104 protein-coding genes, 2 tRNA genes and 1 pseudogene (1 of these 107 running past the window's edge) are annotated in these 115,343 nt (G+C 47.7%); 53 read left to right on the forward strand and 54 right to left on the reverse strand.

The genetic code is table 11. The features are described from left to right. Nucleotides 1–327 precede the first annotated feature (327 nt). From D1627_RS14780 to D1627_RS14790, 3 genes are read left to right on the forward strand one after another with little or no spacing between them, the layout of a single operon-like run. Entirely contained in the window at nt 328–1,455 is a 1,128-nt protein-coding gene (locus D1627_RS14780) for a hypothetical protein (protein ID WP_233555648.1), read from the forward strand. A gap of 19 nt (nt 1,456–1,474) precedes the next feature. Beyond that, nucleotides 1,475–3,112, forward strand: coding sequence for a BCCT family transporter (locus tag D1627_RS14785; protein ID WP_199688446.1), 1,638 nt, complete (start codon nt 1,475–1,477; stop codon nt 3,110–3,112). A gap of 20 nt (nt 3,113–3,132) precedes the next feature. Then, entirely contained in the window at nt 3,133–4,011 is an 879-nt protein-coding gene (locus D1627_RS14790) for a universal stress protein (protein WP_119433056.1), read from the forward strand. 53 nt (nt 4,012–4,064) lie between these two features. Here D1627_RS14790 and D1627_RS14795 read toward each other — a convergent pair whose 3' ends face one another. Then, a complete protein-coding gene (locus D1627_RS14795; protein WP_119433057.1) occupies nt 4,065–4,670 on the reverse strand; it encodes a MarC family protein in 606 nt (201 codons plus the stop codon). Between the two features lie 261 nt (nt 4,671–4,931). On the opposite strand from D1627_RS14795, the gene D1627_RS14800 reads away from it, so the two are divergent. The 12 genes from D1627_RS14800 to D1627_RS14855 all read left to right on the forward strand — a co-directional run bounded on the left by D1627_RS14800 (nt 4,932) and on the right by D1627_RS14855 (nt 13,928). After that, nucleotides 4,932–6,281 carry an MBL fold metallo-hydrolase gene (locus D1627_RS14800; RefSeq protein WP_119433058.1) on the forward strand — a complete coding sequence of 450 codons (1,350 nt, stop codon included), beginning with the start codon at nt 4,932–4,934 and terminating at the stop codon, nt 6,279–6,281. A gap of 117 nt (nt 6,282–6,398) precedes the next feature. Further along, nucleotides 6,399–7,046, forward strand: coding sequence for a Crp/Fnr family transcriptional regulator (locus D1627_RS14805; protein WP_119433059.1), 648 nt, complete (start codon nt 6,399–6,401; stop codon nt 7,044–7,046). A gap of 490 nt (nt 7,047–7,536) precedes the next feature. Then, a complete protein-coding gene (locus tag D1627_RS14810) occupies nt 7,537–8,385 on the forward strand; it encodes a sulfite exporter TauE/SafE family protein (RefSeq protein ID WP_119433060.1) in 849 nt (282 codons plus the stop codon). 95 nt (nt 8,386–8,480) lie between these two features. Next, entirely contained in the window at nt 8,481–8,807 is a 327-nt protein-coding gene (locus D1627_RS14815; RefSeq protein ID WP_119433061.1) for a rhodanese-like domain-containing protein, read from the forward strand. Between the two features lie 92 nt (nt 8,808–8,899). Further along, nucleotides 8,900–9,457, forward strand: a complete 558-nt coding sequence (locus tag D1627_RS14820; protein WP_119433062.1) for a YeeE/YedE family protein — start codon at nt 8,900–8,902, stop codon at nt 9,455–9,457. A gap of 50 nt (nt 9,458–9,507) precedes the next feature. Next, the gene (locus D1627_RS14825) at nt 9,508–9,921 is read left to right on the forward strand and encodes a YeeE/YedE family protein (RefSeq protein WP_119433063.1); all 414 of its coding nucleotides are present in this window, start codon (nt 9,508–9,510) and stop codon (nt 9,919–9,921) included. A 122-nt stretch (nt 9,922–10,043) separates the two neighbouring features. Then, complete coding sequence (locus D1627_RS14830; RefSeq protein WP_119433064.1) at nt 10,044–10,223, forward strand: hypothetical protein; 180 nt, start codon at nt 10,044–10,046, stop codon at nt 10,221–10,223. Between the two features lie 195 nt (nt 10,224–10,418). Then, nucleotides 10,419–10,784 carry a hypothetical protein gene (locus D1627_RS14835; protein WP_158607193.1) on the forward strand — a complete coding sequence of 122 codons (366 nt, stop codon included), beginning with the start codon at nt 10,419–10,421 and terminating at the stop codon, nt 10,782–10,784. Nucleotides 10,785–10,913: 129 nt separating this feature from the next. Continuing rightward, on the forward strand, nt 10,914–11,798 hold the full coding sequence (locus D1627_RS14840; protein WP_119433066.1) for a DsrE family protein: 885 nt from the start codon (nt 10,914–10,916) through the stop codon (nt 11,796–11,798). 42 nt (nt 11,799–11,840) lie between these two features. Further along, complete coding sequence (locus D1627_RS14845; RefSeq protein ID WP_119433067.1) at nt 11,841–12,464, forward strand: TlpA disulfide reductase family protein; 624 nt, start codon at nt 11,841–11,843, stop codon at nt 12,462–12,464. A gap of 81 nt (nt 12,465–12,545) precedes the next feature. Next, nucleotides 12,546–12,986 (forward strand): rhodanese-like domain-containing protein, encoded by a 441-nt coding sequence (locus D1627_RS14850; protein WP_119433068.1) that lies wholly within the window; start codon nt 12,546–12,548, stop codon nt 12,984–12,986. A 21-nt stretch (nt 12,987–13,007) separates the two neighbouring features. Beyond that, the gene (locus D1627_RS14855) at nt 13,008–13,928 is read left to right on the forward strand and encodes a sterol desaturase family protein (protein WP_119433069.1); all 921 of its coding nucleotides are present in this window, start codon (nt 13,008–13,010) and stop codon (nt 13,926–13,928) included. Nucleotides 13,929–14,583: 655 nt separating this feature from the next. Here D1627_RS14855 and D1627_RS14860 read toward each other — a convergent pair. Next, a complete protein-coding gene (locus D1627_RS14860) occupies nt 14,584–17,295 on the reverse strand; it encodes a cation-transporting P-type ATPase (RefSeq protein WP_119433070.1) in 2,712 nt (903 codons plus the stop codon). Between the two features lie 553 nt (nt 17,296–17,848). Between D1627_RS14860 and D1627_RS14865 the strand changes: the two genes are divergently transcribed. The 3 genes from D1627_RS14865 to D1627_RS14875 all read left to right on the forward strand — a co-directional run bounded on the left by D1627_RS14865 (nt 17,849) and on the right by D1627_RS14875 (nt 18,903). After that, nucleotides 17,849–18,040 carry a cold-shock protein gene (locus D1627_RS14865; RefSeq protein ID WP_119433071.1) on the forward strand — a complete coding sequence of 64 codons (192 nt, stop codon included), beginning with the start codon at nt 17,849–17,851 and terminating at the stop codon, nt 18,038–18,040. A 120-nt stretch (nt 18,041–18,160) separates the two neighbouring features. Beyond that, the gene (locus tag D1627_RS14870; protein WP_119433072.1) at nt 18,161–18,388 is read left to right on the forward strand and encodes a hypothetical protein; all 228 of its coding nucleotides are present in this window, start codon (nt 18,161–18,163) and stop codon (nt 18,386–18,388) included. A 56-nt stretch (nt 18,389–18,444) separates the two neighbouring features. Continuing rightward, nucleotides 18,445–18,903, forward strand: a complete 459-nt coding sequence (locus D1627_RS14875; RefSeq protein WP_119433073.1) for a cold-shock protein — start codon at nt 18,445–18,447, stop codon at nt 18,901–18,903. A 420-nt stretch (nt 18,904–19,323) separates the two neighbouring features. On the opposite strand, the gene D1627_RS14880 is transcribed toward D1627_RS14875, so the two are convergent. From D1627_RS14880 to D1627_RS14955, 16 genes are all read right to left on the reverse strand, one after another. Then, nucleotides 19,324–20,157, reverse strand: a complete 834-nt coding sequence (locus D1627_RS14880; protein ID WP_233555649.1) for an SCO family protein — start codon at nt 20,155–20,157, stop codon at nt 19,324–19,326. A 95-nt stretch (nt 20,158–20,252) separates the two neighbouring features. After that, on the reverse strand, nt 20,253–20,900 hold the full coding sequence (locus tag D1627_RS14885) for a toxin-antitoxin system YwqK family antitoxin (RefSeq protein WP_119433075.1): 648 nt from the start codon (nt 20,898–20,900) through the stop codon (nt 20,253–20,255). Continuing rightward, nucleotides 20,872–21,657, reverse strand: coding sequence for a YHYH protein (locus D1627_RS14890; protein WP_119433076.1), 786 nt, complete (start codon nt 21,655–21,657; stop codon nt 20,872–20,874). Before D1627_RS14890 ends, D1627_RS14885 begins: the two co-directional genes overlap by 29 nt. Before the next feature lie 112 nt (nt 21,658–21,769). Next, nucleotides 21,770–22,249 (reverse strand): periplasmic heavy metal sensor, encoded by a 480-nt coding sequence (locus D1627_RS14895; RefSeq protein ID WP_119433077.1) that lies wholly within the window; start codon nt 22,247–22,249, stop codon nt 21,770–21,772. Next, nucleotides 22,242–22,517, reverse strand: coding sequence for a hypothetical protein (locus tag D1627_RS14900; protein WP_119433078.1), 276 nt, complete (start codon nt 22,515–22,517; stop codon nt 22,242–22,244). Before D1627_RS14900 ends, D1627_RS14895 begins: the two co-directional genes overlap by 8 nt. 31 nt (nt 22,518–22,548) lie before the next feature. Next, nucleotides 22,549–23,088 (reverse strand): RNA polymerase sigma factor, encoded by a 540-nt coding sequence (locus D1627_RS14905; protein WP_119433079.1) that lies wholly within the window; start codon nt 23,086–23,088, stop codon nt 22,549–22,551. A gap of 325 nt (nt 23,089–23,413) precedes the next feature. Further along, nucleotides 23,414–24,061: a DNA alkylation repair protein gene (locus tag D1627_RS14910; RefSeq protein ID WP_119433080.1), complete on the reverse strand. Its 648-nt coding sequence runs from the start codon at nt 24,059–24,061 to the stop codon at nt 23,414–23,416. Between the two features lie 135 nt (nt 24,062–24,196). Then, nucleotides 24,197–24,284, reverse strand: a tRNA-Ser gene (locus tag D1627_RS14915). A 70-nt stretch (nt 24,285–24,354) separates the two neighbouring features. After that, on the reverse strand, nt 24,355–25,422 hold the full coding sequence (locus D1627_RS14920; protein WP_119433081.1) for an asparaginase: 1,068 nt from the start codon (nt 25,420–25,422) through the stop codon (nt 24,355–24,357). A 2-nt stretch (nt 25,423–25,424) separates the two neighbouring features. Further along, nucleotides 25,425–26,192 carry a TatD family hydrolase gene (locus D1627_RS14925; protein WP_119433082.1) on the reverse strand — a complete coding sequence of 256 codons (768 nt, stop codon included), beginning with the start codon at nt 26,190–26,192 and terminating at the stop codon, nt 25,425–25,427. Between the two features lie 253 nt (nt 26,193–26,445). Beyond that, nucleotides 26,446–27,537 (reverse strand): glycosyltransferase, encoded by a 1,092-nt coding sequence (locus D1627_RS14930; RefSeq protein WP_119433083.1) that lies wholly within the window; start codon nt 27,535–27,537, stop codon nt 26,446–26,448. Next, nucleotides 27,534–28,166, reverse strand: a complete 633-nt coding sequence (locus tag D1627_RS14935) for a polysaccharide deacetylase family protein (RefSeq protein WP_119433084.1) — start codon at nt 28,164–28,166, stop codon at nt 27,534–27,536. Before D1627_RS14935 ends, D1627_RS14930 begins: the two co-directional genes overlap by 4 nt. Before the next feature lie 106 nt (nt 28,167–28,272). Then, entirely contained in the window at nt 28,273–29,496 is a 1,224-nt protein-coding gene (locus D1627_RS14940) for a PP2C family protein-serine/threonine phosphatase (RefSeq protein WP_119433085.1), read from the reverse strand. A 509-nt stretch (nt 29,497–30,005) separates the two neighbouring features. Next, a complete protein-coding gene (locus D1627_RS14945) occupies nt 30,006–30,263 on the reverse strand; it encodes a hypothetical protein (protein WP_119433086.1) in 258 nt (85 codons plus the stop codon). Continuing rightward, nucleotides 30,260–31,396 carry a glycosyltransferase gene (locus tag D1627_RS14950; protein WP_233555650.1) on the reverse strand — a complete coding sequence of 379 codons (1,137 nt, stop codon included), beginning with the start codon at nt 31,394–31,396 and terminating at the stop codon, nt 30,260–30,262. Before D1627_RS14950 ends, D1627_RS14945 begins: the two co-directional genes overlap by 4 nt. Next, on the reverse strand, nt 31,393–32,346 hold the full coding sequence (locus D1627_RS14955) for a lysylphosphatidylglycerol synthase domain-containing protein (protein ID WP_233555651.1): 954 nt from the start codon (nt 32,344–32,346) through the stop codon (nt 31,393–31,395). The genes D1627_RS14950 and D1627_RS14955 overlap by 4 nt, the downstream gene beginning before the upstream one ends. Before the next feature lie 61 nt (nt 32,347–32,407). On the opposite strand from D1627_RS14955, the gene ruvC reads away from it, so the two are divergent. After that, nucleotides 32,408–32,980 carry a crossover junction endodeoxyribonuclease RuvC gene (gene ruvC, locus D1627_RS14960; RefSeq protein WP_119433089.1) on the forward strand — a complete coding sequence of 191 codons (573 nt, stop codon included), beginning with the start codon at nt 32,408–32,410 and terminating at the stop codon, nt 32,978–32,980. 290 nt (nt 32,981–33,270) lie between these two features. Here the strand turns inward: ruvC and D1627_RS14965 are convergent, their stop codons facing one another. The 7 genes from D1627_RS14965 to rsmA form a co-directional block, all read right to left on the reverse strand. After that, nucleotides 33,271–33,669, reverse strand: a complete 399-nt coding sequence (locus tag D1627_RS14965) for an HIT family protein (RefSeq protein WP_119433090.1) — start codon at nt 33,667–33,669, stop codon at nt 33,271–33,273. A gap of 3 nt (nt 33,670–33,672) precedes the next feature. Beyond that, on the reverse strand, nt 33,673–34,146 hold the full coding sequence (greA, locus tag D1627_RS14970; RefSeq protein WP_119433091.1) for a transcription elongation factor GreA: 474 nt from the start codon (nt 34,144–34,146) through the stop codon (nt 33,673–33,675). A gap of 301 nt (nt 34,147–34,447) precedes the next feature. Then, a complete protein-coding gene (locus D1627_RS14975) occupies nt 34,448–34,879 on the reverse strand; it encodes a GNAT family N-acetyltransferase (protein WP_119433092.1) in 432 nt (143 codons plus the stop codon). Nucleotides 34,880–34,906: 27 nt separating this feature from the next. Continuing rightward, on the reverse strand, nt 34,907–35,851 hold the full coding sequence (locus D1627_RS14980) for an NAD(P)-dependent oxidoreductase (protein WP_119433093.1): 945 nt from the start codon (nt 35,849–35,851) through the stop codon (nt 34,907–34,909). 12 nt (nt 35,852–35,863) lie between these two features. Further along, nucleotides 35,864–36,394: a hypothetical protein gene (locus tag D1627_RS14985; RefSeq protein ID WP_119433094.1), complete on the reverse strand. Its 531-nt coding sequence runs from the start codon at nt 36,392–36,394 to the stop codon at nt 35,864–35,866. A gap of 6 nt (nt 36,395–36,400) precedes the next feature. Further along, a complete protein-coding gene (mgtE, locus tag D1627_RS14990; protein WP_119433095.1) occupies nt 36,401–37,753 on the reverse strand; it encodes a magnesium transporter in 1,353 nt (450 codons plus the stop codon). A gap of 4 nt (nt 37,754–37,757) precedes the next feature. Further along, entirely contained in the window at nt 37,758–38,540 is a 783-nt protein-coding gene (rsmA, locus tag D1627_RS14995; RefSeq protein ID WP_119433096.1) for a 16S rRNA (adenine(1518)-N(6)/adenine(1519)-N(6))-dimethyltransferase RsmA, read from the reverse strand. 160 nt (nt 38,541–38,700) lie between these two features. Here rsmA and D1627_RS15000 point away from each other — a divergent pair, with 160 nt between their 5' ends. The 6 genes from D1627_RS15000 to D1627_RS15025 all read left to right on the forward strand — a co-directional run bounded on the left by D1627_RS15000 (nt 38,701) and on the right by D1627_RS15025 (nt 44,161). Then, the gene (locus D1627_RS15000; protein ID WP_119433097.1) at nt 38,701–40,134 is read left to right on the forward strand and encodes a leucyl aminopeptidase family protein; all 1,434 of its coding nucleotides are present in this window, start codon (nt 38,701–38,703) and stop codon (nt 40,132–40,134) included. A gap of 6 nt (nt 40,135–40,140) precedes the next feature. After that, complete coding sequence (gene pdxA / locus D1627_RS15005; RefSeq protein WP_119433098.1) at nt 40,141–41,163, forward strand: 4-hydroxythreonine-4-phosphate dehydrogenase PdxA; 1,023 nt, start codon at nt 40,141–40,143, stop codon at nt 41,161–41,163. A gap of 67 nt (nt 41,164–41,230) precedes the next feature. Next, nucleotides 41,231–41,776, forward strand: coding sequence for a YceD family protein (locus tag D1627_RS15010; RefSeq protein ID WP_119433099.1), 546 nt, complete (start codon nt 41,231–41,233; stop codon nt 41,774–41,776). Between the two features lie 50 nt (nt 41,777–41,826). After that, nucleotides 41,827–42,024 carry a 50S ribosomal protein L32 gene (gene rpmF / locus D1627_RS15015; RefSeq protein ID WP_119433100.1) on the forward strand — a complete coding sequence of 66 codons (198 nt, stop codon included), beginning with the start codon at nt 41,827–41,829 and terminating at the stop codon, nt 42,022–42,024. A 51-nt stretch (nt 42,025–42,075) separates the two neighbouring features. Further along, complete coding sequence (plsX, locus tag D1627_RS15020) at nt 42,076–43,017, forward strand: phosphate acyltransferase PlsX (RefSeq protein ID WP_119433101.1); 942 nt, start codon at nt 42,076–42,078, stop codon at nt 43,015–43,017. 145 nt (nt 43,018–43,162) lie between these two features. Then, nucleotides 43,163–44,161 (forward strand): beta-ketoacyl-ACP synthase III, encoded by a 999-nt coding sequence (locus D1627_RS15025; protein ID WP_119433102.1) that lies wholly within the window; start codon nt 43,163–43,165, stop codon nt 44,159–44,161. Between the two features lie 187 nt (nt 44,162–44,348). Here the strand turns inward: D1627_RS15025 and D1627_RS15030 are convergent, their stop codons facing one another. Together D1627_RS15030 and D1627_RS15035 are read right to left on the reverse strand one after the other, a co-directional pair. After that, nucleotides 44,349–45,293: a septal ring lytic transglycosylase RlpA family protein gene (locus D1627_RS15030; RefSeq protein WP_119433103.1), complete on the reverse strand. Its 945-nt coding sequence runs from the start codon at nt 45,291–45,293 to the stop codon at nt 44,349–44,351. Between the two features lie 6 nt (nt 45,294–45,299). After that, nucleotides 45,300–46,067: a DUF4905 domain-containing protein gene (locus D1627_RS15035; protein ID WP_233555652.1), complete on the reverse strand. Its 768-nt coding sequence runs from the start codon at nt 46,065–46,067 to the stop codon at nt 45,300–45,302. A gap of 107 nt (nt 46,068–46,174) precedes the next feature. Between D1627_RS15035 and D1627_RS15040 the strand changes: the two genes are divergently transcribed. The 4 genes from D1627_RS15040 to D1627_RS15055 all read left to right on the forward strand — a co-directional run bounded on the left by D1627_RS15040 (nt 46,175) and on the right by D1627_RS15055 (nt 49,357). Continuing rightward, nucleotides 46,175–47,527, forward strand: coding sequence for an NfeD family protein (locus D1627_RS15040; protein WP_119433105.1), 1,353 nt, complete (start codon nt 46,175–46,177; stop codon nt 47,525–47,527). A 56-nt stretch (nt 47,528–47,583) separates the two neighbouring features. Next, on the forward strand, nt 47,584–47,931 hold the full coding sequence (locus D1627_RS15045) for a hypothetical protein (protein WP_119433106.1): 348 nt from the start codon (nt 47,584–47,586) through the stop codon (nt 47,929–47,931). Nucleotides 47,932–48,175: 244 nt separating this feature from the next. Beyond that, a complete protein-coding gene (kdsB, locus tag D1627_RS15050) occupies nt 48,176–48,910 on the forward strand; it encodes a 3-deoxy-manno-octulosonate cytidylyltransferase (RefSeq protein WP_119433107.1) in 735 nt (244 codons plus the stop codon). An 18-nt stretch (nt 48,911–48,928) separates the two neighbouring features. Continuing rightward, nucleotides 48,929–49,357, forward strand: coding sequence for a hypothetical protein (locus D1627_RS15055; RefSeq protein ID WP_119433108.1), 429 nt, complete (start codon nt 48,929–48,931; stop codon nt 49,355–49,357). 50 nt (nt 49,358–49,407) lie between these two features. On the opposite strand, the gene D1627_RS15060 is transcribed toward D1627_RS15055, so the two are convergent. From D1627_RS15060 to gap, 4 genes are all read right to left on the reverse strand, one after another. Then, nucleotides 49,408–49,755: a translation initiation factor gene (locus tag D1627_RS15060; protein ID WP_119433109.1), complete on the reverse strand. Its 348-nt coding sequence runs from the start codon at nt 49,753–49,755 to the stop codon at nt 49,408–49,410. 75 nt (nt 49,756–49,830) lie between these two features. Beyond that, the gene (locus D1627_RS15065; RefSeq protein ID WP_119433110.1) at nt 49,831–50,712 is read right to left on the reverse strand and encodes a diacylglycerol/lipid kinase family protein; all 882 of its coding nucleotides are present in this window, start codon (nt 50,710–50,712) and stop codon (nt 49,831–49,833) included. 101 nt (nt 50,713–50,813) lie between these two features. Beyond that, nucleotides 50,814–51,665, reverse strand: a complete 852-nt coding sequence (locus D1627_RS15070; RefSeq protein ID WP_119433111.1) for a universal stress protein — start codon at nt 51,663–51,665, stop codon at nt 50,814–50,816. A 187-nt stretch (nt 51,666–51,852) separates the two neighbouring features. Further along, nucleotides 51,853–52,845: a type I glyceraldehyde-3-phosphate dehydrogenase gene (gene gap / locus D1627_RS15075; RefSeq protein WP_119433112.1), complete on the reverse strand. Its 993-nt coding sequence runs from the start codon at nt 52,843–52,845 to the stop codon at nt 51,853–51,855. A 177-nt stretch (nt 52,846–53,022) separates the two neighbouring features. Here gap and D1627_RS15080 point away from each other — a divergent pair. Together D1627_RS15080 and D1627_RS15085 are read left to right on the forward strand one after the other, a co-directional pair. Next, a tRNA-Glu gene (locus D1627_RS15080) sits at nt 53,023–53,094 on the forward strand. Nucleotides 53,095–53,389: 295 nt separating this feature from the next. After that, nucleotides 53,390–54,043, forward strand: a complete 654-nt coding sequence (locus tag D1627_RS15085; protein ID WP_233555653.1) for a pseudouridylate synthase — start codon at nt 53,390–53,392, stop codon at nt 54,041–54,043. A gap of 160 nt (nt 54,044–54,203) precedes the next feature. Here the strand turns inward: D1627_RS15085 and D1627_RS15090 are convergent, their stop codons facing one another. The 3 genes from D1627_RS15090 to D1627_RS15100 all read right to left on the reverse strand — a co-directional run bounded on the left by D1627_RS15090 (nt 54,204) and on the right by D1627_RS15100 (nt 56,293). Next, nucleotides 54,204–54,713 (reverse strand): VOC family protein, encoded by a 510-nt coding sequence (locus D1627_RS15090; protein WP_119433113.1) that lies wholly within the window; start codon nt 54,711–54,713, stop codon nt 54,204–54,206. A gap of 183 nt (nt 54,714–54,896) precedes the next feature. Continuing rightward, complete coding sequence (locus D1627_RS15095; RefSeq protein ID WP_119433114.1) at nt 54,897–55,529, reverse strand: nitroreductase family protein; 633 nt, start codon at nt 55,527–55,529, stop codon at nt 54,897–54,899. A 140-nt stretch (nt 55,530–55,669) separates the two neighbouring features. Continuing rightward, entirely contained in the window at nt 55,670–56,293 is a 624-nt protein-coding gene (locus D1627_RS15100) for a TolC family protein (RefSeq protein ID WP_158607194.1), read from the reverse strand. 504 nt (nt 56,294–56,797) lie between these two features. Between D1627_RS15100 and D1627_RS15105 the strand changes: the two genes are divergently transcribed. Further along, complete coding sequence (locus D1627_RS15105) at nt 56,798–57,031, forward strand: hypothetical protein (RefSeq protein ID WP_119433340.1); 234 nt, start codon at nt 56,798–56,800, stop codon at nt 57,029–57,031. Nucleotides 57,032–57,174: 143 nt separating this feature from the next. On the opposite strand, the gene katG is transcribed toward D1627_RS15105, so the two are convergent. The 3 genes from katG to D1627_RS15120 form a co-directional block, all read right to left on the reverse strand. After that, nucleotides 57,175–59,430, reverse strand: coding sequence for a catalase/peroxidase HPI (gene katG, locus D1627_RS15110; protein WP_119433116.1), 2,256 nt, complete (start codon nt 59,428–59,430; stop codon nt 57,175–57,177). Nucleotides 59,431–59,806: 376 nt separating this feature from the next. Further along, entirely contained in the window at nt 59,807–60,328 is a 522-nt protein-coding gene (locus D1627_RS15115; protein ID WP_119433341.1) for a cupin domain-containing protein, read from the reverse strand. Between the two features lie 150 nt (nt 60,329–60,478). After that, nucleotides 60,479–64,864, reverse strand: a complete 4,386-nt coding sequence (locus D1627_RS15120; RefSeq protein ID WP_158607195.1) for a PKD domain-containing protein — start codon at nt 64,862–64,864, stop codon at nt 60,479–60,481. 777 nt (nt 64,865–65,641) lie between these two features. On the opposite strand from D1627_RS15120, the gene D1627_RS15125 reads away from it, so the two are divergent. From D1627_RS15125 to D1627_RS15140, 4 genes are all read left to right on the forward strand, one after another. Next, on the forward strand, nt 65,642–66,028 hold the full coding sequence (locus D1627_RS15125) for a hypothetical protein (RefSeq protein WP_147383327.1): 387 nt from the start codon (nt 65,642–65,644) through the stop codon (nt 66,026–66,028). A gap of 166 nt (nt 66,029–66,194) precedes the next feature. Continuing rightward, complete coding sequence (locus tag D1627_RS15130; protein WP_119433119.1) at nt 66,195–67,283, forward strand: efflux RND transporter periplasmic adaptor subunit; 1,089 nt, start codon at nt 66,195–66,197, stop codon at nt 67,281–67,283. Nucleotides 67,284–67,310: 27 nt separating this feature from the next. Continuing rightward, on the forward strand, nt 67,311–70,520 hold the full coding sequence (locus D1627_RS15135; protein ID WP_119433120.1) for an efflux RND transporter permease subunit: 3,210 nt from the start codon (nt 67,311–67,313) through the stop codon (nt 70,518–70,520). Next, on the forward strand, nt 70,513–71,946 hold the full coding sequence (locus D1627_RS15140) for a TolC family protein (protein WP_119433121.1): 1,434 nt from the start codon (nt 70,513–70,515) through the stop codon (nt 71,944–71,946). The genes D1627_RS15135 and D1627_RS15140 overlap by 8 nt, the downstream gene beginning before the upstream one ends. A 146-nt stretch (nt 71,947–72,092) precedes the next feature. Here the strand turns inward: D1627_RS15140 and D1627_RS15145 are convergent, their stop codons facing one another. From D1627_RS15145 to D1627_RS15155, 3 genes are all read right to left on the reverse strand, one after another. Beyond that, complete coding sequence (locus D1627_RS15145) at nt 72,093–73,139, reverse strand: serine hydrolase domain-containing protein (RefSeq protein ID WP_119433122.1); 1,047 nt, start codon at nt 73,137–73,139, stop codon at nt 72,093–72,095. 240 nt (nt 73,140–73,379) lie between these two features. Continuing rightward, the gene (locus D1627_RS15150) at nt 73,380–73,787 is read right to left on the reverse strand and encodes a hypothetical protein (RefSeq protein WP_147383328.1); all 408 of its coding nucleotides are present in this window, start codon (nt 73,785–73,787) and stop codon (nt 73,380–73,382) included. Nucleotides 73,788–73,957: 170 nt separating this feature from the next. Then, the gene (locus tag D1627_RS15155; protein WP_158607196.1) at nt 73,958–74,572 is read right to left on the reverse strand and encodes a zinc-ribbon domain containing protein; all 615 of its coding nucleotides are present in this window, start codon (nt 74,570–74,572) and stop codon (nt 73,958–73,960) included. A gap of 321 nt (nt 74,573–74,893) precedes the next feature. On the opposite strand from D1627_RS15155, the gene D1627_RS15160 reads away from it, so the two are divergent. From D1627_RS15160 to D1627_RS15180, 5 genes are all read left to right on the forward strand, one after another. After that, entirely contained in the window at nt 74,894–75,754 is an 861-nt protein-coding gene (locus tag D1627_RS15160) for a restriction endonuclease (protein WP_119433125.1), read from the forward strand. A gap of 10 nt (nt 75,755–75,764) precedes the next feature. Beyond that, nucleotides 75,765–77,276, forward strand: a complete 1,512-nt coding sequence (locus tag D1627_RS15165; protein WP_119433126.1) for a thymidine phosphorylase family protein — start codon at nt 75,765–75,767, stop codon at nt 77,274–77,276. Next, complete coding sequence (locus D1627_RS15170) at nt 77,273–78,157, forward strand: ribose-phosphate pyrophosphokinase (protein WP_119433127.1); 885 nt, start codon at nt 77,273–77,275, stop codon at nt 78,155–78,157. The genes D1627_RS15165 and D1627_RS15170 overlap by 4 nt, the downstream gene beginning before the upstream one ends. A gap of 183 nt (nt 78,158–78,340) precedes the next feature. Further along, the gene (locus tag D1627_RS15175; RefSeq protein ID WP_233555654.1) at nt 78,341–79,444 is read left to right on the forward strand and encodes an MBL fold metallo-hydrolase; all 1,104 of its coding nucleotides are present in this window, start codon (nt 78,341–78,343) and stop codon (nt 79,442–79,444) included. Between the two features lie 15 nt (nt 79,445–79,459). After that, nucleotides 79,460–80,023 (forward strand): TetR/AcrR family transcriptional regulator, encoded by a 564-nt coding sequence (locus D1627_RS15180; RefSeq protein WP_119433128.1) that lies wholly within the window; start codon nt 79,460–79,462, stop codon nt 80,021–80,023. An 84-nt stretch (nt 80,024–80,107) separates the two neighbouring features. Here the strand turns inward: D1627_RS15180 and D1627_RS15185 are convergent, their stop codons facing one another. Continuing rightward, nucleotides 80,108–86,479 carry a T9SS type A sorting domain-containing protein gene (locus tag D1627_RS15185; RefSeq protein WP_158607197.1) on the reverse strand — a complete coding sequence of 2,124 codons (6,372 nt, stop codon included), beginning with the start codon at nt 86,477–86,479 and terminating at the stop codon, nt 80,108–80,110. 412 nt (nt 86,480–86,891) lie between these two features. Between D1627_RS15185 and hrpB (D1627_RS15190) the strand changes: the two genes are divergently transcribed. The 4 genes and pseudogenes from hrpB (D1627_RS15190) (at nt 86,892) to D1627_RS15205 (ending at nt 93,123) form a co-directional block, all read left to right on the forward strand. Beyond that, entirely contained in the window at nt 86,892–89,429 is a 2,538-nt protein-coding gene (gene hrpB / locus D1627_RS15190) for an ATP-dependent helicase HrpB (RefSeq protein WP_119433130.1), read from the forward strand. Nucleotides 89,430–89,808: 379 nt separating this feature from the next. Continuing rightward, nucleotides 89,809–91,251 carry an alanine/glycine:cation symporter family protein gene (locus D1627_RS15195; RefSeq protein ID WP_119433131.1) on the forward strand — a complete coding sequence of 481 codons (1,443 nt, stop codon included), beginning with the start codon at nt 89,809–89,811 and terminating at the stop codon, nt 91,249–91,251. Between the two features lie 206 nt (nt 91,252–91,457). Beyond that, on the forward strand, nt 91,458–92,582 hold the full coding sequence (locus D1627_RS15200) for an MFS transporter (protein WP_119433132.1): 1,125 nt from the start codon (nt 91,458–91,460) through the stop codon (nt 92,580–92,582). Between the two features lie 185 nt (nt 92,583–92,767). After that, nucleotides 92,768–93,123 (forward strand): annotated as a pseudogene (locus D1627_RS15205) (endonuclease domain-containing protein). Between the two features lie 146 nt (nt 93,124–93,269). On the opposite strand, the gene hrpB (D1627_RS15210) reads toward D1627_RS15205, so the two are convergent. Then, entirely contained in the window at nt 93,270–95,723 is a 2,454-nt protein-coding gene (hrpB, locus tag D1627_RS15210; protein WP_119433133.1) for an ATP-dependent helicase HrpB, read from the reverse strand. A gap of 36 nt (nt 95,724–95,759) precedes the next feature. Next, complete coding sequence (locus D1627_RS15215) at nt 95,760–98,372, reverse strand: DEAD/DEAH box helicase (RefSeq protein WP_119433134.1); 2,613 nt, start codon at nt 98,370–98,372, stop codon at nt 95,760–95,762. Between the two features lie 668 nt (nt 98,373–99,040). Between D1627_RS15215 and D1627_RS15220 the strand changes: the two genes are divergently transcribed. Both D1627_RS15220 and D1627_RS15225 read left to right on the forward strand, forming a co-directional pair. Further along, entirely contained in the window at nt 99,041–99,943 is a 903-nt protein-coding gene (locus D1627_RS15220; protein ID WP_119433135.1) for a mechanosensitive ion channel family protein, read from the forward strand. Nucleotides 99,944–100,097: 154 nt separating this feature from the next. Next, the gene (locus tag D1627_RS15225) at nt 100,098–100,505 is read left to right on the forward strand and encodes a spore germination protein GerW family protein (protein WP_119433136.1); all 408 of its coding nucleotides are present in this window, start codon (nt 100,098–100,100) and stop codon (nt 100,503–100,505) included. A gap of 458 nt (nt 100,506–100,963) precedes the next feature. Here the strand turns inward: D1627_RS15225 and D1627_RS15235 are convergent, their stop codons facing one another. Then, complete coding sequence (locus tag D1627_RS15235; protein ID WP_119433138.1) at nt 100,964–101,584, reverse strand: outer membrane beta-barrel protein; 621 nt, start codon at nt 101,582–101,584, stop codon at nt 100,964–100,966. Between the two features lie 299 nt (nt 101,585–101,883). On the opposite strand from D1627_RS15235, the gene D1627_RS15240 reads away from it, so the two are divergent. Beyond that, nucleotides 101,884–103,116 (forward strand): hypothetical protein, encoded by a 1,233-nt coding sequence (locus D1627_RS15240; protein WP_147383330.1) that lies wholly within the window; start codon nt 101,884–101,886, stop codon nt 103,114–103,116. A gap of 118 nt (nt 103,117–103,234) precedes the next feature. On the opposite strand, the gene D1627_RS15245 is transcribed toward D1627_RS15240, so the two are convergent. Further along, a complete protein-coding gene (locus D1627_RS15245) occupies nt 103,235–103,585 on the reverse strand; it encodes a DUF3140 domain-containing protein (RefSeq protein WP_119433140.1) in 351 nt (116 codons plus the stop codon). Nucleotides 103,586–103,860: 275 nt separating this feature from the next. Here D1627_RS15245 and D1627_RS15250 point away from each other — a divergent pair, with 275 nt between their 5' ends. Continuing rightward, on the forward strand, nt 103,861–104,391 hold the full coding sequence (locus D1627_RS15250; RefSeq protein ID WP_119433141.1) for a hypothetical protein: 531 nt from the start codon (nt 103,861–103,863) through the stop codon (nt 104,389–104,391). Nucleotides 104,392–104,590: 199 nt separating this feature from the next. Here the strand turns inward: D1627_RS15250 and D1627_RS15255 are convergent, their stop codons facing one another. The 5 genes from D1627_RS15255 to D1627_RS15275 all read right to left on the reverse strand — a co-directional run bounded on the left by D1627_RS15255 (nt 104,591) and on the right by D1627_RS15275 (nt 108,655). Then, a complete protein-coding gene (locus tag D1627_RS15255) occupies nt 104,591–105,007 on the reverse strand; it encodes a hypothetical protein (RefSeq protein ID WP_147383332.1) in 417 nt (138 codons plus the stop codon). Nucleotides 105,008–105,277: 270 nt separating this feature from the next. Beyond that, nucleotides 105,278–105,766: a YybH family protein gene (locus D1627_RS15260; protein WP_119433143.1), complete on the reverse strand. Its 489-nt coding sequence runs from the start codon at nt 105,764–105,766 to the stop codon at nt 105,278–105,280. A 378-nt stretch (nt 105,767–106,144) separates the two neighbouring features. Continuing rightward, nucleotides 106,145–106,774 carry a DUF4403 family protein gene (locus D1627_RS15265; RefSeq protein ID WP_119433144.1) on the reverse strand — a complete coding sequence of 210 codons (630 nt, stop codon included), beginning with the start codon at nt 106,772–106,774 and terminating at the stop codon, nt 106,145–106,147. A gap of 436 nt (nt 106,775–107,210) precedes the next feature. Continuing rightward, nucleotides 107,211–108,278, reverse strand: a complete 1,068-nt coding sequence (locus D1627_RS15270; RefSeq protein WP_119433145.1) for a PAS domain-containing sensor histidine kinase — start codon at nt 108,276–108,278, stop codon at nt 107,211–107,213. A gap of 182 nt (nt 108,279–108,460) precedes the next feature. Beyond that, a complete protein-coding gene (locus D1627_RS15275) occupies nt 108,461–108,655 on the reverse strand; it encodes a hypothetical protein (protein WP_119433146.1) in 195 nt (64 codons plus the stop codon). Nucleotides 108,656–109,068: 413 nt separating this feature from the next. On the opposite strand from D1627_RS15275, the gene D1627_RS15280 reads away from it, so the two are divergent. Then, the gene (locus D1627_RS15280) at nt 109,069–109,548 is read left to right on the forward strand and encodes a hypothetical protein (protein WP_119433147.1); all 480 of its coding nucleotides are present in this window, start codon (nt 109,069–109,071) and stop codon (nt 109,546–109,548) included. Nucleotides 109,549–109,703: 155 nt separating this feature from the next. Beyond that, on the forward strand, nt 109,704–110,114 hold the full coding sequence (locus tag D1627_RS15285) for a hypothetical protein (RefSeq protein ID WP_119433148.1): 411 nt from the start codon (nt 109,704–109,706) through the stop codon (nt 110,112–110,114). Between the two features lie 195 nt (nt 110,115–110,309). On the opposite strand, the gene D1627_RS15290 is transcribed toward D1627_RS15285, so the two are convergent. Then, the gene (locus tag D1627_RS15290; RefSeq protein WP_119433149.1) at nt 110,310–112,058 is read right to left on the reverse strand and encodes an ABC transporter ATP-binding protein; all 1,749 of its coding nucleotides are present in this window, start codon (nt 112,056–112,058) and stop codon (nt 110,310–110,312) included. Between the two features lie 335 nt (nt 112,059–112,393). Here D1627_RS15290 and D1627_RS15295 point away from each other — a divergent pair, with 335 nt between their 5' ends. Next, on the forward strand, nt 112,394–113,026 hold the full coding sequence (locus D1627_RS15295; protein WP_119433150.1) for an EF-hand domain-containing protein: 633 nt from the start codon (nt 112,394–112,396) through the stop codon (nt 113,024–113,026). A gap of 29 nt (nt 113,027–113,055) precedes the next feature. Here the strand turns inward: D1627_RS15295 and D1627_RS15300 are convergent, their stop codons facing one another. Continuing rightward, on the reverse strand, nt 113,056–113,598 hold the full coding sequence (locus tag D1627_RS15300; RefSeq protein WP_119433151.1) for a hypothetical protein: 543 nt from the start codon (nt 113,596–113,598) through the stop codon (nt 113,056–113,058). A gap of 209 nt (nt 113,599–113,807) precedes the next feature. On the opposite strand from D1627_RS15300, the gene truA reads away from it, so the two are divergent. Then, nucleotides 113,808–114,617 (forward strand): tRNA pseudouridine(38-40) synthase TruA, encoded by an 810-nt coding sequence (truA, locus tag D1627_RS15305; RefSeq protein WP_119433152.1) that lies wholly within the window; start codon nt 113,808–113,810, stop codon nt 114,615–114,617. A 117-nt stretch (nt 114,618–114,734) separates the two neighbouring features. On the opposite strand, the gene D1627_RS15310 is transcribed toward truA, so the two are convergent. Together D1627_RS15310 and D1627_RS15315 are read right to left on the reverse strand one after the other, a co-directional pair. Further along, on the reverse strand, nt 114,735–115,223 hold the full coding sequence (locus D1627_RS15310; protein WP_119433153.1) for a hypothetical protein: 489 nt from the start codon (nt 115,221–115,223) through the stop codon (nt 114,735–114,737). 11 nt (nt 115,224–115,234) lie between these two features. Beyond that, nucleotides 115,235–115,343: the 3' portion of a zinc-dependent alcohol dehydrogenase gene (locus D1627_RS15315; protein WP_119433154.1), read on the reverse strand. Its footprint extends 1,046 nt past the window's final position; only the last 109 of its 1,155 coding nucleotides appear in the window; the start codon falls outside the window, past its right edge; the stop codon is at nt 115,235–115,237.

The raw sequence follows: 115,343 nt of genomic DNA on the forward strand, positions 1-115,343 counted from the left end.
CAAAATTCCCGCCCCCGCAACACCCACAGCACAAAAAACTTTAGATAAATGCCTAACGCGCTCTAAATGAACAGGATTAATTTCGGGGCTCCTTAATATTAATCTCAATCTTCTGCTTTGCACTTTTTTTCTCTGCAACACAGAACGTCATTTTTTACTCGCATTCAGTAACATATCCTTATTCTACTAAGTGTTGACTGTTCCTCTTGTGCCTTTTAAATAGGTTTGAAAGCAACATTTAGTTGGTCACATCGTCCAAACTATAGTGTAATCCATCCTTAAGCATTATTTTATCCATACCTGATGTATAAAACACTTTTACTTTTAATGACTCTCCTCTTTCTTAGCTCGCTTAGTTATGCACAGTACTCTGAGGAGAATGTGTATGAAAAACCCACACTAAAAATTGGCGGCGCATTAAGGTTTAACTATAATTTATCGACCTGGAAAGAAGACCAATTAGAACGTGGTGGTGATTTTGGCTTTGATGTGCTCCGTATCAATGTAGAGTCTGAGTACAAGGGTATCAAGCTAAATGCCGAATACAGGCATTATTCTGAAGGTTTTGGTGGAGGCTTCCTTAAGCAAGGCTGGTTTCAGCATGATTTCTCTGATATCTCTCAAATTCAGGTTGGCCTTAACCAAGTGCCTTTCGGCATTCAGCAATACAACTCCAATAACTGGTTCTTTAACATGACTTATTATATAGGCTTCGAGGATGACCATGATATGGGTGTTAAGTATATCCACGATAATGGAAGATGGCAATGGCAGGCTGCTTATTATAAAAGTGCCGAAGATTTGGTGTTTGGTTCATCAGAAGCAAGTCCGAACCGCTACTCTTACGACGTGACTGGGCGCAATAAGGAAAACAACCAACTCGACTTTAAAATCATAAACCGATTGGGCGACAGCCTTCAGCACGAAATTGGCGCCTCACTACAAGGCGGCCTGTTATACAACCTCGATACTGAGCGTAATGGCACCAGGCACGCAGGCGCTGTACATTATGAGTATAAGTCAGTAAACAGCCCTTGGAATGTTAAGCTTCAGGCTATGCTCTACCGCATTAACCCGAAGTATGCTTCGGACAATGATTTGAATTTTGTGGAAATGGGGGCCTACGGCGCAAATTACAATGTAGCTAACAAAGGAGAAGTTTACACTGCAAGTCTAGCCTACCACCTACCTATAGATACACGCCTACTGCAAGGCATTACATTTTACGACAACTACGGCTATTATAATAAACGTGTCAGCGGGTTCGAGAATTCGCACATGAACGTATTGGGAGCCCTGTTCTCGGCGGGGTCAATGTATATCTACACAGATGCGGCCTTTGGTTATAACCAACCCTGGCTTGGGCCTGAATGGACCAATGCCTTCACTGCAGGCACACCAGGCGACACAGACTGGCACCTGCGCTTTAATATTAACATGGGATACTATTTCTGATTCGATAAAAACTTAGATAATGAGTAAAGTAGCAAGAAGTGATACCAAGAAATCGCTGGGGCTGGAGGTTAATGGCCCCGTATTCTGGTCTTCCATCATAATCCTTATTATAAGCATAACATTGGTGCTGGTGTTCAGGAAAGATGCCGAGACATTTTTTAGCAGCGCCCAACAAGCAGTTACCTCCAACATGGGCTGGCTGTTTATACTTAGCGTAAATGTGTTTGTGGTTTTTTGTCTGTACATGGCCTTTGGCAAGTTTAGCCACATACGCCTGGGCGGAAAAGATGCCAAACCAGAGTTCAGCACCTCGTCATGGTTTGCGATGCTGTTTAGTGCCGGTATGGGTATAGGGCTTTTATTTTGGAGTATAGCGGAGCCTATTAACCACTTCCAGACACCGCCCCTTGGCGAGGCTGGCACGCCTGCTGCGGCAAGGCAAGCCATGAATTTCACTTTCTTGCATTGGGGATTGCATGCGTGGGCTATTTATGCCTTAGTTGGTTTGTCGCTAGCGTACTTTACTTATAGCCGCAAGCTGCCGCTTACCATACGTTCAGTTTTCTACCCATTTCTTGGTGAGCGCATACACGGCAGAATTGGTGATGTGATAGACGTTCTTGCCGTAATAGCCACGCTGTTTGGTTTGGCAACATCTTTGGGATTGGGCGTAAAGCAGGTAGCAGCTGGACTGCACCATGTCTTCCCTGGTATTGCCAGCGATATTTATACCCAAGTAATGTTAATTGCAGGCATAACCGGTATTGCCACTATATCTGTAGTAACAGGCGTCGACAAAGGTGTGCGGATTTTGAGTGAATGGAATGTGCGCATTGCTCTGGTGATCCTGTTGGCAGTTTTGTTTCTTGGCCCAACGGTGTTCATACTTGGCTCTTACGTGCAAAATACCGGGTCATATATAGGCAACTTCATGCAGCTCTCTTTCTGGAACGAAGCATACTCCTCCGGAAACTGGCAAGGTGGCTGGACAGTGTTTTACTGGGCTTGGTGGATTTCATGGGCGCCATTTGTGGGCATCTTTATTGCGCGTGTATCCAAAGGCCGAACTATCCGAGAATTTGTGCTTGGGGTACTAATTGTACCGTCCTTGCTTTCTTTCCTGTGGATGACCGTGTTTGGCAGCACTGCCCTGCGCGAGGTGCTGGGTGGAAATGATGCCGTGGCACTAGCAGTGGCAGATGACGTGTCTACTGCCCTGTTTGTGTTCTTCGAGCAACTCCCCTTCTCTACTATACTTTCTGTCATAGGAATTATTTTGGTTGCAGGCTTCTTTGTTACCTCTTCCGACTCAGGCTCGCTGGTAGTGGATAGTTTAACCTCAGGCGGCAGGGCAGATTCTCCGGTGGGCATCCGTATTTTCTGGGCGCTGGCCGAGGGTGCCGTGGCGGCGGTTCTGCTTTTAGGTGGCGGCTTGCAAGCCCTGCAAACGGCTGTAATTTTAACAGGGCTGCCCTTCGCGCTTATACTTTTAATTATGTGTTACAGCCTCTACAGGGGCTTGAGTGAGGAGCTGGAAGAGGAGAATAAACTTGGCAAAGCGCAGCAACGCAAAAACTACCAGCAACTGATAGCTGAAATGTTGGCTAAACGGGCTACCAAACACGAAGCCAAAGCCGCAGAACAAAGCAAGGATTAACCGCTTAACCACATCAAAAAATGATTGCAATTGATTCCATGATGGTCTGCCTGGACCTAAGCGACATAGATGAAACGCTGGTAGCCTTTTCCCGCTCTATCTGCGAGCGCCTGCCGGTTAAAAAGGTGTATTTCGTGCACAATATTAAATCCTCGGAGCTCAGCGATGACTTTAGGGAGTTTTTCGGGGATGTGGATTTGGGTAACGAGATAGAAGGCAATATCTCTGATATCGTAAACGAGCACTTCCAAAATGCCGCTGACCACGAAATACTCGTCAGCGAAGAGCCGAACACCGAAGTTATACTTGCCGAGCTTGTAAAACGCTATACAATTAAGCTAACACTCATCGGGAAAAGGATGAGCGATAAAAGCACCGGGGCCCTGGGCACCAAGCTGCTCCGTATTCTGCCATGCAGCGTACTCGTGTTTCCGGAGACAGCTAACTTTAATATCGCCAAAGTGCTCACCCCGATAGATTTTTCCGATGCCTCAGTGCATGCGCTCCGCCTAAGTAAATCACTTACAGACCAGTTGGGCCTTTCGTTGGATATTCTGCATGTATATAAGCTCCCTACGCAATATTTCCCGCTCATCTCGGAGGAAAAAGCCATACGTAAGGCCGAGGAAGTGGTAAAGGAGAAGTTCAGTGATTTGCAAAAGCGCCACCAAGAGATTGCCGGCGTGCCGTATACCCTGGTGCGGGCAGCCGGTAAAAGTATTGCCGAACGCATAACCATGCAACTGGAGAAAGGCAATCACGATTTGCTGGTTCTCGGGCTGAAAGGGCATAACCCTGTTCCTTCTTTAAGCCTAGGCAGCGTACCAACCGAGCTATACAATATGGATCTGAATATCCCGATCTGGATGGTATACTCTGAAGATGTGATCAAACAATAAGTATACTATATATAATTGTGTAGGCGGCAGCGATTAAAAGTTGCTGCCTATACTTATGTTGCTGCAAACAGGTTTGTAATGCCTGTCACGATCATATCGATGCCGATGGCGCCCACAAAAAAACCGTTGATGCGCAGCAGCAGTTCCATGTTTTTATCAAAGGCTACCTGCACTTTTCTGGAGCGAGTGCTTTTTCTGATATACTTTAACCCCATGATCACCACAAAGTTTACCAGCATAATTATCACCAGCGCCACCACGCCCTCCCAGAGTTTTAACTCTTCAGCCATTAAAATTGTAAGGGAGATGGTGCCTGCCCCTACCATAAAAGGCATGGCTATCTCAGAAGCTAAATCGTGCAGGTCGCCCTTAATCTGTATGAAGGCTTTCTTGCCCTGCACAATAAAAATATAGGCCAGCGAGAACAGCACTACTCCACCAAAAATCCGGAACGACTCGAAATTTATCCGGAACACCTTTTGGAAAACCACATCCCCGAATAGCAGGAAAACAATAAAGATTGAAAAGGATATCAGACTGGCTTTTAGAAAAACAGCCCGAAAGTCAGTGTCCGATAGGTCGTTCATTACAGGCTTTAAGTATAAAAACAGGGCAAACGGGTTAAGCATCACTAAAAAGCTGAATATCGCTGCTATCATAGATCAGAAGTATGTTTCGTGCTTTACTTGTTACGGCACAAAAGGCCGTAAGATATTGCTAAAGTATAAACCTAACCTGAAGTGCATTTTTATAAAGGATGGCTGGCCATGGAAGTATTGGAATTTAATGTTTGAAAAGTACATATAACTACCTTCCTATGTGACAAACATCACTGACACCGCGTACACCAAGCCATACCTTTGTATCGTAACCTGAATAATATCAGGTAGTATAGTATAAACGACAAAAAGATAAGCAGCATGAAAATACAACAGTTTGAAGACAAAGGATTGGCGCACTACGGCTATGCCATTTTAGATGAGCAATCGGGTAAAGTTGTACTCATAGACCCGGCACGCGACCCGCAGCCTTACTACGAGTTTGCAGCTGCCCATAACGCGGCTATTGTAGGCGTTATAGAAACGCACCCGCATGCCGACTTTGTAAGCTCGCACCTAGAAATACACGAGAAAACCGGAGCCACAATATATGCCCATAGCATGGTTGGCGCTGATTACCCGCATAAAGCGCTTGATGAAGGCGAGGAGTTAGCAATAGGAGACATTAAGTTGAAGTCGTTGCATACGCCTGGCCACTCGCCGGATGGCATAAGCATTGTGCTGGAACATGAAGGCAAGGACAAAGCCGTCTTCACAGGTGACACCCTCTTTATTGGCGATGTGGGCCGACCAGACTTACGCGAAAGCGCCGGTAACATTACTGCTAAGCGTGAAGAGCTTGCTCGCCAGATGTACCACAGCACCCGCGATAAACTCATGAAACTGGCAGATGACGTAGTAGTGTACCCGGCCCACGGCGCAGGCACCCTCTGCGGAAAAGCCTTAAGCGAGGCAAATAGTAGCACCATTGGCGCTGAAAAAAATGGCAACTATGCCCTGCAGCAAATGAGCGAGGAAGAGTTTGTTAAAATCCTGACAGCAGACCAACCCTTTATTCCTAAATACTTTAGCTATGATGTATCCCTGAATAAGCAAGGCGCACCAAATTACCACCAAAGTATAGAAAAGGTAAAGAAGCTTGCCAAGAACTTTGAGCCTGAAGCTGACGCCATTGTAGTGGATGCCCGTAACGAAAAAGTATTTAAACAGGGGCATTACAAAGGGGCCATAAATATACAGAACGGCGGCAAGTTCGAAACCTGGCTGGGAAGTATTGTTGATCCGAAAGAGTCTTTCTACCTGATTGCTCAAACTGAGAAAGAGCTTGATGAACTGATCGAGAAAGCTGCTAAAATCGGATACGAACAATTGATAAAAGGAGCATTCGTACTGGATAGCAAACCAACAACCTCTACCCCACCCCTGGATCTGGAAGATTTCAAAAAGCATCCCGAAGATTATACAATTGTAGACATCCGAAATGCTTCAGAAGTTAAAGAAAACAAGTTTTTCGATAGCGCGATAAATATTCCGTTGCCAGAACTGAGAGGTCGCGCCCAGGAGATACCAACTGATAAGCCGGTAGTAGTGCATTGCGCAGGCGGCTATCGCTCGGCAGCTGGCAGCAGTATTGTGGAAGCTGCGCTGCCCCAAGCTAAGGTTCTGGATTTAAGCGAGGCCGTGAATGAGTTTAAGAACGGCTCGCACTAACAGCAGCCAATAGTTATAACCGAAGCAGGCGCAATTTTGGGCCTGCTTCGGCATTTTCAATAGGCTTGGCTCCTATCACCTTGGGCCAATTTAAATTCACACCGTTTTTCCTACCCAATGGACACCAACCTGAAAGACAACATTGTAAAGCAGTTCCCGCAATTTGAGCAAGCTCTCCTTGGCGAGATTTTAGCACAAAGCACTATAAAGCATATCGAAGAAGGCGATGAAATACTGCGGACCGGGCAGTACATTCGCTCCACTATTTTGCTGCTTGGCGGGCTCCTGAAGGTATACCGCGAGGACGATGAGGGCAACGAGTTCCTGATGTATTACTTGGAGCCAGGCAATGCATGCGCTTTGTCTATGATGTGCACTGCCCGAGACGAAAAAAGCCAGATTATGGTAAAGGCCGTGTTGCCTTCCGAGATAATACTTGTGCCGCAGCACCTTACTGAGCTATGGCTGAGCAAGTTTAAGAGCTGGCATAACTTTGTGATCGCCTCTTACCGCCAGCGCTTCGAGGAGCTGTTGCAAACCCTGGACAGCATCGCTTTTAAAGCCCTTGACGAACGCCTGGTTTTTTACCTAAAACGCCATGTGCAGGTAAGCGGCGAGGAAATCCGGCTCTCGCACCAGCAGATCGCCACTGAGCTTAACAGCTCCCGCGAAGTAATCTCTCGCCTGTTAAAAAAACTGGAGCAAACCAAAGCCATCACTCTGCACCGCAACTATATCGAGGTGCATGACCTGGAGCTGTTTTAAAAGGGAATGCCCTACTCGTAACCATTCTTTCTAAGTATAAGCTACCATCCCGGAAAGAGGTGAACACTGTGCTCAGCATGAACTTGATGCTAACAGACTAATTCTAAGCAAGAAGTAAGGTTATACTTTTAAGCTCATACATCCTTTCAGGATGATTAGGCTGCGTTAATAGCCTTTGGTTAAGAATGTGAAATGCATGAGGTAGAATTGCACATGGTAAAAGCAAGGATTTAACAAGTTTTAGGTGAGGGGCCTTGGGATGTTGCGGTGCCCAGAGGCTAATGAGCACCCGGTTCATCCCGAAGTATTTTGGTGGCCTCTCGGGCGTGGAGCGTGCAAAACACACTATAAACTTTGCACTTGTAAAGTCCCGAACGCGAGTGACAGATAAACATAACTTTATATCACCATCAACTGTAACAACTGTCACTGAACTACCAGCATACTTTAAGTATACTTGTAGCAGCACATACCCTTAACCGCATATACTATGGAAATTCTTGGATACATTGCAGCACTTATTATTGGGCTTTCGCTGGGGCTAATCGGAGGCGGAGGCTCCATCCTGACCGTGCCTGTATTGGTTTACCTGCTTGGCCTAACGCCAGTTATCTCCACGGCTTACTCTCTTTTTATTGTAGGGCTCACAAGCCTGGTGGGCAGCTACAGGTTCTATAAAAAAGGACTAGTAAGTTTAAAGACAGCGGTTGTATTCGGTTTGCCTGCCATTGTGGCCGTCTATACCACGCGCCGTTACATCGTGCCGGCCATTCCTGAAGAAATCTTCGAGGTTGGCGGTTTTATGGTAACCAAAGGCGTTTTGCTGATGCTATTGTTTGCAGGGTTAATGGTGTTTGCCTCCATCAGTATGATTCAGAAGAAAAAGCCCGCCGAAAGCATCGACGACAATGCTGATACCGATATTGATGTGGCACATGAAAACCCGGATGCACCACACCCTAAGCCGAAGTTTAATTACGGCGGCATTTTGGCCGAAGGCATGGTAGTGGGCACGCTCACTGGGCTAGTTGGTGCAGGCGGCGGCTTTCTAATTATACCTGCTTTAGTGCTTTTTAGTAAGCTGGATATGAAAATGGCTGTGGGCACCTCGTTGCTCATCATTGCCGCAAAATCGTTACTGGGCTTTATCGGTGATGTTTACAACTACAACATCGACTGGCCGTTTCTGGCTATCTTTTCATCCATTTCGATTGCCGGTATTTTTCTGGGATCTTTCCTCTCCACAAAAATACATGCCGATAAGCTTAAAACTGCATTCGGCTGGTTTGTTTTGGTAATGGGTATTTACATCATCGTGAAGGAAGTTTTCTTTGCTTAAGGCACTGCGTGACATAAGTCACTGAACGGCCGAGTGCTTTTCACCATCTTTGCATAGTATAGAATGTAAGCACTTAATTATAGGGAGGTAACATCATGTTTAACTTATTCAAATCAACCCCGAAGAATTATAACGATCTTAACGGAAAGGCATTTAAAGCAGCATTTGAGAAGGCTGATAATGCCGAGCTGCTGGATGTGCGCACTGCAGGTGAGCTTGCGTCAGGTACCATTCCTGGCTCTAAGAACCTCGACTTCCTGTCTGGACAGTTTCAAGCTGCCCTAAGCAAGCTCGACAAGAACAAGGAATACTTCGTCTTTTGCCGCAGCGGCAACCGCAGTGGCTCTGCCTGCAAGCTACTGGCAGACCAAGGATTTAAGGCAAACAACCTGATGGGTGGCGTTGGTGCCTGGCCCAGATAATTATAAGTAGCTAGCTTGGGCATGAACAGAACATCAAACTGCCTGTTTATAGATACCTTAACATTACACACCTTAATTTAGAATAGAATAACATGTTAGAATTACTTAGCCAGCCTTGGCCGTGGTATACTTCAGGAATCCTGATTGCTTTTGTAATGGTGATCCTCCTGTTTTTTGGTAAATCGTTTGGCTTTTCGTCTAACCTGCGCGTGATATGCGCAGCCTGCGGTGCGGGCAAAACCACGAAATTCTTTGATTTTGACTGGCGCTCTCAGACCTGGAACCTGCTATTTGTGGTGGGTGCCGTACTGGGCGGATGGATCTCTTCTGAGTTCTTATCTAATGGCGACGTCGTACAAATCTCGCAGGAAACAATCCAGGACTTAAAGGCATTGGGTATGTCGGCACCGGATGATCTGCAGCCAAACGAGCTCTTCAGTTTAGAGGCACTCTTTACCGTTAAAGGCTTCCTGATCATGTTGATCGGTGGTTTCATGATCGGTTTTGGATCGCGCTATGCTGGTGGTTGTACGTCGGGCCACGCCATCAGCGGTTTGTCTAACCTGCAGTTGCCATCGTTGATCGCCGTTATCGGTTTCTTCATTGGTGGCCTGATCATGACACACCTGCTGTTGCCGTTCATTTTATAAGAACAGCAGCGCGCTAAAGCAATTATTCATTAACAAGAAACAGCATTACCGTGAAAGGATTAAAATATATAATAGCCGGCATTTTGTTTGGCATCGTGATGAGTAAATCGGAGGCGATCTCATGGTACAGAATTCAGGAGATGTTCCGATTCCAGGCCTTCCATATGTATGGTATCATTGGAACAGCCGTTGTACTGGGAGCCATCGCTACCTACTTGATCAAGAAGTTTAACATGAAGGATTATCAGGGCAACCCGATCATCTTCACGCCAAAGGAGAAATCAGTTCCGCGTTACCTTATCGGGGGTACCATCTTCGGATTGGGCTGGGCCCTGACAGGCGCTTGCCCGGGACCGATGTTCGTGAACCTGGGGTATGGCTACTGGGCCATCTTAGTTGCCATAGTAGGCGCTTTAATTGGCACTTACCTATATGGTGTGCTGCGCGATAAGCTCCCTCACTAAGCTGGTGCAAGTCATAGTAATTTGGGGTTTTCGTTTGTTGGCTCATAGTAACAGCCATAGTCCTACAAGGGGCTGGCACAGCGCTGGTTTACCCTAACTTTTTAACGATAGTCTCCGAAAACATGCACCTCAGCCAGCAGCCACAAAGCACGGGCATTTTTAGGTTCTGGCGTGATTTTGGGTATGTAGCAGGAGCCACAGCCACAGATATGTTCAGCAACCTGTTTGGGCTGGAGGCTGTTTTGCTAAGTACGGCTGTATTTACCATTGGCGCAGGTATACTTTGCGAGCCACGAATGTGATTCACTGTAAAGCAGCTCTGGCAAAGCCAGCAGTGTTGCCAAGTTGCATCGCATCGCTTGGTTTTGTATGTTTACCAACGGGCATTCAGCGGATTTATACTTCGTCCGTGAAATCAAAAGTGGCTTAATTGTGTTATAAAACCATTCGCATCAAGTTACCACTGCTTTGCCAGCGTGGCGATGTTTATTAAGCATATGAAAAACTACCTGCTTTTATTTATGAGTACTTTGCTCCTGCTGTTTGTACTGCCAAAAAATGGCAGCTATGCACAGCGCGTGCTGGGTATGGAGCAGCGTAGTGTAAAAACCAGCTGTGCTACCAAGCGCCCTGTAAAGCCAACCTGCGCTAGAAAGTGCCTTAAGCACCAAACGCATTCTGAGCAAATGCCAGGCGCAAATTTTGCCTCTGATTGCAGTCAGCAGGTATTTGCCGTTATTTCTCCGCAGGCAAGCTATACTATGTGGCACCCACTGCAATTGCGCGAAATAGGCACCCCTGCTAGCCTCACTTACCTTTCTCCTGAACTTAAGATAGATCCGGAGCCCCCAAAATTAGCTTAAGTCTTTTAATCAGCCTCTTAACAGGTCAACTTACTTTGGCCAGGTATGCTTGTGCTTTGCCCGTGAACATGCGTGCACATGCCGCCTTAGCGCATTAAAATCAACTTAAGATTAATTTTATACCCCTTTATGGATACTTCTTTTTATCAGAAGCTCTCATTTTTAGTGCTTCGTATCATGAGCAGCTTTATATTTATAGCTGCCGGTTTTAACCACCTAGTGCATACTGCTGGTGCAGCTGCGCGCCTACAGCAATCCGAGTTAAGCCAACTTGCCACTTGGATGGCACCCGCAGAAACGCTTGTTATACTTTCTGGTACCGGTTTGCTCCTTGGTGGCGTAGCCCTGCTTCTGGGCTTTAAAACAAGGTTGGCCGCACTGCTGCTTTTAGCTATACTTGTACCTATCACCGTAACCGTGCAGCTAACCAACCCAGAGGGGCTTGGGCCAATGTTTAAAAACATTGCCATTGCAGGCTCCTTGGTTTTCTTTAGCCTGAACGGCGCTTTATACTTTGGCCTAGATCAGGTTTTGCGCCAAAACAGCAGACAAATAGTGCCAATGAGCAAAGAAAAGCTAGGCGCAGTACTGGCACTTAGTTTGGTCGGTGTATTTAGCTCTTGCGCTACAACGTCTTCGGCAACACAGGCATTGGCTGCACAGAGCCAAGCGCTTGCGGCACATAAGTACGCTGTGCTCATCAGCCAGCCCAGCCACCTGAAAGCCGCCGTTAATACCGCTGGAACCATCACCGCCGAAAGCACTTACAAGCGCGAGAATTTCGTGATTATGGCATGTGGCAAATCGGTAGAGGCTTTTGTAAAAGGCGGCGACATGGCCGAAGCAATTGATGCAGGCAGAAAAGCTGGCGTAACCTACCGTGTTTGTGGCATGTCGATGAAAAAATTTGAGCTCGATAAAAGCATGTTAGTGGACGGCGTGGAGGTTGTACCAAACGGCCTCACGCATATGTTCGATTTACAGTTGCAAGGTTACCACACCGTAGAGTTGTAATTATTACAAAAAAGATAATCTAAATCAGAAAGATAAAATATCATGGAAAAGAAGAAATTTTCAATCAAAAACATACCCGGATGGGCCGTTATGCTAGCTGTGTTCGCAACTTTATATTTTACCGGACTTCATACAGAGGCTATCGGGCAGGTGCAACGCCTGTTATTGGCGACTGGTATTAAGAAAGCAAATGTAACTGAAGAGACTATACCTGCAAATACTACAACCCCAACCGAATCCAGCGGATCAAGTATGGCTGGCGCGGGCTTTAAAATGCGTACCCTCGATGGCAAAACCGTCAGTTTTGAAAGCCTGAAAGGCAAAGTAGTTTTCCTGAACATCTGGGCTACCTGGTGCCCGCCTTGCATCGCCGAAATGCCCAACATCCAAAGCTTATACGACAAAATCGGCTCGGACAAAATAGCGTTCGTGATGCTTTCAGTGGACGAAGGCGGCGTGGAAAAAGTCCAGAAATTTATTGACAAGAAAGGCTTTACCCTGCCAGTATACATGCCTACAAGCCAGCTGCCGCAGGAGTTTTATTCCAATGCTATCCCTACTACTTTTATCATTTCACCAGAAGGCAAGATTGTAGGCAAACAGGAAGGTATGGCAGAATATGACACGCAGGAGGTTCGCGACTTTCTGCAAGGTATGGTTAAGTAAACCTGAAACACGTATGCCGGTGGCAAACCAGCTGTCGGCATATGCTATTAATATTTGAGATTCACTTACAAATAAGCACATATGCAACGAAACACGCTATTTTTAGGCATTGTTATGCTCTTCGCCTCTTGTAATTCTGCTACCGACACAAACACGGAGGCTACCGACAGTGCCATAACCCAGTCGGAAATTGGCCAGGCAGCAGCCGTGCAAAGCGTAGGCAGCCACATTGCAAAAAGCTTGCTGGCGCAGCAGCCCGAAATTATAGTGTTGGATGTACGCACACCGGAAGAGTTTGAAGCAGGACACCTTGAAAAAGCGCAACTGCTAAACATCTATGACCAGAGCTTTGAACAGCGCCTGCAAGAACTCGATAAAACCAAAACCTACCTAGTTTATTGTGCTGTGGGTGGCCGAAGCAACCAGGCAGTGCAAGCCATGAATAAAATGGGCTTTAATAAGGTATACGATGCCACAGAAGGTTTTATGGCGCTTAAGAGTGCGGGCGTGCCTGTAAAGTAATCCCTTATAAGCGATAATAGTATGGAAAAATACTGGAATACCTTTTTTAGGTCTTTCTCAGATTACGGGAATTACCTGTGGAATGAAATTTTAAACCCGAGCTGGGGCAACTACTTCTATTGGCTGATCGGCTTGTCGCTGTTTTTCTGGCTACTGGAGATCATTGCCCCCTGGCGGCAGCATCAGGCAAAGATTCGCATTGATTTCTGGCTCGATGGCTTTTACATGTTCTTTAACTTTTTCCTGTTCTCGCTCGTTGGTTTCAATGCAGTTTCTAATGTAGGAGTTGAGGCTTTCAACGATTTCTTGGGCCTGTTTGGGATTACCAACCTCGTGGCTTTCGAGGTGCAGTCGTGGCCGGTATGGGCGCAGTTACTAACCTTGTTCATTGTACGTGACTTTATACAATGGAACGTACACCGCCTGCTACACCGCTTCGAGTTCCTGTGGAATTTCCATAAGGTGCACCACTCGGTACAGCAGATGGGTTTTGCTGCTCACCTGCGCTTCCATTGGGGTGAAACGGTGGTATACCGCACCCTTGAGTACATTCCGCTGGCCATGATCGGCTTTGGCATTCAAGACTTCTTCCTGGTGCACATTTTCGCCACGGCAGTGGGGCATTTTAACCACTCAAACTTTAAGGTTCCTCTAGGTCCATTCCGCTTTTTGTTCAACAACCCGCAGATGCATATCTGGCACCATGCCAAGCATATGCCACGGCGTTACGGTGCAAACTATGGCATTACGCTAAGCGTTTGGGATTACCTGTTCGGAACTGCTTACGAGCCTGAAGATGGACGTGATATCGAGCTTGGGTTTGATGAAGTGGAACACTATCCGAAGTCGTTTCTGGAGCAGCAGTTATACCCCTTTCGGGAGAATTTGGAAGTTAGGCCTAAACCCGAAGCTGTAAGTAATCCAAAACGGGAAACAGCATAAAAGAAGAGAGCAGCCGGGTATGGCTACTCTCTTCTTTTATAGCTAAAATTAAGGTTTACTTCAATGTAAAAACCTACCCCTGCCCCTCCAATGAGAGGTATTTCCACTATGGCCTTTTAAACTGGAAATTCTTCACGAGGCTCACCCTCCAAGCGCTCTCTGAGCAGAAAGGTGTAAAAAGGCTCGATTCCTCACTCCCGCGGAAACAGGAACCTGTTCCTATCTGCAATCCGGGTATAATAATGGGTCGTTTCTATTTCTCAGTTTTATATCCCAGCCTTCCGCTAAACAGCTAAGTGTTTTTAGCGAAGAGAAGTATAAGTTTGGTCCGTTCAAGCCGATTATTGCAGCAAAGTAAAAATGATTTGTTTTGAGTGCTGCACTTTAACAGGGAGAACTATATTTAAAAGCCGTAGGTAATGCTGATCCTCGACCTTACCTACAGCCCCAATTTATGCTGCTGTCATTTGTGCTTTAAGCTTACTTCTAGGCATCGCATAACTAGTTAACACTTAATAGAAAGTTTCTGATGAGAATATGGCATACTTTGTAAGCAAGGTTGTTTTAATCATCTGAATAACCAGATAGGCAAAGCAGTTTAGTATATGATATCTCATCAAGTGGTTTATTTTCTTACAGAATGTAGCAAACTAACTTAGCTTTTGCCATTCGCCACTTTCAGCCGGATAAGTTTTTCAATCGATACAATAGTGAACAGCAAAACACCTGCCCCGGCAATTCGCATCCACGACAAGAAGCCAATCGGGCTAGAGTGAAAGAGTTGGTTCATAAAAGGGACGTAGATAAAGATCATTTGAGATGCCAACATAGCCAGTATACCGTAATATACCCATGGATTAGAGAAATAACCTATTTGGCGCATAGGTCTGATAAGTGAGCGACAATTCAAAAGGTAAGCCGATTCCAAAACTATAAATACAGTGGTTGCTACCGTTTGCGCCTCTGCCATATTAGCTCCAACCACACGCCTTTCATAGAGGTACAAGCCGAAGGATGCAATCAATAGTAGCGATCCAACCAAAAGCGTTCGCATTATTAACTCATAGCCTAAGATAGGCAGGTTAACAGGGCGCGGGGGTCGGTTCATGATATCTGGCTCCTTTGGCTCAAATGCAAGCATTAAGCCCAGGAACACTGCTGTGGTCATGTTTATCCAGAGGATTTGAACCGGTTGGATAGGTAGGCTCGCTCCAATAGCAATGGCAGCCAAGATTACTAACCCCTCTCCTAAGTTCGTTGGTAAGGTCCAGACAATAAATTTAGTCAGGTTATCATAAACGGCACGACCTTCTTCCACAGCGCCTTCTATCGATGAGAAATTATCATCTGTAAGCACCATATCCGCTGCGTCTTTTGCCACGTCAGTTCCCGTAATACCCATTGCAATGCCAATATTTGCCTGCTTTAAGGCAGGGCCATCGTTCACGCCGTCCCCAGTCATGGCAACTACCTTTCCACGGGCTTGGAGTGATTTTACCAGCCTTAATTTCTGCTCAGGAGCGACCCGGGCAAATACAGCAGTATGCACAACCAGCTCTTCTACCTCTTGATCATCCATTGACTGAATGTCTTTACCTGTGACCGCTACTAGTTTCCCATCCTTGGAGCTTCCTTGCAAGCCTATCTGCCCTGCTATAGTCGAGGCTGTTACAGCATGGTCTCCAGTAATCATTTTAACATCGATTCCTGCTTTTTGGCATAACTTCACTGCTTCGATGGCTTCTTTGCGGGGTGGGTCTATCATTCCCTGTAATCCCAAAAATGTAAGGTTATTAGATACAGAAGTATGCTGAAGCGTACTCGTACTCTCTGATGGTTCAAGCACAGCAAAGGCCAAAACACGCAACCCAAGAGCAGCCATGCGGTCTACCTCTGCGCTTATACTCTCCTTATCTATCATGCCCGCTGAGCCGTTGGGCTCCATTGCATACGCGCAACGTGTTAACACTGCCTCTATAGAGCCTTTTATAAAGATGACAGGTTTTGCAGCCGCGTGCAATGTTGCCATGTATTGGTATTCAGATTCAAAAGGAATTGTATCGATACGTGGAAATTCTTGCAATAAGGAGTCTTCTTGAAGTCCTAGTTTACGGGCTGCAACCAGCACAGCACCTTCGGTTGGGTCGCCATCAATTACCCATCGGTCGTCTTGTTGCCTTAAAATACTTTCGTTGCACAGCATCCCAGCGTTTAAGCACATTATAAGGGCCTGGTTCTGGTTAGGATCCAAAGCTGCATCGCCTGCTAATATATCTCCTACTGGCTGATATCCTAAACCGGTCGCTTTGTAATAGCCTCCACCCGCAAATATCTCCTGAACAGTCATCTGGTTTTCGGTGAGTGTGCCCGTTTTGTCGGAGCAAATAACGTTGGTGCTCCCCAGCGTCTCCACTGCCACTAACTTTCTTATTATAGCCCTCCTAGCTGCCATTTTAGACACGCCTAGAGATAACATAATCGTGACTGCCACGGGTAGGCCTTCTGGAATTGTGCCAACAGCAAGCGCGACAGCCACCATAAACATCTCTCCGGCTGCCTCTCCTCGTAGTAGGCCAACGCCAAATACAATACAGGAAAGCGTGACGATAACTTGCAGTAAAAGGTGGCTGAACTTTTTTATTTTGATGGTTAAAGGTGTTTGCAATTCCTCAGCGCTTAGTATGGATTTTTGGATTTTGCCTACCTCAGTAGCATCTCCTGTAGCCACTACAATACCTCTACCCTGCCCATACGTCACCACTGTGGAGGCATACCCAAGACAAAACCTGTCACCTAGTACTTCATCCGCCAAAACTGGCTCTGTGCTTTTTTCAACAGCCACGGATTCACCTGTTAGTGCCGACTCGTCGACTTTCATGTTTCTGACGTAAAATAGCCGCATATCTGCCGGTATTTTATCCCCGGACTGCACCAACACAATATCACCAGGTACTAGCAGTTGGGCATCTATAACCTGCTTTTTACCATTTCTAACTACCTGAGCCCGCAATGCCATCCCCTTGGCTAGCGCGTCGATTGCCTTCAAAGCGCTTGACTCCTGTATAAACCCAATAACGGCATTAATGAAAACCACCGCAAATATGACTACCGCATCCAGGTACTCGCCCAGGGCCAGGGTAACAGCAGTGGCTACTAAAAGTATGTAAATGAGAGGCTGATTAAACTGAAGAAGGAACCGGACTAAGGCACTCTGCTCTTGTCTTGCTGTGATAGCGTTACGCCCGTACTGTGTTAGCCTAGCGTCAGCTTCGTCGCTTGTTAGACCAGAACTTGTCGATACCTGTAAATGAGATTCCACCTCAGCTATCTCAAGGCTATGCCAATTATTCTTATTTATTGGTTGCATACCCACATCGTTTAGATAAGTTTAAGTTGGAAACTACTGTGGCTTAGTATTGCTGCACGTTTAGGGCCAAGCTATCGTCGCGAATACAATCCCTATGTATAAAGTATCGCTAACTGCTACGGATTCAACAAGATAAGTTTTTCAAGACAATTTGTGCTCTCCCAAGCTTAACTTATAAAATAATATGGTTGATCGCAAAAACATGCAGTAACCTCTTCTCAGTGTCATCAATCTGTTAATAGAAAAAAACACGTAGTCTTCTGAAAGTTAAGGAAGTATAGTTGGTAGGTGTTTGAAATACTTTACCGACTCGCATGCATATCAGACGAATAACTGAATAGATTATACTATATAAACAGTGCGCTGTATGGCTAGGTGCGCCTATAAAACAATATCCGGTGTAGTTTATGAACAGTAGCGTTCTACTCTACATGAAATATATTTCCTGTATTTTCTCCCAACAGCATAATTATTGTGAAAATTTTATCGTACTTTGTAAAAAATAATGAACAATTATACCTGCGCTATTGTAGTAGGTATATAATAAGACAAAATGAATAAAGGAACAGTAAAATTCTACAACGACTCCAAAGGATTCGGATTTATTAAAGATGCAGATTCTGATCAGGAGTACTTCGTACACGTTTCAGGCCTCGTACACGAGATCAGAGAGAACGATGAAGTTACTTATGAGCTGCAAGAAGGAAGAAAAGGACTAAACGCAGTAAACGTTAAGCGTTCTTAGTATTACCATACTACACCTCACCAAAAAGCCTTACAACCGAGTAAGGCTTTTTTATTTGTTTGCACGCCGCCCCTCCTTTACTTCGGTACACCCTTATTTTAAGATCCAAAACATAACACCATGAATAGAAAATATATAGTTGACATTACAACGCGTGAGTACTTGTGTGTAGCCCTTAAAAAAGGCCAGGATTGGGTGCCAAACAACCAGGAAGAACTGAAAAACTTTATGAGCAGCCGCTCTGAGAATAATACACCAGAGTCTGACCTGCTGTCGGGTGAGTTTAACGATAACTCATTCTTTGAGAAGTGGATCCGTAACGGTACTAACTTTCTGTTCCGATATTAAGTATTCTGAAAGCCGCCACGTACGTATAAAAATAAAATCAAAGCACAAGCACATATATGGGTAGATCACAGGAAACCTTCAGTAAAAAAGAAAAAGAGAAAAAAAGATTAAAGAAGCGCCAGGATAAGGAGCAGAAGAAAGAAGACCGCAAAGCGACTTCTAACAAAGGAAAAGGCATTGAAGACATGATTGCCTATGTGGATGATAACGGCAACATCACCTCCACCCCACCAGATCCTACCAAGAAAAAGAAAGAGATTAAGCAGGAAGACATCCAGATCGGTGTTTCCAGACAGGAAGACCTTGATCCGGCTGACCTTCTCCGCAAAGGCTCAATCACCTTTTTTAACTCCTCCAAAGGGTATGGTTTTATTAAAGACCAAGACACGCAGGAAAGTATATTCGTACACCAGAACGACTTGTCTGGACCAGTAAAGGAAAACGATAAAGTAACGTTTGAAGTAGAGCAAGGCCCTAAAGGCTTAAACGCTGTTAACGTTAAAGTTATCGTTTAAGCAGACATTCCACTTGCAGTACACGTTGCTTCTAGCTGAAGCAATGTCTGTTTTGCAAGCGTTTATAATAGCCTTACCGTATAAAAGAAGAAAGCCGCTCCAATATATGGGTCGGCTTTTTTAGTTCTGGCTGCTTTCCAAAGAAAATGGGTTGAGCATCCCCTATATTTTCTGCCAGTCAAGTATAGCTCGGACGCTCTCATTCTCAGCTAAAGTATGCTTATGTTGTTCCGTAAACCGGAGATGAGACTGGTACTCCCAGTATAGGCTGCATATCGCAAATTACATACAAGTCAAACAGCCCCGCAGTTTATAACGCGCTAACCTTAGTTTGATTATTTTATGATATTAGATAATGGCTTTAATCAAGCACTAGCCAAAATCTGTGGCAAGAGAAACATAATGGTTCTGATAAGCATATTACTCCTTTTCCAACTCTTTTATATCTGCTATCAGAGATTGTATACTGTTGGGATCTAGTCCGTTGTAAATACCCCGGATATGCCTTTGCTTGTCGACGAGCACAAAGTTTTCGGTATGTAAAAACACATCTTCGTCTTTAGTTAAGCCCTCATCTTCCTCCACGAAATAATATTTCCTACCCAGGTCATAAATCTCGCTTCGGTCTCCGGTCAACAGCTTCCACCTTTTAAAATTTACCCCGTGGTTGCTAGCGTACTCTTTCAAAATAGCGGCATTGTCGTAGTCTGGGGTTACGCTGTGCGAGAGCAGCAGAATGTCGTCAATGTCTAAAAACTCACGCTGCAAGTCAGTCATGCTGCTGGTTAGCTTTGGGCAAATGCCCGGGCAGGAGGTGAAGAAAAAATCCACCACGCTTATCTTGCCTTCCATGTCGGCCTCTGTAAATTCCTGGTTTTCCTGGTTAATCAGGCTAAACGCTCGGATCTGATGAAACTCGTTGTTGGCGGGCAATTCCCATTTCGGTGTGAAGTCCGCTGAATCATAGTATGGGAGCACTCTGCCAGATTTTTGACAGGAAAACAACGCAAGGGCAAACAAGAGGATAATGAAACGATTCATCTGATAGGATATTTTGTGATAAGTATAACGTGAACTTGGTGATATCGGGGTGGTATCAAGATTTGAACCTCCTTCTTTTATAGCCTGCTTTGCGCTCCACGCCTGCTGGGGCGCGTTTTCCCGCTCGGCGCTGTGTACATTTCCTGCCTTACGGCTGCCACTGGCGTGGCACCGGAAATCTACAATGCGGCTCCCGGAAAAACTGGGAATCATTTTGCTTTGTTCTGACAGTAGAATAACCTAAATGGTTGTAGACTATATTTTAAGTTATTCAAACTTCTGTAATTCCCGAGGTCGCGTAATTTAGCTTATTTCAGCACTGTCAGTTTTACTGCCTCATCTTTTAAGGTATAGCACAAGGCGGATTTTTGCAGGCCGTACCGAAAGCCATCCCTGGCTTCGTAGTTGATGTATGGTTTTCCGTTTTCGCGCCAGGCCTGTTGCATTCCGTGTTCCTGGTCGTCTTTAAAATTCAGAAAGGCGTATGGGCTGCCGCTTTCATACCATTGCTTTTGCAGTCCTTCGCGCTTGTCATGGTAATAAGTGAAATCGAACCGCATGTTTCCGTTCTCCCAATACCCATAATGCCGGCCATAGCCCACATTCCCCCGGTAGCTTCTGACGTCTTTCTGGTTGCCGTTGGGATAATAGGTTTTGGTGAGGCCATGTTGCATACCCTGGTAATAGGAGCCGACAGATTTCAAGGCCCCGCTTTCATACTTCTCCACGATAAACCCTGAAAAGGGCTTATCATGGAAAAAGTAAACACCGTTATTCAGAGCCAGCCCTGGTGCAACAGCAGCAACTGTATCCGCAGGAATTTCAGCGGTATCCACTTCCTCGAAAGTAACAGCAATCTCTTCTTTTTTATCATCTGCGCAGCTCAGGCAAAACATCAGAACGAGAAACAGGCTGTATGGGAAAACGCTAAAACGTGAAGGTGCCTTTTGTGCCATTGTAACTGCCTGCCTTTAGAATATAAAACCGCGAATCCAGGTAGCTGACATTCGAGGTATGGTAATGATAGATGGGCGTTGAGAAATCAGCCGTCACGCCTGTATGCCCCCCGTTGGAATCTAAGTTTGAGGGGTAGGTACCGTCACTGTCTTTACGGCCGTAAATGGGAAAGCCATCTCTTAAAAACCCGATCAGTTTGGCATCGTCAAGAGAGGTGAAATCACCGTTGAAGTGATAGTGGTATAAACCGCCTGGCCCGCTATGCGCCCCACCCCTGTCAAACGATTTAAGGGTTCCAGCATCCACCGGAACATTGCCACCCTCACGGTCATTGTAAATTGCCACGCCATTCAGCGCCATACCTATTGGCCCAAGCGAAGTCGCCTCTTTGGTAGCAGCCTCTGCCGGAAATACGGGGATTGTCATTACAAATGTCTGCTCCTGAAGGGTACCGGGGTTCACCGTTTGCCCATCCAGCGTGGGCGCCTCATACAAAGCATGCCCACTTCCCCAATAGGGACTCACGTGGTCCGGAACTCCGTTTGATTTCAGCACGATACTGTTTGTGCCTACCGTAACGGTGACTGCACTTTTGAAATTCGAACTGATGGCATTGGCTATCGAAACAGTTCCGGCTGAAGCAGTTGTGGTGGGTGCTGCTTCATCGTTGTCGTTGGTATCGCAGGAGACAAGTAGGACAATGGCCAGGGCGCTCACGCCAAGTGTCAGGGTAAAGGGTTTACGGAGGTTTTTCATCAGTGTATGATTTGTTATACAGATGAATACTACCTTTTCGAATCAATCCTTCGGTTGACCCGCTATTTTTTAAATTTAATTTTTGATGGCAGCTCTGTGTAGTGGCAGTTAGCTATTCAGGCCGTCTAGGAGCCGTTCTTGCCTGGTCAAAATAATCCGCGAGGTTCGTTGTCAGGGTCTCGAAATACCTTAATTGGTCAGGTTTGCAAAGCTTCCTGAGGGAAACGAAATGATTGTAGTGCACTGTTTCGATCTCTTGCTGCAAGCTCCCCAACTCCTTGATAAGTGAGTCTTTAGAGCTGGCGTTTCCTTCCGCCAATGTTAGATAAAGCTCGCTTTTTGTTTCCCTCACTTGGTCATTCAAATCCTGGATAGCCCTTTTGTGCTCGTCAATGAGCGCCTCATACTGCTGTACTTGTGCCTCATCCAAGTGCAGTTGCTCGATGATCTGGTGCCTAGGCCCTTCCTGTGCAAAAGGGGGCCGCCCTCCTGTCGGGTGCGGGTTATGACGGAAGAATAAAAATCCGACCAGGAAAAGGTTCAACACTAATAAACCAATCGCAGCTATACTTAGTAACTTTAATTTACTCACGGTAGAAGTCGTTTGAAGTAGTTAAATCCATTGCCAAGACCACTTCTTCGATACCCGGGCTGGTTAGGTTATCGGAAGTCTTGAGCAGGACAGAAAAGTTTAGCGAAAGCAGTAGGATAAATACCGCAGCAAAAGCCCACCTCCAGGCAAAGGGTGCCGGGAGGCTGCCGGCTGACTCGATGCGCGCCAGGATGCGGGTATACAAAAACGAGGGCGGATCCACGGGTTGTATCCTTTTCAGTGAATCCAGTTTCTTGTCGATGTCCATAGCATTTAAAATAATTAGTACGACCTATATCTTAAAATCCTTCGCTGTCTTTCAATTTTTTCTCGATTGTCTGCTTGGCACGCTGCAGCAGCGACTCCACAGCCTTCACGCTGGTATCCATGATCTCGGCCACTTCCTTTTGGGGCCTATCCTCGATCTTCGCTAAAATAATGGCTGTTTTCTGCTTATCGGGCAAGGCGTAAATAATCTGCAAAAGCTCCTCCATGCTCTCCTGCTCTTCCAAGGGCACACCGGGGTGGCTGACCTTGGCCACATCATGCGCCAACTCGTCGGACTCGGGCTCGAAAAGAGAGGAAATAAACCCAAACCGCTTTTTCCTCTTTTTCGCTTTCAGAAAATCGAGCGATTGGTTAATGGCGATGCGGTAAATCCAGGTTTTAAGGGAGGCGGTCTCCGAATTGTATTGATCCAGGTGATGATAGACCTTCACGAAAACTTCCTGCGCCAGGTCCTGGGCGTCCTCTCTGTTCAAAACGTAATGCAGGCAAACGTTGAAGACAAGGCTTTTGTATTCGCTGTAAATAGCCTCAAATTCCGCTTTGCTTGTCATTGGTAGTATAGCGCTGTTTTATAGTTTTAAGGAAGAGCCAAAGTATACAAAATCAACGGGATTCTGAGCTTTTTCAAGAACCAGTATGTGATTACCGGGGATAATTATTATTGGACAGAAAATCGGCCCACGACTGGCGCTACTATAGTTGAGGATTAATATAATTGGGAGGCTTCCGTTAAACCGGATGAGGTATGGCAGTTACTCTTCAATACATTAAAGGACGGCACAACACTTGTCAGTCTGAAATCAGCGCGTTGCATGCCCCTTTGGATAAATACCTGGACATTACTTTGATGTTGAAGCAATTTCTTATTTACAGTAGCTAATTAGCAATGCTTAAATAGTGTTTACGCAACTGGGGGTTAAATTTTTCAATTGCCAATCTTAGAGTTACTCTCGGCATAGTTGCAGCATATTTATTCAAAAAGGCTTTCAATCTGTCTTCATCTCTTTTACCTGCTTCTCGTATCCAGCTGCCTACAGCGGTCTGTACAAAATGTTCGGTGTCATTTACTAGCAGTTCCGCAATCTTGAATGTATCCTCAATTTCATTTTTTCTAATGAAGAAATAAGTACTTACAATAGCAGTTCTACGTTCCATTGGTGCAGTGGATTTTGCTAGCTTATAGAGCGGGTTCTTGTCCTTGTCGTACAGATAACCGCCAACTACATAAGGTGCTGCTCTATCTACCATTCCCCAGTCATCGATGTATGTATGATTTTCTATATAGGCGCGGTAAATTTCACTCTTCTCTAATGTTGTTGTTTTCTTGTTTCGCGCTTTCCAGTCCAAAATCGAAACAGCTCCAAGTCGGCAATCAGCATCTTTATTTTTAATCAGCTTAACTACCTCTAGTACTGTCATATACTGAAATTCTTTTGCTAATGAAAAAATCTCCCTTTTCGGAATAGCTTTTGGATATTCTTGGCTAATCATTTTTAAGGTTTCAATGAACTCTGTTGCTGTCATCGTCTTTCTTTCATCAATATTTCGCTTCTAAGCCTTTTCTACCTTAGTAAACCTGACATGCTAACTAGAAGAAACAAAAAAAGCCTGCAAACTATTTATTTGCAGGCTTTTAGTTAATTTTGGTATCGCTACCGGCAGAGAGTAAGGGATTCGAACCCTTGATACCCTTTTGGGGTATACACACTTTCCAGGCGTGCTCCTTCGACCACTCGGACAACTCTCTAATTGTGGTGCAAATATACGCTTTTCTGTTTTACATCTGCAAGTATGAGTCGTTTATACTTTCACAATATCTAAATAGTTATCTCACCGCGCAGGTTCTGTTGCAGCAACCCAATTCGCTCCTGGTGGCTTATACTCTGGCCCAGCACAAACATTAGTTTAGAAATGGCAGCTTCTGTGGTGATGTCGGCTCCGCCAATAACCCCCATGTTTAGTAAGTACTTGCTTGTTTCATAGCGCCCTTGGTCCACGCGGCCTTCATCGCACTGCGATACGTTTAACACCAACACTTCCCTGGAAACAGCCTCTTTTAAAAGCTCCAGAAACCACGGCATAGTAGGCGCATTTCCTGAGCCGAATGTTTCCAGCACAAGCCCTTTCAGGTCCGGGGCCTGCAGTATGCTGCGTACAACTGCCGGCGTTATCCCCGGGAAAAGCTTCAGGATGGCCACATTGTCGTTTAGCACATGGTGCACTTTAAATGGCAGCTGGCTTGGTGGCAGAATGTTCTCGTAGCTATACTCTATGTCGATGCCGGTTTCTGCAAGCGGCGGGTAGTTATCAGACTTAAAGGCATCGAAATGACTGCTCTCCACCTTTGTGGAGCGGTTACCGCGCAGTAGCAGGTTACGGAAGTAGATGCATACCTCGGGCACAACGCTCTGGCCGTTGCGCTTGGTGGCGGCAATCTGCAAAGCCGTGATCAGGTTCTCGCGGGCATCCGTCCGGATACGGCCTATTGGCACCTGCGCTCCCGTAAAAATAACCGGCTTTTGCAGGTTTTCCAGCAAGTAACTCATCGCGGAGGCAGAATAGGCCATGGTGTCGGTGCCATGCAGCACCACAAAGCCGTCATACTTCGCATAGTTATCCTCAATCAGACGGGCCAGCATCAGCCAGTCCTGCACCGATACATTCGATGAATCTATGGCGGGCTCAATGTTAAGCACCGTAACCAGGTAGTTAAACTGCCGAAGCTCGGGCACGTGGTCCAGAATCTGGGAAAAATTAAAAGGCACCAGGTGCTTTTCCTTCTCATCAAACACCATCCCTACGGTGCCACCGGTGTAAATGATAAGTATGGATGCCTCCGGGTGCAGCGGCGCAGCGGTTTCTATATCTACTTTTACAACATTCATTACTACAGCTTAAAGAGGTTTTGGGCATTGGCCGTTGTTTTCTCTGCCACTTCCCGCAAGGGCTTTTGTAGCAGATCGGCCACTCGTTGCGCAATCAGGGGCAAGTATACCGGTTCGTTGCGTTTGCCCCGGTGCGGTGTGGGAGCAAGGTATGGGCAGTCAGTTTCCAGCACCAGGTCTTCCAGCTGCACGTGAGGCAGCACCTTGTCCAGGCCGCCGTTTTTAAAGGTTGCCACGCCGCCAATGCCCATCAGAAAGCCCAGCTCTTTTACTTTTCTGGCTTCCTCCGGAGTTCCGCTAAAGCAATGGAAAATGCCTTTGAGGGTACCATCCTGGGCAGCAGCTACAATCTCGTAGGCCTCGTTAAAGGAATCACGGGTATGCAACACGATGGGAAGCTGGTGCTTTTTGGCAAGTGCTACCTGCACGCGCAGCGCTTCCTGCTGCTGCGCCAGGAAAGACTTGTCCCAGTACAGGTCGATGCCGCACTCGCCAACCGCGGCAAACGTGCGCTTATCCAGCCATTCTTCCACCAGGTATAGCTCCCGCTCAAAATTCTTATCGACAGAAGTAGGGTGCAGCCCCATCATCGGAATACAGGAATCCGGGTACTTTACTTCTGCCTCTAGCATCGCATCGATAGACGTATGGTCGATGTTAGGCATGTATATTTTGCTAACTCCCTCCTGCCGGGAACGCTCCACTGCCTCGGCGCGGTCAGCGTCAAACTTTTCAGAATATATATGTGCGTGAGAATCAATCAGGTTCATGCTACTATTATTTAATTACCACAGCCCAAGTAAGCCATAGCAATGGTACACTCGTTTAAAAACCGCAAGTTAGGAAGAATTGCTGGTTGATGGTTGCTGATTGTTAATTGTTGAATGGCTGGATGGTTTAGTTGCTACAAAGTTAAATGGCTAAACTGTCATACCAGCCAAAATCAACTTTCTCCCCCCCCAACCTTCTAACCTTCTAAATTCTTAACTCCCCAACTTTCAACCTCCTAAACTCTCTAACTCTCTAATATTTTCTTCCTTTCCATACGGTTTTGAGCGGCAGGAAGAAGTATAGGATTAGGATGATGGAGGAAACGATGAGGTATACTTCGAAGAGCGGGTACATGAACCAGCGCACTTGGCGGCCAAGCCGGCGCAGGCAAGTATAAAGGTAAAGGCTTTGCAGGAGCAGTTTAAAGGCAAAGATAGCCAGCATAGCGCCTACCGAAGTATATGTAAAAAACGGGAGCAACACCGGGTAGTAAGCCGAATGAAGTATAAAAATGATAGCCATGTAAAACGGCAGGTGCATAGAGCCGCGCATCCAGCGTTTGCGCTGGTGCAGGTATAATGTAAACGTGGCAGCCGGTGTGGAGAGGGCAAGCACTTCGGATGCGTAGACGTTCCTGAACTGCCAGCCATACTTCAGCACCTCGTTAAAAATCGCAATGTCCTCCGTGATCGTGAAATCTATACTTTCGAAGCCTCCGGTTTGCCAGTATGCCTCGCGGCGCAGCAGCATGTTGTTACCCATAGCGGTTACAGGCAACCCTAGGTCCGATACAACCTGCATTAGCCCTAAGGCATACAGCCAGTCCATGGCCTGCAGCCTAGCAAACAGTGTGTTTCCGGTTATGGTGGTGATGCCCGTTACCACGCCAACCTTGGGGGTAAGTGCGCCCAACATGGCCTTTACCCAGCGTGGTGGCACGGCTATATCGGCATCGGTATAAAAGAAGTAGTCTGTGGACGCCAATTTGGCTAGGTGCGCCAGCACGTTGGCTTTACCTTTGGCCTTGCCTAAGGTATGGGTAATGCTGATGCAGGTATAGTTTGGCTTACCATTTATAAAGCAATCAATCACAGCCCGCGTGTTATCCGTGGAGGCATCATCGCCTATCAAAACCTCTACCTTATCTTTTGGGTAATCCAGCGCCTCAATGGCCTGCAGGCACCGCAAAATAGTACGCTCTTCGTTTCGGGCGGCTATAAGTATGCTGATGCGTGGCAGGGTTTTGGGCTCTGAGGTATAGCGCTTGCGGTTAAAAAGCAGCAGTCCCAGCAAAGCTAGGAACAGGCAGAAGTAAAGAATAAAATAGGCTACCGATATGATCATAAAGACTCGAACATATAGCCTTGCTGCGCAAAATGGTCCAAATAGCGTGGCAGAACATACATCATGTTTCGTTTAGCTTTCAGGCTGTCGTGGAATACGATGATGCTGCCGCTTTGGGTACTTTCTATACTTTTCCGTAGGCACTTTTCCGGCCCTAGCGACTGGTCGTAGTCGTTGGTGAGTACGTCCCACATGATCAGCTCATAGGTGGCGCGCAGCTGGCTGGCCTGTGCCTTACTGATGCGGCCATACGGTGGGCGGAATAAATTTGAAAAGCTTTGTTGCAGCTTATCCAGTTCTTTCTGGCACTGCGCTGTGTTCTGCACGTAGGTTGCCAAAGGTGTTTGCCACCCTTTGAGATGGTTATAGGTATGGTTAGCCAGTAAATGCCCTGCCTGCATTACCTGCATTGCCACCTCCGGGTGCTTCCTTAAATTTTCGCCTACGCAGAAAAATGTTGCCTTGGCATTATACTTTGCCAATTGGTCCACTACCCAGGGCGTTACCTCCGGAATCGGGCCATCATCAAACGTAATATAGAGTACTTTCTGATCCTTCACCTCGCGGTGCCAGGTATAGCCGGGCAATAGCTTTTTCAGAAGCCAGGGAGTTTTGTAAAGGCGGATCAAGGTACTTGCTGCTGGTTAAGTTGACTTTTGCTTTCTGGAATGGAGGGATCGCTTCTCAATAAGCTGAATTAATCATGTGGCAATTCAGCCAATCAACGATTTATGATCACTTAAACCGGCAGGAGAGCAGAGTAATGTCATCGTTGAAGTTGGCTTCCTCGTTATATAGATTGATTTCGCGGAGCAATTGCAAGTGCAGCATTTTAGAGCTCAGGAAGCGGTTACGCTTCAGGAACTCCACTGTGCCCTCAATACCAAACTCAGCCTCGTCCTCGTCAAACACCTCGGTCAGGCCATCTGTGTAGCACAGCACAATAGATTGCTCCGGCACATCCACTTTGCCCACATTCATAAACGGCAGCACATCAAATACGCCTAGCATGGTACAACCATCGTTCAGGAGTTGGTGCGTATTATCCTGGTGAAGAAGTATAGGCGCGTTATGGCCAGCATTTACATAGTTCAGCTCGCGGGTGCGGCGGTTGTAAATGGCTACAAACGTAGTGATAAATTTTTCAGCGATCGCATTACGGTAAATCAGGTTGTTCAGCTCCGATACCACGGTGCTCAGGTCTGAGTTTTGGCGAAGTATGGTGCGCAAGCCTGCCTGGAAATTGGACATGAGTAGCGAGGCCGGCACACCCTTTCCAGACACATCGGCTACGCAGAACAGAAACCGGTCGGCATCTATCTCGATAAAATCGTAATAGTCGCCGCCAATGGATGAGTGCGGAATATAGCTGGCATGTATGGCCACATCCTTATCGTTAGGCAGGCTCTTCGGGAATAGCATGGATTGTACTTCACGGGCAATCTCAATCTCCCGACGAATAGATTCCTGCACCAGTCTTTGGCGTGCCATTCGGTGGTTTTCGATGGCAACCAGCATAATGTTACTCACTGTCTGCACAAAGTTCAGCGCTTCCAGGTTATTATAGTATGGCTGGATTTTGCCAATCAGCACGAAGGCCAGTACCTTACCATTATGCAGGATAGGGATAACAATATCAAAGCAACGCCATTTCTTCTCTACCTGCAACTTCGACATCTTGGTGATTTCCTTAACGGCCTGGATTTGCTCGGGCAATACCTGCTTCGTGAAGTCCAGATCAGAGCCGGCGCATACTTTGCACTGCCACTTTTCATCGTGCACAAACAAGGTGAGTCGGCTAATCTGCAACTGAGCAAGTAGGGTAAATCTGTATATTTTGTACAATGCGCCCTCCGGCAGGTTATCGTTAATTGCTTGCGTAATTTCAAGCAATGCCGATAACTCCAGCTTCTTTAGGTTAAGCTCCTGCTGTGGGTTTGGTACAATTATATCGGGCATTGGGTTCGGGGTTTTTAGATCGGTCTATACAATGTGAGCCATCTTACCTACTGTTGCGCTTTGCCGGTTAAGGCATATGCAGCTATAAGGTAAAACTACTAAAAAAAGCTAAAATTCGGCATCCTTCCCCCAGGAAACCTACATTTGCTGCCTTTAATTTCACCTTATTTTAAACCAGTTCAGTTTTAAAGTAGTTTGGTTTAGTTTTAGGCAGAAATGCTATTCAAGTAGTGGCAATAACGATAAATAAAGTCCGGTTGTTTAGTAAAATAAATTTATTTCTCTAATAGCCTGTAAGCTTACCACTTTCTTGTTGAAACTTATATTTTAAGCCATGCAACAGGAAAACCGAGCACATGAAAGTAGTGTTATTAGGCTTGCCGGCTACTAGACCTAGTTTAACTTTTCAGCCTTTGCAACACAAAAGCAGTTTCAATGTTTCAAGGACTCTATTAAACGCCTGATAATCAAATAAAAAAAGATGTTATCGCAAGAAACACTTTATTGCGCTAGATGGAGTTGTGCACTACCAAACCGGCTTTAGTGGCTAGAAAAAAGTATTCCTGGCAATGTTTCCCAAAAGCTGACTTATCATACTCGTGCTCTGTGTCCTGGTCCGGGTACAGGATTTTAACATACCCACGCTGAATAAGTGACTGAAGGGCAGCACATAACTCCTCATCGTTTAAAGATAAGGTGCTTTTGAGATCGGGGTACGATGTTACGAAGTACAGCTCGTCCAATATGTCAAATTCATTGTCGCTCATGGTGTTCGGATAGTGCGGCCTTTCCAGCGATAGCGCCCTAAGAGGCCGTATATCCCTGTAAAAACCACGTATGGTATGTATACAAACTGAAGAGGCAGCACATACCATAGGTAATCTGGGCGCCTCATAAAGCTCAATATCAGTTTTAAAAATAAATAATCGACAGCAAATTTTATAGCATAGGCTGCTAAAAACATCCCAACCGGCAGGTTACCCGTTAAAACAAGCGGAATAGCCAGGAATAAAAGGAAGTTTATAAGGAACACGCATAGGGCAACCAACTGAACGCCTGCATTCTGATAACTTTTCCATTTGCTGGCCCACCGTACCCGCTGCTGTATAAAAGAAACCAGCGTTTTACGTGCCTCCGTATAAACCATTGCTTTAGGGTTTTTAAGGAAGATAACCTTGCCCGGATACAACTTATCCACTTTGTGCAGCAGAAACTCATCATCACCGCTCGCGATTTGCTCGTTCCCTGAAAAGCCACCCACTTCCTCAAAGATGCGCTTTGTATACGCTAGGTTCGCCCCATTGCACATGTTTGGTTTCCCTATGGCAATAGATGCCCCCCCAATACCGATTAGGCTGGCAAATTCTACCAACTGCATGCGCTCGAAGTGTGTTAGCGTGGGGCTAAAGCACACCGGGCCGCTGATAAAGTATGGCTGCTCTGATTCATACAGAAATGCATAGCTGCGCAACCACTCCTCCCCTACCCTGCAGTCTCCGTCGGTAAACACGAGCAGCTCGCCTTTGGCCTGCGCCACGCCTAGCTGCACCGCTGCTTTTTTACCTTGCTGTTGAACATAATTATTTAACTGAATCAATCTAATGGGTAACCCTGCGCTGCTGCCATACTCCTGAACCAACGCAACTGTATCATCATCCGAATGATCATCCACAACCAATACCTCCAAGAGTTGCTTCGGATAATTTTGGCGATCCAGGTCGTGGAGCAGGGCTTGAATGCGCCGTGCCTCGTTGCGCACAGGTATGATAACGGTAACGGAAGTATGCGGAAGAAAAGTAACCCGAACATCACTTTGCGGCATGCGCTGCCAGGCCCACCAGCGGTTCAGGATGATCCAGCTGTACCATAGCAGCGCGGCAAACAAAAGCCAGGTCATCATACCTTCACTCCTTTCCGGGCAAGCCGCAGGCGCAGCACAAAGTATAAACCAGCCGCACTAGGCACGGCAATGTTCAGCAGCCACAGACTTAGGCTGGCGCTAAGCACCTGCAGCCGCACCTGACCCAATAAACCAAACAAGTACATCGCCGATAGCTCCCGCACCCCCAAGTCTGACAAAAAGCTAACCGAGGGCACCACCGATTTCAGGAAGAAAGTACCGGATACGCCGGCAAGGTATTGCACTGGGTTAAGCTGAACTTCAAAAAGTATGAGCAGAAGTATGAACTGCCCCAGAAACACTGCATATCGGCCTAAAGAAAGCCACAGCAGTTCTGAAATCTCGCTTGAAGTATAATTACCCATAACAGCGATATAGGGCACAAACCTGCGTAACGGTTTGATAGCAGCAACCAAAGCCACAATTGCTTTAGCATGGTAGAGCAACAACAAAGCACCTGCGCAAAGCGCCAGTAAAAGGATAAACAAGCTTAAGCTAACCGCCGGGTACGCGGGCCAGCCAAACTGTAAGATAAAGTATAGCAAGCCGCCCGAGCCTGCCAGCACCGTAGCCACCAATTGGCAAAACCTACCGATGAAAATAGCGCCGATGGCTTCCAGGCGTTCCTTGTTTTTAAGCTCCAGTACGCGCCCTGCATAATCGCCCAGCCGGTTTGGAGTGATAAAGCCCAATGTAAGCCCAACCATTACCGCCCGGTAGGCACGCAGAAACGAAATTGGTTCCAGCTTATGCCCCAGGCGCTGCCATTTGCGCGCCTCAAACGCCCAGTTTACAGGTATAAGTATGGCCGAAAGTATAAATAAGTAACGATGCTGGCTTTGCACAGCTTTTCTCAGGATATCGGGCCAGCTTAACAGGGTATCTGGTGCGGTGCCGATTGCCTGGTATAGCAAAAATACCGTGAGCGCCACAGCTAGTAGCTTACCCAAAAGCAAAAGGAATCTTTTATGCAGGTTGATGTTCAAGATAATGTCTTAATTTTGCACCTCTATGGCTTACACTTCTGCACTTCCACCCCATAAACTCATTCTTGGCATTGACCCCGGCACACAAATTATGGGCTATGGCCTGATAGAAGTGACTGGTTCTAAGGTGCAAGTGCTGCAGTATGGCGTTATCCACCTGAAAAGCTACAGTAACCACGCCATCAAGTTAAAGAAAATATTTGACCGCATGATACAGCTCATCGATGAGTACCTGCCCGACGAGCTGGCCATCGAGTCACCTTTTTACGGCACCAACGTGCAAAGTATGCTGAAACTGGGCCGCGCGCAGGGTGTGGCCATTGCCGCCGCCCTCTCCCGCGACATTCCGTATGTGGAGTACGCCCCTAAGAAAATAAAGCAATCGATTACCGGCAACGGCAATGCCTCTAAAGAGCAGGTGGCCAGCATGCTGATGCAGATCCTGAAAATACAGGAAGCACCGAAGCTACTCGATGCTACGGATGCCTTGGGCGTTGCGCTCTGCCACCACTATCAAAAAGGAAACAACGCCAAGCAAGGCGGAAAATCTTGGAAGAGCTTCTTAACGGATAACCCGGACAGACTAGCAAGCAAGTAGCATTTGCCTGAGCATACTTTTGTAAAGTATAGCCCTTCCGTTTTGGTGCAAGTCTATATTCTTGAAGGTTTTGTAATGCAGGTTTTGCAATCCGGCTGGCTCGAAAAGTCATACCTCTATACTTTGGAACCGTATTGATACAGTATTTATGCGTCAGTTGGGTTGAAGCCTTGCGGCAGATAGTTTGCCTTATGTATTGACAAAGTATAAGCAGGGCCCGCTGCTAAAAAATAAAGAGCCGGCAAACTGGTTACCGGCTCTTCTGAGTTCCTTTTATTTCCAGCGTATCTTTAGCTGTGGTATGCTTCTCGTATTTTAGCGGCTATTTCCTCAAACTCTTCCTTGCTAAACTTCTGCTTGTTAGCAAAATTCATGTCTTGCATGCTATTTAGCGGAATAAGGTGCACGTGCGCGTGCGGTACTTCTATACCTACTACGGCCACTCCGATGCGCTTGCACGGGATAGATTTTTCGATGGCGGGGGCCACCTTTTTGGCAAAAGCCATCAGGCCCATGTATAGGTCGTCATCCAGGTCGAAGATATAGTCTACCTGCTGCTTCGGTATTACCAGCGTATGCCCTTTGGTGGTCGGGAAAACGTCCAGAAAGGCAAGAAAGCGATCATCCTCTGCTATTTTATAAGCAGGGATCTCTCCATTTACAATCTTGGTGAATATCGAAGCTTCCATAGGTTAGCGGCTGATTTCTAAAATCTCAAATTGAATCTTACCAGCAGGAATCGTGATTTCGGCCACATCTCCCACTGATTTGCCTAACAGGCCTTTACCGATCGGTGATTTTACCGAGATCTTGCCTGCGGCAAGGTTTGCCTCTTCCTCGGCAACCAAAGTATAATCAACGACCATGTTGTTCTTCAGGTTTTTCAATTTAACCTTAGACAGGATCAGGGCCTTGCTGCTATCCAGGTTCGACTCGTCGATCAAACGGGCGTTGCCTACCACTTCTTCCAGTTTGGATATCTTCAGCTCCAGGTGGCCCTGGGCGTCTTTGGCAGCATCGTATTCCGCATTCTCGCTCAAATCGCCCTTGTCGCGGGCCTCTGCCAGTTGGCGGGCCACTTCGGATCTGCCCTTTGTCTTGAGCTCTGCTAGTTCGTCTTTTAACTTTTGCAGTCCTTCAGCAGTGTAATAATTGAACTTGCTCATAGTTTAGTCTTCACGTTTAAAACACAAAAACAAAAAGAACGGTTATGGCGTGCATAACCGTTCTTTTTGCCAAATATGTAAAATTAATTAATTCTTTTCCAGTGCGGGGGCCACTATAATTAAGCTGCCACCAAGTTTAGCATAAGCCTGACTTTTTGCAATTCAAAGTGCCGGAAGGCTCCTCCCCCACGGCAATCATCTAAGGCAAAGATAAAAATTTTTATAATATGGGAGTTAATTTTATTTTAAACCGGTTTGGCGTGTAAAATGCATCCTTTGGGGAACAAAACAGGCTAAAAAATCAGGTTTGCTGGGTTAAAAGCAGTGTTTTGTCGGGATATGTCTGATTACACCATGTCCACTTTTCCAGTACTTTTCCGGGCACGGATGCATGATCGGCCACCGGCTCAAAGCCACAGCTCTCGTAGAAAGCCCTGAGGTGCGCAAAAGGCAGGCAATAGATGGTTTTAGGCCCGGCCTTCTCCAGCAAGGCTTTCACCAACTTCCGGGCCAGGCCACTGCCACGGTATGGCTCACAAACAAACATGCCGCCAAGCTCCAGCACCTCATCTGATACCTTTACCAGCCTGCCCATGCCCGCCGGTTGCCCTCCATTCGTTGCCAAAAGTATGATTTCATGGTGTAGCTCGGATTCCTGGAACTGCACCGTTCGGTACTGCGCATTTATCCAGGGCATATCCTGCGGGGTGGCCAGCCTGATGAGAAACTCCATTGCCAGAAAGTATGGTTTTGCTTTTTACTACTGTTGCAAGGCAACGATTTTCTCCACCAGCACCTCGTTTATCTTTACATAAGACTGGTGGGTCCAGCCGGCAATGTGCGGCGTAAGTATCACGTTGTCTGCGGCTGAGAGATACTCGAAATCCTCTTCCTGCTGGGTGCTGAGCATGTGCAGTTTCTCGTTTTCCAGTACATCCAGGGCCGCTCCTTTCACAGCACCGGTTTTCAGGTGCTGCACCAGTGCCTGCAGGTCTGCCACATCGCCGCGCGAGGTGTTCAGAAACCAGATGGGCTTAGCAAACGCCTTGAAAAAAGCGTCGTTGGCAAAGTGCAGGTTACTTTCTATGTAGGGGATGTGCAAGCTCACGATATCGGCTTCGGCCTGCAGGGCTTCCAGGGTTACGCGCTCTACGGGCAGGCTGATTTTTTCCGGGGCAAAGCGGTCGTAGGCCAGCAGGCGGCAACCAAACCCTTGTAATACACGCGCAAGGCTCTGGCCCATGTTTCCGTAACCAATAATGCCTACTGTCTTCGCGCTCAACTCCTCGCCACGGTTTTGTTCGCGAAGCCATACTTTGCCTTGCACCTGGCTGTGGCTGCGCGGGATATTGCGAAGCAAAGAGAGTAGCAAGCCAAGTGTAAACTCGCCTACAGCTTGGCTATTGCCCTCGTTGGCGGCAAGCAAGACAATGTTCCGCGCCTCAAGTGCCTGCACATCAATGTTATCCACGCCTGCACCGGCACGGGCAACAAATTTGAGCTTATCTGCCAACTCCAAAGTTTCCGCTGTAATGTGCATTTTGCTTCGCACCATCAGGCCGTCAAAACCCTCTAAGGCTTCGCGCACTTGATCCGGCGCAACGTTCGGGCAGTACTCGGCTTGCACGTTTATACTTTCCAGCATCGGAAACAGGCTGGGGTGCATTTCATCAATAATTAAAACTTTAATCGGTTGCGTTGACATATCTTAATTCTGCTAAAATACCGTAGAAACACGGCCTTTAAAGTATACTTTAACTTTTACCCCGGAGATTAACAAGGCATCCAGCACAGCCCTCAGTTCCTGCTGGTGCTTCTGAGACCTTATATGAAACGGGTAAGTATGATTTTGACCCTGAATAGTAAAGGAAATACGATTGTTTATGCCCCGCTCGATAGACACTGCGTGAGTAGAAACTCTTCTTTCTCCATCATAATCAAACACATCGATTTCCAATTGCTCAATTTCTTCATAGGGATAAAGGACTCCACTTGCTCTTACGCCAGCACGCTCCAGAACCAGGTAACGGCCAAGGTATCCATATAGCTTCTGCCTTCCGCTATCGTAATAATACTGCTGGAAGTAAATAAGCGCTGCAGCCGGAAAGAGAAACCACAGACAGTAGGCCTCCTCGGGCCAAAGCAAGTAGAAAATAGCACCACATAAGGCAAGAATAATATAGTATGATGTCAGGTCTGGCTTTTCGCGGCCCGGGACATATATTCTTGTCTTAAACAATTCAGCCATACCATACTATAGGTTATAGAGCCAGTGCGCGATACCGAAGTAAATGGTGAGGCCCAGCAGGTCGTTGGCGGTAGTGATAAAAGGGCCGGCTGCTACGGCGGGGTTTATGCCGAACTTATCCAGGATCATCGGGGTAATGGTGCCCATCAGCGAAGCCAGCATCACCACTGAGAACAAAGCCACTGATACTACCATAGATAAGGTAAAGTCGCGGCGGAACAGGTACGTAAAACCCAACACAAGCAACGAGATGATGAGCGCGTTAACAATGGCTACCAGCAATACCTTGGTTAAACGCTGGATGATATTATCAAACATCACCTCGTTGGAAGAAAGCGTTTGGATAATGATGGACGAGGACTGAATGCCCACGTTACCGCCTGTTGCCGTAATGAGCGGCACAAAAAGCGCCACCGCAGGAAGCAAGGCAATATCGGCTTCGTAAAAACCCATGAACTGCGCAGCCAACAAGCCGCCCACCATACCGATTACCAGCCAGGGCAAACGCGCCCTGGAGATGCGAAGCACGCTATCGTCTTCCTCCACGTTCTCCGAGATACCTGTCATGAGCTGGCGGCTGAGCTCTGCCTGTTCCTGCATCACGTCCACCACGTCATCAATGGTGATACGGCCCAGCAAACGCCCTTGTATGTTGATGACCGGGATGGCTTCCAGGTCGTAGCGCTGCATCACGCTTACTACCTCGCTTTCGTCTTTGTAAGACTCAATCGAGATAACGTCTTCGCTGTAAATATCCTTAACCTGTGTATCGTCTTTAGAGAGCAGCAGTTTTTTAACGCTTACGCGGCCCAACAGTATATCGCGGTTATCTACCACGTATACCGTGTAAAAGCGCTCCACTTTTTCGGCCTGCCGCCTAATCTCATCGATGCATTGGCGTACGCGCCAGTTCAGATTTACCTTAATAAGCTCCTTTGCCATCAGACCACCGGCGCAATCCTCCTCGTAATGCAGCAGGTCGAGCACGGCGGCGGCTTTCTCCTCGTTGTCGAGCAGGGCAATTACCTCTTCCCGCGTTTGCACCGACTGCTCGTTCAGAATATCCACGGCGTCATCGGAATCCATCAGGTTTACATACCGGGCAATCTCCTGACTCGTAAAGTTGTCCAGGAACTCGTTGCGTATGTCATCGTCCAGGTCGCTAAGGATCTCAGAGCCTAGTTCGGAGGGCAAAATATCCAGGATATAGCGGGCCTCGTTGGAGTCCAGCTCATAGAGCACCGTGGTTATGTCGGCGGGGTGCATCTCGGCCATCGTGCCCAGAAGGAAGTCCTTGTCCTGGCGTTCGATGGCCTCTTCTACCTGCTCAATATATTCACGTGTAATCTCTACCTGCATGCTGCTACTGTTTATGCTGTTCTACCAGTTGAGTCAATTCTACGAAATCCTGTACCGAAAGCTGTTCGGCACGCTTATCGAAAACGGGTTGCGTTGTTATTTCAGGCGGCAAGTTAAAACTTCGTAGCGAGTTACGGAGCGTTTTGCGGCGCGTGCCAAAACTTAGTTTCACCACCTGCCGGAACAAAATCTCATCGCAAGCCAGGTTCTTCACGCTGTTGCGCACCAACCCGATTACGGCAGACTTTACCTTCGGCGGCGGGTTAAACACATGCTCGCTTACGGTAAACTTATAATCTATAGTATAATAGGCCTGCAGCAGCACGCTAAGTATACCGTACGCTTTGGAGCCCGGCGGCGAGGCCAGGCGCTCGGCCACCTCCTTCTGTATCATACAAACCACCTCGGGCACCACATCGCGGTGCTCCAGCACTTTAAAGAAAATCTGGCTCGATATGTTGTAAGGGAAGTTGCCGATGATGGCGAAGTTACCCGGGAACAAGGTGCTCAGGTCCGTTTTCAGGAAATCGGCAGAGATGATGCGCTCGCCAAGCTCTGGAAAATGCTGCTGCAAGTAGGCAATGGATTCCTTATCGATGTCCACCACCGTGGTGCGATACTCCTGGTGCTGCAGCAGGTACTGTGTGAGCACACCCATGCCGGGGCCAATCTCGAGCACATCCTGCACGCCTCCAGGCAGCGTTAGCTGCTCCACTATCTTCATTGCAATGTTCTGGTCTACCAGGAAGTGCTGGCCCAGGTGCTTTTTGGGTCTTACGTTGCTCACGTTGTGTTGCTTATGGTTTTGGGGATGCAAAGTATACTTTTTTGCCCAAAGCCGTTATACCTTTATTGAGTGCGGCGCCGGGCCGCTGTAGCTGCCAGAGCCGGTTTTCGCATTACGTATTATACTTACTATATTGCAGCCTCAAAGATACGAACGACAGATGCCAACACAACTTAAATACGATACAAGCTTAGCAAATAACACCAACCTGGCCCTGATTGTGTCAGCTGATTCGGTGGGACAGTTCCCGGAGCTACAGCCGGAAGAGCAGCAATATGTGGCGCAGCAGGTACAGCAGGAGACAAAACTCATCCGCCTGAACCGCTATACGCAACAAGTATATGTGGTGGTAACGCCAACTGCCAAAAACGAAGCCGCCCGCAACGAGGCCATTCGCCAGTCCGGCCATACTTTGCTAAAGCAACTGAAGTCTGATAAGCTGGAAAGCATCACGCTATTGGATAAAACAGGTGAAAACGCGAGTTTATACTTAGCCGAAGGACTTTTCCTGAGTAATTATACGTACCTCAAGCACAAAACCAAGGATGCCAAGCCAAGCCCGCTGCAAACCATTACTATTGCCGATGCGCAGGTAACTGAGGAGCAGGTGCAGGAACTGGCAAACGTGCTAGAAGCTGTAATTAAAGCCCGCGACCTGGTTAACGAACCGCACAGCCACCAATCGGCCACGCAGTTTAGCGAGCAACTGGAAGAGCTGGGCCAGGCAGCCGGTTTTAAAACCGAGGTGCTGGACGAGGTAAAGATACAGACCCTGAAAATGGGTGGCTTACTTGCCGTGAACCAGGGAAGCGAGGAGCCCGCCACCTTTACTATTATGGAGTGGAAGCCGGAGAATGCCAAAAACACCAAGCCTTACGTGCTGGTGGGCAAAGGCGTGGTATACGATACCGGCGGACTTAGCCTGAAGCCAACGCCAAATTCCATGGATTTCATGAAGTCTGACATGGCTGGTGCCGCTGCTGTGGCAGGTATACTTTACGCTGTGGCTAAAAACAAATTGCCGCTCCACGTGATCGGTCTGGTGCCAGCCACCGATAACCGCCCGGGCGGGCAAGCTGTTGCCCCCGGCGATGTGATCACCATGTTTGACGGCACTACGGTAGAAGTACTTAACACCGATGCTGAAGGCCGACTTATACTTGCTGATGCTTTAAGCTTTGCCAAAAAGTATAACCCGGAGTTGGTGCTAGATTTTGCTACGCTTACGGGCTCAGCCATGCGCGCCATTGGCAAAGAGGCCGCTGTGGCCATGGGCACGGCAGGAGAGGAAATCTTAAACGGCCTTAAAAAAGCAGGTGAGAATGTACATGAACGCCTGGTAGAGTTTCCGTTGTGGGATGAGTATAAAAAGCAGCTGGAGTCTGACGTAGCCGATATCAAGAACCTGGGCGGTGCAGACGCAGGGGCCATTACGGCAGGCAAGTTCCTCGAAGTGTTCACCAACTACCCGTGGGTGCATTTTGATATTGCTGGCACGGCGTACCTGCACGGCGAGGACTCTTACCGCGGAAAGCAGGCAACTGGCACAGGCGTTCGCCTGGTTTACAATTACCTTAGCGCATTGGCACGATAATCAGAAATGGATAACAAGTATAAAATAAAACTAGGCATCAGCATCGGCGATACCAACGGCATCGGGCCCGAGGTAATCGTGAAAACGCTATCTGATAACCGCATCCTGAATTACTGTACCCCAGTAATTTACGGCACCTCCGCCCTATTTAACAAGGTGCGGAAGGCGCTAAGTGCAGACCACTTTAACTACCAGCAGGTAGACTCGGTGCAGGCGCTTGTGCCACGCAAGGTAAACCTTATTAACTGCTGGGACCATGAGTTGGAGATAGCCCCAGGTACACCAACGGCAGAGTCAGGCAAGGCATCGCTGGATTCGCTACTGGCTGCTTCGCGAGATCTGAAAGCCGGTTTGCTGGACGGGCTGGTAACGGCCCCTATCAACAAGGACAACATACAGGCGGAGGATTTTAAATTCCCGGGCCACACAGAGTTCCTTACTTCATACTTTGATGCCCCAGAAAGCCTGATGCTGCTGGTAAGCGGCGATTTGCGCGTAGCTACCGTAACCGGCCACATGCCGTTGCAAGAGGTGCCGGGCAAAATTACTGAGCAGCTGCTGATCCGGAAGCTTACCATCTTGCTGGAGTCATTGCGTACAGATTTTGGCATTCTGAAGCCTCGTGTAGCCGTGATGGGCCTGAACCCGCACGCCGGAGAACAAGGATTACTGGGCAAGGAAGAAGTGGAAATAATTCGCCCCGCTATTATGCAGATGAAGGAGCGCGGACACCTGGTGTTTGGCCCCTACCCTGCGGATGGCTTTTTTGGGATGCAGCAATACCGTCAGGTAGACGCCGTTTTAGCCATGTACCACGACCAAGGCCTGATTCCGTTTAAAACCCTGGCCTTTGAGAGCGGAGTGAATTACACGGCGGGCTTGCCAATTGTGCGCACCTCGCCAGACCATGGCACTGCATATGATATTGCCACTAAGCACATTGCGAATGAAACCTCTTTCCGGGAGGCACTGTTCCTTGCCTGCGACATTATCAGGAAGCGCCACATGGAGGCAAAACCTATTGTATAAATAAAGCAGGGTGTTTTATTTATCAGAATAATATTCTAATTTTGCATCTTGCTATAAAGAGTCGGTTGTGAAGAAGCTAAGAGATTATGAAATCGGCATTGCCAAACTCAGCAACAAGAAACATGTTTATGAGTTTGTGCTAAACGATGACTTTTTTGAGGAATTCGGAAAGGAAATCATACTTGGCGGTAATTTGATCGCTCAAGTGGAACTGGATAAGACAGAGTCGCTGCTTACGTTCCACTTCGACATCAAAGGCCATGTACGCCTGACCTGCGACAGAAGTCTGGAGGAATTTGATTATCCGCTGGATGAGCAGGCATCGTTCCGTATTAAGTATGGTGACGAAAACATGGAGCTGGCTGATGATCTTTGGCAAATTACACCAAACACGCAGGCCATTAACATTGCGCAGCACCTATACGATTACATCGGGCTGGCACTGCCAATGAAGAAGCTGCACCCCCGTTTTGTGGAGGAAGAGGATGAAGAAGAGGACAACGATCAGGATATCCTGATCTATAGCTCCCGCTACGACTCCGACGAAGACGAGGATGAGGACGACGAGGATGATACGGACCCACGCTGGGACGCCCTCCGAAACCTTAACTAACAGAATTTTAGAAGTATAAAGTATAAACGTAAGTAAATTTTCAACTAAAAATGGCACATCCTAAACGTAAGATTTCGAAGACCAGAAGAGATAAGAGAAGAACTCATCAAGGCCTCTCAGAAAAAGCCATTGCAATTTGCCCAACTACGGACACGCCACACCTGTTCCACCACGCATACGTGGTAGAAGGTGACCTGTACCACAAAGGCAAGCTGGCTATCAAAAATTATACAACTAACGCCCAGTAAGCATTAAGCTGCTTTTGTTTTAGTTCTGTATAATTTTAACACCCCCTGTAAATGAGAATCGCTTTAGACGCCATGGGCGGTGACTTTGCACCTGAGGCTATTGTTAAGGGTGCTGTCCAAGCCGCTCAGGAGTTAGATGCTGGTGCATCTATCGTGCTGATTGGCAAGGAAGATGTAGTCAACGATCTGCTCAAAGAATATGGTTACACGGGTAGCAACATCACCGTTGTGAATGCAAGTCAGGTAATTGAGATGGGTGAACACCCTACCAAAGCCCTGACCCAAAAACCTGACTCCAGCATAGCTATCGGCTATGGGTTACTGAAAATGCAGAAAGTGGATGCTTTCTGTAGTGCCGGTAATACCGGTGCGATGCTGGTAGGTGCTATGTTCAGTGTAAAGGCCGTTGAAGGCATTCTCAGACCTTCCATCGCGGGCCTTGTGCCTAAGCTAAACGGAGGCATGGGGGTAATTCTGGATGTTGGTGCAAACGCAGACTGTAAGCCGGAAGTATTGGAGCAGTTTGGTGAGCTTGGTGCTATTTACGCCAAGTATGTATTGGATATTCAGAACCCTAAAGTGGGCCTCATGAACCTTGGGGAGGAAGAAGGCAAAGGTACCATGCTGACGCAGGCTGCTCACCAGCGCCTGAAAGCCAATACCAACATTAACTTTATCGGTAACATAGAAGGTCGTGATCTTTTTAACGATAAGGCGGATGTGATTGTGTGTGATGGCTATACCGGCAATATCATCCTGAAAATGGCTGAGTCGCTGTATGACATCCTGAACGATAAAGGCATGCATGACCCATTCTTCGACAAGTTTAACTACGAAGCCGAAGGGGGCAGCCCGATTCTGGGAATTAACGGCAACGCAGTTATTGGCCACGGTGTATCTAGCCCTAGGGCTATTTGTAACATGGTGTTGCAGGCCCAGAAAATGGCCTCATCCAAAATTTCAGAGCGTTTCCGTAAGAACTTCAGCGAGTAGCAACTGGCATTTTGCCAGCCAAAGCGTTAATAAAACTTGGCATAATCTGTTAAAAGATTCTTTTTAGAAGAAACTGACAGGTTATGCCAAGTTTTTTTTATTAAATTGCCTGCCTTAATCTTTATCACCTTAACTGATTTAACAAATGAGTAAGATTACTGCTGCCATTACAGGCGTGAGTGGTTATGTACCTGACTACGTGCTCACCAACAAAGAGCTTGAGACGATGGTCGAGACAAATGACGAGTGGATAACCTCGCGAACAGGTATTAAAGAGAGGCGCATTCTGAAAGGCGAAGGCCAAGGTACATCTCATATTGCAGTGCCAGCAGTTAAGGAATTGCTAAAGAAAACCAATACCAAGCCGGAAGAAATCGACTTGCTGATTTGCGCGACAACTACGCCAGACATGGTATTTCCGGCAACGGCAAACCTGATCACAGCAGAAGTTGGCGCGGTAAACGCGTTTGGTTACGATTTGCAGGCAGCCTGCTCTGGCTTCCTGTTTGCCCTAGCTACCGGCTCTAAGTTCATCGAGTCCGGGCAATACAAAAAAGTAGTTGTGGTTGGTGCCGATAAAATGTCTTCTATCGTGGACTACACGGACCGTGCCACCTGCATTATCTTTGGCGATGGCGGCGGCGCTGTTATGCTGGAACCAAACACAGAGGGCTTCGGCATCCAAGACTCTATCCTGAAATCAGATGGAACGGGTGCGCCATTCCTGCATATGAAAGCAGGTGGTAGCCGTAAACCCGCTACTATTGAAACAGTGCAGGCACGCGAGCACTATGCCTTCCAGGAAGGGCAGCAAGTGTTTAAGTTTGCTGTTAAAGGCATGGCAGACGTATCCGCTGAGATCATGGAGCGCAACCACCTGACCGGTGAGGACGTGGCTTGGCTTGTACCGCACCAAGCGAATAAACGCATTATTGAGGCTACAGCTAACCGCATGGGTCTTGATAACGAAAAGGTGATGCTGAACATCCACAAGTATGGCAATACCACCAGCGGCACGATTCCGCTTTGCCTCTGGGAGTATGAAAACCAACTGAAAAAAGGCGATAACCTGATTCTTGCCGCTTTTGGCGGAGGATTTACCTGGGGCGCTATCTACCTGAAGTGGGCCTACGATCCAAAATAAGAAATCAATAAAAGTATAGAACAGCGAAGGCGGCACCCATACCATTGAGTGCCGCCTTCGCTGTTTTTAGCACCTGTCCCCTACGTATAGGTGCGTATAATGCTTACCATAATGGCAGATTACAAAAAAAGGCTGGCCCAAATTATCGGAGCCAGCCTTTCATACTTTATATGGTCTTACTTTGCCATTAAGGCATGTAAGAAAGCTCAACTCTAAAGCGCTCATCTACGGCACCTAACTTTTGATATGCTTTCTTAGACAGACGAACTACCACTTTATCATTGGCACCCGTATCTGGCAGTTTGCCTATTACACGCACGTAAACCACTTGGCCGTTCATCATATTTTTCACCTGCATGATGGTGCCTACCGGAGCCGATTTATGCAGTGCCAGATACTTGTTCGTATCGTTCGATTTAGCATCAATCATTTCAGCCATGCCACTCTCGCTCATCTTATTAAGCCCTTTGGCAGTGGTCTCCTCCTCTTCTACCCGATCAGTTGCCTTTGCAGCTGGCGTTGCGGCGGCAGGCGCTGGCGAAGAGACATTGGTTGGAGCATCGTTTACAGAGGCGGTTGGTGTTGTAGCGATTTCATCGTCTGGCTCCGGCACATACACCGGTTTTTGCGTAGCTTGCGCTACCCCTTTGCCCACAATTAGCTTCTGTCCTATTTCAATGGAAGTATCTGTCAGGCCGTTCCATCCCTTAATATCATCTACCGATACATTATACATGCGCGAGATAGCGTAAAGCGTTTGCTGCGGCTCCACAGTGTGCATTTTATACCCTACCTGAGATACAGTATAAGTTCGATTACTGGCAGCAGGAGCTGACTTTGTGGCCGCTGACGTTGATGCTGGAGCAGCTCCTCTCGGAATCAGTACTATCTGGCCAATGTTAATTGATGTTTGAACGGAAGGGTTAGCCTCCACAATCTGGGCAACCGGCACACTATACTTTCTGGAGAGCGCATACAAAGTCTCCTTTGGTTCTACTTTATGGCGCACAAACAGCTTGCCGGCCTTACGCTCCGTACCCACAGAGTCGCGGGGGGCGGTTAAGTTAAATGCTTGAGCCGAAAAGGATAATACAGGCACTGCTATAAGGGTAAGAAAAAAAGATCGTATCATAAGGGGCTATACTAAAAGTCGGAAAACCTGTAGAATGTCTTTATTCTGAATGAAATATAAATTATGCTTAAAGATAAAAAAAGTATCTGAACCTATTCCAGTTAAAGCGGTGCCGAGGGTTACTTTCAACTGCAGATCGCCTTTAAGGTTAAAGACCGCAAGCTCGTTTTGCAATTTTCCATCGGGCTCCAGCGTATAAAAACTCACAAGCAGGCAGCTATCGGTTTCGGCATAGTCTATGGCCTTTACAACCTCTATTTCGAATTCCTGTTTCAAAAAAAACTGCACTGTGTTAAAGTGATCCTCTCCTTCGAGGTACAGCGTAGGGTATATGCAATTTTGATAGCGTATTTGGTTGTACTTCGCTACTTCTGCTGCAGCCTCTTGCTGCGTACGTGTTATTCCGGTTGCCTTACCGGTAGTAGGGTGCAACACCTGTAATGCTGCTTCAGGTTGTTCAGGGTTGTAGGCAAGTAAACCAGGGGAGTCAACGCCATAAAAAGCCAATTCTTTTGTTTCCCATACTTGCTTGCCAGTAACCTGACTAATGGCGATGATACCTTTATGTTGGCCCAGTTGTCTGTTACCATAGCCGTGCAAGTATAAAAAGCCGTGAGTTGCGTCCTCTAGCCCCTGCCACCAGGCCTTCGCCTGCGGTAGCTGCAGTTGTTTCAAAGTATGGCTAGCCGTATCTAAAGTATAGAAACTGGTCAGCAAAACATCCGCATCCCGGATTTCTATGGCTAGGCAGCCTGTAATGCTATCCAGGCGCATTCGCCACACGGGCGCTTTAAAATCGTATGTAAGTATGGGAGGTATGATATACTATGGGATTTTGCTATATTATCTCCTGATTTGGTTGTAAACCATTACGCAAATTTATGAAAACCTATCCAAAGCGCCGCCAACTATTGCCCTTCTATCTGCTATCGTACCTGCTCCTGTTGCCTTTGCTAAGTTTAGGCCAACAAGCTAAGCCAAAAGTTTTTGTGATGGAGGTGACCTCCGAGATTGACCCGCGCACCAACCGCTATACCGAACTAGCCCTAGAGGAAGCTACGGAAGCTGGCGCTGACCATATATTGCTGGTGCTGGACACCTTTGGCGGTGCCCTGAACGATGCCGACGAGATCCGGAAGCGAATACTCGAATACCCGAAACCTGTCTATGTGTTCATCAATAAAAACGCGGCTTCTGCAGGCGCCCTTATCTCGCTGGCCTGCGATAGTATTTACATGGCCCCAGGTGCAAATATTGGCGCTGCCACAGTGGTAGGCGCAAACGGCGAGGCGGCCCCAGGCAAGTACCAAAGCTATATGCGCTCTATTATGCGCTCCACGGCAGAGGCTAACGGCAGGGACCCACGCCTGGCCGAGGCCATGGTAGAGGCCAGCGTAGACAGTACGCTCTCTGCCGGACAGGTTCTTACCCTGACAACCACTGAGGCCATCAAATTTGGTTTTTGCGAGGGTGTGACCACTAACGTAGGCGGTGTCTTAAAAAAATTGAACCTGCAAGATGCCGAACTTATAAACTATGAACTGAGCGCTGCCGATAGCATTATTTCCTTTTTCCTGAACCCGTTCATCAGCGGTATACTTTTGCTGATAATCATCGGTGGTTTATACTTCGAGCTGCAAACACCGGGCATCGGCTTTCCATTGATGGCGGCTATTACGGCGGCGGTGCTGTACTTGGTGCCATACTACCTGAATGGGCTGGCGGAGAACTGGGAAATTCTGATGTTCGTGGTCGGCATCGTGCTGATCATGCTCGAACTCTTTGTGGTGCCGGGCTTTGGCATTACAGGAATCAGTGGCATTATCTTAACTGTGCTTTCGCTGGTGCTGGTCATGATAAACAATCAATTCTTCGACTTCACCTTTGTGCCTTCTGAAAACCTGATGAAGAGCCTAGCTTCGGTGATAACCGGTATGATTGGGGCAGCCATTGTGATTGCACTAACCTGGCACCGCCTGCTCAACAGCCGCTCTATGCAGCATCTGGTTCTAAAAAATACCTTCCATAGCCGCGAAGGGTACCGATCCGCTAATACTGCCGAGCATTTGGTAGGTAAAACGGGTGTGGCACATACCCGCATGGCGCCGTCTGGCCGCGTGATGATTGACGATATTTTGTACGATGCCCAGGCCCGTGACGGCTTTATTGAGCAAGGCGAGAGCGTACAGGTAATTGACCAAAGCACCTTTGCCCTTCGGGTGAAGAAAGTGTAGCAGGTAATATAAGGTTGCCATGCCATTCTAACTGAAAAGTCTTACGCAAACCATACATGAAACCACTAAAAACAATGCTGGCTCTTGCCATGCTAAGCTTCACGGCTTGCCAAAGCACAACACGCCCGGAAAACGAAGCCAATGAAAATATGAAAACGAAAGCAACCCTACACTGGTCTGGCGAGATTGCTGCCGACGGCTGCGGCTTTGAAGTTGAGATTGAAGGGAAACGCTACCTGCCCGAGAACGAAGATGCCATACCGGCCGCTTTCAAAGCCAGTGAGACAAGTGAGATACAGCTGGAGTACGAAGCCCTGCCCGAGCCCATTGACAGGCGCTGCGGCATGCTGCCCGAACCGCGTGTAATGCCGGCCATACACGTAATTAAGGTAGAGGCCATTTAAGTTTGCAACCATTCGGCAGGTTCAGGCATCTTTAAAGTATAACTACCTGAACCTGTTATGAAGAGATTGCACATCCTTAGCCTTTCCTTACTTTATGCGCTGCTTTTGTTTATAGAGCGTACGCCAACCGATAAATAACCCATAAAGTATAAACCCTGTAAAAACCGTGCTGCTTGCAGGGTTTGGCTCTGGATAAACGGCAAAGCTTGCGTATATTTGGCTATCATCCTAACCCCTGATACCTATGAAAGTACTCGGCATTATTCCGGCACGCTACGCTAGCACCCGTTTCCCGGGCAAACCGCTCACCGATATCAACGGCAAAAGTATGATTCAGCGCGTGTATGAGCAGGCGAAGCAGTCTGGTTTAACGGATGTGGTAGTGGCCACGGACGATGAGCGGATTTTGCAGCATGTGCAGGCTTTTGGCGGCAAAGCCGTGATGACGAGCAGCGAGCACCAAAGCGGCACCGATCGCTGTTTCGAGGCCTACAAGCTGAATAACGAGCCGTTTGAGTACATCATTAACATACAGGGCGACGAGCCGTTCATTCACCCTGAGCAGATCGACTTGGTTGCCAGCTGCTTCGAACGCCCGCAAACCCAGCTAGCCACGCTAGTTAAAAAGATAGAATCGCCGGAAGAGCTCTTCAACATCAACTCCCCCAAAGTAGTGATCAGCCAGGCGAAGGAGGCTTTATACTTTAGCCGCCAGCCTATACCGTATTGCCGCAACGTGCCCGAGGATATCTGGCACAAGCAGCATACCTATTACAAGCACATCGGTATTTACGGCTACCGGGCAGATATTCTGGAGCAGATCACGCAGTTGCCGCCTTCTGCCTTAGAACTGGCCGAATCGTTGGAGCAGTTGCGCTGGCTGGAGAATGGCTTTCGCATTACCACGGCCATCACCCACCACGAAACCATCGGCATCGACACGCCGGAAGACCTGGAGCGCATTTTAGGCCGGGACTAAGCCGGAGATTATTTAAGGATGAAGAATTATACGTTGCTTCGGTTTGTAAAGCTGAACCTATACTTTTTTGTGATGTATAGCCTGCTTACGGCCCTGTGGTATGGCCTGAGCGGTAAGTTTGCCGGGGCTGCAGGAACGGTTTTGCAGGAAATTGCGCTCAACGCGGCTGTTTTCTCCCTGCTTTTCAGTGTTACTATACTTCTATGGTACCGCCGCACGGAGCTTCGGGTACCGGTACAGAAGTATAAACCAGAGCAGCTGAGGCAAAAAATAGAGGAAGCAGGTTACTTAAAAGTTTCCGGCCATAAACACGCGTACGAGGTGTATAAGCCTGCCCCGCCCAAAGCCCCTGCCCTGGCGGGCAAGATTTTCGTGCAGAAAACGGCTAACTTTTACGTCCTTCAAGGCCCAACAAAATACCTCAAAGGTATAAACGGCAAAGTATAAACTTTACCTCCTGAACTCTCTACCTCTCAAACTCCAAACCTCCCAAACTCTTATCCCCCGGCTTTCTTGGCTTTGTAGCCAGCCGCCGTTAGCACCTGTAGTACTTTGTCACGGAAATCACCCTGGATCAGGATCTCTCTGTCTTTGGCTGAGCCGCCCACACCGCACTTGCTCTTCAGCAACTTGCCCAGTTCTTTCAGGTCGTCATCGGTGCCAACAAAGCCAGCCACTAGCGTTACCTGCTTGCCCCCTCTGGATTTTTTGTCGAGCATTACCTTTAGGTTTTGCTGTTGTGGCGGGAGTGTCTCCTCTGCCGACTCGTTTTCGTAGTCGTAACTAAAATCCTGGTTCGTAGAGTATACTACGCCTTGTCGTCCTTTTTTATTCTTATCGCGCATCTTAGTATGTTCAATAATGTCAAACTGAACGAGCCTTTAAGCCCATTCGTGATTTTTAATTTTCAACTCCCCAGCCTAAGGTACTAAAACCTTCAGCGAGAGTGGCAGCATTTTCACCTCAAACGCCTTCGACTCTCCTAAAAACTCACCGTCGGCATGGTACATCATCGCTTCCTCGGTTTGTACGGATATATGATCTGTTTTAAAGTACTCGGCGCTATCGGCGTTGGCAAGTTGCTTGGTAAGCATGCAGTAGCTCAGGTGCAGCGCTTTCACCAGATCAATTTTCCGAACTAGGCATACATCCAGCAAACCATCCTGAATATCAGCCATGGGGGCGATATACGCATTATTGCCGTACTGAGCTGCATTGGCAAAAGCCATCACAAAGCAATCTGTATCCATGGTATTGCCATTTATACTTGCTTTTACGGGCAAGTGCTTGTAATTGCGCACTTCCTTCATCACCAGTTCCACATAGGTTTGCAGGCCGCGTTTGGTATTGCCTGCAAATACAGAGCTGATGTAGGCATCAAAGCCAATGCCAGCAGTGGTAAAAAAAGGATGGCCGTTGATGTTGCCGGTATCAATAGTGGTTATATGGCCTTGGTTTAGCACGCGTATGGCAGCCTCAAGCCCCAAAGGCAGTTTCAGGTGACGTGCCAGTCCGTTTCCAGAGCCCTTCGGAAGTATGGCTAAGGCTGTTTCTGAGTGCAGCAAGCCTCGGGCCACCTCGTTTACTGTTCCATCGCCACCTACGGCCACTACAACCTCACACCCGCTTTCTGCTGCCTCTTGCGCTAGCTCCGGGGCATGGCCCGCGCGCTCAGTATACACTATTTCATACTTATACTTTCGGTGATCAAGGTGTTGCTCTATACGGGCAGCCACATTCACACGGCTTTTAGGCCCAGAGGTTGGGTTAATGATGAAGCGTATATGCAGGCGTTTGCTCATAGGAGGCGTTTGTTTGCAGTAAAATTACCGCTTTTACCGCGGATATAAAAAAGCCTGACGCTGGAGAGGCATCAGGCTAAAGTATAAGTTTTGGCTTTAGGCTATTTCAGATGGAAGGTAAGTACCGGGATCGGGGTATGGTTCACCAGGTCCTCAGCGATGCTTCCGCTCAGCAAATGCGACAGCCCGGTGCGCCCATGCGTAGCCATCATGATCAGATCGGCCTTAATATCGTTGGCAAAGTGCAGGATGCCGTCTTCTTCCATCACATCATTGTACACGTTAATCGTATAGTTCTTAAGGCCATACTTCTCAGCGGCGTCCTCCAGCTTTTGCCGTAGGTTTCCGCTAGACTCGAACGCACCTGGCGTGTTAATGTATACCAGGTGCATGCGCGCGCCAAACAGTTGCTGAAAAGTCTTGAAGCGATCCATGGCATAACGCACCTCCCGTTTAAAATCTGAGGCCAGCACAATCTCCCGCACATTAAAGTCTTTTATGCGCTGCTTCACCGTGAGTACAGGGCAGGTTGCCGTCCGGACAACTTTCTCGGTGTTAGACCCGATTAAAAACTCATCCAACCCGCTGGAGCCCTTCGAACCCATCACTACTAAGTCTACCTGGTCCTCTTCGATGGTGCGCTTTATCTTACTTATCGGTTTATCTACATCCACTTCCTCCACCACGTCAACGCCTTGGTGCGGTATCGCTTTCAACAGTTCCTGCATTCTTCCTTTGGTAACTTTTAGCAACTGCATCATAAACACTTGCTCCATGCTATCGTTCCCGACCATGGTGTCGCCGGTGGCGCTGAAGTTCGGCGTATAGTACTGCCCCTCCACGACGTGCAAAAGCTTTATGGCGGCGCCGGTGCGCCGGGCTATCGCCAGGGCAACCTCATAGGCGTTTCGTGCCTCCTCCGAAAAATCTGTTGGAACTAGAATCCTTCTCATAGTGTGTGCGGTTTTGTGGATGAACTAATTGGCTTCCAAGTATAAAAGTATAGTATGCGCTTAATATAAACGATGACTTATGTCACTTTATACTCTATTGCCGCGCGGTATGTTTACCGGATTAAAAAGCAAAAGCCTACCCTGCAACAGGGTAGGCTTTTGGCAAAAAATCTTAAGCTTTAAGTGCTTAGCCAATCTTAGTGATCAGGTCAGCAGCTCTGTTAGAGTATCCGGTTTCGTTATCGTACCAGCCTACAACTTTTACAAGTGTTTCGTTAGCCGAAGTCAGCTCTGCATCAAAGATGCATGAGTGCGGGTTGCCAACGATGTCAATGGAAACGATTGGGTCTTCGGTATACTCCAGTACGCCTTTCATATCGCCTTCTGCTGCTTTCTTCATCGCAGCATTGATTTCCTCTTTCGTGGCTGGCTTCTTAAGTACCACCGTTAGGTCTGTCAGGGAGCCATCCGGAATAGGAACACGCATTGCCACACCATCAAGTTTGCCCTGTAAGTGTGGCAATACCAAGCCTACTGCCTTAGCAGCACCTGTAGACGTTGGGATGATAGAGTAAGCAGCTGCACGCGCTCTTCTCAGGTCGCTGTGCGGTGCATCCTGCAGGTTCTGGTCTGCTGTGTAAGCGTGAACTGTAGTGATGTATCCTTTCTCAATTCCGAAAGTATCATCCAGTACCTTTGCCATTGGCGCAAGGCAGTTTGTAGTACAAGAAGCGTTAGAAACGATTTGCTCATCGCCTGATAAAATCTCCTCGTTTACACCAAGTACTACCGTTTTGATGTTGCCTTTAGCAGGCGCAGAAATAACCACTTTTTTGGCACCGGCCTCCAGGTGGCCACCAGCTCCTTTTTCATCCACGAAACGTCCAGTAGACTCCAGCACTACATCAATGCCAAGCTCGCCCCAAGGAAGGTTCTTTGGCTCGCGCTCTGCAGTGATCTGAATTTCTTTGCCGTTAACAGTGATTCCCTTTTCAGAAGCCTCTACTGTACCGTTGAATCTTCCGTGTACAGAATCATACTTCAGCAGGTGCGCCAGTGTTTTAGTATCTGTCAGGTCGTTGATAGCAACCACCTCTACGTTATCTTTGGAAAGCAGGGCCTTAAAAGTAAGTCTGCCGATTCGGCCGAAGCCGTTAATTGCAACTTTAATTTTAGACATGGTATCTAGTTATTGAGAGTTTGTTAATGTTGCGAAGTTACGATTTAGCATAGTGTAAAACCAATAAATTTTTTGTTGCTGGTTCATAATGGTTTACGTAAAAACTCAAATTTTTTTCATGCGATTGTTTTGCATGAATTAAAAGAGCCGTATATTTGCACCACAATTAGACAGAACGGCCCGTTCGTCTAGGGGTTAGGACGCCAGATTTTCATTCTGGTAACAGGGGTTCGATTCCCCTACGGGCTACTCGAAAAGCCGCTTCAGGTATAACTGGAGCGGCTTTTTTGTTTCTCCCCGCAATTTTATTTTACTTTCAGCACCAGAAGTTTAACTTACTACGCTTACCCAAATTACATTGAGAGTATCCACAGTCCCTGAAAACAAGTTTTTCATACCATTTTCCGCACCTATCGCTGGAACTCCATTGCCCCCAAAATTTACCTACCCCTTTAGTTACGAACCACACCCGCTTAGTTTACTGGCAGCTGCAGAGCTTCAGTCATACTTAGCCACACAATCGGACTGGGAACATAACTTTGGCTTGAGTAAACAGCAAACAGGTGCAGTTATCGGGAAGATGTTTGGGGTATTGGTAGTGCGGACAGCGCAAAACAACATAGGTTACCTCGCTGCCTTTTCAGGGAAGCTGGCTGGTGGCTTCCATCATGCCAGGTTTGTACCACCAGTATTCGACAGCCTAACAGAAGGCAGCTTCCTGAATATCGGCATGGCCGAACTAACCCGGCTTAACCAGGAAATCAGCCTGCTGAAAGAAACAAATACAACGGATAGCCTTACTCAAGTTGAATTGCTATTGAAGCTACGCAAGTCTAACTCTATAGCTCTCCAGGAAAAACTTTTTGATCAGTTCCGTTTTTTGAACCGAGAAGGCACCGAAAAAAGCTTACGCGCCATTTTCCAAGATACTTCAAACAGCAACCCTCCTGCGGGTGCGGGCGAGTGTGCAGCTCCAAAACTTTTGCAGTACGCTTTTCAGCAACACATGAAACCGCTGGCTATGGCAGAATTCTGGTGGGGTCTGTCGCCGAAAACTGCTACCTGGAAACACGGTAAGTTTTACCCTGCCTGCCGCGAAAAATGCTTACCTATTCTGGCACATATGCTGGAAGGTATGGAACTGGAAGAAGAACCCGTATTTATCAAGGCTGGCGCAGTAGCGTTAGAAACGGCGTAGACGGAAGACTCATTCTAGCTAAGTAAATGCTATACTTTAACCTTCAGCCTCACCCCGATACTGACGAGTAAACTTCTCCCAATATTTTGGGCAGTTCCTGAATAGAACAAAGGCCTACAAGGTGCAGCAGGTTAAATAGCTGCACCTTGTAAGTAGTTAATTAACTTTGATAAGCTCCCGAAGAATAGGTTAGCTCATAACTATGGGTATAAATCTCGAATACAATGCCAAACGGGTCCTCTACATATACCATCTTAAATGGCTTCTCATTAGGGTAGTACTCGCGGATAGGCATGCGCTGCTTGCCACCGTATTCGACAATCTTGTTTGTAAGCGCCTCAATGTCAGAGTCTTGTACACAGAAATGGAATAGGCCGGTATTAAAAGGGTTAAATGCAGGAGCTTCTTTCACGCCGCCTGGGAACGAAAACAGTTCGACTCCTATGCCATCTGAGGTAGATAAATGCGCAATTTCAAATTCGGTCCAGTCTTCCCCGAAAACATCGATACACATTTGCCCTATGGCAGTCTCGCGTTCTTTTTTGACGGTGGATGGAGTCATGATCACATACCAGCCCATTACCTCCTGATAGAATTCTACCGCTTTATGTATATCAGGAACAGTAATGCCGATGTGAGAGAATGACCTGGGATAAGCTGTATCTTTCATAATGTTCTTATTTTAATGCCTATTTGCTAATAATTTTTCTTAAAAGTGTTTACTGTGGCTTGCAAAGGCTACTTCCTATCACCCTGATCTCGTATTTCACTTATTGCTAAGTATAACTATGGATGATAACCTAAATGCAAAGGGTTAAAATTTTAGCTTCAACCCCTTGCACTTGCTTTATTGTTACTCCACAAAAGTCACTAAATCTTCTTTACTTTTTCGGACCTTGGTCAGGTTAACTAACCAGTCGTTTTCGCTGTTTCTATACCCTATTGGTAGTATAACGCAGCTCCTTAGCCCCTTTTCTCTAAGGCCTAAAATTTCATCTAACGCATCAGGGTCAAAACCCTCTATCGGTGTACTGTCAAGCCCTTCGAAGGCGGCGGCGGCTATAGCCTGCGAAAAGGCAATGTATGCCTGCTTAGCAGCATGATGGAAGTTTAGGTCAGCATCACGTTGCGGGTAGCTATTTAGTAGCATCTGGCGGTAGTTTTCCCAGCCCTCGTTGGTAAACCCGCGTACTTCGTTTGTTAAGTCAAACATCTTATTAATGCGTTCCGCGGTGTAGGTGTCCCAGGCTGCGAACACAAATAAATGGGAGCAATCAGTTATTACTGACTGATTCCAGGCGATGGGTTTGATCTTCTCTTTTACCTCCTGGCTTGTGATAACGATAATCTCGAAGGGTTGTAAGCCACTTGAAGTAGGCGCAAGAGATACTGCCTCAATGATATTATCAATCTTTTCCTGAGGCACTTTCTCGCCATTCATGGCTTTGGCTGCGTAGCGCCATCTCAACTTATCTAATAATTCCATGTTTTGTGCTTATTTAATTTCATCTCGGTTTGCAAGGATTTATAACCATTCATTGGCCCGTGCTTGTTGTTAAAAGTATAGTTTTGCTTAAACAGCCTCGTAGAATCTTTGTTCAGCGGTAATCTAAAATGAAGTATACTTTAAGATGTATACCAGGCGCTGCGCACCAGCCCTTTTAGAACCACAGAAGCAAGTATATAGTAAACCAGCGCTTGCGGCAAAGAACCTGCTACATCCTGAAGCGGTACGCCCATCTGTGTCAGCTTCACAAATCCGCGCACCCCCCAGGTTGAAGGAAAAACCCAGGATAGCTTTTGAAAGAATGGCGGAAATCCCTCTATCGGATAGGACAAGTCACTCAGCATCGGCAGCGTTATAAAGAAAAGGCCCATACTAGCACCCTCGCGGTAACGGAAGAGCCCAGTCAGAAAAACCACAGACAGAAAGAGAAGCTCCACCTTCGGAGTCATCCTATTTTTAAATAACTTCTCCGCATTATTGGCATGCACCTTTACAGAGTTTTTTACCCGCTGGCGCAAGTCAAGCGCTTCTGAGGCCATCCGCACCCTGAAATAGGCTTCAGTCAGGCTGGCAAGCAGTTCCTCGCGGGTGGATTCTGTCTGGGTTTGGCTGGCGCTATACTTCAGGCGGGCAGCCGTAACAACCAGATTCAGTTTGCATTCTGTGAACACCGGCCATTTCATGGTAAGATCGGCGCTTCCCAAGTCCTGCTGCTGCAAAACAGGTTGCCAATCGCCAAGCACAGCACTAGGCTCCGGTATCTGGTGTAGCGTCCCGATGGCATCACGTGTTTGGTTCAGGTTAATGCTGATGTCATATACTTGCGCGCTATGTAATTGATTCCTGTTGCGCTAAGTATGATTATGCATCCCTCCACAACAAAAAAATTCAACCGATTATTAGGTTAATTCTTGTTTTTGATAGCAAAGCGGTAGGTATAAAATTAGAGTAGCCCTTAACAAAGTATTTTCTCCATTTAACCATGCAATAGTTAGCCCTACAAGAGTTTGAGTATATAGCTTGCAGATGCACAACGGATATGGCCAAGTATAGCTTGTTATATTTAAAGGGACGAGAAACTTAATCGGATAAGAGTAAGCCTACCGTTTTCTCTATAAGTATTGCAGTTTATAGCTTCCATACGTTCTAAATTTTATGGTTGTCTGATTTGCTTAATACAGTAATTAATTCATATCTTATACAATAATTAAAGCATGCAATTAATTGATTATAAGCTAATAATAAGGATGCACACAACAATCTTTAAGTTTGGTGAGAATAGCCCTTATGTTTTAAACAAGCGGCCTGTAGCTCAGGAGATAAACGACAGGTTACTGTGGCAAGCCATGCGCATTGCTAAGATTGCTGAGGTTGGGCGCGTCTTAAATGATGGACTGGTTGTGTATACGCCTATACCGGCATACTTAAGCGGACCTACTACGTTGGAGGTATACTGGGATTTTAAAAGGCCGTTACGTTAACTGCCGAGTAGCCATATGCATCGCTAACATTAGTCTAGATAAAGTATAAACTTATAAAACTGACATTAAATAATAAAGGCACCTGGTAGCAGGTGCCTTTATTGGTTGAGCTCATTTTAAAAAGCCGCTAATGCATGATGGAATTACTTTAAGTCAAAGCGGTCTAGGTTCATTACTTTATCCCAGGCCTTCACAAAGTCCTTCACAAATTTTTCGTTAGAGTCTGAGCAAGCATAATGCTCTGCAATAGCGCGCAGCTCTGAGTTAGAGCCAAAGATAAGGTCAACGCGCGATCCAGTCCATTTTACTTCACCGCTTCTGCGGTCGCGGCCCTCAAACTCTGTATCAGCCTCCGAGGTAGCCCGCCAGGTTGTGTTCATATCTAGCAGGTTCACGAAGAAATCATTTGTCAGTTTTTCTGGCTGATCTGTAAATATACCAAGATTAGAGTGGTTGTAATTGGTGTTTAGTGCACGCATACCGCCTATTAACACGGTTAGCTCAGGTGCAGTCAGCGACAGAAGCTGAGCCCTGTCAATCAGCATTTCTTCAGCAGATGAGGAGATATGGTCGTGGTTGCCGAAGTAATTGCGGAAGCCATCTGCGTTTGGCTCAAGTATACTAAAGGCTTCATAGTCGGTTTGCTCTTGCGAAGCATCCGTGCGGCCAGGCGTAAATGGCACCGAAATCTCATATCCAGCATCCTTAGCTGCTTTCTCAACACCGGCACATCCGCCTAAGACAATCAGGTCAGCCATCGAAACCTGCTTACCATCCTGCTGGGCCTCGTTAAACTCCTTCTGAATCTGCTCATAAGTGCTTAATATGCTTTCCAACTCCTGTGGATTATTAACTTCCCAGCTTCTTTGAGGCTCCAAGCGAATTCGTGCACCATTTGCGCCTCCCCTTTTATCAGAGTTACGGAACGTAGAGGCAGAAGCCCATGCAGTAGTTACCAACTGGGATACAGAAAGCCCTGAGGCAAGAATTTTACTTTTCAGCTCCTGAATATCGTTTGCATCAACTAACTTATATGTAACTGCCGGAACCGGGTCTTGCCACACAAGTTCTTCGCTCGGAACTTCAGGGCCTAAGTAACGCGCAATTGGCCCCATATCGCGGTGCGTAAGTTTATACCAGGCACGTGCAAAAGCATCGGCAAACTCTTCCGGGTTTTCCAGAAAGCGTCTCGATACTTTTTCATATTCAGGGTCCATCCTTAGGGCAAGGTCGGTGGTCAACATGAAAGGTGCATGCTTCTTCTCAGGGTCATGGGCATCTGGTACAGTTCCTGCACCGGCTTCGCCTTTTGGTTTCCACTGGTGTGCACCTGCCGGGCTCTTAGTAAGCTCCCATTCAAAGCCGAACAGGTTCTCAAAGAAGTTATTGCTCCACTGTATTGGTGTGGTTGTCCAGGCTCCTTCCAAGCCACTGGTGATGGTATGCTCTGAGTGACCTTTACCGAAACTATTTCGCCAGCCTAAGCCCATTTCTGCTATGCCTGCACCTGCTGGCTCAACATCCACGTAATCGCGTGGGTCAGCGGCACCGTGCGTCTTACCGAAAGTATGTCCACCAGCAATAAGCGCAACCGTTTCATAATCGTTCATGGCCATGCGGCCAAAGGTTTCGCGGATGTCTTTGGCAGCTGCCACAGGATCCGGGTTACCGTTAGGGCCTTCCGGGTTTACATAAATTAAACCCATATGCGAGGCAGCAAGCGGGCTTTCAAGCACACCACCTGCATGGCGCTCTTTGTTACCTAGCCACTCGCCTTCTGATCCCCAGTAAATATCTTCTTCGGGCTCCCAAACATCCTCGCGGCCACCACCGAAACCAAACGTTTTCAGGCCCATAGACTCAAGCGCGCAGTTACCTGCCAGGATCATTAGGTCGGCCCAAGATATTTTTTTGCCGTATTTCTGCTTAATAGGCCACAGGAGTAAGCGTGCTTTATCCAAATTGGCGTTGTCGGGCCAGCTGTTGAGTGGGGCAAAACGCTGTGAGCCTGAGCTAGCACCACCACGGCCATCCATAATACGGTACGTACCGGCACTATGCCAGGCCATACGTATAAAGAACGGTCCGTAATGGCCATAATCGGCAGGCCACCAGTCCTGAGAGTTAGTCATCAGGTCATATAAATCCTGCTTAATAGCCTTAAAATCGAGGCTCTTAAACTCTTCGGCATAATTAAAGTTCTCATCCATCGGGTTAGATGACGGAGAGTGCTGATGTAGAATTCTTAGATTCAGCATATTCGGCCACCAATCGCGGTTTGAACGACCACTGCCAGCTGTGTATTTCATTGCACCTCCCAGGAAAGGGCATCTTCTGGATTCATTGGTGTCCCACACAGGGGTATTTGGGGCTACATGTCTGTCTTTTTTGTGTTCCATGGTTACAACAATAATATTAGTTTTTAATAGCTTCTAGTTAGTAACTATATCTTGATATGATGAAGATAAGACTAAATCTAACTAAAGTCTAATTTAAGCCGTTCATAAATATCTATCACTTCATAGATTGTATCTATAATAATACTTTTCATGAAAGGTTCTATAGATTATTTTCATCTGTTTCAACTATTTAAATAGCGCGCCTAACACATAGTTTTTACAGCCTGCAACTGTAAGCATTATCAGAAAATATTTTCATTGTAAAACCTGGAATGCCCTACCTAGCATACTTACCAATCCGCTATGAAATGGAAAAGGCCGCCCCAACTATTAGCTTAGACGGCTTTCTATATATCACCCAATCAAATTTCTGTTGCTAATGCTTATGCTTCGTGTCATGATATTTTTGAGCGTCATGATACGTTTTGTTCACAGTTCCTTTCAGATGTTCGGCTGGTGCATAAATGGTGTACACTTTTAGATCCTCTTTACCTACGTTCTCTATTTGGTGGTAATACCCGGCAGGTATAAATATGGCCCAATCATCGGATACATTTTGGCTAAACGTTAGCTTATCTGCCGTTTTTCCCATCATCACCTGTGCCTGACCCTGCTCAACTCGTATAAACTGGTCAATGCCCGAATGGATTTCCAGGTCTATTACCTCACCCGGCTTTAGTGACATAAGCGCCATCTGCATGGTATTGCCGGTCCATTTGGTTATGCGGTAATTGGTATTATCTACTGTGGCTTCTTCTATGTCTAGTGCCCAAGGCTTCGCTCCCCTATCTGCTTCGAGTTGGCTTGCGCTTTTGTCCTGTTTTTTACTTGTAGTCGCTTTGCTCTCGCAACCTATCAGAGTAGCGGCGGCAATTAATAGTATGCTTGGTGCTGCCATGTACCTGTACATTGAGTAAATTAACTTTAACTGTACCATTATTTCCCGCTTATACTTCGCCCAAATCGGTGTAAGAGTCATATCTTTAACACCCGTATTAAGCGTAGTGGTCCATACGTTTTCAACCATAAAACCCCATTCATACTTTCGCTACCTTTGCAGAATTAATTTAGAGCTTACTTGTCGTTTATCTGTTGTTAACTGCATGATGTACAAGCCATCTGCCAAATACTCTCTTCTTACCTCTAGCTCGTTTAACCCTGGCGTTTTGGCTGTTCCGGATGCGAGTTCCTTTACCAGCTCTCCCTTAAAGTTGTATAGCTCAAGCGTGTAAGTTTCACCAGCATACAGCGAAAAAACTAGAGATGTGCTCTCAGAGAAAACTGTCGGGTAAGCATAGAGCAGCCCTTGGCTTAAGCTTAAAAATTTATAAGGATCATAAACCATTATAAATGCCGAAGTAGAAGAACTATTCTTTGAACACGCACTTTCAGCAGTGAGTGTGACCCTATACACCCCGGCATTTTTATATGTATGGCTTCCAGTGAAGGAGCCCGATGGCATTTCCGAAGCTATAGTAGTAGGCGATACTACGGTAGGCGCACTACCATCACCCCAATCCCAAGTTATGTTTAGAACATTTTCTCCTTCGAGTTGAGCTGAAAGCGTTACAGGGTTATTGATTTGAGCCGGAACATCCGGGGTAATCAATGAAACATTGGATTCTGGAGCTATGCTCACTAATGCCGTTGTACTGCCTTGAAGTGAACTGTTAGAGCAAATGGCATCTGACACCGAAAGTAGCGTGTACGTTGTGCTTGACTTGGGGCTAACATTAAAGCTATAAACGCCATTGCGCACTGCGTTGGCCCCTATCTCAATTGTTGAGATACTGTCGCCATTAGAATAACTAACAAGCCAAGGGGCTGTGCCAGTTAAAGTTATACTTAAGTCACTACTATCCCCGCTGCATATGCTCACGCTACCGGCCAGCGTTGCTGTGGGCGGCGAGCTTAGAACAACCTGCACGCGGGTGCGCTTGGTAATTCCTGCTGATGCCTGTGCACAGTAGTAGATACCTGTTTTGAGTACTTGTTCGTGAGCTAAAGGAGTACCTCCGGAGGGCACATCAAACCAAAGAAGCATGGTGTCTGCTGCGTAGAGGTCGGCAAATGTTTTATATGAATCTCCACAGTATGTCTGCATCACTGTTTCTGCCAGCAACGCATCTCCATAAGGCACTGTAATTTTCGCGAAGCGTTTACTTGGGAAGCCATTGTAAGCCACAAACTCTCCCCCTACCAGTACCGTGCTATCGCCTTGCCATAACATTGCATTTACTGCCCCGCCATCGAACCCTGTACCCGGATCATAAGCAGGATCCAGGGTGCCATCCGGGTTAAGCAGTGCCATGCCGTTGCGCATAGTGCCATCGAAGGAAGTAAACTCGCCGCCAGCCAGGATCTTTCCGTTTGCCAGCAGTGCTAAGGCTGATACGTTGCCGTTAAAACCTTGACCTGTTTTAAAAGTCGAGTCAATGGAGCCATCTGGGTTTAGGCGGGTAAGCCTCATTACACTCACACTGTCCAAGTCTGTAAAACTGCCTCCTGCCACTATCTTTCCGTCAGGCTGTAGGGCAAGCGCCGCCAGGTCTCCGTTAAACCCTGCTCCTGCCTGAAATGTTGTATCGAGCGAGCCGTCTGTGTTGACGCGAAGCAGCCTCCCGGCGGGCTCATCGTCGAAGATAGTATAGCTCCCCCCGATTAATATTTTGCCATCGCTCTGTAAAACAATAGCATTGACGTCGCCTCCACTAAACCCAGTGCAAGGTTTAAATGTCAGGTCAAGGGAACCATCGGCATGTAGTCTTGCCGCTTTGCCGCGTATCGCGCCGTTGTAGGTGATAAAATTCCCGCCCGCCAGTATCTTGCCATCCGGCTGCAACGCAAGTGTGGTAACGGCTCTATCAAAACCGGCTACAGCCTCAAAAGTGCTATCCACTGAGCCGTCGGTGTTAAGGCGTGCAATTCTGCCTTGCTGCTTGCCATTATAGCTTGTAAAGTCCCCGCCGGCCAGCACTTTCCCGTCTGCTTGCGTAACTAATGACTGTACTGGTGCATTAAACCCTGAGCCTGTATGAAAGGCGGTATCTAACAAGCCTTTGGCATCTAAGCGGGCAATCCTTCCCTGCGGGTCAGCGTTAAGGTTTGTAAAAGCCCCTCCTGCCACTACCTTACCATCTGGTTGCATAGCCAGGGCCACTACCGCATCATCAAAGCCTGTCCCTGGTTCCAGGCTGGCATCCAGCGTTCCGTCTGCGTTAAGCCGGGCTATCTTGCCCCGTGCCTTCCCGTTAAATTCTGAAAATTCTCCGCCTGCCAACACTTTACCATTTGGCTGCAGGGCAAGAGAGTTGACTTGCCCGTTAAACCCAGTTCCAGCAATAAAAGTGGTATCAAGGCCTCCGTTTGAAAACAACCGGGCAACCCTCCCAATAGGCTTATTTCCGATGGACGTAAAGTTGCCACCCATCAATATTTTCCCATCCGGTTGTAAAGCGAGGGTAATTACGGTTCCGTTCAGGATTGGACTTGTTTTAAACGTTGTATCCAGCAAACCATCTGAGGTAAGGCGTGCAACTCCAATGGAGGTATTATCGCCAATCACATTAAATCTTCCTCCAACTAACACTTTCCCATCCGGCTGCAAAGCAATTGAAGTAACCGTACCTCTCACTTTATTGCTTACATCAAATGTGCTATCTAATAAGCCATCTGTATGAAAACGCAATGCATTTGTTTGACGGCTACCGTTTTGCTCAAAACCATAGTCACCTCCTACCAAAACTTTTCCGTCTGGCTGGATAGCAAGGGCATTTATCTGCCCCCACAACGATAGTTGAAAACCAGGGTCATAGGCACCATCATTACCAAACCTTGCAATTCCTTTAATAGAAAGTGTATCGCTGCGTTTTTTTCCGAGCGATTCTCCGGCCACTATTATCTTCCCGTTTTGTTGTATAGTAGTTGTATTAGCATTAATTGCAAATGTTGCGGCCTTAAAGGAAGCATCCAGGGTGCCATCTGTATTCAGAAGCGCAAGCCCACCTGCAAACTTATCTCCATATGCTGAAAATCTCCCGCATACCAATACCTTTTCATTTGGCAGAAGGTCTATCTTTTTTATACTGCCATTAAACCTAGCAGCAAGGTTAAAAGTAGTATCCAATGACCCGTCTGTATATAGCCGCATAATGCCTCTCCTCATAACACCGTTGAAGAAAATAAAGTCTCCACTAACTAATATCTTACCATCCTTTTGTAATACAACCGAGTTAACATTTCCATCTAGTCCATCCCAAGAATTAAAAAAAAGGTCAATCGAACCTTGATTAGTCAGGCGAACAAGCCGCCCTACGGCAATTTCATCGTATGAGGTAAAGTCTCCGCCTACCAACATTTTGCCGCTTTCTAAGAGAATTACTGAGTTGATTGATAATGTTGGATTGTCGAATAAAGTATGAAAAGTATTATCAAGCGTGCCATTCGGGTTAAGCCTGGCAATACCATTTTGGGAAAGACCCTCATAGGAAGTGAACTTACCGCAGATTAAGATCTTTCCATCTTTTTGCAGGGCCATACTGTTCACGTCTCTGTTAAACCCTGCCCCGGCAGCAAAAGCCGTATCTAACGACCCGTTAGCATCCAATAAAGCAATATTACCTCTTGCAATATTATCATAAGCACTAAAAGTACCACCTGCCAATATTTGCCCATTCTGCAGCTTGATTAACGTATTTACATTTCCTCTAAAGCCAACTCCTATGTTAAATGTAGTATCTAAGGCACCATCCGTAGTAAGCCTTGCTATACCCTTGGGTATGGAAGTTGTATTTTGCCTAAAACTCCCTCCCAAAAGTATGGTTCCATCTTGCTGCCATGCAATAGCTTTCACTATCCCTATTATATTTGCACCAGCATCGAAAAGGGTATCCAGGGTGCCGTTTTGATGAAGGCGGGTTATGTGGCGCCGCGAAACGCCATTATATGCCGAAAACCCTCCCCCTACAAGCACTTTTCCGTCTGCTTGCAGTGTAATGGCTTTGACATCTCTGTTAAATCCTGCGCCTGAGTTAAAAGACTCATCAAGTGAGCCATCCGGGTTAAGGCGTGCAATGTGGCGCTGAGAGGTACCGTTAAAAGTAAAGAAGCTTCCGCCAACCAGAATTTTACCGTCTTGTTGTATAGCCAGCGTGCTTACCGTGCCACTAAAGCCCATGCCTCTATTAAATGATGCATCCAAGGTGCCATCCGGGTTTAGGCGGGCAATTTTACCTACTGGTATACTATTGTAAGACGTAAAATTACCTCCAACAATAATTTTCCCGTCTTCCTGCACCGCCATAGCCATCACTGTGTTATCAAAGCCTTCTGCAGTGGTTTGGCTGAGGTTCGCGCTACTAACCCCTGTAACTACATCTCTTGTTACGGCCTTACCTGGGAATGCTATACTTAGCAGGCTACATATAGAAAGCAAGTACGCCAGGTAAAACCACCGTTTGTAAGAGAAGCTCCGTTTGGTTTGACTTAAAATATGTTTACCAAACGTTAGAGGTTTGCAAGGCAGTTGAAGCTGCGCTGCCCGCAGGCTTTGCGAATAAATTTTATAGAGCGTAACAGTCATGGCCATACAGATTTATTAAAGTCTAAAAATGCCATACCACACTACTTTTCAGAAAGGGTGATTAACGGATTTAAAGTATGGTACTATAGCGAGAAGTATATATTATCAGAGCAACCAGGTTGGCTAAAAGTATGACTAGGCTAACTGAATTACTGGGTGGAGTAAAATTGCTGTGGGCTTGTGAGGAAGTTAATCTAAGTTTAGGAAAGCAGATAGCTTAATCTAAAACCGCATAGTATTTTTTACCGTTGAATTTGCATCTTGTTTTGCCAATTCGATAAATAACAGGGATTTACTGGCCAATGGATTGATATACTTAGTGATACAAAATCCTTAACTATAGCCGATGGGCCAAATCATACTTGTGCAATGTAATAGCCCACTTATCTGTAGCTATGGTTAATCTCAGCATTTGGCACTGTTTTAAGTAGTCTCATACATTCGAAACTAGGTTAATCCACTAACTATGAACCCTTTACAAAAACCAGAAATCAATACAATTAGCCGTTGCACTGTTTGCTTTTAAAAATAAATTAACATGGGTTGCTTGCCTCTGGTATTCTCATGATGTAGTTTTGCTGCCAGATGATAAAGGCCTTTTTGAGATATCTTCTACCCCTGTGCATTCTTTTGTTGAGCGGATATGGTTCATTATCAGCGCATACAGCCAAAGAAAGCACTTTTTATTCCTCCATCAAGAAATCAATTGAGGAGGAAACGGCCACTTTTTGTGCCACACCTACCGAACAGGCCTCGTATTTCAGCACCTCCTCTTCTTCGGGCACTGCCCAGAAAAACCACCGAAAGCTCCTTACAGCCGAGTTTGAGATCGAGGAGGACGAATCGCTTTCGCTAAAAGCCTTTTTGGATAGCGCCAGGTATGTGGCTGCTATCGTTTATGCCTTCATATGCGGTTATTTGTTCCGCTACCTCAACAAATGCTTCAACTTCTCGAAGCACTTATCCCTTTTCTCTGCCTACAGATGGCACATTACCCTACAGGTATTTAGGGTCTAACTTTCTTTTGCCAGGTATCTCCTGATATCCTGGCTTTCCTATTTCCAGGATTTACTGCGACTAACCCGTAAGCCATTCGCGCCAAGGGTTTCGCTTGTGTATGTTGCTATACACACTTCTCAACATATTCATCAATTAACTCTTATCGTTTTAATACTAAGTTTCCATGAAGAGAATTCTCATGCTCATTGGCTTGTGCGCCATTGTGTGCCAGACAAGCTGTACCCAATCCAAAGGAGAAGAAAAAGAAGAGGCTGAAACTAAGTTTCTTGTTACCAGCCCTGTGGTAATGGATACAACCCTCACCGAGGATTATGTTTCCCAGATCCAGTCTATACGCCACATCGAACTAAGGGCAATGGAACGAGGCTATCTGCAAAAAATCTTTGTAGACGAAGGTCAGTCTGTTAAAGAAGGCCAGCTGTTGTTTAAAATAATGCCTAAGCTATATGAGGCAGAGCTACAAAAGGCTCAGGCAGAAGCTAGTGCCGCCCAAATAGAATACCTCAACACAAAGAAACTCGCCGACAGCAACGTAGTATCGCCAAACGAACTGGCCATGGCAAAAGCTAACCTGGACAAGGCAAAGGCGGAGCTCGCGCTGGCACAGGTTCATTTGCAGTTCACAGAGATCAGAGCGCCGTTTGATGGCATCATAGACCGCTTCCATGTGCGCCAGGGCAGCCTCGTGGACGAAGGCGACCTACTGACCGAGCTTTCTGATAACAGCAAGATGTGGGTATACTACAACGTGCCGGAGGCCAAATACCTGGACTATAAAACAGCAGCTAAACAGGAGGAAAAAGCCAGGGTTAACCTGCTGATGGCCAACAACAAAGTGTTTGACAACACAGGCGTTGTGGAGACCATTGAAGCCGACTTCGACAACGAGACCGGAAACATTGCCTTCCGGGCCACTTTCCCTAACCCTAAGGGGCTGCTGCGCCACGGCGAAACTGGTAACATACGCATGAGTGTGCCTATCTCTAATGCGCTGATCATTCCGCAGAAGGCCACCTTCGAGGTGATGGATAAGAAGTATGTTTTCGTGGTGGATAAAAACAATGTGCTACGCTCGCGTGAGATCAGTATTTCTGCGGAACTGCCACACATTTACGTGGTGCAAAGTGGCCTGAAGAAAGACGACAAATTCCTGCTGGAAGGCCTGCGCCTGGTGCGCGAAAAGGAAAAAATTCAATACACATTTATGGAGCCTAAGTCTGTCATTTCTGACCTGGACTTGTATGCAGAATAATCGGGCAACACCTAAAAGTATAAACTAATGTTTAGCAAATTCATACATAGACCCGTATTCGCTATCGTCATATCGGTCATGATCGTGTTTGTGGGAACGCTTGCCATTAAGAAGCTGCCTATTTCGCAGTTTCCCGAGATTGCGCCCACAACCGTAAATATCTTTATAGCCTACCCCGGTGCCAGTGCCGACGTACTGGTGAATTCCACGCTGATCACCCTTGAAAACGCCATTAACGGCGTGCAGGACATGCGTTACATTGCCACCGATGCCACCAGTGCCGGTGAGGCCACCCTGCGCGTTATTTTTGAGCCCGGAACAGACCCCAATGATGCGGTAATCAGGGTGAAAACGCGGGTGGACCAGGTGATGCCGCTCCTCCCAGAACTCGTGCAGCGCGAAGGTGTGGTGATCACGCCTATTCAGCCGAGTATGTTGATGTATGTTAACCTCTACTCCAAGAATGAGAGCATGGATGAGAAATTCCTGTTCAACTACGCCACCGTGAAGATGATCCCTGAAATTCAGCGCACCAAAGGTGTGGCCAGGGCGCAGATCCTGGGTAGCCGCCGCTATGCCATGCGCGTGTGGCTAAACCCTGACCGCATGCGTGCTTACAGCATCTCCGTAGAGGAAGTAATGGAGGCCCTGGGTGAGCAGAGCATCATCGGCCGCCCCGGTAGGCTGGGGCAAAGCTCGGGCATCGCCGCGCAGTCGCTGGAATATGTGCTTACCTACAAAGGGCGCTACAACAAGCCGGAAGAGTATGAGGGCATCATTGTGCGTGCCAACTCAAAGGGCGAAAGTATACACCTCGGCGATATTGCCACCGTTGAGCTCGGCAGTGAGTTCTTCGATATTTACTCTAACCTGGATGGCCACCCCTCGGCGGCTATTGTATTAAAGCAGAACTACGGCAGTAATGCCAGCGACGTGATTGAGGAGGTAAAAGCCAAGCTTGACGAGATGAAGGCCACCTTCCCGCCGGGCATGGATTACAAGATCAGCTATGACGTATCGCAGTTCCTCGACGCCTCCATTGAGCAAGTGATCCATACGTTGCGCGACGCGTTTATACTTGTGGCCATTGTGGTGTTCATCTTCCTCGGCGACTGGCGCTCAACCCTTATCCCGATCCTTGCGGTTCCCGTGTCGCTGGTAGGAGCGTTTTTCGTGATCCAGTTCTTTGGGCTTTCCATTAACCTGGTTACCCTGTTCGCGCTTGTACTGGCCATTGGTATTGTGGTCGATGACGCGATTGTGGTGGTGGAGGCCGTCCATGCCAAGATGGAAGAAGAGCCTCATTTATCGCCTTATGCTGCCGTTAAAAAAGTGCTTGGTGAGATCAGTGGCGCAATTATCGCCATCACGGCCGTAATGGTTGCCGTGTTCCTGCCAATTTCGTTCATGTCGGGACCAGTGGGTACTTTCTACCGCCAGTTCTCTATCACGATGGCGAGCTCTATTGTTATCTCGGCCATTATCGCCCTTACCCTAACCCCGGTGCTGTGTGCCATGATGCTGAAGAACCACCATGGCAAAGAGAAGAAAAAGAACCTGCTTACCAAGTCGCTCGACAGCTTTAACAGCGGCTTTGATAAACTGACAGGAAAGTATGTTGGCTTGCTGAAATCGATTGTGAGCAGAAGGTGGCTGACCTTTGCCATACTTCTGGCCTTTGGCGCGGGTATTTTCTACGAGAACCAGATCCTTCCGGCAGGTTTCATACCTAACGAAGACCAGGGCACGATCTACGCCATCATCCAGACGCCTCCGGGCTCTACGCTCGAGAAAACCAACCAAGTATCGCAGAAGCTGCAAAAGGTTTGTGAAGAAGTGGAAGGTGTTGAGTCTGTTTCCTCGCTGGCTGGTTACGAGATCATGACCGAGGGCCGTGGCTCAAACGCAGGTACCTGTCTTATCAATTTAAAACCATGGGCTGAGCGCGACCATACCGTAAAGGAGATCATGGAAGAGCTGGAAGAGAAATCGCACGGGCTGGGTGCCATTGTGGAATTCTTTGAGCCACCGGCAATTCCGGGCTTTGGTTCGTCAGGCGGTTTCTCGATGCGCTTGCTGGATAAGACCACCGACACTGATTACCACGAGTTCGATAAGATCAACCAGGAGTTTATGGATAACCTGCGCAAGCGCAAGGAGCTATCCGGCCTGTTTACCTTCTTCGCGGCCAATTACCCGCAGTACGAGCTGGAGATTGATAACAACCTGGCCATGCAGAAGGGTGTTTCGATTGGCAAAGCGATGGAGAACCTGAACATCCTGATCGGTAGTACCTACGAGCAGGGTTTTATCAAATTCGGCCAGTTCTTTAAAGTATACGTGCAGTCCAACCCGCAATTCAGAAGGCTTCCGTCGGATGTGCTGAAGCTTTTCGTGAAGAACGACCAGGGCGAAATGGTGCCATACTCTGCCTTTATGAAGCTGAAGAAAACGCAGGGCCCGAACGAGGTAACGCGCTTCAACATGTATAATTCGGCGGCAATACAGGGCCAGCCAGCGAAGGGTTATACTACGGCCGATGCCATTAAAGCGGTACAGGAAGTTGCCCGCGAGAGCCTGCCAAGAGGCTACGACATTGCCTGGGAAGGCCTTTCTTACGACGAGTCTACCCGCGGAAACGAGTCGCTGTACGTGTTCATCATCGTAGTGCTGTTCGTGTACCTGGTGCTGGCAGCGCAGTATGAAAGCTTTATTATTCCGCTGGCCGTGGTATTCTCGCTGCCTGTCGGGGTGTTTGGCTCGTTTATGCTGCTGCAGGCTATGGGGCTGGAGAATAACATCTATGCACAGATCGGTTTGATCATGCTGGTTGGTTTGCTGGGCAAGAACGCCGTGTTGATCGTGGAGTTTGCCGTGCAGAAGCGCCAGCAGGGCTCATCCATACTTGATGCCGCGATAGAGGGCGCTAAAGTGCGCTTCCGCCCTATCCTCATGACCTCCTTTGCCTTTATCGCCGGTCTTATCCCGTTGATCATTGCTACGGGTGCAGGTGCTATCGGTAACAGAACCATCGGTGCATCAGCACTGGGTGGTATGCTGTTCGGAACCATTTTCGGGGTTATCATCGTGCCCGGTTTATACTACATCTTCGCCCACATGGCAGATGGCCGCCACCTGATAAAAGGAGAGAACGAGAACCCGCTGACCGAGGGTTTTGTGCACGAAGATGACGAGGACGAAGAACTTATAACCGATGAAGTTGAGTACAATGCTTAAAAGAATAATATCCCTAAGCTTGGGAGTAGCTTGTATGTCGTTGACCTTTACGGCATGTAAAACTCCATCGTTAGTTGAAAAATCTGTGAACACGGCTGTGCCTGCGAGCTATAAAGACTCGCAGGACACAACCAACACGGCAAGGCAAGTATGGCAAACATTCTATGCCGACCCATACTTAAAGGCCCTCATCGATACGGCCCTGCAAAACAACCAGGAGCTGAACATTACGATGCAGGAGATACAGATGGCCCAAAACGAGGTTAGAGCCCGCAAAGGCGAGTACCTGCCCTCGGTAGGGCTACGCGGCGGCGCCGGTTTAGACAAAGTGGCCCGCTATACCAATATTGGGGCCATGGAGGCAACCACCAACATAAAGCCCGAGAAGGAAATGCCCGAGCCGCTGCCAGATTTCCTGGTAGGCGCTTTTGCCAGTTGGGAAGTGGACGTGTGGCACAAGCTGCGCAACGCCAAGCAGGCGGCGGTGCTGCGGTACCTGTCTTCTGTTGAGGGGAAGAACTTTATGGTGACCAACCTGGTGGCCGAACTGGCCAATTCATACTATGAGTTGCTTGCCCTGGATAACCAGCTGGACATTGTGCAGCAAAACATCGAGATCCAAACCAATGCCCTGAAAATAGTCAAACTGCAAAAAGAGGCTACGCGCGTAACCGAGTTAGCCGTACGCAGGTTCGAGGCCCAGGTGCTTAGCACAAAAAGCCTGCAGTACGACATTCAGCAGCGGATAACGGAAACCGAGAACCGCATAAACTTCCTGGTAGGCCGCTACCCGCAGCCCATTGCCCGGGACGCCAAGGCGTTCAGCAATTTATCGCCGGCCGTGATACAGGCCGGTGTGCCATTGCAGTTGCTGGAGAACCGCCCCGACATCAAGCAGGCCGAGCTAGACCTGGCGGCAGCCAAACTGGATGTGCAGGTGGCAAAGGCTAACTTTTACCCCTCGCTGGGGATAACGGCAGGTATCGGCTACCAGGCCTTTAACCCTTCGTATTTGCTGAAAGCGCCGGAATCACTGCTGTACTCGCTGGCCGGAGATTTAACTGCTCCGCTTATCAACAAAAACGCCATAAAAGCGACCTATTACAGCGCCAACGCCAAGCAGATTCAGGCCATCTACAATTATGAGCGCACTATCCTGAAGGCATACATCGAGGTTGCCAACCAGGTATCGAACATCAGCAACCTGGAGAAGAGCTACGACCTCAAAACGCAACAGGTGCAGGCTCTCACACAGTCCGTGAACATCTCTAACGACCTCTTCAGCTCTGCCCGGGCCGATTACATGGAGGTACTGATGACCCAACGCGATGCACTGGAAACCAGGTTTGAGCTGATCGAAACGAAGATGAAGCAAATGAACGCCATGGTAACCATGTACCAGGCACTCGGCGGCGGCTGGAATTAAGTTCTTGCAAGCAGTACTCCGGTTTTATACTTATAACCTGAGTACAGCCTATACTTTAAGAGCCATTCTGCTATGTTGCAGAATGGCTCTTTTGTTATACTCTCCAATTTACTTTTTGAGGTTTTAAGATAGTCTCCCAAACGTTTTTACTCTTTGCTTTGCCCCTGCTGCCTTGTCAGTATTTTAACAATTCTGCTGTTGATGATCTCCGACAGGTTCCAGTTGTACAGTTTAGGATCGGTGGTGCTGTAGAACTCTACCACCACGGCATCCAGGTCTTTGTGATATGTTGCAAAGCTCTGGTAGCCTGGCACCCAACCGGCATGTTCATACTCGTAAATGGAAGCGTAAATTTCCTGTTCTCCCGGGCCAAACAAAGAGCCATCGTTCAAGGCCCTCACGAAGGTGCCTACGTCTTCTGCAGTGGCCAGCATACCCAGATCGTCTGTCTTTAAATCATAAGGGTGCCCTACATGATAGCCGCTCATTACATCATCCATGTTCACCTCGCGCAGCGAGCCAAAGGTATGGGTAAGCTGCAGCGGCATTAGGATTTCTTCTTTTATGAACCGGAAGTTCTCATACCCCAGTTCATTATCCATGATCTTGTTTAGTAATAGGTAGTTTGTATTGCAGTATTCATACTCCTGGCCGGGCTCGAAGTTGGCCGGCTTGTCCAGGATTAAGGCAAGGCTTTCCTCGTAGCTCTGGGTTGGAGCGGCCCAATAATTTGGAGCGTCTGTATAATTTGGGATGCCGCTTCTATGCTGCACCAGCATCCGGAGGGTAATTTTATCAGCATTTTCGATTCTTCCTTCAAGCTCGGGCAAGTAATCCGCAACGGTCTTATCCAGAGAAAGCCGCCCGGCACTTACCAGTTTGGTCACGGCCACGGCATCGTATAGCTTACTGATGCTGGCCAGCTTAAACAGAGCCTGGGGTTTGGCAGGTATCTTCGCTTCCCGGTTGTGCCATCCGCCGGAAAAGTACTGCGCTGGCTTACCTCCCTGGTCTACGTAAACGATCATCCCATCAAACCCATACCCAATAGCCTCGTCGACCTGCTCCTTCACCGTAGCCGGCAGCGGAAGTACCCACGCCTTAACCAAAAGCCACGGCACAAAGAACAGCGAGATGACTCCTGCTATGATTAGCCCTATTCCGAAGATCCGTCGTGCTCGCTTTTTTGCCATGTTCGTTCAGGTAAGTATGTCTTTTAAATTACTCATGACGGCACTGGTGCCATTGCTACAAGGAGCTTAAAAAGATATGTCCGCCTGGATCCCATTTGGGTATGCGCACATTGGTTGATGACTTATTTCTTAGTATTGGTTCTATGGTGCTAGCTGCTTATTAAGCTTAAAGGTTAGTACAGGCTGCGAGTGAGGCATAGCCGAGTGTGGAGCCTGTGCCGTGTTGGCAGAACATGTTCTTCATACTTCTAATTCGGCTTGTTCTTCTCTTGCTATCCTATTCACTCTTGGCTGAATAAACCAGATACAGAATGGCCAGAAGATTATCCCAAAGAACAGTCCTCTATATTCCCCAAATCTAGCTTCCCGATTCAATTCAATAGATTTCAAGACTTTTACTGGGAATGCTATAGTATGTAAGAAGGCATAAAAAATGTAGAAGCCTGGTAGCGCATAGATTCCTGTAAGACTTACTTCGTTGGATTCTGTGAGTATGGCTACTGCTATGAGCGATGCGATAGTTAGAAATGCATTTATGATAAACAGATTGTAGTTTAACTCTGTCTTCCTTGGCAGGTGGTCATAGAGGTAATGTCCGTAGGCAACCAGAAGTGAAAAGGACAGAACCACACCTATGATTCCTAACATATCATTCACAGTTGAGTAATCTTCAATCGTAGAATTGCTTACCAACATTGAAAACATCAATATCAAAAAAATCTGCCAATGTTTAAGGTGTAAAATTCCTCTCATTTATAACTTCATTTACTGTTAACGGTCTTGTGCATAATGTGGGCGAAGCATAGCTGAAGCCTGTATTATGAACTTTGTTGTGCGAGGTTATTTATTTTGTCTTTGATGAGAGCAATTCTGACTTCATTTACATAATTTTTCTTTTTCAAGACCGATAGATAGTATCTAGCCTTTTCAAAATTTCTGAAGTCCAAGAAGATTTCTATTATCTCTTCTAACTCGTCAGCGTTTGCTTGCTCTACATTATTTATCAGATTCGTTAGCCTTTTGCTTTTAACCTTAGGCTCTCTGATTCTCTTTCTACATGTTGGGCAGTACTTTGGGTATGACCAGACAATAAACTTCAAGTCTTCGTACCAGAACTTCTTTTCTTCTTTTGAAAATTCGAAGAGGCAATTACAATTCTGACATTTTAGTGTTTCATCATTGTAAGTGAAGAAAGGATATGTGATCCCAGTCCAATTTTGTTCTTCTGGCTTTCCCAAAATCACTTTTTCATTTAGAATGCAATTATCACAAGCCCATTTCAGATGACCTTGCCGTGCTGCACCCAAAACCGAAATCATGTAAGGAAACTTGAATTGCTCGTTCCATTTAAACAATTGAGTCAATTCCTTAACATTCCTTAACTGATTACAGTTGGGACATCTATAGCTATCATATAGGTTTTCTTCTTTCATGCTTATAATCCCACACATAGTGCAGATAGCAGGAGTACCTACTCCTGCTATCTGCACTATGTGTGGAGGTTTGACGCTGGTGTTCAGCCAGCATACGCCGATACAATATAGGATTTTTTGCTAGTTCAGCGGCAGTATATTCTCCAAATATTATATTTTCAGGATACTGCACGTCATTTCAAGCAACTAGCTATAACTTAAATTAAGGCACGCGGCACAGCAGCACCTTTTCTGGCTGATCATCAGTATATTGATAACATATATTGCTCGATATACTTCGCCATTATCAACAGCCAAGTATAAACCTGAAACCTACAGCCCATGAACGATCTGATCGTAACCAAGGCCTCTGGCGAAGAGGTTCGTTTTTCTGTCGGTAAACTGTTGCAGTCGCTGCGGCGCTCCGGGGCCAGCGCGCAGTTGGCGGAACAGGTGCTGGAAGAGCTGGAGCCGCTGCTGTACAGGGGCATCACCACCAAAAAGATATACCGCTACGCCTACAAAATACTCAAGAAGCTCTCCAAGCCAACCGCCGCGCGCTACAGCCTGAAGCAGGGCATCATGCAACTTGGCCCTTCGGGCTTTCCCTTCGAGAAGTTTGTGGCCGAACTACTTAAAATGCAGGGGTATGACACCCACATCGGCGTATTTGTGGATGGCCAGTGCATCCGGCATGAGATTGACGTGGTTGCCACCCGCGACGGCAGGACAAACATGATTGAGTGCAAATACCATAACCAGGGCAGCACGAAGTCTGATGTAAAGATCCCGATGTACATCCAGTCGCGGTTTAAGGATGTGGAGAAAGTATGGCCCTCGGAGCACGATTACGAGATACGTTTCCACCAGGGCTGGGTGGTCACCAACACACGCTTCACAGAGGATGCCCAGCGCTACGCCACCTGCATGAACCTGCATCTGATCGGCTGGGACTACCCGGACAAGGGAGGGCTGAAAGACCTGGTAGACTCGTTTAGCCTCTACCCCATCACCTGCCTCACCACGCTCTCCAACACCGAGAAGCAACACCTGCTGGATAAGCGCATTGTGCTTTGCAAGGAGCTGCTGCACCAGGAAAAACTACTGCTGCAGGCTGGCGTGCGAAAAAACCACCTGGCCAGTGTGCTAGCCGAAGTGGAAACCCTGTGCGGGAGCCCGCATGAGCCCACAGAAACCGCTTAAAACCTGAGTTATGTCAAAGGAAGTCAGCAATATTCTGCGCTTGCGCAAACTGGGCATCGATACCCATACCGAGAACATCATTTTCATGCGTTCCGATTGTCTGGTATGCCGTTCCGAGGGCTTCACGGCGAACACCAGGGTATCGGTTAACCTGAATGGGAGCAGCATCATTGCCACCCTGAATGTGATTACCTCCGAGCTGATCGCGGAGAACGAGGCGGTGCTCTCGGAGGAGGGCTTCAGGAAGTTGCAGGCCCGCGAAGGCGACCTGATCACGGTCACGCACGTGCAACCCATACTTTCGTTCAGCGAGGTGCGCGCTAAAATGTTCGGCAAAAAGTTTAACGAGTCGGCCTTGCAGCGCATCATCACAGACATCACTCACGGATTATACTCCAAAATAGAAATCGCGGCTTTCGTAACGGTCTGCTCCGGCGATAACCTTGCCCTGGACGAGGTGATCTACCTCACGCGGGCCATGATCAGCTCCGGCACCACGCTCAGCTGGCCCGTGCCCCGCATCATGGATAAGCACTGCGTGGGCGGGCTGCCAGGCAACCGCACCACCCCTATTGTGGTGCCCATCGTGGCGGCGGCTGGACTGGTCATACCCAAAACCTCATCCAGGGCCATTACCTCGCCTGCCGGAACTGCCGATGTCATCGAAACCATGACGCCCGTAACCCTTACCCTGGAGCAGATACAGGCGGTTGTAAGGCAGGAAGGCGGCTGCATGGTATGGGGCGGGGCGGTAAAACTAAGCCCGGTGGATGATGTGATAATAGCCGTAGAAAAAGCACTGGACATTGATAGTGCCGGCCAGATGATCGCCTCAGTGCTGTCTAAAAAAGCGGCGGCGGGCTCTACGCATACTATCATTGATATACCCGTTGGGCTTACGGCCAAAATACGCACCCGCGAGGAAGCTTTCTTGCTGGAGTATTACTTCAGGGCGGTGGGGCTGGCCATAGGTATGGAACTGGATGTGCTGATAACCGATGGCAGCCAACCGGTTGGCCGGGGCATCGGGCCTGCCCTGGAAGCACAGGATGTGCTGGCTGTGCTCCGAAACGCGCCTAACGCCCCGCAAGACCTGAAAACGCGGGCCATACAGCTTGCCGGGCTCATACTTGAAGGCGCAGGCAAAGCCGACAAGGGCAAAGGCGCCGCAGCGGCCCTAAGCATACTCGAAAGCGGAAAGGCACTGGATAAATTCTACCGGATCTGCCAGGCGCAGGGCGGGTTCCGGGAGCCACAGGCTGCGCCGCTTCGCCACGATGTGCTGGCAGAGCGCTCCGGGCTGGTAAAAAGCGTGGATAACCGTAAACTGGCAAAAGTGGCCAAACTGGCCGGGGCACCCAAATCGCCGGGGGCAGGCATACTTTACCACGCACCCATCGGAAAGCACATGGAAAAAGGCCAGCCACTATTCACTATCTTCTCCGAAACGCAAGGCGAGATAAACTATGCCCTGGCATACATGCACACCACAGACCACATTGTAGAACTGGCAAGCCCATGAGCAACATCATACTTTTCTCGATGCCCGGCAACGAGGCCCTGACCAGGCAACTGGCAAGTATACTTCAGGCCGAAACCGGCGAGGCTACTATCAGACATTTCCCGGATGGCGAGAGCTACGTGCGCATACTTTCGGACGTGTCCGGTAAAAAAGTGGTTATTGTCTGCACGCTGCACCACCCGAACAGCAAAGTATTGCCCTTGCTTTTTCTGGCCCAAACTGCCCGTGAGTTAGGTGCTGCCCAGGTTTGCCTGCTTGCCCCCTACCTTGCCTACATGCGCCAGGACATCCGCTTTAAGCCTGGCGAGGCCATCAGCTCCCGTATTTTTGCCGGGCTGCTCTCCGGCACTTTCGACTGCCTGCTCACTATCGATCCGCACTTGCACCGCTTCCATAGTATGCGCGAGCTGTATACCATACCTGCCACGGCCCTGCACGCCGCTCAAACGCTGGCCGACTGGGTGAAGGCAAACGTAAGCAAGCCGCTGCTGATCGGCCCCGACGAGGAAAGCCGGCAATGGGTGGCGGCCATTGCTGCCCGGGCAAACGCGCCTTACCTGGTACTGCAAAAAATACGGCGCGGCGATAAAACGGTACAAGTGTCTTTGCCGGAAATAGGCGCTTACTCGCAGCATACGCCCGTGCTGGCCGACGACATCATCTCCACGGGCCACACCATGCTCGAAACCATACACCATTTAAAGCAGCTAACGCCTGCACGCCCGGTGTGCCTGGGCATTCACGCGGTTTTTGCCCCGCACGCTTACCAGGCCCTGCAGCAGGCTGGCGCTGCCCGCATTGTCACCTGCAATACCATTCCACATCCCTCCAACGCCATCAATATTGCCCCCCTACTGGCCCAAGCCCTGCAGCAGCTATAAAGCACGGGTTTATACTTTTACGCTTCTGGTAATCAAGCTGATTATTACTCTGTTTGATGTAACTAGTGCTGCTTACTCTGATGAACAAGTATAAAATCTGCAGTGGAACTTGCCAGGCTAAAATAGAGTTTATACTTTCACTGACTGATTAGTCATTTTTATACTTTCGTTGCTAAGTTATACATGCGCTTACTCAAGAAAATCATGCTATACTCTTTCCTAATCCTAACTGTGCTGTCGTTGGCTGGCTTTGTGTTTATGCAGCAAGGCACCTTTGGCAAAACACCCAATGGCAAGCGCCTCACGCGTGTCCAGAACTCACCTAACTACAAGAACGGCTCTTTCCAGAACCTTTCTGAAACGCCGGTGCAAGCCGAGAATGCCTCGTTCGTGGGCATGCTCTACGACTTCTTCACCAAATCCAAAGATACCGAGCCCAGCCAGCCCATTCCGTTCGTGAAGTCAGACCTGAAGCGCTTTGCCGCCGATAAACCGGCCTTGTTTTGGTTCGGGCACTCTTCATACTTAATAAAATCCGGTGAGAAAAATATATTGGTTGACCCCGTGTTCAGTGGCTACGCCTCGCCGGTATCTTTTATGGTGAAAGCCTTTGAGGGAGCCAACAATTATACTTCCGCAGACTTTCCGGAGATAGACCTGCTCGTGATCTCCCACGACCATTACGACCACCTCGACCATAAAACCATTCTGGCTTTAAAAAACCAAGTGAAGCATTATGTGGTGCCCCTGGGTGTGGGTGCGCACCTGGAGCGCTGGGGCATTGCGGAGGATAAAATAACGGAACTGGACTGGTGGGAGGCTGCTACCTTCGGCGAGGTGAAGCTCACGGCCACGCCTGCCCGCCACTTCTCCGGCCGTGGCCTGTCGAGGGGCAAATCGCTGTGGGCCTCTTATGTACTGGAGATGCCGGCGCACCGCGTATACCTTGGCGGAGATTCCGGCTACGATACACATTTTAAGCAGATTGGCGAGGCTTACGGGCCTTTTGATCTGGCCATACTTGAAACCGGCCAATACAACAAAAACTGGCCATACATACACATGATGCCGGAGCAAACCGTGCAAGCCTCCCTCGACCTGCGCGCCGAGGTACTGTTTCCGGTGCACCTGGGCAAGTTCGCCCTGGCCCTGCACGACTGGGATGAGCCCTTGCACCGCGTAACGGAAAGCGCCCGCGAAAAGCAGGTTTCACTAACCACGCCCATGATCGGCGAGCCCGTGTTGCTTGGCACGGAATACCCGGCCAAACAGTGGTGGAAACTTTAAAAACAGAGCGCATCTATGTCAGAGAAAAGAGACCGAATTATTTCTGCAGCCCTGCAGCTGTTCTGCGAAAACGGCTTTCAGCATACGTCCACGGCTGCCATTTCCAAAAAGGCTGGCGTGGCCACAGGCACGCTGTTTTTATATTTCAAAAGCAAGGATGAACTGATAAACGCCTTGTACCTGGAGACGAAAGCGGCATTATCCAAGCACATGCAGGAGGGGCTGGAACAGGCTGCTACCGTGCACGACAAGCTATTTCATATCTGGCTAAAATCAGTGGGCTGGTCTGAGGCAAACCCTTACCATTTCCGCTTTTTCAACATGTTCAGCAACTCCGCTTTCATCTCGGCACTAACCAAAGACGAAGCTGCCTCGCTATTTCAGTTTACCGAAGAGTTGGTTAAAAACGCCGTGGCCGAAGGAAGTATAGCGCCCATAGAAACCGGGCTTTTCGTATCGCTGTTCGGTGGGCAGCTAAACGCTACCATTAACTACCTGGCGCAAAGCCCACAGCCTGAAAACCGCCAGCAGATAGTGGAAAAGGCCTTTCGGCTATTTTGGAAAAGCATGAAAGCGTAGCGAGTTAGAATATAAATTGAAAAAAGCGAAAATGCTGCCCGGGTAACCAGGCAGCATTTTCGCTTTACTGTGCTTCAGAATTTACTATTTTAAAATAAGGCTGATGTGCTGCACAAAATCCGCTCCCTGAATGCGAACAACATACTTGCCCACTGCCAGGTTGCTTAGGTCCAGTTGCTGCTCCACCTGGCTTTTTACCACCAGTTGCCGCACTTGCTTGCCGTTTATGCCGAAAACTGTCAGGTTGTAATCTCCTTCTGGCAAGGCGCTTAGGTTCAGTGTAACAATACCCGAGGTCGGGTTAGGGTATACAATACCTTTTCGGCTCTGATTATCGATGGCCGTGCTCACGTTCACCGATACTACGGTGCTATACTCATACTTCCCATCGAAGTCCAGCTGCTTTAAGCGGTAATAAGTAACACCAGAAGGCACCGTGGCATCCAAGAATTTATATTTAAGCGTTGCGTTGCTGTTTCCGACTCCTTTTACCCAACCTATAGCGTTAAATAACTTTCCATCCAGGCTTCGCTCCAGCACAAAGCGGTCATTGTTAATTTCAGTAGCTGTAGACCATTCCAGCAGCACGCCGTTTTTGGCTACTTTGGCTCTGAACATCGCCAAGGTAACTGGCAGCGGTGTTATCGTAGCCTGATCCCTGAAATCATACTCTTCGTTGCCGGTTCGCTGCAAAGCGGCAGGCCGACCACCAGCGTCGGTGTCCAGCAGATCTACGAAGCCATCCTGATCTGTATCGTAATAGTGGCCGCTTTCGGGAACAAGGTAAGCCGGTTTGCCATCAATTTTATCCAGCCAATCAGGCACCTTGTTCTTATTTTTATCCTCATCTGTGTAGTAACCGACCCCCATACTTTCCTCGAACCTCGCAGCCCGGATAATCATGTCGTTCTGTGCAAAGCCGTCGCGGTCATCATCGAAAGCCTCCTCAAAATCTGGGGCCTCGTCGTCGTCTGAGTCAAGGTCAAGGTAATCCGGTATCTTGTCGCCGTCTGTATCAACCGGTGTAATGCTCTGGCCGCCATGGTCAGGGTCATAGGCATCGTTGATACCATCCCGGTCCGAATCTAAGAGCACTTTATTAATAAATCCATCGGTAGTCTGTGCTTCCAGGTTGTCAAGTATGCCATCGTTATCGGCATCAAGGTCCATGAAGTCCATAAAGGAATCGCCGTCAGAATCAGGCATATCAAATTTGGCAATACCGCTGTTGCCGGTCGTTTGTGCTGCCACTGGCATGCCGTTCGCGCTTACAGGGCCTGTAATGGTGCCGCTATTCGGGGCATAAATATTTCCTTCCGGAATTTTTCCGCTGTTAGCTTCTAATACGTTAGCAATGCCATCGCCATCTATGTCCGCATCCAGGGAGTTAATGCGGCGGTCCAGGTCCATGTCAAACACATCGTTTACGTCGTCGTTGTTAATATCCCGAAAAACTCCATAAACCGGGTGGATGAAATCACGATCGTGATAATTAAGTTTACCGTCGCCGTCATCATCACCAAGGGGATCCACGCCATTGCCCGAGATAATATCAGTGATTCCATCGTTGTTGTCATCTATATCATCAGCATCGTTAATGCCATCATTGTCCCAGTCGTTGGTTATGGTGTAAGTAACGTTCTGCTCTGTGCTTCCGCCTTCTGCATCTATCGTTTTGATGGTTAATGTATAGTCGCCAGGTTTGATGGCGTGCTTATCTCTAACCAGTATATCACCGTTCTGGTGCAGTTCTATACCTGCAGGCAGGTTGCCGCCCATGTTCACCAGCGTTGCATTCTCGATCACGCCATCAGGGTCAGCGAAGGTGGCCAGCAACTCCCCCGTACTGAACGACAGGAAGTGCTTGCTTGTAACCAGTTGGTTTAAAACTGCCGGCCTGTCTGTAACGCTAAAGCTTAAGGTATAAATGTTGTTGCCGTTGGCTGTGTTTCCTCCGTTAATGTCATGCTCATTGGCGGCTATTTTCGTGCTCGTAAAGGTCTGCTTATCCGACGTGGCAGGGCTAACCGTTAAAGTTAGCCTCTTGCTTTGGTTATTAGCCAGATTGCCGATAGTCCAGACACCTGTTGCAGCATCGTAACTTGTTCCGGCATCAGTGACGGTCGAACCCGCATCAAGCAGTAAACCTTCTGATAACACGTTTCTAACCTCAACACCTGTTGCGGCATCCGGTCCCAAATTGCTTGCCGTCAGGGTTAGCTGGTACTTTTCGCCGATGTAGTACGGGCCGCTGACAATGGTACTTGAAACAGTGATATCTGCTGCAGCAGAGGCCTGCACGCTTGCCGATTGGCTATTGTTAGCCGTATTGCCATCATACTCACCGGCAGTGCTCACCGAGGCTGTCGTGATGTAATTTGCAGTGGAAGTTGGCTTTACAGTAAGTATCAGAGACTGGGCATTTGCGCCACCAGGCAGCACGTTTGTCCCCAGTGTCCAAATTCCGGTGGCAGCATCGTACGTTCCGGCTGTAGAAGTATAAGACACGAACTCCAGCCCGGCCGGCAACTTATCCTGAATTTTTACACCAGTGGCAGCATCTGGGCCGTTGTTCTTCACCTTTACCGTAAACGTTGTGTTCTGACCGGTATAATAAGGCCCGGCAGCCACTGTATTAGTCACCTCAAGCTCAGCCACAGGCGCTACTTCAATCAATGCAATGGCTTTGTCGTTGCTGAGGTTCGGGTCATGCTGGTCCTGCGATGTTTTCTCGCCTCCCAGGAATAAGCGCCCTGTAGTGTTTGGCTTGCCCTTAACAACCAGTGTGGTAGAAGCCCCTACTTCCAGGGAAGGTATTCGCCACTCGCCTGTAGTTGGGTTGTACGTAGAGCCATCGGAGGCTACCGGCGTAGACGTAAATGTTATAGCCCCTGTTCTTGTGTCGCGGCCAACAAGATTGGTTAGCCTATCGGGCCCATTGTTTGTAACTGTCAACGTAAAAGTTGCTTCTGTCAGGCCATTATAGTATACCCCGCCTACGTCTCCCGTCACACTGATAGAGGTTTTCAGATCACCGGATTTGCTGACCACCACAGCTTTAGAATCTGTGTTTTTATAGACATCACTCCCCTGTGATTCTGTTAGCACTAATTCGTTTGCAGTAACCGTATAGGTTTTATCGCCCGGTGCACTCGTATCAGAATTTGCCCGCAACACCATAATCAATTCGGTATATGTGCCAGAGGCAAGCTGACCCACCGTCCAGCGGCCGGTCGTGCTATCGTAGGTTCCTATCTTAGGTGTAGCACTTACCAAGCTCATGCCAGCCGGAATCCTAGCCGATAGTGCCAGATTAGTAGCGGCATCAGGCCCCGTATTAGTCAGGCGAGTAGTAAAGGTTATGTTCTCGCCAGTATAGCTTTGTGCGGTAGAAGCCGTTACCTCCACGTTGATGTCTGCGGTAACAGTGCCGCTCCCAGACCTGATTGAGTTAGAGGCACTGTTGTTTCCATTCACATCGTCATACTCGGTATGGCTCTGGGTGGCTGTAGTGGTAATAACGGCACTTTGGTTGATGGTTGCGCGAAGCGTCAGCGTTTCGGAGGCCCCACTTGCCAGTGATCCTACTGTCCAGGTGCCTGTTGCTGTGTCGTAAGAACCTTTGGAGGCACTAGTAGGGTTAACTATTGTTAACGAAGCCGGAAGCTTATCCAGCACACTCACGTTGGTAGCGGCACTCGGGCCGTTATTCGTTACAACTATAGTGTACGTTACCGATTCACCGTTAGCATAGCTTGCCTTCACCGGCGAAATAGTGTTTGTAACGGCAACATCCGCTGTTGGGCTCACAGTAACGCTAGACGAAGCACTGTTATTGGCCACTACGGCATCGTTTTCAGTATGCGTTTGAGCGGAGGTTACAGTGTGTGTGCCAACAGCTACAGCCCTAGCTACGAGTTGGAGGGTATGTGTTGTACCGGATGGAATGGAGCCGACTGTCCAGGTATTGTTGCTGCTGTTAAACGAGCCTGCAGTTATACTTTGGCTGACCACCTGTAAGCCAGCCGGCACGGCATTCGTCAGCACCACATTGGTGGCGTTGTTGGGCCCGTTATTCTTAGCCGTTATTGTAAAGGTTACAACCTGGTTCTGCTTTGGAACATTGTTAGATACGGCACTGCTCACTTCTACATCGGCCGATGGGCCCACTGTTATCGTGTTTGCAGATGTATTGTTGCTGCTATTTTCATCCAGTTGGTGCGCACTGCGGTCGTTTAGCGAGGCAGTGGTGGTAATCGTTCCCAGCTTGGATGCTTTAGCGTTTAAGATCAACGTTCGCTCTTCGTTTACAGCAAGGTTACCTACTGTCCAGATGCCTGTGGATGCATTGTATCCTGCAGGGGCCGCGCCCTCTAATGTCAGGCCGTCCGGAAGCTTATCCGTAATGGCCACTCCTGTGGCTGCAGAAGGGCCCAGGTTCTTCACTTTTAAAGTATAGGGCACTACCTCCCCATTGTTGTATGTTGTTTTAGGCACTGTGTTTAGCACCTGTATATCCGCAGCGCTCACAACGGAGATCGTAACGCTCTGGGAATTATTAGTGGCTACGTTATCCTGCTCACTGGATGCTTTTGTGGCAGTGGTGACGATATCCCCAATAACCTTAGGCTGTGCAGTTAAGGTAAGCGTTTTAGAGGCACCAACGGCTAGGGTCCCTATAGTCCAGATACCGGTGCTGCTGTTGTAGGCCGCATCAGAGGCACTTATAAACTGTAATTTCGTGGCATCAAGTTTATCGGTTACTGAAACACCAGTAGCGGCAACAGGGCCATAGTTGGTCACCACAATGGTATAGGTAACAGGCTTGGTGGTAGTATATGGGCCCGCAGAAACGGTTTGCGTTACACCAACGTCTGCGCTGCAATCATATTCAAAAGTAGTACTTTCTGTTTTGGAGTTTGTATATCCATAAGTCCAGGTATTCACAAGTTTTAAATCCCCGGCAAGGGTATTGTTAGTGGTGTTTCCCCAACCGTGCACGCCGCCAGATGACGCCACCCCGAACAGTTCGCTTTGTGGTGCCGGAAAGGCCGTTGTAGACAGGTTGCTATCATCCCAGTACAATTCGCCGTTATAGTTCGAGCCTGCCAGCGGTCGCACATCCTCTACCCTGAAGCCGCCAACGTTGGTCTCGGCATCCCACATCGGAAAGTGAACCGCGGCAGAGGCATTTTTAAAATAGTACTGCACACTGGTTTTTTTGGCAACTACTTCCCCTCTTCCATTCAGGCCATTCCACTCTATCGTTTTGTTGCCCTTTGGCCCGTTAAGCTCCAGCAAAACGTCTGTGGTGCCTGGCTGATAACCTGTTTGGCCGTTCAGGTTAACGAGCACCAGAAACGTACTTCGCTCGCTGCTATAGGCACTAAACGTTACCTTTCCTCCGCCTGTATTGGTATTGCAGGTAGTTGTGCTGCTCACGTTAAACTCGGGTGCGGTAGCGCTTGGCCAAATATTCTGATCAGGGTTGTTTACGAAGTTGTTAAACTCTGGGTAATCGCGCTGTGCGTTCTGGCTCTTTCTCCTGGCTTCGATGGTGCTACCCACGTTGGTATCGGCACCGTAGCGGTTAGTTACAAACCGGAAGAAGTTTTGCGGGGCAATACCGGCTAACTCTAATTTTTTAACATAGTATCTGTCTGCCTGGTCCTCGCTGGGGATGAGCGGGTACATGTTAAAGTTCTTAGAGAACACATTATTTGTCCCTCCTGCCGAGAAAGACCAGAGCTTGGAGTATAAGCGGCCGGGTTTCTCATTCTTGCCGGCATCATATACCGTAAAATCCCAGAAATCATATACCGAGAAACGCTGGCCTTCTGACATGGCGCTTTCGCCAGTCTGGGTAAATTCAAAGAAATAATCACGTACATCGCCGGCGGCACCCTCATTTGTCACACTCAAGCTTCTGTAACCGTTAGCACCTGCTTTATAGGCAGGGCCGTTCTGCGCCTGCTGGGCCGTTTCAATCACACCATCCTGGCTATTTGCCAAAAGCATATGCCTGGAAGAAGTTCTATCACGCGTGAGCGTTGTGGAGCCAACCAGCACCTCAGTGCCATTGGCCTTGCGGTAGCGCACTGTTATAATCAGGTCGCCCTGGTTTCCGGAACCTTGGTCGTGCAAGGTACGGTGCACACCGTAATGCAACTGCTCACCCGGCAATACGCGCACATAAAGGCGGTGATCCTCAGAGTAAGTTGCCCCATTGTAACTATAGCCTCTGGGTTTCAAAAAACTAAGAGATGAAGCAGAAACTCCGGCCTGGCTAGGGAAGTTGGCATCGTGAGCCAGAAAGCCTGCGCGGGTATTGTTATGGTCTGCCAGGTTAGCAGTAGTACCCGTTGTATTGGGTGTCAATTGTTTGGACCCCTCGGCCAATGCCCAGAAAGGTAGAAGCAGCATAACTAAAAGCTGCAAGCGTAGAATTTGCTTCATAAACTGAATTAAAGAAATGCGGTAACTTTGCTTATGCCGGCAAAGTTCCATAATTCTAAATCAGTTTGGTAATAAATCATACTATTTTCAATATTATTTTGCAGAAAACCCATACTTACCTTCTTGGTTTCCTAAGTAAACAGAATATGCGCGTTGGGCCCGTATTTTATTCAACGCATTAGCTTCAAGATGCACTCTGAACCACTCAAGAGCACTTTACAAATATTTGCCCGTGTCTTACAATCTTAAAAAACACATCTCAATCACTTCTTTTAATATTTCTTGATTTTTAATTTTTAGCGGATTTTCATTCTAACATTCCATACAAACGATTATAAGAATTATATAAATCACTCGTTCTCATAAATTGTACATTTGAACAATGCCATACTTTCCCGAACTTTGCTAGGCAATGCGTATACTTGATTCACTACCTGATTTACCTGTAAAGGAAGCCCTACCGGAACTATTGGAGGTGCTGGCCAACAGTAACCGAGCTGTGCTGGAAGCTCCACCGGGTGCCGGCAAAACAACGCTTGTGCCGCTTGCCCTATTAGAGGCCGCCTGGCGCGAAGAGGGCAAAATAGTAGTGCTAGAACCTAGGAGATTAGCTACTAGAGCCGCAGCCGAACGAATGGCACAGCTGCTCGGCGAGAAAGTAGGCCAAACCGTTGGTTATTGGGTGCGCATGGACCACGAAGTATCCGGCAGAACCCGCGTAGAGGTCGTTACCGAAGGTATCCTCACCCGCATGATTCAGGAAGACCCGGCACTGGAAGGCGTATCAGCCATCATTTTTGATGAGTTTCATGAGCGCAACCTGCAGGCCGACCTTGGCCTTGCGCTTGCCCTGGATGCCCAGGCCGTGCTGCGCCCTGACCTGCGTATTCTGCTGATGAGCGCTACCCTTGATGCCAGCGCTATCGGACAGTGGCTGCAGGCCCCGGTGGTGCGTAGCGAAGGCCGCATGTATCCCGTGCAAACACATTACCTGGCACCAGCCGATGTAGCCACCGCAGGCAACTACCCGGCGCAGCGGCTAGCCAACCTCGTACCCAAAGCCATTCGGCAAGCGCTCCAGCAGCAACCAGATGGCGATATTCTTGTTTTTCTGCCGGGCATGGGTGAGATACGTAAAGTTGCCAGCCTGCTGGAGCAAGCGCTACCTGTTACTACGGAACTGCACCTGTTACACGGCGATTTACCGCTGCCCAAGCAAGTAGCCGCCATCCAGCCATCGCCCCATAAAAAACGCAAAGTGGTACTGGCCACCAGCATTGCCGAGACCAGTTTAACCATCGAAGGAGTGAGTATTGTGATTGATGGGGGCTTTGCCCGTGTGCCTAAATTTGTGCCCCGTACCGGCCTGACCACACTTGATACGGTAGCTGTATCGCAGGCAGGTGCCGACCAGCGGCGCGGGCGTGCCGGCAGGCTTGGCCCGGGTGTATGCTACCGGCTGTGGTCCGCCGCCGACCAACTGCAATTACCTCCGCGCCAAAACCCTGAAATATTTGAGGCAGACTTAACTAGCCTGGTACTGGAAACCGCTATTTGGGGTGCCAAGGATGCCACCACGCTGCAATGGCTCGACACACCGCCTACCGCAGCACTAGCCTTGGCAAAAGACTTACTGCTTCGCCTGCAGGCCATAACTCCTGCTGGGCTGCCAACGGCACATGGCAAAGCATTGGCAGCGCTCGGCATTCATCCGCGCTTGGGGCATCTTGTCATGCGCGGGCAGGAACTGGGCCATGCCATTACCGCCTGCGCCCTGGCAGCGCTGCTATCTGAACGCGATATCCTAAAGCCTATGCAATTATCCTGGGGTGATGGGCTACCCGATATGCGGTTACGGCTCGAAATCCTGGCTGGGCAGCACCCGCCCACACCAGGCTTTGTGCTGGACGAAAATGCCTTGCGCCGTGTAAAAGAGCAGGCCCAAAACCTGAAACAGCGCATGCGCCTCGCTTCCGCAAGTATAAACCCGGAGGCAGCCGGTTTGCTCACCGCCTTGGCCTACCTCGACCGTATTGCCCAGCGCGAAACCTCCGGGCGTGTGCGCCTCATAAGCGGGCAGCGTGCACGGCTGGCCACCGAGCTATTCTCCGAAGCCGACTTTTACAGCATCGCTCACCTGGACCTGGGCAAGCAGCCACGCATACTTTTGGCGGCCCCCCTGGAAAAAGCCGAGCTGCTCCGTGCCTTTTCCGATCAGATTGAAACAGCCGAGGAAGTAAAATGGGATGCAAACACAGCGCAGGTATCGGCTAAAAGTATAACCCGCCTCGGCGCCTTAACACTGGATGAGAAAACCGTTGCCAATCCTAACCCGGACTTGGTAAGTGAGGCCCTTTTACAAGCGTTGATCGAGAAAGGTGTTCGGCGGCTTCCCTTTTCTGAGGAGGCGCAAAGCGTGCGGCAGCGAATGGCTTTTTTATACACCCTTGCCCCCGAAAACTGGCCCGATGTGTCGGATGAGGCGCTGGAGCAAAGTATGGACGTATGGCTCGCCCCTCACTTGTATGGCCTACGCACGCTGGAGCAAGTTAACCGCCTGGATTTCAAGGAAATCATACTTGCAGACCTAAGCTGGGAGCAGCGACAGGAAATGGACCGGCTGGCGCCTACGCACTTGTTAGTACCCAGCGGCTCCCGCATTGCCATAGACTATTCTGATCCTACAACACCCATACTTGCCGTAAGGCTGCAAGAGGTTTTCGGGTTGATGGATACGCCTAAGGTGGGTGGTGGTAACGTACCCTTACTATTGCACCTGCTTTCCCCGGCCAGGCGGCCTGTGCAAGTAACCCGAGATCTGCGCAGCTTTTGGAGCAGCGGCTATTTTGAGGTTCGCAAAGACCTCCGTGGCCGGTACCCCAAGCACCACTGGCCCGAGGACCCACTTACGGCGCCTCCAACCCGTGGCACTAAAAAAAGACCGCTGTAGCAGGAACGAGACTATATTTATACTTATATGCAGCTATGGTGCAGGCATACTTGTTTAATCCTATCAGCTTGAGGGAGGCAGTTAAGGTGGCGGCAGATGGAGCCGCACCTAACTATTTTTTGTGCCGGCACTTTTGCAAGCTGGAAGCTAGAGGATAGCTTTTTTCAAATTCGCGCAACGAGCAATCAAAATTAGCAATGCCCCCTGTAAGTCATTTGAATCAAGTCGAAGTTACCACAACTAGTTTAATCTGCGCTGGGAATAATTCCTGTACTTCTGGAAAAATTAACTTAATTTAACGGACGGATCAGTCCGGTTGCCAGCCAAGCGGTACTTAGATTCTTTGTGTTTACTTGTTTCTACACCTGCCAACATCACCATGGAAAACCTAATCGCTGCTGTAAACGATATTGTCTGGAGCAATGCGCTCATTATACTTTGCCTTGGGGCAGGTATATACTTCTCGGTTGTTACCCGCTTTTTGCAGGTTCGCTATATCCGCGAAATGCTGCGCTTGCTTTTTAAAGGCGAGTCATCACAAAAAGGCATCAGTTCGTTTCAGGCATTTTCGGTAGCCATAGCAGGCCGCGTAGGCACTGGCAACATTGCCGGTGTGGCTACGGCCATTGCCATGGGCGGCCCCGGCGCCGTGTTCTGGATGTGGGTAATTGCTTTTCTGGGCAGTGCCTCCGCCTTTGTGGAAGCCACACTTGGGCAAATTTACAAGCAAGTAAAGGATGGTGAATACCGAGGCGGCCCAGCCTATTACATCGAAAAAGGACTCGGTATAAAATGGTATGCGGTGGTTTTTGCCATTGCCACCATCATCAGTATGGCCCTGTTCCTGCCGGGCGTGCAAAGCAATAGCATTGCCTCAGGCATAAACACTGCTTTCGGGGTTCCGATGGCGGTAACTGGCGGCGGCATTACCGTATTGCTAGCCCTCATTATTTTTGGGGGCGTAAAGCGCATCAGCAAAGTGGCCGAGGTTGCCGTGCCGTTTATGGCCGGTGCATATATCCTGATGACCGTGATCATCATTGCGATGAATATTACCGAAGTGCCTGCCGTGCTAAGCCTGATCTTCCGCTCTGCCTTTGACATTGAGCCAGCCTTTGCCGGCGTGTTTGGTATGGCGATATCCTGGGGTGTGAAGCGTGGCATTTACTCTAACGAGGCCGGGCAGGGTACTGCGCCCCACGCCGCCGCCGCCGCAGAAGTTAGCCACCCAGCCAAGCAGGGTTTGGTGCAGGCATTCTCGGTGTACGTGGATACGCTTTTCGTTTGTACCGCTACGGCTTTCATGATCTTGTTTACAGGGCAGTACAATGTGGTGAATCCGGAAGGTGGATTTATTGTTGAGAACCTGCCAGGTGTGGCTTTCGGGCCGGAATATACGCAGCAGGCCGTTAACACCTATTTCCCGTCGCTGGGCAGTGGTTTTGTGGCGATCTCGTTGCTGCTTTTTGCCTTTACCACCATTATGGCCTATTACTACATTGCCGAAACCAACCTGAGCTACCTGAATGCCAAAGGCAACAAGTGGATGCTGTGGGCGCTTCGGGCACTTATACTTGCCGCTACTTTTTATGGTTCGGTAAAAACAGCCGAATCGGCCTGGATGCTGGGCGACATTGGCGTGGGCGTGATGGCCTGGCTAAACATTGTTGCCATTATCCTGCTCCGTAAGCCAGCCATGCGTGCCCTGAAAGATTACCAGGCGCAGCGCAAAGCCGGACTGGACCCTGTGTTCGAGCCCTCAAAGTTAGGTATTATCAATGCAGAAGAATGGGAAAAAGAAAAGGAGCTTCAAACAGTGTAAGCCTTTCTTGCATTAGAATTCAAAATCCTAAGCACGCTCAGTTAAGTACAGTGCCAGGCAAAGTATAACTGCTTTGCCTGGCACTTCTCTTTTAGTGGAAGTACCCAAGGTATAGAATCATAGGTATCGCTGTAAGGCAGTCACAGAAAAGTAGGCATTTCACGGATCATGCGCCATCTTTGCAGCCGAAAACAGCACAACGAGAAATGAACAAGCAACGGGCTTCGCTGAGTATCTTCTTTTTCCTGGCCGGCGTAAACTTTGCCAGCTGGGCATCGCGCATCCCAACTATTGCCGGAGCCTTAAAACTGAACGAGGCCGAGCTTGGCTCCATACTTTTAACCATGCCCGTCAGCTCGCTGATCGGCTTACCGCTATCTGGTTGGCTGGTAACCCGCTTCGATAGCAGATCCCCACTAACCGCAGCTTTTCTGCTCAATGCCGTGGCGCTCTCGCTCATCGGGTTAGCCGATACCTCGCTGCTATTGATTATGGCGCTGTTCCTATTCTCGCTGAGTATGCGCATTTTTAATATTGCCGTAAATACGCAGGCTATTACGCTGCAAAAGCAATTCGCGCGCAAAATAAACGGCTCGTTTCATGGGTTGTGGAGCCTGGGCGGTATTGTAGGTGTAGGTTTTACCACCTTGCTTGTATCCCTGGATATCTCTATAGTGCCGCATTTGCTCAGTGTTGCAATTTTCTCTGTGCTGACGACACTGGCCACCTCCCGGCACCTGCTGCGCAACGACCGCTCTACCTCCGGCAACAAATTCTCGCTGGGCAAACCCGATCCGGCTATTGTGCTGCTGGGGCTGCTGGTATTCTTTGCGGTGGTTTGCGAGGGCGGCATGTTCGACTGGAGCGGCATCTATTTCCAGCAGGTCATAAAAGAGGATGTTTTCACCTCGGGCTACCTGATTTTTATGTCGTTTATGGCGCTTTCGCGGTTTATATCAGACCGTATTATTGAGCGCTTCGGGATGGCAAATACCTATATATTCAGTGCCATCCTGATCTTTTGTGGCATTCTGCTGGCTATACTTTTCCCGAGTTTCTGGCCGGCTATGGTTGGCTTCTCCTTTGTAGGCTTCGGTACGGCAGCCGTTATCCCGATGACTTATACGTTGGCCGGTTCGTCCCAAAAATACTCTCCTGGCGTGGCCCTCTCCATTATCGTCACCTACGGCGTTATCGGCATGCTCATCGGTCCGCCCCTGATCGGCTACTTGGCACACGCGTTCAACCTAAAGATCGCCTTCATACTTTTCGCTTTCGCCGGAATGATGCTAATCCCCATCTCGCAAAGGTTTTTTAAGTTGGAAAGTTAGAAAGTTATGAGGTTGGGAGGTTATAAAGTTACTATTAGACCTCGCAGCGTATGTAACTCGTGTAAGCGCCTTGGGTTTCCGATTTTTGCAGTTGCCGGGCCCAACCACCCCTAACCCCTCCTTGTTTAAGGAGGGGAATTTTTGTTTCGGAGCCGTTGTCTGTAAATAGCAAAATCTATTGAACAATGAAGCTGCACAACAGGCAATACCTAAAGGATTTTAGAAGGGGGTTACGCAACAATTCTACTAGTGCTGAATGCGAACTTTGGAAATATTTGAAAGGTGCTCAACTTATGGGTCGTAAGTTCAGACGGCAGCACAGTATCGGAAACTTTATCCTTGATTTTTCTGCCCTTCTGAAAGGTTAGCTGTAGAATTAGACGGACAAGTTCATAACCATGCAGCGGCAGAATTAGCAGACCAGGAACGCGATCAAGCGCTAAATAGCCTAGGCATTAAAGTCATTCGTTTCGAGAACAAAGAGATATTCCAACAATTAGAAGCCGTTTTGCATGAGATCAGCGATAACTTTAGTAAGTAAGAAAAATTCCCCTCCTTAGCCAAGGAGGGGTTAGGGGTGGTTGGACCTGGCACTGCCTAACTAAACACCAAAAGCCAGACACTCACAAGCATAAAAGACGCTGTGAGGTCTGACTTTCTAACTTCTAAACTTTCTAACTTTCTAACTTAATTACCCCTCTCCCACTCCACTTCCGGAAACACCACTTCCAGCTGCCTTTTGATAACCCTATAGTTCCCTTTCCAGAAGCTAGCCAGATCTGATACAGTTGTGATCGGCTTTAGCTCTGGGGTTAATAAAGCCAGTTCTACAGTCATCTCACCTTCGTCTACGGTAGGGCTTTGCTCCCAGCTTAGCACGTCTTGCAGGCGAATTTCCAGCTTTGGTTGTGCGCCATCGGGCTTATAGTCTAGTTCTATACTTGAGCCATCGGGCAGAATGATATAAGCCGGAGCTAGTATATCCAGCCTGGTGCGTTGCTCTTCGTTCAGGTATTTGGCTTCCAGAATCGGTTGGAGGTCCAGCTTCATCAGGTCGTCGGGGTGCTCTATGTCGTAGAGGTGTGGGGTTAGCCAATCGGCATTGGTCATGAGCAGCGTGGAGGTGCTTACATCGGGCCAGAACTCAGAAGGGCGCCACTTACGCAGACTCAGCACACGGTTTTGCCATTGGGTTAGGTCGTGGTTAAAGTCCAGGAGGTGCTCGCCTTCGTGCTTGATGGCCTCGATCATGGCTGGTATGCGATGCTTCTCGTCGGGGGCTGGCAGGGGCTTGCTTTGCAACACAATGCTGCCAATGCGGGTGTCCATAGAGGCGGTTAGCTCTCCGTCGTTCACATCCCAATGGTAGCTTACCTGCTGTTTTACGAGCGGGGCCAGGTCTTTGGGGTTTAGCGGGGATGCCATGAAAATACGGCCCGGGTTATCCTCTCCTCCGGCATGCAGGTGCGCGATGGCCAGCCAGGGCTCGTAAGCCAGATCGTCGCGGTGGCCTGCCGAGGCATACTTGCCGTTTGCCAACTGGAACTGCGCGTTGTTGCCGGGGCGTGCATAGGCTATGCGCTCAGGGTAGCAATGCGTTAGCAGCACACCGGTTTCATACTCATCAAAAGTACTGTTATCGGCCTCTATGTTAAACATGCTGCGGTACGAACGGGCTACCTTCTCTATTTTCCCGAATCGCTTGCCCTGCCCCTGCTCTCTGCGGTACCTGCGCAGGGCTTCAATTCTTAGATTTATATCGATGCCGGCGTTGCGGTCCAGTGGGTCGCGCTCTTCTAGGATAGCGGCAATATCGGAAGCCAGGGCCACCTGGTCGGTTTCCTCAGCTTTGAGCAACATGTGGGCAATACGCGGATGGCATGGCAGGGCATGCATTTTTTTGCCGTGCTCGGTAATACGGCCATGCTCCAGGGCCTGCAGTTGGTGCAGCATTTCGGTGGCAGACTGTAGCGCCGCTCTCGGAGGAGGGTTTAGCCAGGTTAGGCCACGGATATCCATGATTCCCCATTGCGCCATATCCAGCACCAACGACGACAGGTCTGCTTCCAGAATTTCGGGGGTGCGGTGCGGGGCCATGCGCTCGTGCGTGGTTTTGCTCCACATGCGGTAAGCCGTACCGGGGCCTAAACGACCTGCACGACCTGCACGCTGGTCGGCTGCGTCTTTGGAGATACGCACCGTTTCGAGCCGCGACAAACCGGACTTCGGATCGAAGCGGGAGGTTTTGCCGAAGCCCGTATCCACTACCACTGAAATGCCTTCAATGGTTAAGCTGGTCTCGGCAATGCTGGTGGCCAGCACCACTTTGCGTTTGCCTTCGCGGTTAGGCATAATGGCTGCGTACTGCTTATTAAAGGGCAGCATACCAAACAGCGGGTGAATCTTAAAATCGCGCAGTTGCCTGCGGAGCAGTTCTTCTACCTTCCGGATATCGTTTTCGCCGGGCAGGAACACCAGGATATCCCCTTCCTGCTCCTTTGCTGCCTGTTGCACAATGCGGGCCGTCATTTCGGGTAGCATTCTATCGTCGGCATCGCCGGTGTAAATGGTCTCGACGGGGTATTGCCTGCCCATACTTTGCGCCACCGGTGCCTGCAGCAGTTTGGTAAGCTGAGGCATATCCAAGGTGGCCGACATCACCATAATGCGCAGGTCCGGGCGAAGCGTGTGCTGCGCCTCCCGGCTCAGGGCCATGGCTACATCGGCATGGATGCTGCGCTCATGAAACTCATCAAATATCACGATGCCCACACCCGAAAGCGCCCTGTCGCTGTGGATCATGCGGGTAAGGATGCCTTCGGTTACGACCTCGATGCGGGTTTGCTCCGAAATGCGCGTCTCGAAACGGATGCGGTACCCGACAGTCTGGCCTACCTCCTCGCCCAGCAGTTGCGCCAGGCGCTCGGCAATGGTTTTGGCTGCCAAGCGCCGTGGCTCCAGCATGATGATCTTCTGGCCCGAAAGCCAGGCCTCGTCCACGATAGCTAACGGCAGCAAAGTGCTTTTACCGGCTCCGGGAGGGGCGTTTACGATCAGCGTGTTCTGCGCCGCCAGGTGCTCCCTAACAGCAGGTATAATTTCCCCAACGGGCAAGTCTATGGTAAATGGGTTGAAGGGCAAGCGTCTCTTACTTTAACTATAATTTAAATATTTACTTTAGCTATAATAGAATGAGCTAACGGTATTCTGTGTGATTCTTTGCTTTATTTTCTCAGGATCAAGTGCTGAATTATAGACTAGCCTAGCGGCTTGCTCTCTCCAATTTGCATCACCTTGCCCTGTAAATGATTGAGCTAGCTGACGTATGACTGAAGACGCTTGTTTACTCCAAGCTCTAAAATCATCTAAAGGCCATAAATATAAATCCTTGGAGAAAGTACGAGCTGCTTCATCCAAACCAACTGCGTTAGTTATAATGCATGTGATTATTTCAGCGTCTTGCGGTAAAGCAGGAACATGTTCTTTCATCCATGTAGCATGACCTCCAGCTTGTTTGATTTGTGTAACAGATAATGTAGGATTATTAGCAGTAAATATTTTATCTTCAAAAACGAAGCATAAATTTGAAACAATAAAATATGGATCAGGTGCAGCGTCATCGCTAGGGTTATCACATATGAACCCAGCTAACTTCCCTAACAATTTGTGCCCCTGCTCAAACTTCTTACCATCTGTCTCAGCCAAACCTCTTTCCATGTTGGTGATGTAGGCTTCTAGCTTTTTTAAATTTCCTGCAGCTAAACTTAGAAGGACCTTTTCAATTCCTTCGACTAAACTAACAACATTAAAAGGTAATTCATCGGAATTAGAATCTGAAGAATAATCTTTCAATGATTTTAGCCATGCTACACCTGTACTTGATGCTCCAGCTCTAAAGAAATAGTCTCGAAATTTAGGTGCATAAACTTCTTTTCCTTGTTTTGCTAAATAATAGCAAACTGTACCAGCTTGATAGTACCAATAAGCTCTGTAGCCTTTTACATCGTCTCCATCAAGATTACTCAGTACTTGATTCGCGTATTTTAACGCTTCCTCATAATCTTCATCCCAAAGGCTATACATAAACTTAACCTCGTAAGGTGCAGCTGAACCTACTTTTTTCAGGGCAGTAGAGTTAGGATCTTCAATGGGATTCTTAATTTTATCATCCCTAATTTGCCTAATGTATGCATCAATTTGTTCCCATGCAGACTTGTGCTCTAAGAACACGTCAATCATTTCTAATAGATCAGTTGCATCAGTCACATTTTTTGATGACTGTTCATAGCCAAAAAGTATTTCAGCTTGCAATTCTGGATGTAAACCAAGAATTTTTTTTGAGTTTAGTAACTCATCTGTAAAGTCAGAACCTATAATATAAACAACAGCAAAGTCATTAACACCTCGCGTACACCTACCAGCAGCTTGAGCGATTCTTGTTCTAATTCTCTCTTGATAAATAACAGATACGGCCATCCTTGTTAGCATAAACCGTTCTTGTAAGTTAGTAGTCTTTGACAAGTTATGCAGCACTAGAAGCCTGCATTCATCCCCTGGAAAGTTTATACCTTCGAAACGGTTTGATATTATAGCAAACCCAGGATTACTATTTACAAATTCTACCTGATTTTCTTCAAGCCCCTTACCATCAAAGAAACGAGCACCAGGTAACTTTGGGGTGAGTTCATTTTTGATGCCTTGGCTCTCGAAGTGATTTTTTGTAATAAATAATGCTCTAGGAGTATGTTGCAAAAGGTTTGGTATATGATTCCACAACTCCTCCTTCTCCATTATTAGCTCTGGAAAAACAAAGAACCTTCTACCTATGACTTTTTTCTTCCATTGAGATGGAATAGGTATCCTAAAAATTTTCTGTACTCCCGTAACTCTTTCCAGTTCTCCACTTAAACCAAGCGTAGCAGACATATAAACCCTTTGCTTAGCTAGAGAGAATGGCTTATGAGATAGTGTTGGAGGAATATATGGCCTAATCTGTATTTCATCATAACTCAAAAAGAAGTTACATGCATGTAGCTTATCTTTTATTACTTGCCAACCAAACTTTACATCACCTTTAGCTTGAGTAAGATGAAAGTCTAGTATTTGAAAAATCTTATCCAGTTGATCTGCTACCTTGGGAGCCGGCAACATGTCAATCCAATCTATATCATACCTATCAACTTCACCTTTACTTTTAAGCATCCGCTCGTAAAATGTTCCATCAATAAGTGGTTTAATAATTTCTACTAAAGCTCTATAGATACTTTCATTTTTTTCCCTATCAATTGTAAGAGAGAAATAATTAGAAAAGTAATTATCCGCTGTATGAGCATCATCAAATATTAGGAAATCAGCTTCATTAAATTCTGGATTTGTATTGAATAAAGCTGAGTAGGTAGTTACACCTATTACTCTTCCAGCTTTATAATCCCTAAGACTTCCTTTGTCATAATCACTTTTTTTTCCTGTAAAGGAGACAGCCTTTATTCCATATTTACTTTCAGCTTCTTCTACTACTTGATTTACAAGCTGCCTTGTTGGGCACAAGTATAAAACCTGTTCGTTAAATTTTACTCTTCTGAATTCTGCAAGTAAGATTCCTATCAGGGTTTTACCACTACCTGTTGGAAGCTCGAAAGCAATGTCTGTCTCTTTTATATTGGCTAAATAAAAATCTAGAATCTCAGACTGATAATCTAGAACACCTTTTATCTCTCCTTTAGGATTTATTAATAATTCCTGAGGTTTTTCTACCTGTGGTGCTGATGATTGAGGTGGTTTAAATGGCATGAGATTTATTAAGCTTGTATGAATAAATTATTAAAAGAAAAAAGTGAGCTTTGCAGCTCACTTCTTATATTTTTTAAAGCAGACATCCCGCCGTGACGGATGTGCCAACTGTCCAAACTGTATCAAATATAGATTGTAAAAAATTGTTACTATTGGAATTTAGTTTAGCATCGTTTGAATGTGTCTCCATTGTTGTTTCTCCTTTCTTTTGATTGTTAAAATAATACTTCAGGATTCCCCATAAGAACATTATGAGAAAATATAAACAGACAATCGGCACATTTCCGTCACTTAAAGGAGCTGACTCTAATTGAGTCACTTTAAGTAAAACAAATATATATTTTTTCTGATTAAATTAAAAACAAGTTAGTCTAAGTACAAACTTGTATATTTTCCCTGCTGGCGCGAGCTTGCAGCTCGTGCCTTTTCTTTGCTACACAGCACAAGTAACAGTACATACTACAAGTTCGCACATGCGAATGCACGGCTTAGTATATACATAGGCCAGAGGTACATTATCAGGCCCTGCTGAAGCTTTATGCCATATGCTTACTGCAACTGTAACCTTGGCCTGCCGTTTAGATAGAGCAGGTACACTAATTTAAGCGCGTGAAACAAAAGCCGCGCTGGTTGGTCGTAGCTGCTGTCTCAAACCAAATGCCCTGTATATGCAAGACGCCTACCGCAATTCATCAACTGATCTGATCTCGGTGATCAACTACTACTGGGAAAAGTTTCTGTTTCTGCTCCCCAACATTCTGCTCACCATCCTCATCTTTGTGGTGGCGGTGTGGCTGGCGGGTAAGATCAAAAATTGGCTGGAAGGCCAGCTCACCACCAAATCGCATGACAAGATCACGGGCAGGTACATCGCGATGGTCACCCGGTGGGTAGTCATATTCATCGGTCTGCTACTGGGCTTGCAGTCGCTTGGCCTGAGCGGCGTGGCGGGTGGCTTGCTGGCGAGCGCAGGCCTATCTGCGTTTGTGATAGGCTTTGCCTTCAAGGATATTGCCGAGAACTTCCTGGCCGGCCTGATACTTGCCTTCGACCGCCCTTTCGAGATAACCGACACCATTGAGGTAGAAGACACTATCGGGAAAGTACAGAACCTGCACCTGCGCTCCACCCACCTTCTCACCTTCGATAGCCGTGATGTGTATATCCCGAATGCCAAAATACTGAGCTCCAAAGTAACCAACCTGACCCAGAACGGCCGTATCCGGATGGACTTTGTGGTGGGTATTGATTACAATGATGATGCACAGGCCGCCATTGACCTGATCGAGAGAACAGCCTTGGGCATTCCTGGCGTTTTGCAGGAGGACCCACCCTATGCCGCAGTAGATTTGCTTGATGTGAGCACTTTAAACATCAAGGTGTTTTTCTGGGCCGAAACCAAGGATTATAAGAAAAATGTCGTGCTTCTGAAAGGCCGAATCATGCAGGCCGTTTCAAAAGCCCTGCTGGAGAATGGCTTCGGGCTCCCGGCCAACATTCAGGAACTCAAGCTGTACGATTACCAGAAAGACCTCCCCATCCGGATGGTAGAGAAGTCGGCGCAGGAGTAAATCAGCTTCCTGTTGGCGTGAGCTTGTAGCTCGTGCCTTTATTTTGCCACGCAGCTATCACAGACCATAGCATACCAAGTCCTCTGCACCTGAACATCAGTTAGGTACAACCGTACCTATATAATTCATCTATAACTTAATTCAGACACTGCATATGGAAGAAAATAACGGTTCGGTTGGCGCTGCTCGAGGCAGCTTTGTCGAACGACTAGCAGAAAAATTTGGCATCGCAGCGAATAGCGCTACGATATATGGGGAGCCAGTTGAACGGGAGGGTATTACGGTCATTCCTGTTTCAAAAGCTGCTTATGGTTTTGGTGGCGGTGAGGGTACCGGCACAGCAGAAGGCAAGGGAGAAGGTTCTGGCGGTGGTGGAGGCATGGCACTCACGCCTGTTGGCTATATAGAAATAAAACAAGGGGCTACCCGGTTCCGCACCATTCGCGATCCGCAAACGGTGGTAAAAATTGTAGCCATCGGCAGTCTGGCTTTATTCCTGACCACTAAAAGCATTGCAAGCATATTTAAAAGCAAGAAAATTGCAAAGCTCTTGAAAAAGTGAGTTTTGCGGTGGTGTACTGGATAGATGTATTCATGCCTTCTACTGGCGCGAGCTTTTAGCCGTGCCATTTTCTTTTCCAAGCAACTTTATTTTCGAGTGAGTAACAGTACGAACAACAAGTTCATACTAGCCAGGGCTTTACTGGAGATCGATATTGCTCGAATGATGGAGCTACAAGCTCGCACCAGCAAACGATTGGTACTGCTCGAATGAATGATAGAGGTACGAGCTGCAAGCTCACACCAACAACCTAAATATAAACTACATTGCCCCGCTAGCCGTCCCGCTGGCGCGAGCTTGCAACTCGTGCCTTTAATTCCCTTACCGCTATACTTTCAGCAAACGTAACAGTACCGGGTGCTAGCGCCCACTAGCAGAAGAAAGCCGCCTCCAATCTAAATCTACTCTTTCTGGCTTAGCTTTTTACGCAGGCCAGCACTTTCATTTCATTGTCCCGATTATAACACAAAACCTATTCCGGTTGTAAAGCTGAGAATATGAGTGTTTAGGCTCGTAGCAAAGCTGAATTGCTGGTTGCCTGTGTAATAATCAGAGGAGAGCATCACACACCAGCGGTTGGCTATTTTTCTGCGGTAGCCTACACCCAATGATATGCCAAGCGTCCTGTTCTCAGATACGTACTCAGAAACTTCCGAAGTTGATTTTTCACTGGTATACAAAGAGCCCAACCGAAATTTGACATCTATAGAGGAGTCATCTGAAACATTTGAAGTGTACATCGGGCCAACCATCAGCACGCCATAGCTCACTTCAACCCGAGTTGGTAAGGCGTAGGTGTGCCCCTGGTTGTAAACCATAGCTTCCGAATCGAAAGCATGTGCACCCCCTACCCATGTTCCGGTTACTCCGAAGCCCTTGCCAAAACTGTAGCCAACGTTCAGCAGATTGAGGTGCAACCCTGCGCCGGTTTTCACATCCTTGTTCCCGGGTAAAAAGCTTGGCCCCAACCCTAGCCCTATATACCCTTTATTTCGTTGCTCCTGCGCTTTTGCAGGAATAGTATAAGCTACTAATACTAGCAGTATAAGCCAGACAGCGCTACAAGCCTTTTGCATCATTTCACCATATAGTTTTAGGGCACAAGTATAACTAATTAAATTATTCTAAGATATACTTTAACTATATTTTTCTTGTGAATTTGGGCAGCAAGCTGTCTGTGGCTGGTAATGGTAGCAAACCTTAACTAACCCCTTTGCAAAACCTTTCTATAATGAGGTTAACATTCAATTTATTTTAGATTAGTTTTCAGTTTAGTTTTATACGCAGAGCCCCACGCGCATAAAACTAGGTATACTTATCAAGGATTAAATTAATTATATATATTTAGCGCTGAACTGAGCTTTAAAACAAACGTAGCATGCGCTTAAAATTTTTACTTTCCGTCCTGATGGCGGCCATACTTGTAGGTTGCGACAAGGAAAATGCCCCTTCACCTGATACCAGCGTAAAAGACTTCGACTTCACTTTCAGGTACGATGCTCCATTGACAACCATAAATCAATTTGAGCTGCTGCTTACTCAAAAAGACGGCGAAGTACTCCTAGACACCTTACTGTCGACTGGAACACAGCATGCGCTAACTGCCAAAACCAACGACCCTAAGCTAAACCTAACCCTTGTTACCCCGGATGCGGCTAACCGGAATATGTATAGCATTACAACCTACAACCAGGTAAACCCAGATAAGTGGCATATAGTAGCTGGGTTCACAACAGAGGTAAATGAGCCAACCTTGGCTGCCGAAATTCGCTACACAAATATCCCTTATGATGCCAAGGCGTTTTTTAGCTCAAAGCAGTCTAACTGGACTGGCCTATCATGGCCCAACCCTACCGACAACTACCTGATTGCAAACTACAACCGGCTACTCCCCACTGATTTAGCTTATATACTGCTGCCAACCCACGGCAAATACATGTTTACTGAAGCCTCGTCAGACCTTATGTCTGTTGATTTCAGCAATGCTAACACGAGTACTAAACTGAAGTATAACAGGCCAGCCAACATAACCAAGTTCAGAACATTCTTACACGGATACTCAAAAGCGGGTGATTATACCCACACGCAACCGCTTTTTAATTCTGATTATATGTCTTCTGAAGCATATGATTTGCAGTATCCCTCCACTGTAATAGAGGAGTTTGAACTGAATGTATACTACACGGATGCCGATGGCTACCAGCACAGGTACAACCATATTGGCAGTGCCGTGCCCCAAATCATGCCTTTTTCAGAAAAATCTAACTTTAAAGTAGCCAAGTCTGATTTTAGTGATTTTCAGGTATCCTTCACTGACAATCTGCCAAGCTTGTATTTTTCCCGTTGGGCTTTGGCAACTGCCGATGTAAATGCTAACTGGTATATCTACAGTTCCCCGGAAGAGGTAAGCTACAATCCAAAGCGTATTTTAGAAGAATTAAAGCCAAAATTACTGGCAGGCAAGTCAGTTGCAGGGTTTAAGCTTTCTTCCGTGCAAACTATAAAAGCTCCCAATTATACCTACCAATCCTACTGCGATTACTATGGCTCCCCTGAAGCTCGCGCTAAAAAAACGATGAAGGAAACACAGCAAATCGGTAAATCCTTTTAGCAACGTATTGCCAAAAGGATTTGCCAGTATAGCTTAAGGCAGGGCATGATATGGCGCGCCCGCTTCTAAACCAGAAAAGAATAAATGCCTTAATGGTTTGGCCTACTTGCGATACTTGCTATTTCTTCGGCTCATGGCCCCAGTTTTTCAAGGAGTAGCGCCACGGGGTGTCGGCTATGTTGCCGCTTGGCCGTTGCGCAGTATGGCGGTGCACATAGTCAACTACTTTGCGCATGTGTGCATAATCCGCATCGGTGAGGTCTGCCTTTTTCTTCTGAAGAATTTTAATGATTTTTCTGCCCGATTCGTGCCCCACAGACTCTGTGTCATCGTCATCTTTGTACCCTACTTCCTTCGATTCCTCGGTATCTAGCCAATCTTCCAGCTCGGAAGGGGTCATATTAACCACCTCCTTAAAATCCTGGTAAATCTCTTCGCGCTCGCCTTTGTTAAAATCTGTATCTGCCATAACAATTACATACTTAATGGTCCAGCACTTTATACTTAAAAGCAGCTGCGTGGTTGAGTTGCAAGGTGGTCCGTAAAATATTTGTGCGATTTATACTTACTGATGCCCTGGTCAATTAAAGGTTTGTGCCAGCTTTCACTCTTCTGTGGTATAAACTATCAGTAATATCAGAAAAAGACATTAAAGTATGAATTGTTGTAAAAGCCGTATGCTCGCTAGCCTAAAACCATTGCTATTTTTTATCGTTTTTCAAGAAACAGAAAACCTCACCATGTATGGCAGAAAGCAGAAACAAGGAGCAGTATACCAAGCCAAAGCTGCGCGAGAAGATCAAAGCTGAACTGAAGCAGTCTGAAAAAGGCGGCAAAAAAGGCCAGTGGTCGGCGCGCAAAAGCCAGCTGCTTGTGCAGGAATACGAAAAGCAAGGCGGCGGCTACAAAGGGGAAAAAGACGAGGAAGCCAAATCGCTAACCGAGTGGACCGACCAGGACTGGCAAACAAAGGAAGGAAAAGCAGATGCCCGTAAAGGCAACAAAACCAGCCGATACCTGCCCAAAGAAGTATGGGAAGCCCTGAGCCCAGAGGAGAAAAAGAAAGCAGAAAAGGCCAAAGTGAAAGGCTCTAAAAAAGGAGAGCAGCACATTGCATACACGCCCGCAGTAAAACGCGCCATGCAACAGGTAAAGAAAGAGCATAGCGCGCCCACCAAAGCAGACCTGATGAAAGAAGCCCGCAAGCTAGACATAAAAGGCCGCAGTAAAATGAACAAAGCCGAATTAGAGCAAGCCGTGAAAGCAGAAAAGTAACTGCCCGGTTGGTGCAAAACTTACGGGTTGTTTTGCAAAGCCTTTACTTTTTAGATATGATACCTCATCTGGTTTGCAAACAAATTAACTAATTACATACCCCGCTGGCGCAAGCAGGAAGCTTGTGCCTTTTTTTACCACGTAGCCATACTTTGTGTCAGTGAAAGCAAAAGCCCGCACAAACACGGCAAAACCTAAACTACAACTGGCCATTTTCGTTGGCCTTTTCGTAATCTGCTTTTTCAAACACTTTTATGCCACTGTAGCCAGCCTGCTGATAAGTTAGCACCCGGTACACATACCGGTCGTCCTGGTAATCAGTATAAGCCTCAGGTGGCACTACCTCACCCAGCATCGTCTCACCGGAAACGAGCAGCATGTTGCGCCGACTAAATTTCTTACGGATTTTATGGATTGGTTTGTCGGGGTAAACATTGTATAAAATACGCGATGCACTGGTAGCGTTGTAGTAGAGCACACACCAGGCTGTAGCCCCGTCATCGCTTTCGCTCGGCTGGTAGGCCCACACCGCTTTGCCCATCTTGTTGCTGGTAGGGCCGTTGTTAGACTGGAGCTGCCACCCTTTACGGCTTAATTTATTATCTAGTTCAGGCACCTCCATTTACCTCATTTTCAACAGTTTTTGCAGTGTCAGCTTCTGGGAAATTGCTGGGACTGCAAGAAAACATAGCAGGAGGCAGGTAATAACTGTTTTCATGGGTATGATCTTGTTTTACGCTGGTGATGGTATAGCACACTATTTTACCCCCTCCCAGTCACTTTTTTGGCGAAGAGCCCTAGTTCGCCGGCGTAATTTATTGGCGTTAGAATCTATAGAATATGTTTCTGCAAAGCCTTTTTGCTTCTCTCTGGAAGACATTTGCACTTACTTCGGATCTTCTTCCGGAACAGGTTCTACGTGTATAGAAACAAGCTTCCAGGTATTATCCGCCTGTGGTTCCCAGACAAAAGTATAGTTCCCTTTTTCCTGCTGTGGGTCTGTGTTAGGCTCTTCTCTGCTGATGCTATAGGTACCAAGGGTATAAGCCATGTCCCTCCCCTCTCCCTTAACTTTGATGTTAGCTTCCAGGTTTTTAGCTGTCATTAAATTAGGCCGCAACCAGTTTGCTACCACCTCATCTTTGTTATTTAAAGCATTCGGCCCTGAAAGCATTTCCACGTCATCTGCCATTACCGACATCAAGTAGGTAGAGTCCATGGAGTTCCAGGCAGTTACAAATTTATCGTTGAGCTCATCCATACTTACAGCAGCAACCGTTTCTGCTTCGGTGGTAGTTTCGGTAACGGTCTCCTCTGCATCAGTACAGGAGATGGTAAGAAGCGGCAAAGCTAATGCGTATACTAACTTTCTCATAGCATAGGTGTTATAAAGTGAATGATGAATAGCACAGACACAACAATTATGTAGGGTGAAGCCAGCAGTGTGTTAAACGGACTAATAAAGTATAAATTAAATAACGGATAGGAAAAGTTATAGGTTAGAAATTAAACACTAGCTTTCACATCCACCAGCGAACTGTTTATCAATCATTTATAGCCAGATTGGCTATCAGACATTCTGGTTATGCCACTAATATGGCAAGACTGAAGGGCATGGCCTGGGTTCTCAACTAAAAATCCCTTGCTTTATGAGAAACACATGACGCAGCCTATAATAAAATTGAGCTATACCGGGCCTTACCCATGATTTTGGCGACCATTACTACATGCTACACCTGATTGCATTGCCTTGCTATACTTCCCCTGGTTTTGGCGGTAGAAGGCTGGCTAGGTCATGTATGGCTACCTCCAAGTTGCCCTGAGCCTGCAACACCAGCGAAAGCCCGTCAGCCTTGGGAACAATGTTTTGCACGGCCACAACTCCTATGGCGCCCTTCAGTTTCAGGCCTTTCAGCTCCATCCCTTGCCCCAACTGACTGTTTACCTTCTTCAGCTCAACCCCAATAATGGCTTTCAGGTCGATTCTGGCCTTGTCGATTATCTGGTTATAGGCCACCTTGTTCACCAGCACCTGCAAGGCCGTGTTGTAAAAGCCGCTGGAGGTATGCGACTCCATCGAGTACTGCTTTACATATAGTTGCTCCGATGCATTATCAAACGCCAAAGCCACTGAGGCATATAGATCCACTTTGTCGCGCTTTAGCACCGTACGCAGAATTTTGAGCTGCACCCGCAGTAACAGATTGTAAGCTCCTGCGCTTGTACCCGCTATGCCTACGTGCAGCACCTGCGCATAGGGGTTGGCTGTCGCCCTGTCTTCGGGTTTGGGGATGAACTCCCCTATCAATTGCTTTTGCAGCACTGCTTCCAGCGCGGCATAAGATACAGTAATAGGCAGGCTTATTTGTATAGGGCTTTCCATAGAAATTGTGTTTAGAAGGGAGATAGCACGCATCAACAGCCTGTTACTTAGTCGAATCGGGGCAGGTGCTAGCCCAGAAACTGTAGGCCAAAGCTTATTCCTCTTACTTTTAAGAAGCCTAATTTACGCAGTGCAGGCCGGCAGGGCAAATCAAAATCAGCTTGAGCAAGTTTATACTGCCTAATCCTACCCCCTTTTGTGTAGTTTGTCTAAAAACATAAACACTTGTCAGGAGTTGAGCTGTTTGTAAACGCCTATTTGCTGCCATTTCAGAACTGGCCTTAAGTATAGCCACCGGTTGCGCTATCGCAAGACCTGCGGCATATACCCAAGGCCTAATTTAACAGGTATACTTTTATACTTTTAGTGCCCAAAAAGCAAGTGCATCCGCACCGTGTTTTGCGGCATTCAGAAGAAGGTAAGCTAGCTATGCATGTTAACCAGGGAATGAGATGGTAAACTTCGCTCCCTCATTCACGTTACTTTCTAAGTTAATTTTTCCGCCCATACTCGTAATGTGGTGATGAACCAGATATAGCCCAACGCCCTTGCTATCGGGGCTAGTATGAAAGTTTTGGCCTAGCCCGAAAACCCTTTCCTGAACTTTCTCCATATCAAAGCCTTGGCCATTGTCTGAGACGATCAATTGGCATACACCCTGCTCCTTTTTGGAGGAAATAGATATACTGGGTGTGCTATCCGGCCGTGCATACTTTATGGCATTCGTAATCAGGTTTAAAAACACGCTATCCATGTACGCTTTGTTAAACCTGACGCTGCCGGCACCAGAGAAATCGGCGTGGATACTGGCTTTTGAAGTTTTAAGTAAGGAGCCGATTGAGTCCCGCACATCGCGCAGGCTGCTATCTAAGTCCACCTCTTCCACGCGCGCATACATACTATCCTTCTCCGTTAGCACGTCCACGTAGTTGTTCAGGGTTTGCCTGAGCTTATCGCCTGTTTGTTTCAGGTAATTGATTAACTGAATGGTTTTCGGGTCGGTAATCTTCGAGATATCCAGCAGTTTGAACAGCGACAGCAGGTTGTTTACCGGCGATCTTAAGTCGTGGGAAGTGGTATAGTTTATCTGCTTCAGTTCCTGGTTCAGTTTGGTTAGGTTGGCGAGTAAAACGTTCCTTTCTTTCTCCAGCTTAACTTTGTGCGTTACGTCTTTGGCAATGGCAAACACGAGGCCATCAGTATCTACGGGCAGCGAGGTCCAGGAGAGCCATACAACCTCGCCACTCTTTGTTATATACCTGTTTTCGAAATGGTTGAGTGGCTTTGATTTTTTTAACTCTTCGCGGACCTGCGATGTTCGCGTACGGTCGTCGGGATGTACAAAGCTATTAATTGGCTGGGCATACAGTTCCTCTAAAGTATAGCCCAATAGCTTAGACACGGCGGGGTTTATTTTTTTGAAGTACCCATCAAACCCTGCAATGCACAGGGGGTCAGGTGATAACTCGAAGAAACGCTCGTAATCAAAATCAGGGCTACTCATCGGGGTGGCTTTTATGTATAGCAAAGCTAATTATTTTCAGGATTAACAGGTCTCGAAATTACCTCTAAATGAGAGCCCTACTAGCTACTATTGCACCCAAACAAACGCAATTCCGAACAAAGCTTGTCAAAGCAAAGCTAATTCGTACAGGCGTGGGCTGTAATACGCCTTCTGGTTCAATATTAAATCACCGCACCAACATGCAGCGCATCCCCGAAAGCCCAGACAACAGGATTCTGAGTATCTGCGGCGCCAAATACTAGGTCCTGCTGCAGCAAGCCATTGATTGCGCGCCAACATACCAACTCATAATTACCTATAAGTGCCACAGATAGAGCCTCAAAAGTATAGTTAGCAGGGTTGTTTATATATGGCAAAGTCACTGATAAATAGCTTGTGCCTTTGGGTTTTTGGAAGGGTTTGTTTTATACTGTTTGTGGCTGAAGCACCTGCCCGTTGCAAGCGCTTCAGCCACTACAGCATGCATACTTCCCTCTCGGGTATAAACGATACCAGCTGGTTGTGCAAATAAAGCGAAGAACACAGCACGCTAGCTTCCTGAGATTAATGCTAAAACACTGCTAGGGCTATAGAATTACGATGCGCCACTTGCATAAACAATTTATTCACGCGGCTTACAGCTCTTTTTGCTTTTTTCTTGGCTTAGAGGTAAACCCTGGTTTTTAGGCGCCGTATTAGGGTAGCATTGAAACCTTAACCTTTATTCTTAATTCTTCGGAATTTACTATTTACAAAGACACGTATTAACCTTTTACAAAATAGAAACTTCATGAAAAAACTGATATTTATACCCCTGTGCTTGTCTCTTTTCTTTACCTCTTGTAATGATGATGAGAGCGAAACCGTTGCCCCGGTAGTTTCTGAGCTTGATGCTGATATGCGCGGCGAATGGACAAATACTTCCGTGAAGCGCGTGTATTACTCTATCAATGACACGATTATGTACGCTGACTCTGCCGAGCGACAGGCAACATTCCGTTTCGATGGCCGCCGTCTGAAAATTTCTTTGCCGGGCAGCTCCAGTGAAGACGTATGGGACTACAGTTTCCCGGACAAGGATAAAACCAACTACATTAAACTGCAGCAAGGCAACAACACAACCGATTACACGGTAACGACTATGAATGATACCATGATGGTTTGGGTAGATGAACTACAGTGGGCAGGTTTTCCGGAAGAGGCCGCTGACCAAGACAAAACAACCTCTAAGGTTGGTGTATATACCTGGACGTTCAAGCGTAAAAAATAAGCGATCCAGGCACTAAACAAAAAAAGGCGCGGGTTATAGCCCGCGCCTTTTTTTGTTTTTACCCTAAGGTAACCTTGCACCACAATCATACTCTGTAAAAACCCTCCGCTGCCCGTACTGCGTTAGTAGCATTACAAATGCTAACTGATGTAACTATGAAGCAAGATCACACTAAAACAGCAGTTTATACTTTGCTAATACTTGGCGCTGTTTTGCTTACAGCCTGCCAGACAACCGAAACACCCATAGGGGCCAGTACTACCCAAACCAGAGGTATGGCACCCGCGCGCGTAGATATCAGGGGAAGCGTGGTTTCATCCAGGTATAATGAGGGACAAGTAGTACTCGAGGTCGAAAGCTTTTCACCATCCCCCAACTCGCGGTACAACAGGGCGTATGTGCTTGTCCAGCCAACCGCTCAGATGGTTGGCCCCGACGGACAGGCTTTGAGTATAAGCGAGCTGCGGCAAGGGCAAAATGTGGCTATTATTATGCGTGGCGGTGGCCGAGGAAATTTTGTAGGCGTAGGCGTTGCCCGTAAAGTATGGGTGGAGAATCAGTTTTAAGACGTAGTCCTTTAGGCTTGAAGACGTAGTCCTTTAGGCTTGAAGACGTAGTCCTTTAGGCTTGCATCATGCCCCTGAAGCACGCCAATTAAACAGTCAGGTGTTGAAAGCTAGCGGCGCTGCAGCTAGTTATACTTTGGCTTGCCTTAAAAAGTGTCTTATAAACTTAATTTAACCTCCCGCGCGGCAATATTTTTAGATCCTGGCCTGGTAAGTATACAACTGGTAATACCTACCCTGCTTCTCTAAAAGTTCTTCGTGCCGCCCCTGCTCCGCAATGCGCCCCTGCTCGATGACCAGAATCTGATCGGCTTGGCGAATAGTGCTGAGGCGATGGGCAATAACAAAGGTTGTGCGGCCCTGCATCAGCGTTTTAAGGCTAGCCTGTATCAGGCTTTCGCTCTCGGTGTCGAGGTTGGAGGTGGCCTCATCTAAGATAAGGATGCGCGGATCGGCCAAAACGGCCCGTGCAATGGCAATGCGCTGCCGCTGCCCACCCGAAAGCTTCACGCCACGCTCCCCAATCAGCGTATCCAGCCCATCCTCAAAGCGATCGGTAAATTCCTGCACATAGGCTGCCTCCACGGCTTGCTGCAACTGCCCCTCCGTGGCATTAGGCCTTGGGAACAAGATGTTCTGGCGAATAGTACCCTCGAACAGGAAATCGTCCTGCAGCACCACGCCCAACCGGCTCCGGTAACTTTGCAGGCTCACGGTAGCTAAATCCTGGCCATCAATGGTAATGGTACCGCTATCGGGGTTCAGAAAAGAGGCAGCCAAACCGGATATGGTAGTTTTGCCAGAGCCCGAGGAGCCGACCAAAGCCGTAACCGAACCAGCCGGGGCTTTAAAGGAAACTTCCCGCACTACATCTTTCCCTTCCTCATAGGCAAAGGATACATTCTGAAATTCAATATCCCCGATGATCCGGTCCAGCAGTAGCGTTCTGTTGCCGAGCTCATCCTCCAGCGGCGTGTTCAAAATCTCCTGTGTGCGGTCCAGGCCTGCAAAGGCTTCAGTAAACTGGCTCCCTATGTTGCTCATCTGCAGGATAGGCGCTATCATGAAGCCAAGGTATAAAGTAAAAGCCAGGAAATCTCCGAAGGTAAGCGACCCGTTCATGATTTGGTAGCCACCAATCGCCATGATGCCTGCAGATGCAAGGCCCAACAACAGCGTAGCCGCTGAAGTTACCATACTTGTTGTTACCAGGCTTTTCTTCACGTTCAGGAACAGCCGATTTACGCCTTGCTCGAAGGTTTCTATCTCCTGCGCCTCGGCGTTAAATCCTTTGATCACACGCACGCCGCCCAGCGTCTCGGTCAGGCGGCCCGTTACCTCGGCATTTATCACCCCGCGCTCCCGGAAGATTGGTCTGATTTTACCAAAGGCTTTCAGGGAGATTAGGCCGAAAATAGCCACCGGAAGCAGCACGTAGGCCGTCATAATCGGACTGATGTAAATGAGCAGCACAAGGCAGATCAGTGAGGTTAGCACGCCTCCGATCATCTGGGCAAAGCCAGTACCTACCAGGTTGCGCACCCCTTCCACGTCGGTCATGATTCTGGATACAAGTTCTCCGGTTTTGGTGTTATCGAAGAAGCGGATAGGCAATTGAATGATGTGCCGCTGCACCTTGGCCCGTAGCTGTGAGATAAGGTGCTGCGCTTCCACACTCAGTATCTGCGTAAGGGCAAAGGAGGTAACCGCCTGCACCACTATGGCCGCCGCTACTGCCCCGATCAACCATTTCAGCATGGTCGAGTCGTTGTTCGGTATTACATCATCAATCAGGTATTTGCTCGCGCCCGGCAGCACCAAGCCCGATAATCGGCTGATAATAATCAGCACCAAGCCAACGGAGAGGTATTTTTTCCGGGGCCATATAATGGTCTTAAAAACCTGGCCAATGGTTACGTTGTGCAGCTTTTTGGAATTACGCATGGTGCTTTATCAAGGAAAGGGTAAAGATACAGGTTTTTGCTCTGCGCGCAGGCTACACTTTTCCCAGAAAAAAGTATGGGTTGGTAATTAGGTCGCCTATTTAAGCATCGTACTGATGAGCATTTGGATCAATTACGGTACTTTCGCTTTCGCCTGGTTTTGAGCTCAATTCACTAAGCTCTGAAGTCGTGTAAGCGCTGTAATATCTATTCTTTAGAAGCCTTAACTCTGCCTTACGTAATGCACATTTCAAGCAAAACCCTCATTATCAACTAGCTAACACGTAGCATTGCACGTAAAAGATAGGATAAAGTATAACAATTTAATTACTGAACATGGAAAAGCGCATGTATAACATCGGACCATTATTAACCCTTGGGCTATGCTGTAGCATCGGCCTGAGTTTACTATCCTGCAAAGGCGACGAGAAAAAAGAAATGATAGAAGAACCGGTAAGTATGCGTACCGAAGCAACTGAAAGCTTTGCCGGCGACATGCCTGCTATAGACAGCGACAGGCTCTATTCCGATTTCTCAGCGACCAGCAATTTCGAAAACTGGGACACAGACAAGGATAACCTGCTAAACGAAAACGAATACGCAGATGCCTTCTTCAATACCTGGGACACTGACAACGACAAAATGCTGAATCAGAATGAATGGGAAGCCGCATCCGGTGATTTCGGTTTCAGGAACAATGCGGATTGGGAGTGGGCCGCCTGGGATGCCAACAAAGATGACGCAATAAGCAAAAAGGAATTTTCTGCCAGGCTATCCGAGACAAACACCTTCGAAGGTTGGGACAAAAACAAGGATAACATGCTTGATGAGCGCGAATACACTGAAGGGCTTATAGTTATGTGGAACGATGCTGATGATGACGGCACCCTGGATGAAACTGAATACACCGAAAAATTTAAGCGATACTACGACAACAATGAAAAGCAATACCTGCCTGAAAGAGGCTAAGGTATAGCGCCTGCGTTTGCAGGTTATACTTACTCCTGCTTAACCCGTGCCGCTAGCACCCTGAAAAGTATGTACAGCATGGCAAAACCAACCATAGCTAGTAATGCCCAGAACTTTTTGCGGTTCATTTCGTGCCAGTAGTCGCGCTGGGCCTGGGTGCGCCTGAGTTGCTTACTTAGCGCACTCTCTATCTCTTGCTTTGCCAAAAGTTTTGCCTGCAGGCTGTTAAGCTGTGCAGAGTCGGTTAGGTATACATTTTTTACAGAAACCATACTTGGGCATTCGGGGCAGGCAGGTGGTGCAGCATAAGGCTGTATAGGCGCTACAGGCAGCACAGTGGCTGTTGGCACCCTGCCTGGCTTGAGTTGCTGTGGCACACAGATGGCTGGCGGGTAATATGCTGGGGCAAAGTGCCGGGCCGCATAGCTGGCTCCGAATTGTTGCGTGTAAGCCTCATTCTGATCAACGTACTTCGCGAGTTGGTCTGTGTGCTGATCGAAGTGCTTTTCGGCCTGCCGTTGCGTGGCGCAGGAGCATAGCAGTAGCCCGAGAAGTATTTTCCATTTTATCATTGCACACGCTTTTCTTATTGACCTTGCTCTCAGAAGCTCAGCCATTCTAGGCTTGGCTTTTGTGTACGTACGCAATTTTATCAACCCAGACGCCATGCCAGTAGAAAAAATCAATAAAACAATGCATGAGGTTTCCTGCCAGCACATCAAAACAAGTAGCTTCTTAGTACCTTGTGCCTGTCTTTCAGCTTCTACCGATTAAAACGCAAATGCGATACTTTTTCCATATAGGTTATAAGGGAACACATTACAAAGGTTGGCAACGCCACCCCTACGGCGTAAATGTGCAACAGGTACTGGAAACCTGCCTCCAACAGATCCTAAAATCGCCTGTGTCCATAGTTGGTTGTGGCCGGACGGATGCCGGCGTACATGCCAGTCAGTTCTTTTTTCACATGGATGTTCCTCAAGCCTGGGAGTTTGATATGCTTTTCCGGCTGAACAAGGTATTACCTCCGGATATTGCGGTGTTTGACATACTGCCGATGGAGGGCTTACCGCATGCACGCTTCGATGCAAACACCAGAAGCTACGGTTACTTTATCCACACGTACAAAGACCCGTTTCTGAGTGAGGTTAGTTCGCTTTACCATCTCCCACACCTCGATCTTAGCCAAATGCAGGCGGCTGCTTCCCTGTTGCTGCGTTACAATGATTACAGGAACTTCTGCATTACTCCCGCAGACCAAGACAGCACTATTTGCCGTGTTACCGAAGCTAAATGGTTCGCTACAGCCAACGGCGACAGGTTGTGCTTCCGCATAACTGCTAACAGGTTTCTGAGCCGCATGATCCGGATTGTGGTTGGCAAAATGTTGCAGGTTGGCAGCGGTGCCTTATCCCTGGATGCCTTCGAGAGTTTCCTTGCTTTGGAGAGCAGCCCTAAACACCTCAGCCCGGCTTATCCGCAGGGGCTTTTCCTTTCAAAAGTCAGCTACCCTTACTTAAACCTTCCGGTACGTAACTCTTTTTCCTCGGGCTTTCAGCAACTCTCGGAGAATGATTGGCTGTTTTTATAAAATGAATTACTAGCGGCATACAAGAAGAAATGCGCCAGGGCAAGTGCTTAAAGTATAAAAAAACGCCATCCCGTTGCCGTAAACCGGATGGCGTTTTTTAAATGAGTTAAGCTTGTTTTAATCCTTGCACTTGCGCCGGAAGGCCAGCACGACGGCAGTGGTTACTGCGGTGGCTACGGCCACCTTGGTTATCACCCCGGTTCTGTTATACTTCCATTGGGCTTTGTAGCCTTTCTCGGCAAAAATATTTGGTATATGTCCGCTTTTTAGGTCTTCTACAATACCTTCAATGGCATCTACTCTATCAGCCACTATCAGGGGTAGCCAATGCGAAAACTGGCCCTCTCCAAACTGAAAAGCATACCTTCGGATCATGCCGCTGAGACCTTTCGGTGGCTTAGAGGTTCCGAACACGGCAGTTACGTTCGGGCGTTCAACAGAATGGAGTACCTCTATCGTCTCAGTTTGCTGCGTGGGCCTGTCCCAGTTGTAGCCAGTGTGGTCATCGTTGCCGCGTTTGCGCATGGGGTATGTCGGATCGTTCTTTGGATCGGCATCAATGCCCCAGCCCTTTATATGCGAATAGTCTTTATCTTTATTTTCCATAGCGATGCTTTTTATACTTTGGCAGATGGTGGAATTAGAACGGTTTTGATGCAACCATCCAGTTTATCAGAGAAAATGCGGTAAGCGTCTGCTACCTCTTCCAGCGGGATACGATGCGTA

The organism is Pontibacter oryzae (assembly GCF_003576375.1).
In the GTDB taxonomy this organism is placed as follows: Bacteria; Bacteroidota; Bacteroidia; order Cytophagales; family Hymenobacteraceae; genus Pontibacter; species Pontibacter oryzae.

Coding starts and splice junctions, on each gene's coding strand:
- D1627_RS15250 (WP_119433141.1), top strand. CDS start 103,861: ATGGCAGAAAGCAGAAACAAGGAGCAGTATACCAAGCCAAAGCTGCGC.
- D1627_RS15260 (WP_119433143.1), bottom strand. CDS start 105,766: ATGAGAAAGTTAGTATACGCATTAGCTTTGCCGCTTCTTACCATCTCC.
- D1627_RS15055 (WP_119433108.1), top strand. CDS start 48,929: ATGAAGAATTATACGTTGCTTCGGTTTGTAAAGCTGAACCTATACTTT.
- D1627_RS15180 (WP_119433128.1), top strand. CDS start 79,460: ATGTCAGAGAAAAGAGACCGAATTATTTCTGCAGCCCTGCAGCTGTTC.
- D1627_RS15270 (WP_119433145.1), bottom strand. CDS start 108,278: ATGAGTAGCCCTGATTTTGATTACGAGCGTTTCTTCGAGTTATCACCT.
- D1627_RS15245 (WP_119433140.1), bottom strand. CDS start 103,585: ATGGCAGATACAGATTTTAACAAAGGCGAGCGCGAAGAGATTTACCAG.
- D1627_RS14940 (WP_119433085.1), bottom strand. CDS start 29,496: ATGCCCGATATAATTGTACCAAACCCACAGCAGGAGCTTAACCTAAAG.
- D1627_RS15145 (WP_119433122.1), bottom strand. CDS start 73,139: ATGGCAAAAAAGCGAGCACGACGGATCTTCGGAATAGGGCTAATCATA.
- D1627_RS14910 (WP_119433080.1), bottom strand. CDS start 24,061: ATGACAGCAACAGAGTTCATTGAAACCTTAAAAATGATTAGCCAAGAA.
- D1627_RS15095 (WP_119433114.1), bottom strand. CDS start 55,529: ATGGAATTATTAGATAAGTTGAGATGGCGCTACGCAGCCAAAGCCATG.
- D1627_RS14810 (WP_119433060.1), top strand. CDS start 7,537: ATGGAAATTCTTGGATACATTGCAGCACTTATTATTGGGCTTTCGCTG.
- D1627_RS15040 (WP_119433105.1), top strand. CDS start 46,175: ATGAAAACCTATCCAAAGCGCCGCCAACTATTGCCCTTCTATCTGCTA.
- D1627_RS14965 (WP_119433090.1), bottom strand. CDS start 33,669: ATGGAAGCTTCGATATTCACCAAGATTGTAAATGGAGAGATCCCTGCT.
- truA (WP_119433152.1), top strand. CDS start 113,808: ATGCGATACTTTTTCCATATAGGTTATAAGGGAACACATTACAAAGGT.
- D1627_RS15060 (WP_119433109.1), bottom strand. CDS start 49,755: ATGCGCGATAAGAATAAAAAAGGACGACAAGGCGTAGTATACTCTACG.
- D1627_RS15185 (WP_158607197.1), bottom strand. CDS start 86,479: ATGAAGCAAATTCTACGCTTGCAGCTTTTAGTTATGCTGCTTCTACCT.
- D1627_RS15220 (WP_119433135.1), top strand. CDS start 99,041: ATGCAAGACGCCTACCGCAATTCATCAACTGATCTGATCTCGGTGATC.
- D1627_RS14870 (WP_119433072.1), top strand. CDS start 18,161: ATGAATAGAAAATATATAGTTGACATTACAACGCGTGAGTACTTGTGT.
- katG (WP_119433116.1), bottom strand. CDS start 59,430: ATGGAACACAAAAAAGACAGACATGTAGCCCCAAATACCCCTGTGTGG.
- D1627_RS14805 (WP_119433059.1), top strand. CDS start 6,399: ATGGACACCAACCTGAAAGACAACATTGTAAAGCAGTTCCCGCAATTT.
- D1627_RS14860 (WP_119433070.1), bottom strand. CDS start 17,295: ATGCAACCAATAAATAAGAATAATTGGCATAGCCTTGAGATAGCTGAG.
- D1627_RS15070 (WP_119433111.1), bottom strand. CDS start 51,665: ATGAGAAGGATTCTAGTTCCAACAGATTTTTCGGAGGAGGCACGAAAC.
- D1627_RS14815 (WP_119433061.1), top strand. CDS start 8,481: ATGTTTAACTTATTCAAATCAACCCCGAAGAATTATAACGATCTTAAC.
- D1627_RS15030 (WP_119433103.1), bottom strand. CDS start 45,293: ATGATACGATCTTTTTTTCTTACCCTTATAGCAGTGCCTGTATTATCC.
- D1627_RS14780 (WP_233555648.1), top strand. CDS start 328: ATGACTCTCCTCTTTCTTAGCTCGCTTAGTTATGCACAGTACTCTGAG.
- D1627_RS14830 (WP_119433064.1), top strand. CDS start 10,044: ATGCACCTCAGCCAGCAGCCACAAAGCACGGGCATTTTTAGGTTCTGG.
- D1627_RS15295 (WP_119433150.1), top strand. CDS start 112,394: ATGGAAAAGCGCATGTATAACATCGGACCATTATTAACCCTTGGGCTA.
- D1627_RS15175 (WP_233555654.1), top strand. CDS start 78,341: ATGCGCTTACTCAAGAAAATCATGCTATACTCTTTCCTAATCCTAACT.
- D1627_RS15035 (WP_233555652.1), bottom strand. CDS start 46,067: ATGCGCCTGGATAGCATTACAGGCTGCCTAGCCATAGAAATCCGGGAT.
- D1627_RS15155 (WP_158607196.1), bottom strand. CDS start 74,572: ATGAAAGAAGAAAACCTATATGATAGCTATAGATGTCCCAACTGTAAT.
- D1627_RS15215 (WP_119433134.1), bottom strand. CDS start 98,372: ATGCCATTTAAACCACCTCAATCATCAGCACCACAGGTAGAAAAACCT.
- D1627_RS15140 (WP_119433121.1), top strand. CDS start 70,513: ATGCTTAAAAGAATAATATCCCTAAGCTTGGGAGTAGCTTGTATGTCG.
- D1627_RS14795 (WP_119433057.1), bottom strand. CDS start 4,670: ATGATAGCAGCGATATTCAGCTTTTTAGTGATGCTTAACCCGTTTGCC.
- D1627_RS15195 (WP_119433131.1), top strand. CDS start 89,809: ATGGAAAACCTAATCGCTGCTGTAAACGATATTGTCTGGAGCAATGCG.
- D1627_RS14985 (WP_119433094.1), bottom strand. CDS start 36,394: ATGGCTGAATTGTTTAAGACAAGAATATATGTCCCGGGCCGCGAAAAG.
- D1627_RS14880 (WP_233555649.1), bottom strand. CDS start 20,157: ATGATTCCCAGTTTTTCCGGGAGCCGCATTGTAGATTTCCGGTGCCAC.
- D1627_RS14790 (WP_119433056.1), top strand. CDS start 3,133: ATGATTGCAATTGATTCCATGATGGTCTGCCTGGACCTAAGCGACATA.
- D1627_RS15025 (WP_119433102.1), top strand. CDS start 43,163: ATGAGTAAGATTACTGCTGCCATTACAGGCGTGAGTGGTTATGTACCT.
- mgtE (WP_119433095.1), bottom strand. CDS start 37,753: ATGCAGGTAGAGATTACACGTGAATATATTGAGCAGGTAGAAGAGGCC.
- D1627_RS15225 (WP_119433136.1), top strand. CDS start 100,098: ATGGAAGAAAATAACGGTTCGGTTGGCGCTGCTCGAGGCAGCTTTGTC.
- plsX (WP_119433101.1), top strand. CDS start 42,076: ATGAGAATCGCTTTAGACGCCATGGGCGGTGACTTTGCACCTGAGGCT.
- D1627_RS14855 (WP_119433069.1), top strand. CDS start 13,008: ATGGAAAAATACTGGAATACCTTTTTTAGGTCTTTCTCAGATTACGGG.
- D1627_RS14865 (WP_119433071.1), top strand. CDS start 17,849: ATGAATAAAGGAACAGTAAAATTCTACAACGACTCCAAAGGATTCGGA.
- D1627_RS15045 (WP_119433106.1), top strand. CDS start 47,584: ATGAAACCACTAAAAACAATGCTGGCTCTTGCCATGCTAAGCTTCACG.
- gap (WP_119433112.1), bottom strand. CDS start 52,845: ATGTCTAAAATTAAAGTTGCAATTAACGGCTTCGGCCGAATCGGCAGA.
- D1627_RS15065 (WP_119433110.1), bottom strand. CDS start 50,712: ATGAGCAAACGCCTGCATATACGCTTCATCATTAACCCAACCTCTGGG.
- D1627_RS14845 (WP_119433067.1), top strand. CDS start 11,841: ATGGAAAAGAAGAAATTTTCAATCAAAAACATACCCGGATGGGCCGTT.
- pdxA (WP_119433098.1), top strand. CDS start 40,141: ATGGATAACAAGTATAAAATAAAACTAGGCATCAGCATCGGCGATACC.
- D1627_RS15280 (WP_119433147.1), top strand. CDS start 109,069: ATGAAAAAACTGATATTTATACCCCTGTGCTTGTCTCTTTTCTTTACC.
- D1627_RS15135 (WP_119433120.1), top strand. CDS start 67,311: ATGTTTAGCAAATTCATACATAGACCCGTATTCGCTATCGTCATATCG.
- rpmF (WP_119433100.1), top strand. CDS start 41,827: ATGGCACATCCTAAACGTAAGATTTCGAAGACCAGAAGAGATAAGAGA.
- D1627_RS14905 (WP_119433079.1), bottom strand. CDS start 23,088: ATGACAAGCAAAGCGGAATTTGAGGCTATTTACAGCGAATACAAAAGC.
- D1627_RS14800 (WP_119433058.1), top strand. CDS start 4,932: ATGAAAATACAACAGTTTGAAGACAAAGGATTGGCGCACTACGGCTAT.
- D1627_RS14900 (WP_119433078.1), bottom strand. CDS start 22,517: ATGGACATCGACAAGAAACTGGATTCACTGAAAAGGATACAACCCGTG.
- D1627_RS15105 (WP_119433340.1), top strand. CDS start 56,798: ATGCACACAACAATCTTTAAGTTTGGTGAGAATAGCCCTTATGTTTTA.
- D1627_RS14890 (WP_119433076.1), bottom strand. CDS start 21,657: ATGAAAAACCTCCGTAAACCCTTTACCCTGACACTTGGCGTGAGCGCC.
- D1627_RS14925 (WP_119433082.1), bottom strand. CDS start 26,192: ATGAACCTGATTGATTCTCACGCACATATATATTCTGAAAAGTTTGAC.
- D1627_RS15265 (WP_119433144.1), bottom strand. CDS start 106,774: ATGGAAAGCCCTATACAAATAAGCCTGCCTATTACTGTATCTTATGCC.
- D1627_RS15130 (WP_119433119.1), top strand. CDS start 66,195: ATGAAGAGAATTCTCATGCTCATTGGCTTGTGCGCCATTGTGTGCCAG.
- D1627_RS15160 (WP_119433125.1), top strand. CDS start 74,894: ATGAACGATCTGATCGTAACCAAGGCCTCTGGCGAAGAGGTTCGTTTT.
- D1627_RS15290 (WP_119433149.1), bottom strand. CDS start 112,058: ATGCGTAATTCCAAAAAGCTGCACAACGTAACCATTGGCCAGGTTTTT.
- D1627_RS14785 (WP_199688446.1), top strand. CDS start 1,475: ATGAGTAAAGTAGCAAGAAGTGATACCAAGAAATCGCTGGGGCTGGAG.
- D1627_RS15170 (WP_119433127.1), top strand. CDS start 77,273: ATGAGCAACATCATACTTTTCTCGATGCCCGGCAACGAGGCCCTGACC.
- D1627_RS15115 (WP_119433341.1), bottom strand. CDS start 60,328: ATGGCAGCACCAAGCATACTATTAATTGCCGCCGCTACTCTGATAGGT.
- D1627_RS15285 (WP_119433148.1), top strand. CDS start 109,704: ATGAAGCAAGATCACACTAAAACAGCAGTTTATACTTTGCTAATACTT.
- D1627_RS14850 (WP_119433068.1), top strand. CDS start 12,546: ATGCAACGAAACACGCTATTTTTAGGCATTGTTATGCTCTTCGCCTCT.
- D1627_RS14875 (WP_119433073.1), top strand. CDS start 18,445: ATGGGTAGATCACAGGAAACCTTCAGTAAAAAAGAAAAAGAGAAAAAA.
- D1627_RS15090 (WP_119433113.1), bottom strand. CDS start 54,713: ATGAAAGATACAGCTTATCCCAGGTCATTCTCTCACATCGGCATTACT.
- ruvC (WP_119433089.1), top strand. CDS start 32,408: ATGGCTTACACTTCTGCACTTCCACCCCATAAACTCATTCTTGGCATT.
- D1627_RS14920 (WP_119433081.1), bottom strand. CDS start 25,422: ATGAATGTTGTAAAAGTAGATATAGAAACCGCTGCGCCGCTGCACCCG.
- D1627_RS15000 (WP_119433097.1), top strand. CDS start 38,701: ATGCCAACACAACTTAAATACGATACAAGCTTAGCAAATAACACCAAC.
- kdsB (WP_119433107.1), top strand. CDS start 48,176: ATGAAAGTACTCGGCATTATTCCGGCACGCTACGCTAGCACCCGTTTC.
- hrpB (WP_119433130.1), top strand. CDS start 86,892: ATGCGTATACTTGATTCACTACCTGATTTACCTGTAAAGGAAGCCCTA.
- D1627_RS15240 (WP_147383330.1), top strand. CDS start 101,884: ATGCGCTTAAAATTTTTACTTTCCGTCCTGATGGCGGCCATACTTGTA.
- D1627_RS15200 (WP_119433132.1), top strand. CDS start 91,458: ATGAACAAGCAACGGGCTTCGCTGAGTATCTTCTTTTTCCTGGCCGGC.
- D1627_RS15235 (WP_119433138.1), bottom strand. CDS start 101,584: ATGATGCAAAAGGCTTGTAGCGCTGTCTGGCTTATACTGCTAGTATTA.
- D1627_RS14950 (WP_233555650.1), bottom strand. CDS start 31,396: ATGATGACCTGGCTTTTGTTTGCCGCGCTGCTATGGTACAGCTGGATC.
- D1627_RS14820 (WP_119433062.1), top strand. CDS start 8,900: ATGTTAGAATTACTTAGCCAGCCTTGGCCGTGGTATACTTCAGGAATC.
- D1627_RS15300 (WP_119433151.1), bottom strand. CDS start 113,598: ATGATAAAATGGAAAATACTTCTCGGGCTACTGCTATGCTCCTGCGCC.
- D1627_RS15310 (WP_119433153.1), bottom strand. CDS start 115,223: ATGGAAAATAAAGATAAAGACTATTCGCATATAAAGGGCTGGGGCATT.
- D1627_RS15165 (WP_119433126.1), top strand. CDS start 75,765: ATGTCAAAGGAAGTCAGCAATATTCTGCGCTTGCGCAAACTGGGCATC.
- D1627_RS14930 (WP_119433083.1), bottom strand. CDS start 27,537: ATGATCATATCGGTAGCCTATTTTATTCTTTACTTCTGCCTGTTCCTA.
- D1627_RS14945 (WP_119433086.1), bottom strand. CDS start 30,263: ATGAGCGACAATGAATTTGACATATTGGACGAGCTGTACTTCGTAACA.
- D1627_RS14885 (WP_119433075.1), bottom strand. CDS start 20,900: ATGGCACAAAAGGCACCTTCACGTTTTAGCGTTTTCCCATACAGCCTG.
- D1627_RS14840 (WP_119433066.1), top strand. CDS start 10,914: ATGGATACTTCTTTTTATCAGAAGCTCTCATTTTTAGTGCTTCGTATC.
- D1627_RS14975 (WP_119433092.1), bottom strand. CDS start 34,879: ATGGAGTTTCTCATCAGGCTGGCCACCCCGCAGGATATGCCCTGGATA.
- greA (WP_119433091.1), bottom strand. CDS start 34,146: ATGAGCAAGTTCAATTATTACACTGCTGAAGGACTGCAAAAGTTAAAA.
- D1627_RS14835 (WP_158607193.1), top strand. CDS start 10,419: ATGAAAAACTACCTGCTTTTATTTATGAGTACTTTGCTCCTGCTGTTT.
- D1627_RS15150 (WP_147383328.1), bottom strand. CDS start 73,787: ATGTTAGGAATCATAGGTGTGGTTCTGTCCTTTTCACTTCTGGTTGCC.
- D1627_RS14980 (WP_119433093.1), bottom strand. CDS start 35,851: ATGTCAACGCAACCGATTAAAGTTTTAATTATTGATGAAATGCACCCC.